The 112,222-nt window shown below is 74.5% G+C and carries 102 protein-coding genes, 2 pseudogenes and 3 riboswitches (2 of these 107 only partly in view); of the genes and pseudogenes, 54 read left to right on the forward strand and 50 right to left on the reverse strand.

The window, feature by feature from the left end; genetic code table 11:
• Positions 1-792: the 5' portion of a sugar porter family MFS transporter gene (locus tag ACIQVI_RS18870; protein WP_351969839.1), read on the reverse strand. 699 nt of this gene lie to the left of the window's left edge; only the first 792 of its 1,491 coding nucleotides appear in the window; its start codon is at positions 790-792; its stop codon lies off the left edge, out of view.
• Positions 793-1,000: 208 nt separating this feature from the next.
• Here ACIQVI_RS18870 and ACIQVI_RS18875 point away from each other — a divergent pair, with 208 nt between their 5' ends.
• Positions 1,001-1,657, forward strand: a complete 657-nt coding sequence (locus ACIQVI_RS18875) for a hypothetical protein (RefSeq protein ID WP_403597026.1) — start codon at positions 1,001-1,003, stop codon at positions 1,655-1,657.
• On the opposite strand, the gene ACIQVI_RS18880 is transcribed toward ACIQVI_RS18875, so the two are convergent.
• The 3 genes from ACIQVI_RS18880 to ACIQVI_RS18890 all read right to left on the reverse strand — a co-directional run bounded on the left by ACIQVI_RS18880 (position 1,654) and on the right by ACIQVI_RS18890 (position 4,470).
• Positions 1,654-2,007, reverse strand: coding sequence for a serine protease inhibitor (locus tag ACIQVI_RS18880; protein WP_351969856.1), 354 nt, complete (start codon positions 2,005-2,007; stop codon positions 1,654-1,656). The two genes, ACIQVI_RS18875 and ACIQVI_RS18880, sit on opposite strands and share 4 nt — an antisense overlap.
• 110 nt (positions 2,008-2,117) lie before the next feature.
• Complete coding sequence (locus ACIQVI_RS18885) at positions 2,118-3,137, reverse strand: metallophosphoesterase family protein (RefSeq protein ID WP_403597029.1); 1,020 nt, start codon at positions 3,135-3,137, stop codon at positions 2,118-2,120.
• Positions 3,138-3,285: 148 nt separating this feature from the next.
• On the reverse strand, positions 3,286-4,470 hold the full coding sequence (locus ACIQVI_RS18890) for an MFS transporter (protein WP_403597032.1): 1,185 nt from the start codon (positions 4,468-4,470) through the stop codon (positions 3,286-3,288).
• Between the two features lie 56 nt (positions 4,471-4,526).
• Between ACIQVI_RS18890 and ACIQVI_RS18895 the strand changes: the two genes are divergently transcribed.
• On the forward strand, positions 4,527-5,108 hold the full coding sequence (locus tag ACIQVI_RS18895; protein ID WP_351969843.1) for a CGNR zinc finger domain-containing protein: 582 nt from the start codon (positions 4,527-4,529) through the stop codon (positions 5,106-5,108).
• A gap of 43 nt (positions 5,109-5,151) precedes the next feature.
• On the opposite strand, the gene ACIQVI_RS18900 is transcribed toward ACIQVI_RS18895, so the two are convergent.
• Together ACIQVI_RS18900 and ACIQVI_RS18905 are read right to left on the reverse strand one after the other, a co-directional pair.
• Positions 5,152-5,424 (reverse strand): hypothetical protein, encoded by a 273-nt coding sequence (locus ACIQVI_RS18900; RefSeq protein ID WP_403597035.1) that lies wholly within the window; start codon positions 5,422-5,424, stop codon positions 5,152-5,154.
• Positions 5,425-5,508: 84 nt separating this feature from the next.
• The gene (locus ACIQVI_RS18905; protein WP_351969857.1) at positions 5,509-6,426 is read right to left on the reverse strand and encodes a LysR family transcriptional regulator; all 918 of its coding nucleotides are present in this window, start codon (positions 6,424-6,426) and stop codon (positions 5,509-5,511) included.
• A gap of 134 nt (positions 6,427-6,560) precedes the next feature.
• On the opposite strand from ACIQVI_RS18905, the gene ACIQVI_RS18910 reads away from it, so the two are divergent.
• Both ACIQVI_RS18910 and ACIQVI_RS18915 read left to right on the forward strand, forming a co-directional pair.
• The gene (locus ACIQVI_RS18910; protein WP_403597039.1) at positions 6,561-7,961 is read left to right on the forward strand and encodes an MFS transporter; all 1,401 of its coding nucleotides are present in this window, start codon (positions 6,561-6,563) and stop codon (positions 7,959-7,961) included.
• An 88-nt stretch (positions 7,962-8,049) separates the two neighbouring features.
• Complete coding sequence (locus tag ACIQVI_RS18915; RefSeq protein WP_351969846.1) at positions 8,050-9,105, forward strand: mechanosensitive ion channel domain-containing protein; 1,056 nt, start codon at positions 8,050-8,052, stop codon at positions 9,103-9,105.
• Between the two features lie 23 nt (positions 9,106-9,128).
• Here the strand turns inward: ACIQVI_RS18915 and ACIQVI_RS18920 are convergent, their stop codons facing one another.
• Both ACIQVI_RS18920 and ACIQVI_RS18925 read right to left on the reverse strand, forming a co-directional pair.
• A complete protein-coding gene (locus tag ACIQVI_RS18920; RefSeq protein ID WP_403597043.1) occupies positions 9,129-9,836 on the reverse strand; it encodes a B3/4 domain-containing protein in 708 nt (235 codons plus the stop codon).
• Between the two features lie 150 nt (positions 9,837-9,986).
• Positions 9,987-10,823, reverse strand: a complete 837-nt coding sequence (locus ACIQVI_RS18925) for an EamA family transporter (protein WP_403597045.1) — start codon at positions 10,821-10,823, stop codon at positions 9,987-9,989.
• A gap of 140 nt (positions 10,824-10,963) precedes the next feature.
• On the opposite strand from ACIQVI_RS18925, the gene ACIQVI_RS18930 reads away from it, so the two are divergent.
• Positions 10,964-11,548 (forward strand): XRE family transcriptional regulator, encoded by a 585-nt coding sequence (locus ACIQVI_RS18930; RefSeq protein WP_351969849.1) that lies wholly within the window; start codon positions 10,964-10,966, stop codon positions 11,546-11,548.
• A gap of 45 nt (positions 11,549-11,593) precedes the next feature.
• Positions 11,594-11,884: a hypothetical protein gene (locus ACIQVI_RS18935; RefSeq protein WP_403597049.1), complete on the forward strand. Its 291-nt coding sequence runs from the start codon at positions 11,594-11,596 to the stop codon at positions 11,882-11,884.
• Positions 11,885-11,918: 34 nt separating this feature from the next.
• Here ACIQVI_RS18935 and ACIQVI_RS18940 read toward each other — a convergent pair whose 3' ends face one another.
• A complete protein-coding gene (locus ACIQVI_RS18940) occupies positions 11,919-13,331 on the reverse strand; it encodes a hypothetical protein (RefSeq protein WP_403597052.1) in 1,413 nt (470 codons plus the stop codon).
• Between the two features lie 125 nt (positions 13,332-13,456).
• Positions 13,457-13,532, reverse strand: a riboswitch (cobalamin riboswitch).
• 151 nt (positions 13,533-13,683) lie between these two features.
• A riboswitch (cobalamin riboswitch) is annotated at positions 13,684-13,757 on the forward strand.
• Between the two features lie 122 nt (positions 13,758-13,879).
• On the opposite strand from ACIQVI_RS18940, the gene ACIQVI_RS18945 reads away from it, so the two are divergent.
• The 6 genes from ACIQVI_RS18945 to ACIQVI_RS18970 are packed head-to-tail and all read left to right on the forward strand — an operon-like array spanning position 13,880 to position 21,848.
• Positions 13,880-16,690: a prenyltransferase/squalene oxidase repeat-containing protein gene (locus tag ACIQVI_RS18945; protein ID WP_403597055.1), complete on the forward strand. Its 2,811-nt coding sequence runs from the start codon at positions 13,880-13,882 to the stop codon at positions 16,688-16,690.
• Positions 16,687-17,655 carry a hypothetical protein gene (locus tag ACIQVI_RS18950; protein ID WP_403597058.1) on the forward strand — a complete coding sequence of 323 codons (969 nt, stop codon included), beginning with the start codon at positions 16,687-16,689 and terminating at the stop codon, positions 17,653-17,655. The genes ACIQVI_RS18945 and ACIQVI_RS18950 overlap by 4 nt, the downstream gene beginning before the upstream one ends.
• A gap of 4 nt (positions 17,656-17,659) precedes the next feature.
• Entirely contained in the window at positions 17,660-18,850 is a 1,191-nt protein-coding gene (locus tag ACIQVI_RS18955) for an energy-coupling factor transporter transmembrane component T (RefSeq protein ID WP_403597061.1), read from the forward strand.
• Complete coding sequence (locus ACIQVI_RS18960) at positions 18,847-20,505, forward strand: ABC transporter ATP-binding protein (RefSeq protein WP_403597064.1); 1,659 nt, start codon at positions 18,847-18,849, stop codon at positions 20,503-20,505. The genes ACIQVI_RS18955 and ACIQVI_RS18960 overlap by 4 nt, the downstream gene beginning before the upstream one ends.
• A 53-nt stretch (positions 20,506-20,558) precedes the next feature.
• Positions 20,559-21,326 (forward strand): ECF transporter S component, encoded by a 768-nt coding sequence (locus tag ACIQVI_RS18965; protein WP_403598665.1) that lies wholly within the window; start codon positions 20,559-20,561, stop codon positions 21,324-21,326.
• A 33-nt stretch (positions 21,327-21,359) separates the two neighbouring features.
• The gene (locus ACIQVI_RS18970) at positions 21,360-21,848 is read left to right on the forward strand and encodes a DUF4430 domain-containing protein (protein ID WP_351974339.1); all 489 of its coding nucleotides are present in this window, start codon (positions 21,360-21,362) and stop codon (positions 21,846-21,848) included.
• 48 nt (positions 21,849-21,896) lie between these two features.
• Here the strand turns inward: ACIQVI_RS18970 and ACIQVI_RS18975 are convergent, their stop codons facing one another.
• Positions 21,897-23,327: a short-chain fatty acyl-CoA regulator family protein gene (locus tag ACIQVI_RS18975; protein WP_403597068.1), complete on the reverse strand. Its 1,431-nt coding sequence runs from the start codon at positions 23,325-23,327 to the stop codon at positions 21,897-21,899.
• Between the two features lie 182 nt (positions 23,328-23,509).
• On the opposite strand from ACIQVI_RS18975, the gene ACIQVI_RS18980 reads away from it, so the two are divergent.
• The 8 genes from ACIQVI_RS18980 to ACIQVI_RS19015 all read left to right on the forward strand — a co-directional run bounded on the left by ACIQVI_RS18980 (position 23,510) and on the right by ACIQVI_RS19015 (position 33,060).
• Positions 23,510-25,018, forward strand: a complete 1,509-nt coding sequence (locus ACIQVI_RS18980; RefSeq protein WP_403597071.1) for an MmgE/PrpD family protein — start codon at positions 23,510-23,512, stop codon at positions 25,016-25,018.
• A 2-nt stretch (positions 25,019-25,020) separates the two neighbouring features.
• Complete coding sequence (gene prpB / locus ACIQVI_RS18985) at positions 25,021-25,926, forward strand: methylisocitrate lyase (protein ID WP_403598669.1); 906 nt, start codon at positions 25,021-25,023, stop codon at positions 25,924-25,926.
• A 61-nt stretch (positions 25,927-25,987) separates the two neighbouring features.
• A complete protein-coding gene (locus tag ACIQVI_RS18990) occupies positions 25,988-27,124 on the forward strand; it encodes a bifunctional 2-methylcitrate synthase/citrate synthase (RefSeq protein WP_403597074.1) in 1,137 nt (378 codons plus the stop codon).
• 60 nt (positions 27,125-27,184) lie between these two features.
• Positions 27,185-27,370, forward strand: a riboswitch (cobalamin riboswitch).
• Between the two features lie 210 nt (positions 27,371-27,580).
• Positions 27,581-29,080, forward strand: coding sequence for a CoA-acylating methylmalonate-semialdehyde dehydrogenase (locus tag ACIQVI_RS18995; protein WP_403597077.1), 1,500 nt, complete (start codon positions 27,581-27,583; stop codon positions 29,078-29,080).
• A gap of 17 nt (positions 29,081-29,097) precedes the next feature.
• The gene (locus ACIQVI_RS19000) at positions 29,098-30,234 is read left to right on the forward strand and encodes an acyl-CoA dehydrogenase family protein (RefSeq protein WP_403598672.1); all 1,137 of its coding nucleotides are present in this window, start codon (positions 29,098-29,100) and stop codon (positions 30,232-30,234) included.
• Positions 30,231-31,313, forward strand: coding sequence for an enoyl-CoA hydratase/isomerase family protein (locus ACIQVI_RS19005; protein ID WP_403597080.1), 1,083 nt, complete (start codon positions 30,231-30,233; stop codon positions 31,311-31,313). Before ACIQVI_RS19000 ends, ACIQVI_RS19005 begins: the two co-directional genes overlap by 4 nt.
• Complete coding sequence (gene mmsB / locus ACIQVI_RS19010; protein ID WP_403598675.1) at positions 31,310-32,290, forward strand: 3-hydroxyisobutyrate dehydrogenase; 981 nt, start codon at positions 31,310-31,312, stop codon at positions 32,288-32,290. Before ACIQVI_RS19005 ends, mmsB begins: the two co-directional genes overlap by 4 nt.
• Positions 32,287-33,060, forward strand: a complete 774-nt coding sequence (locus ACIQVI_RS19015; RefSeq protein ID WP_351972292.1) for an enoyl-CoA hydratase — start codon at positions 32,287-32,289, stop codon at positions 33,058-33,060. The genes mmsB and ACIQVI_RS19015 overlap by 4 nt, the downstream gene beginning before the upstream one ends.
• A 61-nt stretch (positions 33,061-33,121) precedes the next feature.
• Here the strand turns inward: ACIQVI_RS19015 and alaS are convergent, their stop codons facing one another.
• Both alaS and tsaD read right to left on the reverse strand, forming a co-directional pair.
• A complete protein-coding gene (gene alaS, locus ACIQVI_RS19020; protein WP_403597083.1) occupies positions 33,122-35,767 on the reverse strand; it encodes an alanine--tRNA ligase in 2,646 nt (881 codons plus the stop codon).
• Between the two features lie 57 nt (positions 35,768-35,824).
• Positions 35,825-36,895: a tRNA (adenosine(37)-N6)-threonylcarbamoyltransferase complex transferase subunit TsaD gene (gene tsaD / locus ACIQVI_RS19025; protein ID WP_403597086.1), complete on the reverse strand. Its 1,071-nt coding sequence runs from the start codon at positions 36,893-36,895 to the stop codon at positions 35,825-35,827.
• Positions 36,896-37,140: 245 nt separating this feature from the next.
• On the opposite strand from tsaD, the gene ACIQVI_RS19030 reads away from it, so the two are divergent.
• Together ACIQVI_RS19030 and ACIQVI_RS19035 are read left to right on the forward strand one after the other, a co-directional pair.
• Positions 37,141-38,127 (forward strand): MBL fold metallo-hydrolase, encoded by a 987-nt coding sequence (locus ACIQVI_RS19030; protein ID WP_403597089.1) that lies wholly within the window; start codon positions 37,141-37,143, stop codon positions 38,125-38,127.
• 92 nt (positions 38,128-38,219) lie between these two features.
• Positions 38,220-39,056, forward strand: coding sequence for a YqjF family protein (locus ACIQVI_RS19035; RefSeq protein ID WP_403597092.1), 837 nt, complete (start codon positions 38,220-38,222; stop codon positions 39,054-39,056).
• Here the strand turns inward: ACIQVI_RS19035 and ACIQVI_RS19040 are convergent.
• The 3 genes from ACIQVI_RS19040 to ACIQVI_RS19050 all read right to left on the reverse strand — a co-directional run bounded on the left by ACIQVI_RS19040 (position 39,019) and on the right by ACIQVI_RS19050 (position 42,227).
• A complete protein-coding gene (locus tag ACIQVI_RS19040; RefSeq protein WP_403597095.1) occupies positions 39,019-39,477 on the reverse strand; it encodes an SRPBCC family protein in 459 nt (152 codons plus the stop codon). The genes ACIQVI_RS19035 and ACIQVI_RS19040 overlap by 38 nt on opposite strands.
• A gap of 149 nt (positions 39,478-39,626) precedes the next feature.
• On the reverse strand, positions 39,627-41,693 hold the full coding sequence (ligA, locus tag ACIQVI_RS19045) for an NAD-dependent DNA ligase LigA (protein WP_403597098.1): 2,067 nt from the start codon (positions 41,691-41,693) through the stop codon (positions 39,627-39,629).
• Positions 41,694-41,831: 138 nt separating this feature from the next.
• Positions 41,832-42,227 carry a RidA family protein gene (locus tag ACIQVI_RS19050; protein ID WP_351972298.1) on the reverse strand — a complete coding sequence of 132 codons (396 nt, stop codon included), beginning with the start codon at positions 42,225-42,227 and terminating at the stop codon, positions 41,832-41,834.
• 132 nt (positions 42,228-42,359) lie between these two features.
• On the opposite strand from ACIQVI_RS19050, the gene ACIQVI_RS19055 reads away from it, so the two are divergent.
• The 4 genes from ACIQVI_RS19055 to thpR all read left to right on the forward strand — a co-directional run bounded on the left by ACIQVI_RS19055 (position 42,360) and on the right by thpR (position 46,774).
• Positions 42,360-43,334, forward strand: a complete 975-nt coding sequence (locus ACIQVI_RS19055) for a helix-turn-helix transcriptional regulator (protein ID WP_403597101.1) — start codon at positions 42,360-42,362, stop codon at positions 43,332-43,334.
• A gap of 244 nt (positions 43,335-43,578) precedes the next feature.
• Complete coding sequence (locus ACIQVI_RS19060; RefSeq protein WP_403597104.1) at positions 43,579-44,496, forward strand: peptidoglycan-binding protein; 918 nt, start codon at positions 43,579-43,581, stop codon at positions 44,494-44,496.
• A 53-nt stretch (positions 44,497-44,549) separates the two neighbouring features.
• On the forward strand, positions 44,550-45,986 hold the full coding sequence (locus ACIQVI_RS19065) for a choice-of-anchor A family protein (protein WP_403597107.1): 1,437 nt from the start codon (positions 44,550-44,552) through the stop codon (positions 45,984-45,986).
• Between the two features lie 143 nt (positions 45,987-46,129).
• Positions 46,130-46,774: an RNA 2',3'-cyclic phosphodiesterase gene (thpR, locus tag ACIQVI_RS19070; RefSeq protein ID WP_403597110.1), complete on the forward strand. Its 645-nt coding sequence runs from the start codon at positions 46,130-46,132 to the stop codon at positions 46,772-46,774.
• A 25-nt stretch (positions 46,775-46,799) separates the two neighbouring features.
• On the opposite strand, the gene ACIQVI_RS19075 is transcribed toward thpR, so the two are convergent.
• From ACIQVI_RS19075 to ACIQVI_RS19095, 5 genes are all read right to left on the reverse strand, one after another.
• A complete protein-coding gene (locus ACIQVI_RS19075) occupies positions 46,800-47,321 on the reverse strand; it encodes a hypothetical protein (RefSeq protein ID WP_403597113.1) in 522 nt (173 codons plus the stop codon).
• 81 nt (positions 47,322-47,402) lie between these two features.
• A complete protein-coding gene (locus ACIQVI_RS19080; protein WP_403597115.1) occupies positions 47,403-48,596 on the reverse strand; it encodes an ABC transporter permease in 1,194 nt (397 codons plus the stop codon).
• Positions 48,593-49,318: an ABC transporter ATP-binding protein gene (locus ACIQVI_RS19085; RefSeq protein ID WP_403597118.1), complete on the reverse strand. Its 726-nt coding sequence runs from the start codon at positions 49,316-49,318 to the stop codon at positions 48,593-48,595. The genes ACIQVI_RS19080 and ACIQVI_RS19085 overlap by 4 nt, the downstream gene beginning before the upstream one ends.
• Positions 49,315-50,394 (reverse strand): peptidoglycan-binding protein, encoded by a 1,080-nt coding sequence (locus ACIQVI_RS19090; RefSeq protein ID WP_403597121.1) that lies wholly within the window; start codon positions 50,392-50,394, stop codon positions 49,315-49,317. Before ACIQVI_RS19090 ends, ACIQVI_RS19085 begins: the two co-directional genes overlap by 4 nt.
• Complete coding sequence (locus ACIQVI_RS19095; RefSeq protein WP_403597124.1) at positions 50,391-51,038, reverse strand: hypothetical protein; 648 nt, start codon at positions 51,036-51,038, stop codon at positions 50,391-50,393. Before ACIQVI_RS19095 ends, ACIQVI_RS19090 begins: the two co-directional genes overlap by 4 nt.
• A 134-nt stretch (positions 51,039-51,172) precedes the next feature.
• Between ACIQVI_RS19095 and ACIQVI_RS19100 the strand changes: the two genes are divergently transcribed.
• The 3 genes from ACIQVI_RS19100 (at position 51,173) to ACIQVI_RS19110 (ending at position 53,912) form a co-directional block, all read left to right on the forward strand.
• Positions 51,173-51,874: a response regulator gene (locus ACIQVI_RS19100; RefSeq protein ID WP_403597128.1), complete on the forward strand. Its 702-nt coding sequence runs from the start codon at positions 51,173-51,175 to the stop codon at positions 51,872-51,874.
• Positions 51,875-51,969: 95 nt separating this feature from the next.
• A complete protein-coding gene (locus ACIQVI_RS19105) occupies positions 51,970-53,418 on the forward strand; it encodes an ATP-binding protein (RefSeq protein ID WP_403598678.1) in 1,449 nt (482 codons plus the stop codon).
• The gene (locus ACIQVI_RS19110) at positions 53,415-53,912 is read left to right on the forward strand and encodes a hypothetical protein (protein WP_351973721.1); all 498 of its coding nucleotides are present in this window, start codon (positions 53,415-53,417) and stop codon (positions 53,910-53,912) included. Before ACIQVI_RS19105 ends, ACIQVI_RS19110 begins: the two co-directional genes overlap by 4 nt.
• Before the next feature lie 55 nt (positions 53,913-53,967).
• Here the strand turns inward: ACIQVI_RS19110 and ACIQVI_RS19115 are convergent, their stop codons facing one another.
• The 9 genes from ACIQVI_RS19115 to ACIQVI_RS19155 form a co-directional block, all read right to left on the reverse strand.
• On the reverse strand, positions 53,968-56,796 hold the full coding sequence (locus ACIQVI_RS19115) for a hypothetical protein (protein WP_403597132.1): 2,829 nt from the start codon (positions 56,794-56,796) through the stop codon (positions 53,968-53,970).
• Positions 56,793-57,914: an AAA family ATPase gene (locus ACIQVI_RS19120; RefSeq protein ID WP_403597135.1), complete on the reverse strand. Its 1,122-nt coding sequence runs from the start codon at positions 57,912-57,914 to the stop codon at positions 56,793-56,795. The genes ACIQVI_RS19115 and ACIQVI_RS19120 overlap by 4 nt, the downstream gene beginning before the upstream one ends.
• A gap of 20 nt (positions 57,915-57,934) precedes the next feature.
• A complete protein-coding gene (locus ACIQVI_RS19125) occupies positions 57,935-59,347 on the reverse strand; it encodes a VWA domain-containing protein (RefSeq protein ID WP_403597138.1) in 1,413 nt (470 codons plus the stop codon).
• Entirely contained in the window at positions 59,344-60,768 is a 1,425-nt protein-coding gene (locus ACIQVI_RS19130; RefSeq protein ID WP_403598681.1) for a hypothetical protein, read from the reverse strand. The genes ACIQVI_RS19125 and ACIQVI_RS19130 overlap by 4 nt, the downstream gene beginning before the upstream one ends.
• A complete protein-coding gene (locus ACIQVI_RS19135; RefSeq protein ID WP_351969120.1) occupies positions 60,738-61,241 on the reverse strand; it encodes a hypothetical protein in 504 nt (167 codons plus the stop codon). The genes ACIQVI_RS19130 and ACIQVI_RS19135 overlap by 31 nt, the downstream gene beginning before the upstream one ends.
• A 139-nt stretch (positions 61,242-61,380) precedes the next feature.
• Positions 61,381-61,884 carry a GNAT family N-acetyltransferase gene (locus tag ACIQVI_RS19140; protein ID WP_403597142.1) on the reverse strand — a complete coding sequence of 168 codons (504 nt, stop codon included), beginning with the start codon at positions 61,882-61,884 and terminating at the stop codon, positions 61,381-61,383.
• 24 nt (positions 61,885-61,908) lie between these two features.
• Entirely contained in the window at positions 61,909-62,382 is a 474-nt protein-coding gene (locus tag ACIQVI_RS19145) for a hypothetical protein (protein ID WP_403597145.1), read from the reverse strand.
• Positions 62,379-62,696 (reverse strand): hypothetical protein, encoded by a 318-nt coding sequence (locus tag ACIQVI_RS19150; protein WP_403597149.1) that lies wholly within the window; start codon positions 62,694-62,696, stop codon positions 62,379-62,381. Before ACIQVI_RS19150 ends, ACIQVI_RS19145 begins: the two co-directional genes overlap by 4 nt.
• A gap of 58 nt (positions 62,697-62,754) precedes the next feature.
• Positions 62,755-63,444: a DJ-1/PfpI family protein gene (locus ACIQVI_RS19155; RefSeq protein WP_351969124.1), complete on the reverse strand. Its 690-nt coding sequence runs from the start codon at positions 63,442-63,444 to the stop codon at positions 62,755-62,757.
• 205 nt (positions 63,445-63,649) lie between these two features.
• On the opposite strand from ACIQVI_RS19155, the gene ACIQVI_RS19160 reads away from it, so the two are divergent.
• Positions 63,650-64,588, forward strand: coding sequence for a GlxA family transcriptional regulator (locus ACIQVI_RS19160; RefSeq protein ID WP_403597153.1), 939 nt, complete (start codon positions 63,650-63,652; stop codon positions 64,586-64,588).
• Between the two features lie 71 nt (positions 64,589-64,659).
• On the opposite strand, the pseudogene ACIQVI_RS19165 reads toward ACIQVI_RS19160, so the two are convergent.
• Positions 64,660-65,199, reverse strand: a pseudogene (locus ACIQVI_RS19165) (GNAT family N-acetyltransferase); the annotation flags it as partial.
• Positions 65,200-65,303: 104 nt separating this feature from the next.
• Here ACIQVI_RS19165 and ACIQVI_RS19170 point away from each other — a divergent pair.
• Positions 65,304-65,642 carry a thioredoxin family protein gene (locus ACIQVI_RS19170; protein WP_403597156.1) on the forward strand — a complete coding sequence of 113 codons (339 nt, stop codon included), beginning with the start codon at positions 65,304-65,306 and terminating at the stop codon, positions 65,640-65,642.
• Between the two features lie 27 nt (positions 65,643-65,669).
• On the opposite strand, the gene ACIQVI_RS19175 is transcribed toward ACIQVI_RS19170, so the two are convergent.
• Both ACIQVI_RS19175 and ACIQVI_RS19180 read right to left on the reverse strand, forming a co-directional pair.
• Positions 65,670-66,329 (reverse strand): MSMEG_1061 family FMN-dependent PPOX-type flavoprotein, encoded by a 660-nt coding sequence (locus ACIQVI_RS19175; protein ID WP_403597159.1) that lies wholly within the window; start codon positions 66,327-66,329, stop codon positions 65,670-65,672.
• A 135-nt stretch (positions 66,330-66,464) separates the two neighbouring features.
• On the reverse strand, positions 66,465-67,328 hold the full coding sequence (locus ACIQVI_RS19180; protein ID WP_403597162.1) for a helix-turn-helix domain-containing protein: 864 nt from the start codon (positions 67,326-67,328) through the stop codon (positions 66,465-66,467).
• Positions 67,329-67,477: 149 nt separating this feature from the next.
• Here ACIQVI_RS19180 and ACIQVI_RS19185 point away from each other — a divergent pair, with 149 nt between their 5' ends.
• The 5 genes from ACIQVI_RS19185 to ACIQVI_RS19205 all read left to right on the forward strand — a co-directional run bounded on the left by ACIQVI_RS19185 (position 67,478) and on the right by ACIQVI_RS19205 (position 74,582).
• The gene (locus ACIQVI_RS19185; protein ID WP_403597165.1) at positions 67,478-68,365 is read left to right on the forward strand and encodes an alpha/beta hydrolase; all 888 of its coding nucleotides are present in this window, start codon (positions 67,478-67,480) and stop codon (positions 68,363-68,365) included.
• Positions 68,366-68,671: 306 nt separating this feature from the next.
• Positions 68,672-69,880, forward strand: coding sequence for an MFS transporter (locus tag ACIQVI_RS19190; RefSeq protein WP_403597168.1), 1,209 nt, complete (start codon positions 68,672-68,674; stop codon positions 69,878-69,880).
• A gap of 39 nt (positions 69,881-69,919) precedes the next feature.
• Positions 69,920-70,750: an aldo/keto reductase gene (locus tag ACIQVI_RS19195; RefSeq protein WP_403597171.1), complete on the forward strand. Its 831-nt coding sequence runs from the start codon at positions 69,920-69,922 to the stop codon at positions 70,748-70,750.
• 177 nt (positions 70,751-70,927) lie between these two features.
• The gene (locus ACIQVI_RS19200) at positions 70,928-71,806 is read left to right on the forward strand and encodes an alpha/beta hydrolase family protein (protein WP_403597174.1); all 879 of its coding nucleotides are present in this window, start codon (positions 70,928-70,930) and stop codon (positions 71,804-71,806) included.
• A 139-nt stretch (positions 71,807-71,945) separates the two neighbouring features.
• A complete protein-coding gene (locus ACIQVI_RS19205) occupies positions 71,946-74,582 on the forward strand; it encodes a LuxR C-terminal-related transcriptional regulator (protein WP_403597176.1) in 2,637 nt (878 codons plus the stop codon).
• Here ACIQVI_RS19205 and ACIQVI_RS19210 read toward each other — a convergent pair.
• Positions 74,513-75,190 carry an HAD family hydrolase gene (locus ACIQVI_RS19210; RefSeq protein ID WP_351972211.1) on the reverse strand — a complete coding sequence of 226 codons (678 nt, stop codon included), beginning with the start codon at positions 75,188-75,190 and terminating at the stop codon, positions 74,513-74,515. The genes ACIQVI_RS19205 and ACIQVI_RS19210 overlap by 70 nt on opposite strands.
• 254 nt (positions 75,191-75,444) lie before the next feature.
• Between ACIQVI_RS19210 and ACIQVI_RS19215 the strand changes: the two genes are divergently transcribed.
• Entirely contained in the window at positions 75,445-76,722 is a 1,278-nt protein-coding gene (locus ACIQVI_RS19215; RefSeq protein ID WP_403597180.1) for an aromatic acid exporter family protein, read from the forward strand.
• Positions 76,723-76,740: 18 nt separating this feature from the next.
• On the opposite strand, the gene ACIQVI_RS19220 is transcribed toward ACIQVI_RS19215, so the two are convergent.
• The gene (locus tag ACIQVI_RS19220; protein WP_403597183.1) at positions 76,741-77,907 is read right to left on the reverse strand and encodes an alpha-hydroxy-acid oxidizing protein; all 1,167 of its coding nucleotides are present in this window, start codon (positions 77,905-77,907) and stop codon (positions 76,741-76,743) included.
• 152 nt (positions 77,908-78,059) lie between these two features.
• Here ACIQVI_RS19220 and ACIQVI_RS19225 point away from each other — a divergent pair, with 152 nt between their 5' ends.
• A complete protein-coding gene (locus ACIQVI_RS19225) occupies positions 78,060-78,830 on the forward strand; it encodes a class I SAM-dependent methyltransferase (protein ID WP_403597186.1) in 771 nt (256 codons plus the stop codon).
• A 7-nt stretch (positions 78,831-78,837) separates the two neighbouring features.
• On the opposite strand, the gene ACIQVI_RS19230 is transcribed toward ACIQVI_RS19225, so the two are convergent.
• Together ACIQVI_RS19230 and ACIQVI_RS19235 are read right to left on the reverse strand one after the other, a co-directional pair.
• The gene (locus ACIQVI_RS19230) at positions 78,838-80,040 is read right to left on the reverse strand and encodes a PP2C family protein-serine/threonine phosphatase (RefSeq protein ID WP_403597189.1); all 1,203 of its coding nucleotides are present in this window, start codon (positions 80,038-80,040) and stop codon (positions 78,838-78,840) included.
• A complete protein-coding gene (locus ACIQVI_RS19235; RefSeq protein WP_403597192.1) occupies positions 80,037-81,644 on the reverse strand; it encodes a CHASE3 domain-containing protein in 1,608 nt (535 codons plus the stop codon). Before ACIQVI_RS19235 ends, ACIQVI_RS19230 begins: the two co-directional genes overlap by 4 nt.
• Positions 81,645-81,751: 107 nt before the next feature.
• Between ACIQVI_RS19235 and ACIQVI_RS19240 the strand changes: the two genes are divergently transcribed.
• Complete coding sequence (locus ACIQVI_RS19240) at positions 81,752-82,522, forward strand: response regulator (protein ID WP_351972205.1); 771 nt, start codon at positions 81,752-81,754, stop codon at positions 82,520-82,522.
• Between the two features lie 51 nt (positions 82,523-82,573).
• Here the strand turns inward: ACIQVI_RS19240 and ACIQVI_RS19245 are convergent, their stop codons facing one another.
• From ACIQVI_RS19245 to ACIQVI_RS19255, 3 genes are all read right to left on the reverse strand, one after another.
• Positions 82,574-83,017 (reverse strand): ATP-binding protein, encoded by a 444-nt coding sequence (locus ACIQVI_RS19245; protein ID WP_351972204.1) that lies wholly within the window; start codon positions 83,015-83,017, stop codon positions 82,574-82,576.
• A gap of 95 nt (positions 83,018-83,112) precedes the next feature.
• On the reverse strand, positions 83,113-85,098 hold the full coding sequence (locus ACIQVI_RS19250; RefSeq protein WP_403597197.1) for an NAD-binding lipoprotein: 1,986 nt from the start codon (positions 85,096-85,098) through the stop codon (positions 83,113-83,115).
• An 84-nt stretch (positions 85,099-85,182) separates the two neighbouring features.
• Entirely contained in the window at positions 85,183-85,950 is a 768-nt protein-coding gene (locus ACIQVI_RS19255; RefSeq protein ID WP_403597200.1) for an NPP1 family protein, read from the reverse strand.
• Positions 85,951-86,148: 198 nt separating this feature from the next.
• On the opposite strand from ACIQVI_RS19255, the pseudogene mgt reads away from it, so the two are divergent.
• The 3 genes and pseudogenes from mgt to ACIQVI_RS19270 all read left to right on the forward strand — a co-directional run.
• A pseudogene (mgt, locus tag ACIQVI_RS19260) lies at positions 86,149-87,394 on the forward strand (macrolide-inactivating glycosyltransferase); the annotation flags it as partial.
• A gap of 136 nt (positions 87,395-87,530) precedes the next feature.
• A complete protein-coding gene (locus ACIQVI_RS19265) occupies positions 87,531-88,109 on the forward strand; it encodes a PadR family transcriptional regulator (RefSeq protein ID WP_403597203.1) in 579 nt (192 codons plus the stop codon).
• Positions 88,106-89,872 (forward strand): sulfatase, encoded by a 1,767-nt coding sequence (locus ACIQVI_RS19270; RefSeq protein WP_403597206.1) that lies wholly within the window; start codon positions 88,106-88,108, stop codon positions 89,870-89,872. The genes ACIQVI_RS19265 and ACIQVI_RS19270 overlap by 4 nt, the downstream gene beginning before the upstream one ends.
• 49 nt (positions 89,873-89,921) lie before the next feature.
• Here the strand turns inward: ACIQVI_RS19270 and secD are convergent, their stop codons facing one another.
• The gene (gene secD, locus ACIQVI_RS19275) at positions 89,922-92,201 is read right to left on the reverse strand and encodes a protein translocase subunit SecD (protein WP_403597209.1); all 2,280 of its coding nucleotides are present in this window, start codon (positions 92,199-92,201) and stop codon (positions 89,922-89,924) included.
• A gap of 148 nt (positions 92,202-92,349) precedes the next feature.
• Positions 92,350-92,820: a hypothetical protein gene (locus ACIQVI_RS19280; protein WP_403597213.1), complete on the reverse strand. Its 471-nt coding sequence runs from the start codon at positions 92,818-92,820 to the stop codon at positions 92,350-92,352.
• Between the two features lie 210 nt (positions 92,821-93,030).
• Between ACIQVI_RS19280 and ACIQVI_RS19285 the strand changes: the two genes are divergently transcribed.
• On the forward strand, positions 93,031-93,741 hold the full coding sequence (locus tag ACIQVI_RS19285) for a lysophospholipid acyltransferase family protein (protein WP_351973644.1): 711 nt from the start codon (positions 93,031-93,033) through the stop codon (positions 93,739-93,741).
• Between the two features lie 27 nt (positions 93,742-93,768).
• Here ACIQVI_RS19285 and ACIQVI_RS19290 read toward each other — a convergent pair whose 3' ends face one another.
• The 6 genes from ACIQVI_RS19290 to ACIQVI_RS19315 form a co-directional block, all read right to left on the reverse strand.
• Positions 93,769-94,692: a glutaminase gene (locus ACIQVI_RS19290; protein ID WP_121833970.1), complete on the reverse strand. Its 924-nt coding sequence runs from the start codon at positions 94,690-94,692 to the stop codon at positions 93,769-93,771.
• Complete coding sequence (locus ACIQVI_RS19295) at positions 94,689-95,777, reverse strand: enoyl-CoA hydratase/isomerase family protein (RefSeq protein WP_403597216.1); 1,089 nt, start codon at positions 95,775-95,777, stop codon at positions 94,689-94,691. Before ACIQVI_RS19295 ends, ACIQVI_RS19290 begins: the two co-directional genes overlap by 4 nt.
• A 110-nt stretch (positions 95,778-95,887) precedes the next feature.
• Positions 95,888-96,571, reverse strand: a complete 684-nt coding sequence (locus tag ACIQVI_RS19300; RefSeq protein ID WP_403597219.1) for a GNAT family N-acetyltransferase — start codon at positions 96,569-96,571, stop codon at positions 95,888-95,890.
• A 287-nt stretch (positions 96,572-96,858) separates the two neighbouring features.
• Entirely contained in the window at positions 96,859-97,563 is a 705-nt protein-coding gene (locus tag ACIQVI_RS19305) for an RNase H family protein (RefSeq protein WP_403597223.1), read from the reverse strand.
• A gap of 54 nt (positions 97,564-97,617) precedes the next feature.
• Positions 97,618-98,535, reverse strand: a complete 918-nt coding sequence (locus ACIQVI_RS19310; protein WP_403597226.1) for an AAA family ATPase — start codon at positions 98,533-98,535, stop codon at positions 97,618-97,620.
• A 2-nt stretch (positions 98,536-98,537) separates the two neighbouring features.
• The gene (locus tag ACIQVI_RS19315) at positions 98,538-99,746 is read right to left on the reverse strand and encodes an RNA ligase (RefSeq protein WP_403597229.1); all 1,209 of its coding nucleotides are present in this window, start codon (positions 99,744-99,746) and stop codon (positions 98,538-98,540) included.
• Positions 99,747-99,940: 194 nt separating this feature from the next.
• Between ACIQVI_RS19315 and ACIQVI_RS19320 the strand changes: the two genes are divergently transcribed.
• Together ACIQVI_RS19320 and ACIQVI_RS19325 are read left to right on the forward strand one after the other, a co-directional pair.
• Positions 99,941-100,324, forward strand: coding sequence for a hypothetical protein (locus tag ACIQVI_RS19320; RefSeq protein WP_403597232.1), 384 nt, complete (start codon positions 99,941-99,943; stop codon positions 100,322-100,324).
• 112 nt (positions 100,325-100,436) lie between these two features.
• Entirely contained in the window at positions 100,437-101,009 is a 573-nt protein-coding gene (locus ACIQVI_RS19325) for a dienelactone hydrolase family protein (protein WP_403597235.1), read from the forward strand.
• A gap of 52 nt (positions 101,010-101,061) precedes the next feature.
• Here the strand turns inward: ACIQVI_RS19325 and ACIQVI_RS19330 are convergent, their stop codons facing one another.
• Positions 101,062-101,493 carry a protein phosphatase gene (locus ACIQVI_RS19330; protein ID WP_351973427.1) on the reverse strand — a complete coding sequence of 144 codons (432 nt, stop codon included), beginning with the start codon at positions 101,491-101,493 and terminating at the stop codon, positions 101,062-101,064.
• Positions 101,494-101,700: 207 nt separating this feature from the next.
• Between ACIQVI_RS19330 and ACIQVI_RS19335 the strand changes: the two genes are divergently transcribed.
• Complete coding sequence (locus ACIQVI_RS19335; protein WP_403597238.1) at positions 101,701-102,882, forward strand: YncE family protein; 1,182 nt, start codon at positions 101,701-101,703, stop codon at positions 102,880-102,882.
• A gap of 221 nt (positions 102,883-103,103) precedes the next feature.
• On the forward strand, positions 103,104-104,483 hold the full coding sequence (locus tag ACIQVI_RS19340) for an NAD(P)/FAD-dependent oxidoreductase (protein WP_351974263.1): 1,380 nt from the start codon (positions 103,104-103,106) through the stop codon (positions 104,481-104,483).
• Positions 104,484-104,558: 75 nt separating this feature from the next.
• Here the strand turns inward: ACIQVI_RS19340 and ACIQVI_RS19345 are convergent, their stop codons facing one another.
• Positions 104,559-105,350 (reverse strand): hypothetical protein, encoded by a 792-nt coding sequence (locus tag ACIQVI_RS19345; protein WP_351974355.1) that lies wholly within the window; start codon positions 105,348-105,350, stop codon positions 104,559-104,561.
• Between the two features lie 171 nt (positions 105,351-105,521).
• Here ACIQVI_RS19345 and ACIQVI_RS19350 point away from each other — a divergent pair, with 171 nt between their 5' ends.
• On the forward strand, positions 105,522-105,962 hold the full coding sequence (locus ACIQVI_RS19350) for a GNAT family N-acetyltransferase (protein WP_351974356.1): 441 nt from the start codon (positions 105,522-105,524) through the stop codon (positions 105,960-105,962).
• 84 nt (positions 105,963-106,046) lie between these two features.
• On the opposite strand, the gene ACIQVI_RS19355 is transcribed toward ACIQVI_RS19350, so the two are convergent.
• Positions 106,047-107,153, reverse strand: a complete 1,107-nt coding sequence (locus ACIQVI_RS19355) for an asparaginase (RefSeq protein WP_403597243.1) — start codon at positions 107,151-107,153, stop codon at positions 106,047-106,049.
• A gap of 168 nt (positions 107,154-107,321) precedes the next feature.
• Between ACIQVI_RS19355 and ACIQVI_RS19360 the strand changes: the two genes are divergently transcribed.
• The 6 genes from ACIQVI_RS19360 to thpD all read left to right on the forward strand — a co-directional run.
• Complete coding sequence (locus ACIQVI_RS19360; protein WP_053640331.1) at positions 107,322-107,786, forward strand: Lrp/AsnC family transcriptional regulator; 465 nt, start codon at positions 107,322-107,324, stop codon at positions 107,784-107,786.
• A 199-nt stretch (positions 107,787-107,985) separates the two neighbouring features.
• A complete protein-coding gene (locus tag ACIQVI_RS19365) occupies positions 107,986-108,789 on the forward strand; it encodes an endonuclease I family protein (RefSeq protein WP_403597247.1) in 804 nt (267 codons plus the stop codon).
• Between the two features lie 313 nt (positions 108,790-109,102).
• Positions 109,103-109,645, forward strand: coding sequence for a diaminobutyrate acetyltransferase (gene ectA / locus ACIQVI_RS19370; protein ID WP_351974173.1), 543 nt, complete (start codon positions 109,103-109,105; stop codon positions 109,643-109,645).
• A gap of 80 nt (positions 109,646-109,725) precedes the next feature.
• A complete protein-coding gene (gene ectB / locus ACIQVI_RS19375; RefSeq protein WP_403598684.1) occupies positions 109,726-110,991 on the forward strand; it encodes a diaminobutyrate--2-oxoglutarate transaminase in 1,266 nt (421 codons plus the stop codon).
• Between the two features lie 49 nt (positions 110,992-111,040).
• The gene (locus ACIQVI_RS19380; protein WP_351974171.1) at positions 111,041-111,472 is read left to right on the forward strand and encodes an ectoine synthase; all 432 of its coding nucleotides are present in this window, start codon (positions 111,041-111,043) and stop codon (positions 111,470-111,472) included.
• A 74-nt stretch (positions 111,473-111,546) separates the two neighbouring features.
• On the forward strand, positions 111,547-112,222 hold the 5' portion of the coding sequence (gene thpD, locus ACIQVI_RS19385) for an ectoine hydroxylase (RefSeq protein ID WP_391054236.1). It continues 209 nt past the right edge of the window; the window shows 676 of its 885 coding nt (coding positions 1-676); it begins with the start codon at positions 111,547-111,549; its stop codon lies off the right edge, out of view.

The following is a 112,222-nucleotide window of genomic DNA, read 5'->3' on the forward strand; positions in this document are numbered from 1 at the left end:
CAGCCGCCGGGTCCCCTTTCCGCCCGCCGCCTCGTTGCGCCTCTGCTTCTCGCGGTCCTCGGCCATGCGCTGCCGGGCCCTTCTGATCAGCTCGTCGGCGGTCGCCCCGTCGGTCAGGGCGGCGATGCCCCGGCGGGCCACGTCCTCCCGGCCGTGGGCGATCAGCCACTGCGGCGACTCGGGCAGCAGCCACAGCGTGGCGGCGATCATGAGCAGGGCGGGGACCGCGCCGACGGCGAACATCGCCCGCCAGGCCTCGCTGCTCGCGAAGGCGAGGTTGACGAGGTACGCGACGAGGATGCCGACCGTGATCATGAGCTGGTTCATGGTGAGCAGCCGGCCGCGGATCTTCGTCGGCGAGATCTCCGAGAGGTAGACCGGCACCGTGGCGGAGGCGGCGCCGACGGAGAGGCCGAGGACGATCCGGCCCGCCATGAGCGTCAGGTAGCCGTTCGCCAGGGCGGCGATCGCGGTGCCGACGACGAACACGACGCCGATGAGGCGCAGGGCCTTGCGCCGGCCGAACCGGTCGGCGAGGCGGCCCGCCGAGGTGGCGCCGACCACGGCGCCGATGAGCAGGACGCTGACCACGCTGCCCTGCTCGAAGGAGTTGAGGTCGAAGTCCTTCTTGATGTACAGCAGCGCGCCGGAGACGACGCCGGTGTCGAAGCCGAACAGGAAGCCGCCCAGCGCGATCGCGGCCGCCCAGAGGGTGATCTTCCTGATCCCCTCCGGCGCGACCTCGGTGAGCGGACCGTGGGTCCCCGGTTCCCTGGAGAAGCCCTGAACCATGCGACGCCCTCGTCTCCTCGATGACCGGTCGTCTCGGCGACCGTCTTCTCGATGTCGATGCGGTCATCGTCACCGGGCGGTGGCGGTGACGACATCTGTGCGGGCAATCGGGTGACGCGGAAGGGCGCCTCGCGTGTCGGTGGGTGGCCGTAGGTTGGGGGCCGATCCGGCACGGCCGGCCGCACGCGCGAACAGGACGATCCGCCTCATGGGAAACCCCTCCGCCGAGCACGGCGTACCGCTGACCGACCGTGTCATCGCCTCGGTGCGTGCCGATCCGGGGCGGCCGGTGCTGGACTACGCCGCGTGGGCGGGGCCCTGGCTGGCGGGGGCGGCCGAGCCGCTGGCCGACGACGTGCTCGCGGCGGCCGTCTTCCCCAGCGGGCGCCCGCTGCCGCCCAGTCTGCGCCGGTGGCTGGCGTTCGACAGCGGTCTGCTGCGCCGGTTCGGCTGGCTCGACCGGGAGTCGCGCTTCACCCCCCGGACGCTGGGGCGGATCGGCCGCGACGAGTTCGGCGACGGCTGGGGAGCGCCGTTCGAGGCGCTGTCGGAACGTTTCGGCGAGTGCTTCCTGCTCCCGGGCGGTTCCGACTCGCGCCGGGTCCTCGCCACGGGCGAGCCGGACGCGTACGGCGAGTACCCGGTGTTCGCGCTCGACGTGGACGATCTGCCGTGCGTCGAGCTGATGTACCCGGGCCTGGACGTCTATCTGGCGGAGACGGCGGGCCTCGTGGCACGGGCGGAGGGGGGCTACTCCTCGCTCGCCGCGGATCCCGTGTACGGCCCGCGGATGCGGACCCACGCGCGGAACGCCTTCGCGGGGCGGTTCCACGAGGAGTGCCTGGACTGGCCGGACGGTTCCTAGCCGACGGCGGGGACCCGGGTGACGAGGCCGAAGGCGTTGTGGACGATCCGCACGCGCTTCTCGTTGTACTCCATGGTGACCAGCGCGCCCTCGGGGACGTGCACGATCTCCAGGTCGGGCCGGTCCCGCAGGATCACCCGCTCGGCCCAGGCCTTCGGCAGTCCGAGGGTCTCGGGCCACTCGGTCCTCGTCCCGGCGGGGTCCGTCGTGCGGGCGGCGGGCGGGACGGCCGCGTCGAGGACGGCGGGGGCCACCGTGGCGGTGGCGTCGGCGGTGCCCGGGGCCGCGGTGGCGGCGGCCGGGGCGATCAGGGCGGTGGCGGAGGCGGCCGCGAGGGCCGCGAGGAGCATCTTCTTCACGTCCGGCAGAACGACGCGACGCTCCGGCGGTCACCGCGGACGGACTTTCGATCACCTGTACGGCCCACCCGGCGGCGGCTTCGCCGGGTGGGCCGGGGGCGTCAGATGCTCGTCGACAGCGGGACCGTGATCCGCTTCAGCCAGCGGCCGGCGGCGAAGTCGCGCGCCCGGACGACGACGCGGTCGTGGAAGACCTCGACCTGGAGTCCCTGGTTGAACGTGCCGGGGACGGAGACCTCGCCGCCCTTGCCGTCGTCGGTGTACCCGGTCTGCACGGCGCCCGTGTTGACGACGGAGAAGCCGTCGAGGTTGGCGGTGCCGGGGACCACCCTGCGGACGTACCAGTCCGACAGGGCGAGGTCCCAGTGGGTGTGCCCGCAGAAGAGGAAGACGTCGCGGTGGCGGCCGAGGATCCCGAGGAGCCGGTCCGCCTGGAGGTAGTCGCGGGAGTAGAGCCGGTTGTGGCTGCCGGAGACGGTGTTCGGCAGGGGGTGGTGGGTGACGACCATGACGGGCTTGCGGCGGCGCGCCCAGTACGCGAGGCGCTGTTCGAGCCAGGTGAGCTGCGCCTCGCTCAGCCACACCTCGTCCCAGAGCTTCGGGTCGTGGTAGTGCATGTACTTCTCGGTGCCGAGGCTCAGGACGGGAACGCCGCCGAAGGAGTGCTCGGCGTGCACCGTGCCCCGGCGGGCGAACCGGTAGAAGCCGCGGAACAGGGAGTCCTCGGTGGTGCCGTTGGGCCAGGTGTCCTGCGCGAGGGTCGACGGGTCGCGCCACTTGGGGACGTAGAACTCGTGGTTGCCGATGGCCCAGGCGACCGTACGGGCGTGGGGGTGGCGCGCGAGTTCGGCGGCGACCTCCGCGTACTCGGCGTCGTACCCGCGCGGGGTGATGTCCCCGGCGACGGCGAGCCCCGAACTCCGGGGGTTGGTCCGGTTCATGTCCTCCAGGGCCGTGCCGAGGTCCCGGAGGTCGCCCTGGATGTCGCTGATGACGTTGAAGACGGCGACGGGACGCCCGGGCCCGGTGTGCCCGGGAGACGCCGCGCCCGCCGGCACCTGGGAGGCGGCGACCGCGCCCACCGCCCCCGTCGCGACGGTGAGGAGAGACCTGCGATCCACAGAGGGTTCCTTTCGCTCGCGGCGACGCCGCGCTTCGGACCGGACCCGTTATGTGTACGCGATCTTGTTGGCCCGCCGTCCGGCTGCGGGTGTCCGCGGGGTGAACGCGTCCCTACGGAAACGGAGGCACCGGCGTCCGTTCGCGCGCTCACTCGGAGACCGTCCGGCCCCCGGGCGCGGGGACGGCGAAGAAGGCCAGGGCCGCGAGGGCCGCCGTGCCCGCCGCGAGCAGCAGGGCGCCCGGCAGGGATCCGCTCGCGACCGGTCCCGCGACCGCGGCCCCCAGGGCGAAGCCGGTGATCTTCAGGCTGGCACCGGTGGTGAAGACTTGGCTCCGCAGGTGTTCCGGCGCCTCCCGGTGGCGGACGGCGAACAGCCCGGTCAGTTGGGGGCCTTCGCCGATTCCGGCGACGAGGGCGGCCGCGACGAGGACGAACGGGTGGCCGGAGGCGGCCGAGGCCGAGGCCACGGCCTGGACGAGGGCGCCGGCCCAGAGGAGCGTGTCCGGGGCGATCGCGCGCGGGAAGCGGGCGAGGACGGCATGAGCCGCCAGGGCGGAGGCCGCCGTGCAGGAGAGCAGCATCGCGCCGTGCCCGGGCCCGCCCAGGACCCGCTCGCCCAGAAGGGGGAGACAGGCCGTCGACATGCCCTGGGCGGCGCAGGAGACGACCGAGGTCAGGGTCGCCCGGGCCAGGGCGGGTCTCCCCGCGGCGAGGTCGGCGGTCAGGGAGGTCACCGGGCCGCCCGGCACGGGGGTTCCCGGGAGCGGGTCGATCCGGACGGGCAGCGTCCACGCCGCCGGCAGGGCGAGGGCGATGAGCACCGTGGAGACCACCACGGCCGTCGGGGCGCCCAGCACCTCGGCCACGCCTCCGGCGAGGACCGGGCCCGCCAGTCCGGCCGCGCTGAACGTCATGGCGTCCAGCGCGTTCGCCCGGGCCAGGCGGTCCGCTCCGACGACAGCGGGCAGTTGGGCCGTCCACCCACCCGACAGGGCCGGTCCGAGCAGCCCCGTCAGCACGGCGAGGGCGAGGGTGAGTCCGAACGGCAGTCGGCCGAGTCCCATGAGGACCGCCGTCAGACCCGCCGCGTACAGGGCGAGGGCCACCGCGAGAAGACGGCCCGGCCGTCGCGCGCGGTCGAGGAAGGACCCGAGCACCGGGCCTCCCAGCACGGCGGAGACCGTGACGCCCGCGAGCAGGAGTGAGGCGTCGGCCGCCGATCCCGTCAGGGCGAATCCCGCCAGCATCAGCGCCGGCCCCGACATCTCGTCTCCCGTGCGGGCCACCGCCGCTCCGGTGAGGTGCAGGGGGAGGGAGTAACGCTTCTTCATCGGAAGGAAGTTACGGAGGTAACTCAAAAACTCGCAAGGTGCGTTACATTCTCCCGGTGTCCTCCCCCATCGACGACCGGTCCGGCCTCCACTCCGTACAGACCACCGCACGGCGGACCGCAGCCCTGGTCAACGTGCTCGCGGACGACTCCCCCGATCCGGCCGAGGTCGCCGGGGTGCTCCGCGCGTACGGCGAGGCGGAGCCCCTCGACCTCACCGCCCACGACGTCGCCGGGATGCGCGCGGCCGCCGCGCTGCTGCGGGACGTCTTCGCCGCCGAGCACATCGACGAGGCCGCCGCGGTCCTCAATCGCCTCCTGCGGGAGCACACGGGGCCCCTGCGGCTCTCCTCCCACGGCGGCGGCTTCCCCTGGCACCCCCATCTGGACGGCGACGACGACGCGCCCTGGGACGAGTGGCTGCTCGCCTCGTCGTGCATGGCCCTGGCCGTCCTCCTCTGGGACCGCCAGCGCCTGCCGGGCGGGATCTGCGCCGCGTCCGGCTGCCGGAACGTCTTCCTCGCCCAGGGCGCCGGGCAGGAGCGCCGCTACTGCTCCCGCCGGTGCGCGACCCGCGAGCGGGTCGCGGCCCACCGGCGCTCGCGCACCGCCGGTCGAGGGGACGGGAATGCGCGCTGACCCCCTTCGGCCGCGTCGCCGCGCCGACGCGTCGGCACCGCGGTCAGACCCGTTCGCGGGTGCGGTACCAGCGGATTCCCTTCACCGCGTAGAGGAGGGCCAGGGCAGCCAGGGCGCACAGCGCGAGAGGGAAGACGTCGAAGGCGATGCCGGCAAAGGCCGTCAGGCTGAAGGCCGCGTCGAGGAGGGTGAAGCGGGCTTCGGTGCGCGGGCCCGGCTCGGGGGCGCGCAGGCGGCGTATGACGGGGATGAGGGTGATGAGGTGCAGGACCGCCAGGGCGGCGAAGATCCAGCGGAACACGACGGGTACGTCCATGCGCCGAAATGTACGCCCGGGGGTGATCGGCCGAAGTGGACGGAGGGCTAACTCGGGTCCAACTCTCGGTGGAGCGGGGCATGTTCAGGCGGGGTCGGGGCCCAGTTCGCTCCTGACGACCTCGGCCACCAGGCCGCGCAGCCAGGTGTGGGCGGGGTCGGCCTCGTAGCGGGGGTGCCAGGCGAGGGAGAGGCGGAGGGCCGGCAGGTCGAGGGGGATCGGGAAGGTGGCCAGGCCGAAGCGGCGGGCCGTGGCCGAGTGGACGCGTTCCCCGAGGATGCCGACGAAGTCGGTGTCGAGCAGGGCGAGGAGGGCCGAGGCGAAGGTCGGGTAGACGGCCACGACCCTTCGCGTCAGGCCGTGCGCGGCCAGCGCCGTGTCGATCGGTCCGGTGAACCGGCCCCGGCGCGAGTGGTTGAGGTGGTCGGCGGCGGCGAACCCGGCGAGGGTGACCCCGCCGTCCAGGAGCGGGTGTCCGGCGCGGACGACACCCACGAAGCGCTCTTCCAGGAGCGGTTCGATCCGGGTCTCGGGGCCGGTTCCGGCGATGTTGCCGATCTCCAGGTCGGCCAGGTCCTCGCGGAGGAACTGCACGTCCTGCGGCCCCTCGCCCAGGAACCGGAGGGAGACGCCCGGCGCTTCGGCCCGCATCCGGGTCAGGAGCGGCGCGCCGAGGCGGACGACCAGGGACTCGTCCGCCTGGACGGTGAAGACCCGTTCGAGGCGGGCCGGGTCGACCTCGCCGGCCGGTGCGAAGACGGCGCGGGCCCGTACGACCAGTTCGTGGACCTCGGCCCGTACCGCCAGGGCACGCGGGGTGGGGACCATGGCCCGCCCGGAGCGGACCAGGACGGGATCGCCGAGGGCGCGCCGGATGCGGCCGAGGGTCCTGCTCATCGCGGGCGACGACAGGTTGAGCCGGTCGGCGGCGCCGCCGACGCTGCCCTCCTCCAGGAGGGCGTCCAGGGCGACCAGCAGGTTCAGATCCAGGTTCAGTTGCATCGTGTGCACTTATCTCTTCGCAAAGTTGCATTTGAAGGCAAGTCCGCTGCGACCCTACCGTGGCGGTGCGGTCGGCCGGCCCACTCCTTCGGTCTCTTCGAACGAAAGATCCCTCCCATGTCCCTGGATGAAGCATGACCCTGGACGAAGTGCGTTCCACGCCGCATACCGTCGGCCGCCGGGCCGTGTACGCCGTCATGGCGGCGTGCTCCGTGCTGGTGGTGTCGCTGGTGGCGGCGGTCAACCTCGCGATCCCGAAGCTGGCGGCGAGCGCCCTCGCGCCCTCCCCCGGCCAGTTGCTGTGGATCGTCGACACCTATGTGCTGGTGTTCGGCTGTCTGCTGATCCCCGCCGGGGCGCTCGGCGACCGGTACGGCCGCAAGGGCGCGCTGCTGACCGGTCTCGCGCTGGTCGCGGCCGGTGCCCTCGTCTCGGCGGCGGCCCCCGGCACGGCCGTCCTGATCGCCGGACGGGCCGTCACCGGCGTCGGGGCGGCGCTCGTCATGCCGGCCACCCTGTCGTTGATGCTGGAGGTGACCGAACCGGCCGGGCGGCCGCAGGCGGTCGCCGTCTGGACGGCCGCGACCGGCATCGCCGGTGTCGTCGGGAACGTCGGCGGGGGCCTGGCCCTCCAGTACCTGCCGTGGCAGGGCCTGTTCCTGACGGTCGCGCCGCTCGCCGCGGTCCTCGGCCTGCTGGCCGCCCGCTTCGCACCGCGCGGCGAGCGACGGCCCGCGGCACCGGACCCGGTCGGCTCGGCCCTGCTCGTCGCGGGCGTCGGAGCCCTGCTGTACGGGATCGTCGAAGGGCCCTCGTCGGGCTGGACGTCCGTGCGGGTGATCGGCGGGCTGCTGCTCTCGGCCGCCCTGCTCGCGCTGTTCACGGCGCGCTCGCTGCGCGCGGAGCGTCCGCTGCTCGATCCGCGCGTCTTCCGCGTCCGCAGGCTGCGGGCCGGTTCGCTCGGCGTCGGGGTCGCGTTCTTCGGCCTGTTCTCCCTCTTCTACGTCAACGCCCAGTACCTCCAATACGCCAAGGGGTACTCGCCGCTGGTCGCGGGCTGCGCGATCCTCCCCCTCGCGGTCGGCATGATGGCCGCCTCACGGCACAGCATCCGGCTGGCCGCCCGCTTCGGGGACGGCGTCGTCGCCGCCGGGCTCGCCGGGATCGTCATCGGGCTCGTCCTGATGTCCTTCGCCACCGCCTCCACCCCGTACGTCCTCTACGCGCTCTGCCTCGTGGTCCTCTCCCTGGGCATGGGCCTGTGCGTGCCCGTCCTGTCGGCCGCCGTCATGGCCTCGCTGCCGCAGGACCGGGCGGGTCTCGGTTCGGGCCTGAACGGCGCGACCCGCGAGATCGGCAGCGCGCTGGGCGTCGCCGTCATGGGGACGTCCCTGTCCTCCCACGGCTCGGAGGTCTTCTCCACCGCGATGTCCTTCGGCTTCCGCGTCGTCGCGGCCCTCGTCCTGGCCGGATCCCTCGTCGCCCTCGCGTGGTGGCGCGGCGGCGACGGGGCGCCGAAGGCCCGGGTGGGGTGACCCCGGGGGCGGCGGCGAGATGTTTGGGGCGCCGGTCGGCGGTCAGGCGTCCTCGACGAACCCGTCCGACTCATCCAGTGGGGAGCACATGGAGAGCGTTCTTCGCCTGGCGGCCTCCGTCGGCGGCTCGGCCCTCGTGGCGTTCGTCGTGGTCCGCGCGGCGGACCTGCTGGCGCGTCACGCGGACGCGCGGCACCACGAGACACCGCTGTGGGGGCTGCTGCGCCGCTGCCGTACGCCACTGTTCGTCGTCCTGCTGACCGCCCTGCTCCGCTGGACCTATCCGGCGTCGACCTTCACGGTGCTGGAGGAGCACGCCCGGCTGATCGACCACGTCCTGCTGTTGTGCCTGATAGGCGGCGGCGCCTGGCTGACGGTCCGGGCGGCCTCGGCCGTCGTCGAGTCCTCGTACGCGCGCTATGCCGGGCGTGCGCGGGACGCGGCGCGGCTGCGCCGGGTCCGTACCCAGGTCACGCTGATCATGCGGGTGGTGTCGGTCGCCGTCGGGGTCCTCGCGGGCGCCGCCGCCCTCGTCACCTTCCCCTCGTTCCGCACCCTCGGCACGTCCCTGCTCGCCTCGGCCGGAATCATCGGCATCGTGGCGGGCGTGGCCGCGCAGTCGACGCTCGGCAACCTCTTCGCCGGCTTCCAGATCGCCTTCGGCGACATGGTCCGCATCGGGGACACGGTCGTCGTCGACGGCGAGTGGGGGACGGTGGAGGAGGTGACGCTGACCTTCCTCACCGTCAGGACCTGGGACGAGCGCCGGGTCACCCTGCCCGTCTCGTACTTCACCTCCCGGCCGTTCGAGAACTGGTCGCGGGGCGGCGCCCAGATGACGGGGTCGGTCTTCGTCCACTGCGACCACTCGACGCCCGTCGCGCTGATGCGGGCGCACCTGCGCGCGTTCCTGGCCGGCTGCTCCAGCTGGGACGGGCGGGGCTGGGACCTCGCCGTCACCGACACGTCGCCGACCTCGATCACGGTCCGCGCGATCGTGACCGCCAAGGACGCCGACGACCTGTGGACGACCCGCTGCGCCGTACGGGAGGAGCTCGTGCGGTGGCTGGCCCGGGAGCACCCCGGCGCCCTGCCCCGGGTCGTCACCGCCCCCGCGCCCGGCGAGGCGGACGAGGCGGCCTGATCGGGCGGGCGTCCGGGCGGGGTTCAGACGGTGGCGTGGAGGCGGGCCGAGTCGAGGTGGTGGACCGCGGTCCGTTCCGCGTGCGGGGCGAGCAGGGCCCGCAGCTCGTCCGCCGCGCCGTCGAGGAGGCCGCCGTCGCGGTCGGCGCGGAGGGTCTCCAGGGCGAAGACGACCCGGACGGAGTCCTCGGTGACGCGGGTGCGGTGGGCGTCGCGGTGGTTCCAGTGGCGGGTGAGGATCCCGGCGGCGTCCGCGTAGACGATCTCGCCGGGCTTCGGGGTCTCGACGGCGTCGGGTTCGCCGAGCGGGGTGAAGGTCTCGGTGCCGTGGGCGGGGCGGATGTCGACGTCGCCGGTGACGCGGTCGAGGTCGAAGGCGCCGGCGGGCAGGCCGTGGCGGACGGAGACGGCGTTGTAGGAGTCGACGGCCGGGTTGACGCGCGGCAGGGTCCCCTTCTTGGCGAGGCGGCGGCCGAGCGCGTCGACGCTGGGGCGGACGCGGCGGGGGTTGGTGCCGAAGGAGCGGTACGCGGCGTGCCAGGCCTCGACGCGGGGGTCGGTCTCGTCGGCGGGGCTCCAGGTGCCGTCGGCGAGCCGCCGTTCGAGCTCCTCCACGGCGGCGGCGGTGCGGGGCCAGGGCTCGCGGCCGCGCAGGCCGGTGGCGGTGACCAGGGCGACGCGGGCGCCGGGGAAGGCGTCGGCGACGGCGGGGGCGAGGCGGAAGGTGACCATGGGGGCTCCGTTTCCTGCGGGGTCCGCGTGGGTGCGTACGGGGTTTCGTGCGGGGTTTCGTGCGGGGTCGATGCGACCCCGGGCCCTCAGGCGCCAGGGCTCGGTGCGGCCCGGGACCCTCAGGCGCCTGGGCTCGGTGCGGCCGGTTCCTCAGGCCAGGGCGAGGAGGCTGACGGCGGCGGCCGCCGTGCCGAGGCCGACGAGTTGGCCCCGGTGGACGCGTTCGGCGAGGACGCCTCGGGCGAGCAGCACCGTGCCGGCCGGGTAGAGGGCGGTGACCACGGCCACGACGGCGAGGTCCCCGCCGCGCACGGCGAGCAGGAACAGCAGGTTCGCCACCGAGTCGAGCACCCCGGCGGCGGCCGACACCGCGTACGCGGGCTTCTCGGGGCCCAGCCTGCGGTACGTCAGCCCCGCGGCGGCCAGGGTGACGGCCGAGGAGACCGCCCGGCCCACGATCAGCGGGGCCACCCCGCTGTCGGAGGGCGCCTGGTGGAGGAAGACCAGCTGCAGGGCGATGGCGGCGCCCGCGCCGAGGGCGAGGAGCAGGGCCGTACGGGAGGGGCGGGCGGATCCGGCGCCGTGCCCGGCGCTGACGAGCACCACGGCCACCAGGGCGAGCGGCAGGCCGAGGAGGCCGGCGGCCCCCAGGTGCTCGCCCTGGAGGAGGCCCACGCCGACCGGGAGGACGGCGGAGACCAAGGCGGTCACGGGCGACAGGACGTTCATCGGGCCGAGGGCCAGGGTCCGGTAGAGCAGCACGAAGGCGGCGGCCGAGGCGACGCCGGAGGCGGCTCCCCAGCCGAGGGCCCCGGCGTCGAACGAGGCGCCGAGGAACGGCCACAGCAGCAGCTCGACCGCGAGGGAGGCGGGGGCGGCGACCATCACGGTGCGCAGGACGTGGGCCTTGCGGGCTCCCAGGCCGCCGAGGAAGTCGGCGCAGCCGTAGGCGAGGGAGCTGCCCAGGGCCAGCAGCAGAGCGATCACGGAACATTCCTCACTGTTTCACTGGAACGACCGCACCGTACAACGAACCGACCGCCATGTGTCAACCGATCGACCGGGCGGTACATTCCAGTGATCCGCTCGCGGGAATCGGCCCGCGGGAAGCGAGAAGGGGGATCGAAGTGGCCGAGACAGAGGCGGCCCTGCGGACGCTCGCGCAGAACGTCAGGGCGGCGCGCGTCCGCGCGGGCCTGTCCCTCGACGAGCTCGGCCGGCGCGCCAAGGTCAGCAAGGGCGCCCTGGTGGGCCTGGAGAAGGCCCAGGGCAACCCCAACTTCGCCACCCTGGTCCGGCTGGCCGACACCCTCGGGGTCTCGGTGTCCGCCCTGCTGGAGGGCCCGGCGGAGGACCGCGTCCGCGTGGTGGACTCCGCCGGCGTCACGCCGCTGTGGACGGGTGCGGAGGGCGGCGAGGCCCGGCTCGTGCTGACGACCCCGGGCCCGGCGCCGGTCGAGGTCTGGCGCTGGAGGCTGGAACCGGGCGAGGAGTACTCCAGCCACCCCCACCAGGCCGGGGTCGTCGAGACCGTCAGCGTCACCTCGGGCCGGATGGTCCTGGTCGTCGACGGCGTCGAGCACCCGGTCGGGGCCGGCCGGACCGCCGTCTTCGACGGCGACACCGCCCACGCCTACCGGGGCGCCGGCACCGGGACCTGCCACCTGATCATGACCGTCCACCTGCCGCCGGGCCCGGTCTCCGCGTCCTGACCGGCGCCGAAGATGGGTGGTGACACCCATGACGGGAGGGGGCCGGTGGGCGAGGCTGTCCCGGTGCTCGTCCTCGTCGCCCTCGCGGGCATCGCCGTGTTCGGCTCGCTCGTCCTGTGCACCGTGACCGTCGCGCGGATGCGGGAGCTTCCGGCGTGGCGGCGCTTCCTGCCGCTGGCCCTCTTCCTGCTCGCCCTGGCCGCGAGCCTCCTGCGCTCCGTCGACGTCCGCGAGGTCGCGGACGCGGTCGCCTTCCCCCTCAACCTGGCGGCCGTCCTCCTGTCGGTGCGCGAGATCCGCGCCCGGCGGCTCAGGAACGCGGCCGGGGCCTCCTAGGCTCTCTTGTCCCCCAGGAGGCCCCGGCCCGGGGTCACGCGCCCCAGCGGAGCGCGATCGTGTCGCCCACGTTGATCACCTTGTCGCGGGTGGCGCCCGCGAACGCGGAGCCGTCGACGCTCACCTTCCACGTCTGGGAGCCGCTGTTCGCCTTGCCGTTGACGGCCGTGATCGTGCCGGTGCCGGAGGCGGGGGTGACGCTCGTGACGCAGCCGGCGGGGGCGGCGGCGGTCGTCGCGGCGCCCAGGACGTCGCCGAGGGTGGTGGTCGTTCCGGTGGGCGTGAAGGAGACCGAGCAGACCTTCAGGTTCCCCGCGCCGTCGTCGACGGTCAGGGCCAGCTTGGTGGCCGTACCGGCGGTGAAGGAGGACTGGGCGACCCACTTCGGGGCGCCGGGGGTGACCGGGGTGGGCGGGGCGGTGGTGAAGCCCCCGCCGACGACGCCCCGCAGGGCGTCGATCGAGGAGTAGGCGGAGGGGGTGGTGTCGGCCGGCTTGTACTTGAACCCGCCGCCCGGGTTGTACTGGTTGGCGAGGAGGAAGTCGATCGGCGTCTTGCCCGGGACCGTGGTGAAGTCGGCGGACTGCGGGTTGATGCCGCAGGCGTTGAGGCCGGAGACCGCCCAGCCGTTGGAGCTGGTGTTCACCCCGTACAGGGAGTTGAAGGCGCCGCTGGAGGAGACGAGCTTGCCCTTGAGGAAGTTCTTCGCCTGGACGACGTCGGTGTCGGTGTTCGGGACGCCGGAGGTGCACAGGGCGGCCATGGCGGCGCCCGTCATGTCGATGTCGCTCGCGGTGTTGAGCGCCGTGGGGTCGCCCTCGACCTTCTGGTACGTCCAGCCGCCGTCGTTGTGCTGGTTGGCGCGGACGCGGGCGACCAGGGCGTCGGTGAGCGCCTGCGGCACCCGGGCGCCGCCCGCCTGGGTTCTGGCGCCGCCGAGGGCGAGGGCGGCGAAGACGGTGCCGTTGAAGTTGGCGGAGGGGCCGAAGTAGCCCGGCTCGGCGGTCTGCCAGTAGCCGTAGACGTGCGCGATCAGGTTGCGGGAGGCGGAGACGCGGGCCGGGTCGATGCCGGCGGCGTACGCGTTGAGGATGCCGCGCTCGTAGTCGGTGACGACCGGGGAGGCGGAGGGCCAGCCGGACGTGGAGAGCAGGTTGCGGTAGACGGTGCGCGCGTTCTTCGTCGTGTCGCCGCCGGGTGCCACGTCGACGACGGCCGTACCCGCGGCGGCGAAGGCGCTGAACGCCCACTCGTTGGAGAGCCCCGATCCGGCGTAGGAACCGTCCGCCGCCTGGAGGGACTTGAGGTAGGCGACGCCGTTGGTCTTGGAGGTGGCGATCTGGGCGGGGGTGGAGGTGGCGAAGGCCGGCAGCGCGGTGAGGACGAGGGCGCCGAGCGCCGCCGTCGTGGTGAGCGCGAGGCGACGGGGGGTGCGGGGACGGGACATGGCCTGCTCCTGGAATCGGCGGACGCCGACCGCACCGGGCTTCGGACGGAGTGCCGGGGCACACGGAGCCGGGGGGCCGCCGTCCGAGTCGCGTGGTACGGCTTCCTGTTGCTGCTGCGCCGTATGGGCATTCGGGCTCGGACACGGCCCCCGCCGTTCCACACCGCTGCGCGTCAGCCCCGGATTCGCACCGGGTTCCCCCATCTGGCGGGACCGGACGCTACCCGAGCGGTCACCGGTCCGCCAGCCGCGTGAACAGGGCGGAACGGGCGCCGCGCGGCTGAGACGCGGCTCACCTTGACGCGCTCTCCGGATGCGTGTTCCATGACCCGCTGATAAGCACTCACCTCTGGGGGAAGCCGGTCGAATTCCGGCGCTGACCCGCAACCGTAGGCCCGGCACCGTCCCGGGCGAGCCGGATTGCCCGGAGCGATGTGAACGAGCGCAGAACGCCGTCGCGGACTACGGCGTGGTCGTCACCGTCTCTCCGGACGTTTCCGGGGAGCCGCGCCACCACGCATCCGGCCGCCCGGCAGAGACGAGGGGCCGTGGGGACCGAGCGGTGGGGCAGTCGGCGGACGGGCGGAAGACGGCGGCCGACCGCCCTGGTGGCGGCGGGGCTGCTCGCCACCGGCGGGGCGGTGACCTTCCTCACTCCGGCCGTGCCCGCGAGCGCGGACCCCCTCGAGAAGTGCACGGCGACCACCGGCGCGATCGTGGCCGTCGACTTCGGCCCGTTCGGCGGGAAGCTCGAACGGGGCTGCGACGCCACGCCCACCACCGGCTACGAGCTCCTCCGCGACGCCGGGTTCACGACCGCCGGAACCGTCAAGGACGGCCCGGCGTTCATCTGCCGGATCGGCAAGCCCTCCTTCAACTCCGGTACGCAGTACCCGACCCCCGCCGCCGAGCCGTGCAAGGTCACCCCGCCGGCGAGCGCCTACTGGTCGTACTGGATCGCCTCCCCCGGCCAGAAGAACTGGACCTACAGCCCGCTCGGCGCCATGGCCCGCAAGCCGAAGCACGGCGACGTCGACGCGTGGGTGTTCGGCGCGACCAGCATCGACGGCACCAAGGGCCGGCCGAAGTTCACCCCCGCCGACGTGCGCGCGGGCACGGTCACCCCGCCCGAGCCGACGGACCCGTCGGTCCCCCAGGTCCCGCCGGGCTCGGTCTCCCTGGAGAACGCCACCCGCTGGCTGGCCGGCCGGCTCACCGACGGCGAGCGCGTCGTCGACGAGCCGAGCGAGTACCGCAACCACCAGGCCACGGCGGAGATCGCCCTCGCCCTGACCGCCGTCGACGCCGAGAGCCCGGTCGCCCGCAAGGCGGCCGCGTACCTCGCCCGGCCCGAGGTCACCGACGCGTACCTCCACCCCGAGGGCGACAAGTCCGCGCCCGACACGACGGCCGCGGCCCGGCTCGCGCTGGTCGCGGAGGCGACCGGCGGCGACCCGCGCGCCTTCGGCGGCCGCGACCTCCTCGACGACCTCCTGAAGAACGTCTGCGAGACCGGCTCGGACGCGCCGGCGCCGGTGCCCGGCTGCGCCCACAAGGGCGACTTCCGCACCGGCAACGACCAGGCCGAGGGGCAGGCCCTCGCCCTCGTCGCCCTGCTGAGCGGCGGGGTCACGCCCCCGGCGGGCCCGGTGACCCGGCTGACCGAGCTCCAGTGCGAGGACGGCGGCTTCAGCAGCATGTTGATCCCGCCGCTCGGGGCCTGCGACAGCGAGGCCGGCGCCACCGGTCTGGCCGTGCTCGCGCTCCAGCGGGCCGGCGGCCACGACACCGTCGTGAAGGACGCGCGCGCCTACCTGCGGAAGGCCCAGCTGCCGACCGGGGCGCTGCCCGCCGTCTGGTACAACACCACGGGCAGCCCGTACGCCACGGGCTTCGCCGCGCAGGCCATGCGGGCCCTCGGCGACACCGCCCGGGCCGACGCCGCCGTGTCCTGGCTGTCCCGGCAGCAGCTCGGCGACGGCGGCTTCCCCTTCGAGGAGGGCGGCGACGCCCTGCTCTACGCCACCACCCCGGCCGTGATCGCGGGCGCCAAGAGCGACCTGGTGACGCTGACCGGCGGGAACCCCGAGCCGACGCCCACGGAGCCCACCGAGCCCACGCCGACCGAGCCCACCCCGACCCGTCCGACGCCGACCGGGCCGAACAAGCCGTCCGGCCCCTCCCCCGACCTGGCGAAGGGCACGGCCTACCTCACGGACCCGTCCCGGCTCCTCCAGGGCCGGTACTACGAGAACACCCCGGGCACCGGCATGGCCGACTTCGGCCTGACCATCGACGGCGCCTACGCGCTCGCCGCCACCGGCACCGACGACAACGCCCTGCGCGCCGTCGTGGACTTCCTCGACGGGAAGGGCCGGGACGGCACCGGCCGCGGCCTGCACGACTGGACCGGCATCGGCACGGAGTACGCGGGCGGCGGCTCGATCGGCAAGGCGGCGGTGCTCGCCGAGGCCGTGGGCCGCGACCCCCGGAACTTCGGCGGCCGGGACCTGATCGCGGCGCTCGCCGACGCGGTCTGCGCCGCCAAGACCCCCGCGCCGGACCGCTCCTGCGCGGCCAGGGGCAACTACGCCTACGCCACCTCCGTCTTCTCCCAGTCCCTCGGCGTCATCGCCCAGATTCGGGCCGGCGAGTCGGCGGCCGCCGCCGACCCCGCCGCCTATCTGCGGGGCCTCCAGGAGCCGTCCGGCGCCTGGCCGAGCCTGATCGGCGAGCCGAGCGGGGTCGAGGTGGACTCCACGGCGATGGCCGCCATGGCCCTCGACCTGCTCCCGGACGCGGACTCGCAGGCGGCCGTGGACAAGGCGCTGGTCTGGCTCGCCTCCCAGCAGAAGACCGACGGCGGCTTCCCCGGCGCCTCCGGGAACTCGGTCAACTCCGCCGCGCTCGCGATCCAGGGCCTCACCCTCGACGCCCCGTCGTACGAGAAGCACCTCGCGAAGGCCCGCGCGTTCCTCGCCTCCCAGCAGAACGCCGACGGCGGTTTCAACGTGGCGAAGGGCGGCCAGCCCGGCTCCGACGTCCGCGCCTCCACGCAGGCCCTCGGCGGCACCACCGGCATCTCCTTCGGCACCCTCAGCCGCAGCCTGGACGGCACCACCGCGCCGCCCGCGCCCAGCGGCAGCCCGACCACGCCCGTGATCGTCACCCCGGGCGAAACCGGCGGCAACGGCGGAACCGGCGGGACCGGTGGCGGTAACGGCACCGGCGGCAGCCTCGCCGCGACCGGCACGCGGGCCACGGCGCTCGCCGCCGCCGCGCTCCTCCTCGTCCTCGCCGGATACGGCACCACCCGCGCCGCCCGCCGGCGCCGCACCGCCCCCGGGGAGCAGGCATGAGGGCCCGGTCCTTCCGCGCGCTCCTCGGGCGGGCGGCCGGGGCGCTGGGCCTGACGGTGGCGGCACTGGCCGCCACCGCGGCCCCCGCCGCGGCGGCCCCGCAGCCCATGGGGCAGTGCACGACCAGCTCCGGCGTGGTCCTCGCGGTGGACTTCAGCCGCTGGGGCGGCCCGATCTACCGCTCCTGCGGGACCACCCCCACCACCGGGTACGAGCTGCTCAACCAGGGCGGCTGGCGCACCACGGGCACCGGGCACGACGGCCCCGCCTTCATCTGCCGCATCGGCTACAGCGGCCACCAGGGCGGCAGGCAGTACCCGACGCCCCAGCAGGACGACTGCGTCCTCACCCCGCCGGCCTCCGCCTACTGGTCGTACTGGCACGCGGACCCGGGGCAGAACACCTGGACGTACAGCCAGCTCGGCGCGATGCTCTACAAGCCGAAGCCGGGCAGCGTCGACCTGTGGATCTTCGGCGGGACGAACATCGAGGGCACCGAGGGACGGCCCACCGTCACCCCGGACCAGCTGCGCGCCCGCAACACCCGGCCGACGGGCGGGAGCGCGCCCGCCCCCCGGGACACCCGGACCGCAGCGCCGCTGCCGCCGGGCACCGACACCGGACCCGCGCCCGAGCGGCCGGTACCGTCGGACCCGCCCCGCACCACCGCGCCCGCCCCCACCACCCCGCCGCCGCCGCCCACCAGCAGCGCCCCGGTGCCGAAGCCCACGCCCACGACGGCGTCCACGACCCCGAGCGGTCCGCCCACCACCGCCCCGGCGCCGAGCACCTCCGCGCCCGCGGCGAGCGCGGCCGCCTCCGGGCCCCGGGTCGTCGACGCGGCTCCCAGCGCCGACGCAAAGCACGACGCGGGCTCCTTCCTGCCCGCCGTCGCGACCGGCGCGCTGGTCCTGCTGATCGGCGGCGCCGCCTGGTACGCGGCCAAGCGCCGCCCCACGGAGTAGCCGCGTGCCCCGCACCGCGCCCCCGGTGGACACCACCGGGCCGCCCCGACCGGACACCGCTCCGGACGCGGGCGGCCGGCGGCTGCCCCGCACGCTCCACCCGGTGGCCTGGTGGATCTGGGCGCTCGCCCTGGCCACCGCCGTCAGCCGCACCAACAACCCGCTGCTGCTCTTCCTGGTCCTCGCGGTCCTCGGATACGTCATCACCGTGCGCCGCACCGAGGCCCCCTGGGCGCGCGGCTTCAAGTACTACCTCTACCTGGCCCTGACCGTGGTGGCGATCCGGGTGGTGTTCCGGGCGGTGTTCGCGACCGGCATCACCCCGCACGACCACTTCCTCTTCTCCCTGCCGCACCTCCCCACACCCGACTGGTACGCGGGCATCCAGATCGGCGGCCCGGTGTCGCTGGAGGCGCTGCTCTCGGCCGCCACCGACGGACTGCGGCTCGCGTGCATGTTGTGCTGCATCGGCGCCGCCAACACCCTGGCCAACCCGAAGCGCGCGCTGCGGGTGCTGCCCGGCGCCCTGTACGAACTGGGCGTCGCCGTCACGGTGTCGATCAGCGTCGCGCCCCAACTGGTGCAGAGCGTCCAGCGCGTGCACCGGGCGCGCCGGCTGCGGGCCGGGCGCGCGAAGGGGTTCCGCGCCTTGCGCTCCCTCGTCGTGCCCGTCCTCGAAGACGCCCTGGAGCGTTCGCTGCGGCTGGCCTCCGCCATGGACTCGCGCGGCTACGGCCGGGCCGGGACCGCCACCCGGGGTTCGCGCCGCGCCACCGGGGCCCTGATGCTGCTCGGCATGTGCGGTCTGTGCGCGGGGGCGTACGGGCTCCTGGACGCGACGGCGCCGACCCTGCTCGGCCTGCCCGCGATGGGCGTCGGGATCCTGCTCTGCTTCGGGGGGCTGCGGCTCGGCGGGCGGCGGGTGACCCGTACCACCTACCGGCCCGACCCGTGGCGGCTCCCGGAGTGGGCGGTGGCCGGCTGCGGGGTCCTCTCGGCCGTGCTCCTCTTCAGCAACGCGGGCTTCGACGCGGCCGAGCTGAACCCGTCCATCTATCCGCTGAGCTGGCCCACCCTGCCCCTGGTGCCGGCCGCCGCGATCCTCCTGGCGGGGACCGCGGGATTCCTGTCCCCGCCCCCGAGCCCGCCCGTCCGGCCGGGCGTCCCGGCACAGCGCACCAAGGAAACCGAGTGATCACCTTCGACCAGGTCACCGTCCGGTACGAGGACACGGACGCGCCCGTCCTGCGGGACGTGGACCTCACCGTGGAGGAGGGCGAGCTCTGCCTCGTCGTCGGCCACACCGGGGTCGGCAAGTCGACCCTCCTCGGCGCGGTCAACGGTCTCGTCCCGCACTTCACCGGCGGCACCCTGTACGGGCGGGTGACGGTCGACGGCCGGGACACCGCCGACCATCCGCCGCGCGAGCTCGCCGATGTGGTCGGCGTCGTCGGGCAGGACCCCCTCGACGGCTTCGTCACCGACACCGTCGAGGAGGAACTCGCCTACACCATGGAGCAGTTGGCGGTTCCTCCGGCGACCATGCGCAAGCGGGTGGAGGAGACCCTCGATCTGCTCGGTCTGGCCGACCTGCGCCACCGCGCCCTGCACGAGCTGTCCGGCGGGCAGCAGCAGCGCGTCGCCATCGGCTCCGTCCTGACCGCCCACCCCCGGGTCCTCGTCCTCGACGAGCCCACCTCCGCGCTCGACCCGACCGCCGCCGAGGAGGTGCTCGCCGCCGTCACCCGGCTCGTCCACGACCTCGGCGTCACCGTGCTGCTCGCCGAACACCGCCTGGAGCGGGTGGTGCAGTACGCCGACCGGGTCCTGCACCTGCCCGGTGACGGGCGGGTGGTGTCCGGGCCGCCCGCCGAGGTCTTCCGCACCACGTCCATCGCCCCGCCCGTCGTCGAGCTCGGCCGCGCCGCCGGATGGTCCCCGCTCCCGCTGACCATCCGCGACGCCCGCCGCGCCGCCGCCCCGCTGCGCGCCCGCCTCGCGGGGACGGTGCCGGGACCGGCCCGCCCGCCGCTGCCGGAGGAGCGCCCGGAGCTGCTGACCGCGCGGGGGGTGACGGTCTCCTACCGGGGCGTCCCGGCGGTCCGGGAGGTGGACCTGAGGCTGTACGGCGGGGAGGTGACCGCCCTGATGGGCCGCAACGGCTCCGGGAAGTCCTCGCTGCTCTGGGCCCTCCAGGGCTCGGGGCCGCGCGCGGCGGGCTCGGTGCGGATACCGGGGGCGGAGCCCGGCGCGTCCGCCGATCCGCGCAAGCTGCCGGCCGGCGAGGCCCGGCGGCTGGTGGGCCTCGTGCCGCAGACCCCGACCGACCTGCTCTATCTGGAGACCGTGAAGCAGGAGCTGGACCAGGCGGACGTCGAGTCGGGGACGTCGGCGGGCGGGACCCCGGCCCGGGAGATCCTGGACCGGCTCGCCCCCGGCATCGAGGACACCACCCATCCGAGGGACCTGTCCGAGGGACAGAAGCTCGCGCTCGTCCTGGCCGTCCAGCTGGCCGCCGCGCCGAGGGTCCTGCTCCTCGACGAGCCGACCCGGGGCCTGGACTACCGGGCCAAGGAGGAGCTGATCCGGATCGTCGACGACCTGGCCGCCGAGGGGCGGGCGGTGGTGGTCTCCACGCACGACGTGGAGTTCGTCGCCCGCGCCGCCGACCGGGTCGTGGTCATGGCCGAGGGGGACGTGGTGGCCGACGGCCCCACCACCGAGGTGATCGTGGCCTCGCCCGTCTTCGCCCCGCAGACCGCGAAGATCCTGGGCCCGCTGCCCTATCTGACGGTCGCGCAGGCGACCGCCGTCCTCGAAGGGGCCTCCCGGCCGGAGCACGACGCGTGAGCGGGCAGGTCACGGCCATCCGGATCGGGCCGCGCGCCGGGATCGTCATCGCGATGGCCGCCTTCCTCGGGCTCGTCGCGTTCTTCTGGCCGTTCCTCGTCGCGCCGGGGAAGTTCGGGTCGCACTACGCCCCGCCGCTGATCTTCGGCGTGCTCCTGGTGATCGTGCTCTGCGTGGTGATCTCCGAGATCGCCGAGGGCGGCATCAACTCCAAGGCGCTCGCCATGCTGGGGGTGCTGTCCGCCGTCAACGCGGCCATCCGGCCGCTCGGCGCCGGCACGGCCGGCATCGAGACGGTCTTCTTCCTCCTCGTGCTCGCGGGGCGGGTGTACGGTCCCGGGTTCGGCTTCACCCTGGGCTGTACGTCCCTGTTCGCCTCGGCGCTGATCACCGGCGGGGTCGGGCCCTGGATGCCGTACCAGATGTTCGGCTGCGCCTTCGTGGGAATGCTCGCCGGGTTCCTCCCGAAGGCGACCGGCCGGCGGGAGATCCTGATGCTCGCCGTCTACGGCTCGCTCTCCGGGTACCTGTTCGGCTTCCTGCTCAACCTGTCGTTCTGGCCGTTCTCGCTGGACCCGAACAGCTCGATCGCGTACCTGCCGGGACTGCCGTTCACCGAGCAGTTCCAGCGCTATCTGGCGTTCGACCTGGCGACCTCGCTCGGGTGGGACACCGGGCGGGCCGTCACCAACTTCGTCTGCGTGACCCTGGCCGGCCCCGCCGTCCTCACCGTCTTCCGCCGCGCCGCCCGCAAGGCCCGTTTCCAGGCTCCGGTCCGCTTCGCGGGCCGGAGCGCGGACCGGGGCGACGCGACCGGCTGATTCCCGCTCCATCCCTTCACCGAGAGGAAATCCGTGCGCCAGACCCTGCTCCGCCGTGCCGCCGTGACCACCGCGGCCCTCGGCCTCGCCCTCACCACCGCCCCGGCCGCCCAGGCCCACTCCCCCGCCGCGTTCACGAACGCGCCGGTGCGGGTGACCGTCACCGTCCAGGGCCCGGACGGGCTGCTCTTCAAGAAGAAGATCTTCACGTGGGGCCACGACGTCACCACGGCGACCGGCGGCACCCACAAGTGCGACGGCACCAACGGCGGCGCCCACGCCACGAAGGTCCCGACGCCGACGGCCGCCCTGGACCACGCGGCGAAGCGCAACTCCTTCTCGTGGGACGGCACCTGGTACGCGTCCTTCGACGACTACGCGGTGGAGACCGTCAAGGGCGTGAGCGGCGGCGGCTCCGCGTACTGGAACATCTCGGTCAACGGGGTGTCGACGCCGGTCGGCGGCTGCCAGTTCGAGATCGAGAACGGGGACCAGGTGACGTTCACCTGGACGTCCTTCTGACGTTCGCCCCCCGTGGGCCGGCACGGTGCCGGCCCACGGGGTCGTCCGTCAGCCGTCCGTGACCACCGGGTAGGGCACGTGGGTGCGCCGGTCGGGGTCGACCGAGAGGCGGCCGCCGGCCGGGGGCCGGGCGCGCTGGGCGCAGTCGCGCCGCTCGCAGATCCGGCAGCCCAGGCCGATCGGGGTGGCGGCGCGCGGGTCGTCGAGCGTCACGCCCTCCGCGTAGACGAGCCGGTGGGCGTGGCGGAGTTCGCAGCCGAGGGCGACGGCGAACTCGGCCCGTGCGGCGCGGTGTCCGTGGCCGCCCCTGTGGACGGTGCGGGCGACCCAGAAGAACCGCTTGCCGTCGGGCATCTCGGCGACCTGGGTGAGGATGCGGCCGGGCGAGGAGAACGCCTCGTACACCGTCCACAGCGGGCAGGTGCCGCCGAGCCGGGAGAAGTGGAAGTCGGTGGCGGACTGGCGTTTGGAGATGTTGCCCGCGCGGTCCACGCGCAGGAAGGAGAAGGGGACCCCGCGGTGGCCGGGCCGCTGGAGCGTGCTGAGGCGGTGGCAGACGGTCTCGAAGCCGACGCCGAAGCGGGTCTGGAGCAGTTCCACGTCGTAGCGGACGCCTTCGGCGGCGTCGCGGAAGGCCGTGTACGGCAGGAGCAGCGCGCCCGCGAAATAGGTGGCGAGGCCGATGCGGGCGAGGCCCGTGGCCTGTGCGGAGGAGAACGCGGCCGGGCGGATCGCCTCGTCGATCAGGTCGCCCCGTTCGAGCAGGGCGAGCTGGGTGGCGAGCTGGAAGGCGCGCTGTCCGTCGCTGAGCCAGGGCGACAGGAACAGCAGGCCCCGGGCGGCGTCGAGGCGGCGGGCGTCGGCCGTGCGGTCCGGCGCGGACTGGAGGGTGCGGATGCCGTGCCGGGACGCGAGCCGGGCCTCCAGGGCGTCGGCGGTACGGCCGACGGTCGTGGTGCCGAGCGCCGCGGCGGCGCGTTCCGCCGCGTCGTCGAGGGCGCCGAAGTGGTTGTGGTGGGCGTAGAAGAAGTCCCGCACCTCGTCGTGGGGTTCGGCGGCGGGCAGGGCCGTGGTGTCGGTGGGTGCGGCGAGGGCCGCGACGCGTTCGGCGGCGTCCCGGTAGCGGTGGTGGAGCGCGACCAGGGCGCGCGCCAGCTCGGGATGGTCCCGTACGACGTCGGTGACCTCCTCGGCGGGCACGGGCGCCCCGCACGCCTCGTCGGCGAGGGCGGTGCGCAGGTCGGTGGCGAGGCGGGCGTCGTCGGACTCCGAGAAGAACTCGGGGTCGACGCCGAAGACCTCCGCGATCCGCAGCAGGACCGAGGCGGTCAGGGGGCGCTGATTGTGCTCGATCTGGTTCAGATAGCTGGTGGAGAGCGAGAGCGACCGGGCGAACTCCACCTGGTTCATGCCCTGCTCGCGACGGAGCCTGCGCAGTTTGGCGTGTGCGTAGATCTTGGGGGTGGCGGTACGTCCCATGGTGCCGTTCCGTTCTCGGGAGACGCCTCGTCCTTGCGAAGATAGCATTCGCGGATTTCGCAGATTTCGCGGTTTCGCAGGATCCGGCTGGACGGATTTCGCAGGCTGGAGGCGTGGCGCGGGCCGCTCCGCGCGGGAAGGCTCGTCCTCGAACGACACATCCCCCGACGTCGAGGAGTCCCGTGATCGAGCACCACGTGCGTGTCCACCCCAGCGCCGCCCTGCTCCCGCGCGAGGAGCAGCTCGCCTGGAAGCTCGCCTCGGTGGCCACCGCCACCGGGGAGCCGGACGCCGACAGCGCGGCCATGGCCGTCAACCGGGTGATCGACAACGCGTCGGTCGCCGTGGCCTCCCTGCTGCGCCGCCCGGTGGCCGTCGCCCGCGCCCAGGCCGGCGCCCACGGCACCGCGGCCCCCGGCGCCTCCGTCTTCGGCGGTGCCGCCCGGGTGTCCCCGGAGTGGGCCGCGTGGGCGAACGGCACGGCCGTGCGGGAGCTGGACTTCCACGACACCTATCTGGCCGCGGACTACTCCCACCCGGGGGACAACATCCCGCCGCTGCTCGCGGTCGCCCAGCACACCGGCGCCTCCGGCGCCGACCTCCTGCGCGGGATCGTTGCCGCGTACGAGGTCCACGTCGCCCTGGTGAAGGGCATCTGCCTGCACGAGCACCGGGTGGACCACGTCGCGCACCTCGGCGCCGCCGCCGTCTGCGGCATCGGCGCGATGCTGCGGCTGCCCACGGAGGTCGTGTACCAGGCCGTCCAGCAGGCCGTGCACACCACGACGGCGACCCGGCAGTCCCGCAAGGGCGAGATCTCCAGCTGGAAGGCGTACGCACCCGCCTTCGCCGGCAAGGTGGCGGTCGAGGCCGTCGACCGGGCGATGCGCGGCGAGACCTCGCCGTCGCCGGTCTACGAGGGCGAGGACGGCTTCCTGGCCTGGATGCTGGACGGCCCCGGGGCCGACTACACCGTGTGGCTGCCGGAGCCGGGCGAGTCGCGCCGGGCGATCCTCGACACGTACACCAAGGAGCACTCCGCCGAGTACCAGGCGCAGGCGGTCATCGACCTGGCGCGGCGGATGCGGGAGAAGACGGGGCCGCTCCGGGAGGTCCGCTCGGTCGTGCTGCACACCAGCCACCACACGCACCACGTCATCGGCTCGGGCGCGAACGACCCGCAGAAGTACGATCCCGCCGCCGGCCGGGAGACGCTCGACCACTCGGTGCCGTACATCTTCGCCGTGGCCCTGGAGGACGGCGTCTGGCACCACGAGCGCTCCTACGCCCCCGAGCGCGCCCGGCGTCCGGAGACCGTCGAGCTGTGGCGGAGGATCACCACGGTCGAGGACCCGGAGTGGACCCGCCGCTACCACCATCCCGATCCGGCCGAGCGCGCCTTCGGCGGGCGGGCGGTGATCACCCTGGCGGACGGCACGGTGATCGAGGACGAGCTGGCCCGGGCCGACGCCCATCCGGCCGGTGCCCGCCCCTTCGACCGCCCCGCCTACGAGGCCAAGTTCCGGACCCTGGCCGAGGGCGTCGTCGCCCCGGACGGCCAGGACGCCTTCCTGGACGCGGCGGCCCGGCTCGCGGAGCTTTCGACCGACGGCCTGGCCGGTCTGTTCCCGGCCGTGGACACCGACGCCGTCGCCGCGCGCGACGCCGGTCTGCCGAAGGGGCTCTTCTGATGGTGCTCCACACCCGCACCACGCCCGCCGGGCGCCGGCGGGCCTTCCGGGAGGCGCTCGCCTCCGGGCGCCTGCTGCGGATGCCGGGGGCGGTCAACCCGTACTCCGCCCGGCTGATCCAGGACGCCGGCTTCGACGCCGTCTACCTCTCGGGGGCCGTGCTCGCCGCCGACCTGGGCCTTCCCGACATCGGTCTGACGACCTCGGCGGAGGTCGCCGCCCGCGCCCAGCAGACGGCGCGGGTCACCGGCCTGCCCGTCCTGGTCGACGCCGACACCGGTTTCGGCGAGCCCCTGAACGCCGCCCGCACCGTGCAGCTCTTCGAGGACGCGGGACTGGCCGGGCTGCACCTGGAGGACCAGGTCAACCCGAAGCGGTGCGGTCATCTGGACGGCAAGTCCGTCGTCCCGCGCGAGGAGATGGTCCGCCGGGTGCGGGCCGCCGCCGACGCCCGCCGCGATCCGGACTTCCTCCTGATGGCCCGCACCGACGCCCGGTCGGTGGAGGGGCTCGGCGCGGCGATCGACCGGGCGAAGGCGTACGTCGACGCCGGGGCCGACGCGGTCTTCCCCGAGGCGCTGGCGGACGAGGCCGAGTTCGAGGCGTTCCGGAAGGCCGTCGACGTGCCGCTGCTCGCGAACATGACCGAGTTCGGCAGGAGCCCCCTCCTCGGCGCGCGCGCCCTGGAGGAGCTGGGCTACAACATCGCGCTCTATCCCGTCACCCTCTTCCGGCTCGCGATGGGCGCGGTCGAGGAGGGGCTGCGCGTCCTGGCGGCCGAGGGCACCCAGGAGCCGCTGCTCGACCGGATGCAGACCCGTTCCCGGCTGTACGAGGTGCTCGGCTACGAGCGGTACGCCGCGTTCGACTCGGCCGTCCACGACTTCACCCTGCCGCCCGGCGCCTGAGCCCCTCCCGCCCGGCGCCCGATCCCTTCCGTCCCTCCCCCCGACCCTCCGGAGGCCCGTCATGCCCCGCCCCTCCCCCGCGGTCCACCGCGGCCTGGCCGGTGTCGTCGCCGACACCACGGCCATCTCCACCGTCGTCGAGGAGTCCAACTCCCTTACCTACCGCGGCTATCCGGTGCAGGACCTGGCCGCCCACCGCTCCTTCGAGGAGGTCGCGTACCTGCTGTGGCACGGCGAGCTGCCCGACGCCGACCGGCTCCGCGACTTCCGGGCCCGGGAGCGCGCCCTGCGCCCCCTGGACCGCGCCGCGCTGGAGCTGCTGGCCAGGCTGCCCGAGACCTGTCACCCGATGGACGTGCTGCGCACCGCCGTCAGCTTCTTCGGGGCCGGTGACCCCGCCGAGGACGACGGCAGCCCGGACGCCAACCTCGCCAAGTCCCTGGCCCTGCTCGCCAGGCTGCCCGTGGTGGTGGCCGCCGACCACCGGCGCCGGCACGGTCTGGCGCCGGTCCGGCCGGATCCCTCCCTCGGTTACGCCGAGAACTTCTTCCACATGTGCTTCGGGACGGTCCCGGACCCGGAGGTGGTGCGCTGCTTCGAGATCTCCCTGATCCTCTACGCCGAACACAGCTTCAACGCCTCCACGTTCACCGCGCGGGTCGTCACCTCCACCCTCTCCGACCTCTACAGCGCGGTCACCGCGGCGATCGGCGCCCTCAAGGGCCCGCTGCACGGCGGGGCCAACGAGGCCGTGATGCACATGCTGCACGAGATCGGGGAACCGGAGCGGGCCGGGGAGTGGCTCGACGGGGCGCTGGCGTCCGGGCGGAAGATCATGGGTTTCGGCCACCGGGTCTACAAGCACGGCGACTCCCGCGTGCCGATCATGCGGGCGGCCCTGGACCGGCTCGTGGCCCGCGCCGCCGACCCGGACACGGCCCGGCTCGCCGCCCTGCACACGGCCCTGCGGCGCGCCGTGGCGGACCGCAAGGGCATCCATCCCAACCTGGACTATCCGGCGGGCCTGGCCTATCACCTCATGGGCTTCGACGTGGCCGCCTTCACGCCCCTGTTCGTGATGTCCCGGATCACCGGCTGGACCGCGCACATCACGGAACAGCTCGCCCACAACTCCCTGATCAGGCCCCTGGCCTCGTACGAGGGGAGGGAGCAGCGGGCGGTGCCCCTGGCCTCGTGAGGGGGGCCGGCCGGTCCGACACGCCCCGCCGGCGGGATGAGGGGGTGGACTTACTAGGACGTCCAACTATATGTTCGTGGCACAAGGTCCGCGGTGCAGGGAAGCCGGTGTGAATCCGGCACGGTCCCGCCACTGTGACCGGGGAGCGTGCCGCCGTCCACACGTCACTGACGAGGTCTGTCGGGAAGGCGGGCGGCACGCGGGGATCCGGGAGTCAGGATACCGGCCGCGGAACGTTCCGTGTTGTCCACGAGGATGGAGCAGACACGCATGGCACCGGTCCGTACCCACGACCCTGGTGATCCGGCGGAGCGAGCGGCGACCCCCGCGCTCACCTAGCTCTTCGGCGGCCCCGCGCCGCCCTGTCCCACGGCGTTCCCCCTCGGCGCACCCACCCGGTGCGGCCGGCGGTCCGCCGTGCCATCCCCGGATCCGACCTGACGAGAGCAGGCCCCCATGGTCCGTGAACTCACCCATTTCATCGGCGGAAAGCACACCGCCGGCACGTCGGGCCTCTTCGGCGACGTGTACGACCCCAACACCGGCACCGTCCAGGCCCGCGTCCCGCTCGCGGGCCGCGCCGACACCGAGCACGCGATCGCGGACGCGGTCGCCGCCCAGCGCGAGTGGGGCGCGTGGAACCCGCAGCGGCGCGCCCGCGTGCTGCTGCGGTTCCTCCAGCTCGTCGAGGACGAGCGCGACACGCTGGCGAGGCTGCTGTCGGCCGAGCACGGCAAGACCGTCGCGGACGCCCACGGCGACCTGCAACGCGGCCTTGAGGTCGTGGAGTTCGCCGCGGGCATCCCCCACCTCCTCAAGGGGGAGTTCACCGACAACGCCGGAACAGGCATCGACGTGCACTCCCTGCGCAGCCCGCTCGGCGTCGTCGCCGGCATCACCCCGTTCAACTTCCCCGCGATGATTCCGCTGTGGCAGGCCGCGCCCGCCCTGGCCTGCGGGAACGCCTTCATCCTCAAGCCGTCCGAACGCGATCCGTCCGTGCCGCTCCGGCTCGCGGAGCTGTTCCTGGAGGCGGGGCTCCCGGCGGGCGTGCTCAACGTCGTCAACGGCGGCGAGGAGGCCGTCACCACCCTCCTCGAAGACCCCAGGGTGCAGGCCCTCGGCTTCGTCGGCTCCACCCCGATCGCCGCGCACATCTACGCGACGGCCGCCGCCCACGGCAAGCGCGCCCAGTGCTTCGGCGGCGCCAAGAACCACATGATCGTGATGCCCGACGCCGACCTCGACCAGGCCGTCGACGCCCTGGTGGGGGCCGGTTACGGCTCGGCGGGCGAGCGCTGCATGGCGATCTCCGTCGCCGTGCCCGTCGGCGAGGAGACCGCCGACCGGCTGGTGGCCGCGCTCAAGGAGCGCGTCGCCGCCCTCCGGATCGGCCGCTCCGACGACCCGGAGGCCGACTTCGGGCCGCTGGTGAGCCGGGACGCCCTGGAGCGGGTCGACCGCTACGTCGACATCGGCGTGGAGGAGGGGGCCGAACTCGTCGTCGACGGGCGCGGCTTCACCCTCCCCGGCCACGAGGACGGCTTCTTCGCGGGCGCCACGCTCTTCGACCGGGTCACCCCGGACATGCGGATCCACCGCGAGGAGATCTTCGGCCCGGTGCTGTGCGTCGTGCGCGCCGCCGACTTCGAGGAGGCCCTGCGGCTGCCCAGCGAGCACGCGTACGGGAACGGCGTCGCCGTCTTCACCCGGGACGGCGACACCGCCCGCGAGTTCGCGCGCCGGGTCGACACCGGCATGGTCGGCGTCAACGTCCCGATCCCGGTCCCGGTGGCGTACCACACCTTCGGCGGCTGGAAGGCGTCCGGGTTCGGCGATCTGAACCAGCACGGGCCGGACTCGATCCGCTTCTACACCCGTACCAAGACCGTCACCTCGCGCTGGCCCTCCGGGGTCAAGGAGGGCGCGAGCTTCACCATGCCGACGATGGGGTGAGCGGAGTGTCCACCACCATGCTCACGAAGGACCAGCTCGCCCTGGCGGAGGTCACCCTCGACTTCGCGCAGGAGCAGCTGAGCCCGCACGCCGTCGCCTGGGACCAGGACAAGCACTTCCCGGTCGACGTCCTCCGCAGGGCCGCCGACCTCGGCCTCGGGGGCGTCTACGTCCGCGAGGAGCACGGCGGTTCCGGTCTCGGCCGGGTCGACGGCGTCCTCGTCTTCGAGTCCCTGGCCACCGGCTGCCCCTCCATCGCCGGATACCTCTCCATCCACAACATGGTCGCCTGGATGATCGACCGGTACGGCGACGACGCCCAGCGCGGGCGGTGGCTCCCGGACCTGTGCTCGGCCCGCAGGCTCGGCAGCTACTGCCTGACCGAGCCGGGCGCCGGATCCGACGCCGCCGCGCTGCGGACCCGGGCCGAACGGGACGGCGACGACTACGTCCTGACGGGCGTGAAGCAGTTCGTCTCCGGGGCGGGCGCCTCCGACGTGTACGTCGTCATGGCCCGTACGGGCGCCGAGGGGCCCGGCGGGATCACCGCCTTCGTCGTCGAGCGCGACGACCCGGGAGTCTCCTTCGGCGCCAACGAGCGGAAGATGGGCTGGAACGCGCAGCCCACCCGGCAGGTGATCCTCGACGGGGTGCGGATCCCCGCCGGCCGGCGTCTCGGCGCCGAGGGCGAGGGCTTCCGCATCGCCATGCACGGCCTCAACGGCGGCCGGCTCGGCATCGCCGCCTGCTCGCTGGGCGGCGCGCAGAGCGCCCTGGACCGCAGCCTGTCGCACCTCGGGGACCGGGAGGCCTTCGGGGCCCGGCTGATCGACGCGCAGGCGCTGCAGTTCCGCCTCGCGGACATGGCCACCGAACTGGCCGCCGCCCGCGCCCTGGTGCGGCAGGCGGCGGACGCCCTGGACCGGGGCGACCCGCAGGCCCCGCGCCTGTGCGCGATGGCCAAGCGGTTCGCCACGGACACCGGGTACTCGGTCGCCGACCGGGCGCTCCAGCTGCACGGCGGCTACGGCTATCTGAACGAGTACGGCATCGAGAAGATCGTCCGCGATCTGCGGGTGCACCGGATCCTGGAAGGAACGAACGAGATCATGCAGGTCATCGTCGCCCGGGGACTCACGGAGACGCTGCGGTGAGCGCCGGAGAGCACGATTCCGGGGACGTCCTCGTCCGGGTCGAGGGACGTGCCGGGTACCTCACCCTGAACCGTCCGAAGGCGCTCAACGCGCTCACCCACGCCATGGTCCTCCGTCTCGACGAGGCCCTGGCCGCGTGGGAGCGCGATCCGGCCGTGGAGACGGTCGTGATCCGCGGGGCGGGCGAGCGCGGTCTGTGCGCGGGCGGCGACATCCGCGCCATCCACGAGGACGCCCGTACGGGCGGGACGGCGTCGGCGGACTTCTGGCGCGACGAGTACCGGCTCAACGCCCGGATCGCCCGCTACCCCAAGCCGTACGTGGCGCTCATGGACGGGATCGTCATGGGCGGCGGCGTCGGCGTCTCCGCCCACGGCACGGTCCGCGTCGTCACCGAGCGCTCCAAAGTGGCCATGCCCGAGACCGGCATCGGCTTCGTGCCCGACGTCGGCGGCACCTACCTCCTCGGGCTCGCGCCGGGCGAGCTGGGCCTCCACCTCGCCCTGACCGGTGCCGTCGTCGGCGGGGCCGACGCCCTGCTGTGCGGGCTCGCGGACCACTTCGTCCCCTCGGAGCGGCTGCCGGAGCTGGCCGACGACCTCGCGCGGACCTCCGTCCACGGCGCCCTCGCCCGGCACGTCCAGACGCCTCCGCCGGGCGAACTGGCCGCCGCCCGGGAGTGGATCGACCCCTGCTACGCGGCGGACACCGTGGAGGACGTCCTCGCCCGGCTGTCCGACAGCGGCGTCCCGGCGGCCAAGCAGGCCGCCGAACTGCTCCTGGCCAAGTCCCCGACCGCGCTCAAGGTGACCCTGGCCTCGGTGCGCCGGGCACGGCGGCTCGGCCCGCTGGAGCGGGTCCTGGAGCAGGAGTACCGCGTCTCCTGCGCCGCCCTGTCCTCCCCCGACCTGGTGGAGGGCATCCGCGCCCAGGTGATCGACAAGGACCGCGACCCCCGCTGGTCCCCCGCGACGCTCGCCGGGGTGGGCGCGGCGGACGTGGACCGGTTCTTCGCCCCGCTCGGCGACCGTGAACTGCGGCTCGCCGGGCCCGGATCCCTTCAGGAGGTGCCGTGGTGACCCGTACCGTCGCCTTCGTCGGACTCGGCCACATGGGCGGCCCGATGGCCGCCAACCTCGTCGGGGCCGGACACCGCGTCCTCGGGTACGACGTGGTGCCGGAGGCCCTGGCCGCCGCTGCCGCCTCCGGGGTGGAGCCCGCCGCCTCCGCGGCGGCGGCCGCGGCCGGGGCGGACGTGGTGATCACCATGCTGCCGGCCGGCCGGCACGTCCTGGAGCTCTACGGCGAGCGGGGTCTGCTCGCCTCGGCGCGGCCCGGCACGCTGTTCGTCGACTGCTCCACCATCGACGTGGCCGACGCCCGCGCCGCGCACGCGGCGGCGCGCGCCGCCGGGCACCGGGCGCTCGACGCGCCCGTGTCCGGCGGGGTGGTCGGGGCGGAGGCCGGGACGCTCACCTTCATGGCGGGCGGCGGCGCGGAGGAGTTCGCGGAGGCCGAGCCGTTCCTGTCGGCCATGGGCGGAAAGGTCGTGCACTGCGGGTCGGCCGGGGCCGGGCAGGCGGCGAAGATCTGCAACAACATGATCCTCGGGATCTCGATGATCGGCGTCAGCGAGGCGTTCGTCCTCGCCGAGAGCCTGGGCCTGGACCACCGGGCGCTGTACGACGTGGCGTCCACGGCCTCCGGGCAGTGCTGGGCGCTCACCGTCAACTGCCCGGTGCCGGGACCGGTGCCGGGCAGCCCGGCCAACCGCGACTACCGGCCGGGCTTCGCCGCGCCCCTGATGGCCAAGGACCTGAACCTCGCCGCCAACGCCCTGCGGGCCGGCGGCGTGGACGCGCAACTGGGCCTGAAGGCGGCCGAGTTGTACGCGGCGTTCGCGGAGGGGGACGGCGCCGGGCTGGACTTCTCGGCGATCGTACGGACGATCCGGGGGTCGGGGGCCGGGACGGCCACGGCATCCCCCGCGTCCCCGGCGTCCCCGGCATCCCCGGCATCCCCGGAGGAAACGACTACGGACGGAACGGCCCCATGACCTACGAGACCATCCTGGTCGAGCGCAAGGACCGCGTCGCGCTCGTCACGCTCAACCGCCCCGAGGCGCTCAACGCCCTCAACCTCCGGGTGATGGAGGAGGTCGTGGCGGCCGTCGAGGAGCTGGACCGGGACCCCGGCGTGGGCTGCGTCGTCCTGACCGGGTCGGAGAAGGCGTTCGCCGCGGGCGCCGACATCAAGGAGATGCGTCCGCGGAGCTACATGGACATGTACCTCTCCGACTGGTTCACGGCCTGGGACCGGCTCGGGCAGGTCCGTACGCCCACGGTCGCGGCGGTCGCCGGGTACGCGCTGGGCGGCGGCTGCGAGCTGGCGATGCTCTGCGACGTCCTGCTGGCCGCCGACACGGCGGTCTTCGGGCAGCCGGAGATCAAGCTCGGGGTGATCCCCGGCATCGGCGGCTCCCAGCGGCTGACCCGGGCCGTCGGCAAGGCGAAGGCCATGGAGCTGTGTCTGACCGGCCGGACCATGGACGCCGCCGAGGCCGAGCGGGCCGGGCTGGTGTCCCGGATCGTGCCGGCGGACGAGCTGCTCGCCGAGGCGTGGGAGGTCGCCGGCACGGTGGCGGCGATGTCCAAGCCGGTCGCGATGATGGCGAAGGAGTCCGTGAACCGCGCCTTCGAGACCACGCTCGCCGAGGGCGTGCGCTTCGAACGGCGTCTGTTCCACGCGGTGTTCGCCACGGAGGACCAGAAGGAGGGCATGTCCGCGTTCGTGGAGAAGCGGCCTCCGGGGTTCGTCCACGGCTGATCCGGAAGGGACCGGGAGGGGGTGGGTGACGGTCCGTTACCCACCCCCTCCTCTTACCGGCTCACTGTTCGGCCACGACCCGGGGCAGGTCCGCCAGGATCGCGGTCAGGTCCCCGGCGGGGACACCGCCGCCCTGGGCGATCTCCGGGGAGCCGCCGCCCCGGCCGCCGAGGAGCCGCTTGACGGTCGCGGAGGCGTTCCGGCCGGTCTCGCGGGCCGGGGCGTTGACGGTCAGGACGAGTCCGCCCGAGGAGGTGGCGACGGCCACCACGCCGGGGCGCTCGTGCGGGAGGCGGTCGCGGACCGCGAGGGCGAGGGCGCGGGCCTCGTCGGCGGGACCGTCGACGGTCGTGGTGACGACGAGCGCGTCCCCCGCCTCGACGGCCCCTCCGGCGAGTTCGGCGGCCCGCGCGGCCGTGGCCCGGGCCTTCAGGCGGGCGTTCTCGCGGTCGGCGGCCTTGAGCCGGTCGAGGAGGCCGGCGATCTTCTCGGGGAGTTCGGCGCGGGGCGCGTTCAGCTGCTCGGCGATCCGGCCCACGAGGTCGCGCTCGCGGGCGAGGTAGCCGAAGCCCTCGATGCCGACGGCCGCCTCCAGGCGGCGCATTCCGGCACCTACGGAGGACTCGGCGGTGAGGGCGACCGTGCCGATCTGGGAGGCGTGGTCGACGTGGGTGCCGCCGCACAGCTCGCGCGACCAGGGCCCGCCGATCTCCACGACCCGGACCTTCTCCCCGTACGTCTCGTCGAAGAGGGCGAGGGCGCCCTGCTCCTTGGCCTCCGGCAGCGTCATCCAGCGGACGCCGACCGGGAGGTCCCGCCGCAGCGCCCGGTTGGCGGCCTCCTCGACCTCGCTCCGGACGGCCGGGGAGAGGGCGCCGCGCCAGGGGAAGTCGAGGCGGAGGTAGCCGGGCCGGTTGTAGGAGCCGGACTGGAGGGCGGTGGGACCGAGGACCTCGCGCAGGGCCGCGTGCAGGACGTGGGTGCCGGAGTGGGCCTGGCGGGCGCCGAGGCGCCACTCGGGGTCGACGGCCGCGTGCACGGTGTCGTCCACGGCCAGTTCGCCCGCCGTGATCCTGACCCGGTGGACGACGAGGCCCGGCAGGGGCCGCTGGACGTCCACGACCTCGGCCTCCGCCGAGGCGCCGGAGAGCAGGCCCGCGTCGCTGTCCTGGCCGCCGGACTCGGCGTAGAAGGGGGTGCGGTCGAGGACGACGGTGACGAGGTCGCCGGTCCGGGCCACCGGGACGGGTCCTTCGGTGCCGAGGAGGGCGAGGACGCGGGACTCGGTGGTGAGGGTGTCCCACGCGCGCCAGTCGGTGGGGCCGTGCGCGTCGAGGACGGTGCGGAGGGCGGCGGTGTCGGCCGTGCCGCCGGACTTGCGGGCGCGGGCGTCGGCGCGGGCCCGCTCGCGCTGCTCGTTCATGAGGGCGGTGAAGCCCTCGCGGTCGACCTCGACGCCCTGTTCGGCGGCCATCTCCAGGGTGAGGTCGATGGGGAAGCCGTAGGTGTCGTGGAGGAGGAAGGCCTGCGCGCCGGGCAGCGCGCGGCCGCCGTCCGCCTTCACCCCGGCGACGGCGGTGTCCAGGACGGTGGTGCCCTGCTTGAGGGTGGCGCGGAAGGCGTCCTCCTCGCCGTAGGCCTGGTCGGAGATCCGGGCGTAGGAGTCGACGACCTCGGGATAGCTGGGGGCCATGCAGTCGCGGGCGACGGGCAGCAGTTCGGGCAGGGCCGGGTCCTGGAAGCCGAGCTGGCGCATGGAGCGGACCGAGCGGCGCAGGATGCGGCGCAGGACGTAGCCGCGGCCCTCGTTGCCGGGGGCGGTGCCGTCGGCGAGGAGCATGAGGGCGGTGCGGACGTGGTCGGCGACCACCCGGAGCCGTACGTCGGCCCGCTCGTCGTCGCCGTAGCGGACGCCGGCGAGCGCGGCGGCCCGGTCGAGGACGGGGCGGGTCTCGTCGATCTCGTAGAGGTTGTCGACGCCCTGGAGGAGGGTGGCCATCCGCTCCAGGCCCATGCCGGTGTCGATGTTGCGGCGGGGCAGTTCGCCGAGGATCGGGTAGCCGCTCTTGCCGGGGCCCTCGCCGCGCTCGTACTGCATGAAGACGAGGTTCCAGAACTCCATGTACCGGTCCTCGTCGACGGCGGGTCCGCCCTCGCGGCCGAGGGCCGGGCCCCGGTCGTAGTACAGCTCGGAGCAGGGGCCGCAGGGGCCGGGGACGCCCATGGACCAGAAGTTGTCCTCGTCGCCGCGCGCCACGATCCGCTCGTCGGGCAGGCCCGCGACCTCGCGCCAGATGCCGCGGGCGTCGGTGTCGGAGTGGTGGACGGTGACCCAGATCCTCTCGGGGTCGAGCCCGTAGCCGCCCTCCGTCCACGGCTTGGTGGACAGGTCCCAGGCGAAGGCGATGGCCTCCTCCTTGAAGTAGTCCCCGAAGGAGAAGTTGCCGTTCATCTGGAAGAAGGAGCCGTGCCGGGTGGTCTTCCCGACCTCCTCGATGTCCAGGGTCCGCACGCACTTCTGCACGCTCGTGGCCCGCTGCCACAGGGGGGCCGCCTCGCCGGTGAAGTACGGCTTGAAGGGGACCATGCCGGCGTTGACGAACAGCAGGGTGGGGTCGGGGGTGGGCAGGGGCGCGCTGGGTACGACGGTGTGTCCCCGGGCGGCGAAGTAGTCGAGGAAGCGCTGGCGGATGTCGGCGGTACGCAAGGTTCTCACTGCTTCCGGTGGAGGGGGACGATCGGGTTCCGGTGGTGGAGGGGACGGTCAGGCGGCCCGGGCGGAGGGGGCGGGGAGCGGGGTCAGGGAGGCGTACTCCAGGGGCGCGGACGGGTCGATGGACACGTCCAGCGGCGCGGGCTCCGCTCCCGAGCGGACGAGGAGGTCGCCGACGGCGGCGATCATGGCGCCGTTGTCGGTGCACAGCGTCATCGGCGGGACGCGCAGCTCGATCCCGGCGGCGGCGCACCGCCGCTCGGTGAGGGCGCGGACGCGGGAGTTCGCGGCGACGCCGCCGACCACGATCAGCGTCTTGACGCCGTACGCCTCGCAGGCGGCGAGGGCCTTGCGGCTGAGGACGTCGGCGACGGCCTCCTGGAGGGCGGCGGCGCCGTCGGCGACGGGCACGTCGAGGCCCTGGGCCCGGTGCTTCTCGACCCAGCGGGCGGCGGCGGTCTTGAGGCCGGAGAAGGAGAAGGCGTACGGGTCGTCCCCGCCCCGGGTCAGCGGCCGGGGGAAGGCCACCGCGCGCAGGTCGCCGTCCCGGGCGGCCCGGTCGATGGCGGGCCCGCCGGGGTAGGGGAGGCCGAGGATGCGGGCGACCTTGTCGAAGCACTCCCCCGCCGCGTCGTCGAGGGTGTCGCCCAGGTGCAGGATCGGCTCGCGGACCAGGTCCCGGACGAGGAGGAGGGAGGTGTGGCCGCCGGAGACGACGAGGACGACGCAGGGGTTGGGCAGCGGGCCGTGCTCCAGGGTGTCGGCGGCGACGTGCCCGGCGAGGTGGTGCACCCCGTGGAGCGGCACTCCGGCGGCGTAGGCCAGCGTCTTCGCCCCGGCGAGCCCGACCTGGAGGGCGCCGGAGAGTCCGGGGCCCGTGGTGACGGCGACCGCGTCGATCTGGCTCAGCCGCAGCCCCGCCCGGTCGAGGGCCTCCCGGACGACGGGGTTGAAGGAGTGCAGGTGCGCCCGGGCGGCGATCTCGGGCACGACCCCGCCGAACCGCGCGTGCTCGTCCATGCTGGTCGCGACGACGTGCGCGAGCAGCTTCCCGTCCCGCACGATCCCCGCTCCGGTCTCGTCGCACGAGGACTCGATCCCGAGGACTACTGGTCCGCTCACCGTTCCACTCCTTCTGCACTGGCTCTGCACTTGCAATATATGTGCAACAAGGGGGGCGGGGACGAACGGACCGGGACCGCCGAAGGCCCGGGACCCGGTGGTGCGCGATGACATGATGATCGTCACGGGCGGGTGTCCGGGGCCTGCGGGCCCGTACCGCCGTCCGCCCGTCGTCCGTGACGTCCGTCGACTGCCATCGGAGGAGAGCACGTGGAAGACCGGATACGGCCGGAAGGGGCCGGACGGTGAGCGCGCGACAGGCCCCGCCCCCGCTGCCCTCCTGGGTCACCTGGTGGCGGCGGCCCTTCCCCGACGCCAACACGCTGCTGCTCCACGGGCGGCGGCCGGCCCTGGTCGACTCCGGTTTCACGGGGCACGCCGAGGAGACCGCCGACTGGGTCCGCGCCCGCGCGGGCCGCGTCGACCTGGTGGTCAACACCCACTGGCACTCCGACCACGTCGGCGGCAACGCGCTCCTCCAGGCGCGGGGCGCGGGCATCGCCGCAGGGGCGCCGGAGGCCGAGGCGCTCGCGCGCCGGGACCCGGGCTGCTGCGCGGCGGAGTACCTGGACCAGCCGGTGGCCCCGTACACGGTCGACGTGTCGCTCGACGACGGGCAGGTGCTCCGGCTCGGCGACGCCGACTGGGAGGTCGTCCGCACGCCCGGGCACACGCCGGGGCATCTGGCCCTGTGGCAGCCGGACGAGGGGCTGCTCGTGGTCGGGGACGCGCTGTCGGACTACGACGTCGGCTGGGTGAACCCCGCCCTCGACGGCCCCGGGGCGGCCGCCACCGCGCTCGCCTCCCTCGAACGGATGGCCGGCCTCGGCGCGCGCGTGGTCCTGCCGTCCCACGGCCCGGTCCCCGCCGACCCGGCCGCCGCCTTCGACGCCGCCCTGCGCCGGGCGCGGCGCCTGGTCGACGATCCCGCCGGGGCCGTCCTCTACGGCGCCCGGCGGATCTTCGCGTTCGCCCTGATGATCCGCGACGGCATCCCGGCCGGCGAGGTCGAGTCCTATCTGCGCGCCCGGGCCTGGCTGGCCGACGCGGCCCGGCTCCTGGACCTCGCGCCGGAGGCGCTGGCCACCGAGCTCGTCACGTCCATGCGGGGCAGCGGCGCCGTCGTCCTGCGGGACGGGCGCCTGTGCGCGTCCGCCGACCACACCCCCGTACCGGCCGGGTCGCTGCGGGTGCCGTACCCGCGCGCGTGGCCGGTCCAGGAGCCGCGCTGACGGACGCCGCGCGGCGAGGGGCCGGGCGTGCGGGCGCCGCTCCCGGGGGCCGCCGCTTTCCCCGGCCGTCCGTGCTGCCGGATACTTCCGCCATGCCGCCGACGCAGACCGCCCCGGATCCCGAGCCCGTCTCCGCCGATCCCCCGTCCCGTACGGGCCGCACCCTGCTCACCCAGTCCTGGCTCGACCTGGCGTTCCTGCACTGGCCGGTGGAGCCCGCCGAGGTGGCGCCGCTGCTGCCGGCCGGGACCGTGCCCGACACCCTCGACGGGGTCACGTACGTGGGGCTCGTCGCCTTCCGGATGCATCGCGTCGGGTGGTTCCGGCTGCCGGGGCTCCCCTATCTCGGGAGCTTCCCGGAGACCAACGTGCGGCTGTACTCGGTGGACGCCCACGGGCGCCGGGGCGTCGTCTTCCGGTCCCTCGACGCGTCCCGGCTGATCCCGGTGGCCGTGGGGCGGTGGGCCTTCCGCATCCCGTACGTGTGGTCGCGGATGTCCGTCCGGTACGACGGCGCGACCGTCGCGTACGAGAGCAGGAGGCGGTGGCCGGGGCCCCGGGGGGCGCGCAGCTCGATCGCCGTGGAGGTCGGGGAGCGGGTCGGGGAACCCACCGCGCTCGAACACTTCCTGACGGCCCGCTGGGGGATGCACAGCGCGTTCCGGGGGCGTCCGCTCTATCTGCCCAACACCCATCCCCGCTGGCCGCTGCACCGGGCCCGGCTGCTCCACTGCGACGAGACGCTGCTCGCGGCCGCCGGTCTGCGCGGATCCCTCGGGGAGCCCGTCAGCGTGCTCTACTCGCCGGGCGTGCCCGTACGGTTCGGCGCTCCGCCCCGGCTCCCGGCCGGGGCGGTCGTGCCGCGGCCCCGGCGGGGCGGGGACGGGCCGGTCAGCGGGGAGGGATCGCCGCCTCGGCCGCTGTCCTGATCCGGGCGGCGAAGGCGTCGGCGTCCTTGCGGACGGCGGCGAGCGCGAGGCCGACGAGGAGCTTGCCGAGCCCGTGGCCCTCCAGGACGTTGAAGAGGCGGACCCGCGTTCCCCCGCCGGGGAGCGGCTCCAGGTCGTAGCCGCCCTCGCGGGCGGTCACGCTGTTCTTCGAGACCTCGGCCCACCGGATCCGCGTCGGCGCTTCGAGGGCGGTGATGCGGAACTCCCGCGCGGACTTCATCCCGGCGTCCTTGACCGTGCTGCGGAAGACCGTGCCCACGGCGGTCGGGCCGTCGGGGATCCGGTCGATCCGCAGGACCCTGGGGCTGAACTGGGGGTCGTTGCGTCCGTCGGCGAGGTACGCGAACACGTCCTCGACCGGCCGGTCGATCTCGGTCGTCGCTTCGAACTGTCCTGACACGGGTCTCCTCCGGTCGGCCGGGCCGTGCCCCTCCCCCGCGTCGTGCCTCCGGTCCGGTCGCGACGGCACCGCGACCCTATGCGACCTCCGGGCCGCCCGCACGGCGAGCGGCGGCCCGGAGGTCGTACCCCGGGGCCCGGGGGCCGTGTTCAGTCCAGGTAGTCGGCGACCAGGGTGGCGAAGTCCTCCGGGGTGAGGACCTCGACGCCCGCCTCCCGCGCCTTGACCGCCTTGGAGCTCGGCTTGCCTCCGGCGGTCGGGGCGGCGACCAGGAAGGCGGTCCGGGAGTTGACGGAGCCGCCCATGCGGCCGCCGGCCTTCTCGACGAGGGCGCCCATCTCGGAGCGCCCCCAGCCGTCGAGGGGGCCGGTCATCTTCCCCGTCACGACGACGGTCTTGCCGCTCAGCGGCCCCTCGACGGCGTCCTCGGCCCGCTCCGGCCGGGGCTCGGTCATGGTGACGCCGGCCGCGATCAGCTTGTCGATCACGGGGGCGAGCGCGGCGACCTGCCCGACGACGACCGGGGCCTTCTCCGGGCCGATGCCCTCGACGTCCTGGAGGGTGTCGGCGTCGGCCGCGCGGATGGCGTCCATGGTGCCGAAGTGGGCGGCGATGCGCCGGGACATGCTGCGGCCGGTGCCCGGGATGCCGAGGGCGCAGAAGACGCGGCTGAGGGGGCGGGTCTTGGCGGTCCGGATCTGCTCGGCGAGTTTGGCGCCGCGCTTGGCGCTGCCGGAGGCGGTGGTGAGCTGCTCCTCGGTGAGGGTGAACAGGTCGGCGACGTCGGTGACGTCACCGGAGGCGATCAGCGCGTCGACGTACTTCCTGCCGAGGCCGTCGATGTCGAGGATGTCGCGGCCGGCGGCGTACTCGATGAGCGGGGCGAGCGCGCAGGCGGTGCCCTTCGCGCAGCGCCAGCGCTCCTGGCTCTTGTCGATCTCGCCGCCGCAGTGGGGGCACTCCCGGGGCAGCGGGACGGGGACGGCGTCCTCCGGGCGGAGTTCGACGACGGCGGCCTGGACGCGCGGGATGATGTCGCCGGCCTTGTACACGGTCACGGTGTCGCCGATGTGCAGGTCGCGGCGGAGGATGTCGGCCGGGTTGTGGAGGGTGGCGCGGGTGACGGTGGAGCCGTCGAGCTCCACCGGGGCGAGCACGGCGGTGGGGGCGAGCACGCCCGTGCGGCCGACCTCCCAGAACACGTCCTGGAGCACGGTCTGCCGTTCGACGGCGGGCAGCTTGTAGGCGACGGCCCAGTAGGGGAAGCGGGTGCCGAAGCCGGCCGCGGCCTGCTCGGTGGCGCTGTCGGCCTTGACGACGACGCCGTCGATGCCGAACGGCAGGCTCGCGCGCATCGCGGCGATCGCGTCGACCTTCTCCTGCGCCTCGGCGAGCGTGGCGACGGTGTGCAGCCCGGCCGGGGTGTCGGCGGTGGTCCGCACGCCCGTCCGGGCGACGGCGGCGAGGGTCTCGGCGTGGCCGGTCCCGGCGGGCAGGAAGGGCACGCCGTCCAGTTCGACGGCGCCGTACGCCCAGAAGGTCATGGCGAGCCGGTACGGGCGGTCCTTCGCCCGCAGGGTGCCGGCCGTTCCGTTGCGCGGGTTGGCGAAGACGCTCGCGCCGTGCGCGGCGCGCGTCTCGTTCGCGGCCTCGAACTGCTCCTGGGTGAAGAGGACTTCGCCCCGGGCCTCGAAGGTGGCGGGCACGGACAGCCGCTCGGGGAGGCCGACGACGGTGCCGATGACGTGGCTGACGTCCTCGCCGTGGGTGCCGTCGCCGCGCGTGACGATCCGCACGAGGCGGCCGTCGCGGTAGCGGGCGGCGACGGCGGCGCCGTCCATCTTCGGCTCGACGGTGAACCCGCCGGCCGGTTCGTGTCCCAGGCGGCGCTGGAGCGACGCGCCCCAGGCCACGAGCTGTTCGGGGGCGAAGACGTTGTCGAGGCTGAGGAGGCGCGAGGTGTGGGCGACGTCTCCGGCGGGGGCGGCGCCGTCGGCGACCAGGTCCGTGGGCGAGTCCGGGGCGGTCTCGTCGGGGTGCTCCGCCTCCCAGTCCAGCACCGCCAGGCGCAGCCGGTCGTACGCGGCGTCGTCCATGAGGCTGTAGCCCGCGCCGTAATAGGTGCGGGAAGCCTCGCGCAGGCGCTGGACGGCGGCCTCGTACTCGACACGGCCGGACATGCGGAAAGACGCCTCGACGGCGGAAACGTTCGTCATGGGAACATCCTTGCCCACGGGTCTGACAACGCCCGGAACGGCGGTCCGGACCCGAGGGTTCCGCGCCGCCGCCGGGGCCGTTCCGCGTGCCGCCCGGGCGGCCGTTCCGGAACGGGGAGCGGAGGCGGCGCGGTCGCCTCACGCCACGGCGGTCCCCTCCAGTTCGACCATCTGGCCGGGGATCGCCAGTCGCGTCACCCCGAGCATCGTGGTGGCCGGTGCCACCCCGGCGGCGCCCAGCCGCGCCGCCAGCACGCCGTAGTGCGGGAAGAGCAGGTCGACGTCGGTCGTGTAGACGGTGAGGCGGACGAGGTTCGCGAGGGACATCCCGGCCTCGGCGAGTACGGCCTCCAGGTTGTCGATGCCGAGCGCCAACTGCGCGGCCATGTCGCCGTCGTGCTCGGGCCCGCCCTCGCGGTTCGTCGCGGTCTGCCCCGAGACGTAGAGGGTCCGGGTGTGTCCGGACACCAGCTCGCCCTGGTTGAAGCCCAGTTCCTTCGACCAGGTCACCGGGTTGACCGCTGTTCGTTCCATCGTCACATCAGCTCGATTCGGTAGGGGTGCGCGCGCCCGGCGGCCCGGCGGCCGCCTGGCTTCGGCGTCGTGATCAGGAGCCTTCCAGCGAAACGTGACACCTCCCGTCACGTATTCGGTACGGTTCCCGCCATGCGTGCGGATCGGCTGGTCTCGCTGGTGCTCCTGCTGCGCCGGCACGGCCGGCTGACCGCGGGGGCGCTGGCCCGCGAGCTGGAGGTGTCCACCCGCACCGTGCTGCGCGACATCGAGGCGCTGTCCGCGGCCGGCGTCCCGGTCTACGCCGAACGCGGCCGGCACGGCGGCTTCGCGCTGCTGCCCGGCTTCCGGACCGAGCTCACCGGCCTGAACCACGACGAGGCGCTCGCCCTCCTCGCCGCCGGACCGGGGCGCGGCGAGCAGGTGTTCGGCCTCGGCCCGGCCCTCGCCTCGGCCCTGCGGAAGGTGGTCGACGCGCTGCCCGAGAGCCACCGGGCCACCGCGGACGACGCGGCCCGGCGCTTCCTCGTCGACCCGGAGACCGATCTGCTCTCCCGCCGTACGGTCACCGAGGGGGTGCCCGACAGCACGATGACCGTGGTCCGGCGCGCCGTGCTCGCCGGACACCGGCTGCGCATCCGCTACGCGGCCACGGACCAGGAACCGCGGTGGCGCACGGTGGACCCGATCGGCCTGGTCACCGTGCGCGACCGGGCCTATCTGCTGGCCACGCGCTCGGGCGAGGACCGCACCTATCGGCTGTCGCGGGTGCTGACCGCCGAGGAACTCCCCGAGGCGGCGCGGCGGCCGAACCGGGTCGACCTGGACCGGATCTGGCGGGAGCGCTCCGCGCGGTTCCTCTCCGGCGGCGACCACGTCGCCGTGTCGGTGCGGATGGACCCGGCGCGGCGGGAGGAGTTGCTGGATACCGTGCTGGCCGTCCGCGCGGAGGAGCCCGACGCGGACGGACGGCTGCGGCTGGAGGTGACCTTCCAGGACCTCCGGCACGCCGAGTGGGCGCTGTGGCGGCTCGGCACGGACGCGGAGGCCTTGACCCCGCGGTCGCTGCGCGCCTCCCTGCACGACCGCGCCGTCGCGCTGGCCGCCCGGTACGGGCCCTCGTCCTGAGGCGGCCTCAGGACCGGTAGCAGGACCGGTCGTCGGACCGGTCTCGTCACCGGTCAGGAGGGCCAGCTCCGGCATCTCTTTCCCTGTGACCTGCGTCACGCGTTAAAAGTCCTTTAAGAAACAAGGTCTCACAAAGCCCAATTTGCACCGTTTTGAGCACAGTTGACGCTTGCTTTGAACAGCGGTCAATATCTCCACGACTTCGCCACACCTCCCTCGGCTTCACCTCATCTGGAGCACTTTGATGCGCAACAGGGCTGCCCCGACCACAGCGGTCGCTTCCGCCACCGGTGAATCGGCGGGCGCGGAACACCGGGGAGACCGCGTCTTCGGGAAGGTCGCGGAGCCGGACCGGGGCGAGACGGGGGCACGGGGGCAGGACATCGAGCTCTTCGACGCGACCGTGCGGCTGCCCGAGGTCCCCGCCGGGGACACGGCGCCCGCCCCCGGGCCACGGCGGTCCCGGCGCGCCCGCCCGGCGGCTCCGGCGTGGCGGTCCATGCCGCTCCCCCTGATGCTCGCGGGCGCGCTCTCCGCAGGACTTGGCGCCGCGCTGGCGGTGTGGCTCTCCGCCGAACCCGACGCCGTACCGGCCTCGAACCCGTCCGTCTCGCTCCCCGTCCTCGCGACGCACGTCCCGCCGCCCGCCCCGGACACCGCGTCCGGTGCGGCCCCGTCCCCCGGAACGGGCACCGCGCGGGCGTCGCGGTCCGCCCCTCCCCCGGCCGGTCCCTCCGCGTCCGGAACCCCGTCCCCCGATCCCGCCACCGCCTCCCCCACGGACACGGTCTCCCCGGGCGCCACGGCGTCCTCGGCCGCCGCGAGCGCCCCGGAGCCCACGGCGTCGCCGTCGGACCGCCGCCACCGCCCCTCGCACCCCGACCGGAACGAGGACGGACGGGACGGGGACGACCGGAACGGGTGGGACGAGTGGGACGGGAGCGGGCGGGACGGGGTGCAGCGGGGAAGCACCGGCCCCGACGTCGTCGACCTCCAGCGGCGGCTCCAACAGCTCCAGCTCTACCTCGGCCCGGCCGACGGCGTCTTCGGCGAGTCCGTGGAAGTGGCCCTGCGCCGCTACCAGGTGGCGCGGAACATCCCTCAGGAGAACGGCGTCTACGGCCCCCTGACCCGCGCCGTCCTGCGGGCCGAGACCGACTGATCCCGCCCCCGACCGCCCACCCCCCTCACAGGAAACCAGAAAGGTTCACGCACATGAGCTACACCGGAAGAGCGGGCACGCGACTGAGCGGCGCCCTGGCCGTCGCGCTCGTCCTCGGCGTCACCGGCGCGGGCAGCGCCCTGGCCGCGCCCCGGGAACCCGCGCCGGGGACCGCCCGGACGTGCCCGGCTCCCGGCCAGGAGCCCGGGATCGGTCACGAGCCGCGCTTCCTCGACGCCAACGTGGCCCTCTACGCCGGCGGCGACTACACCGCCGACGGCGGCACCGCCGAGGCCGAGGGCCTGCTCGTCATCGGCGGGAACGCCACCTTCGCCAAGGCGTCCGGCGGCACCTTCAACGTGGGCCGCGTCGGCGCCGGTTCCGGCATCCTGCCGGACTCCGGAGCGGTCATGCTCTCCGTGGGCGGGAACCTGACGATCGCCCGGGGCACCCGGGTCGACGTGGGCCACGGCCTCACCACCGGCCCCCGCTACGGCGGCGCGGTCCGCGTCGGCGGGAAGATCGACGACAAAGGCGACCTGGAGACGAACGGCGGCAGCCGCGCCTCGGACCTGGGCGCGCGGGCCGCCCTCACCCCGTACGACGCCTTCGGCGAGACCATACGGGGCGAGTCGGCGTCCCTGGGCGCGCTGAAGCCCACCGGCACGAGCGAGCGTTCGGGCGACACCGTCTCCTTCAAGGGCGGCGGCTCCGGCAGCCCGCAGGTGTTCGAGATCGCCGCCGGGAAGCTCGACGGCGCCTCGTCCTTCGACTTCCGGGCGATCCCCGACGGGGCCCCGGTCGTGGTGAACGTGACGGGCGACCGGGCGGTCGGCATCTCCCCGCTGTCCGTCGGCTTCAACGGCGACCGCGTGGACGCGTACGGCTCGGCGCGCTTCGGCGAGGCCGCGTCCCGGATCCTCTACAACTTCGAGGCGTCCCCGTCGCTCACCCTCGGCGGCGGCGGGAACTTCATGGGCTCGATCCTCGCGCCCGAGGCGTCCGCCGACCTGACGGCCAGCGCGAACGGCCGTGTCTACGTCGGCGGGGACCTGCGGACCCGCGGCTCGGGCAACGAGACCCACAACTACCCGTGGAACGGCTCCTCGACCTTCTCCTGCAAGCCGACTCCGGGCGGGCCGGGCACCACGCCCGCGCCGACACCGACGTCCACGCAGCCCGGGACCGAGCCCTCCGCCCCGGCGCCCTCCACCGCGCCGCCCACCGGGGAGGTCACCACTCCGGCCGCGCCGGGGACGACGGCGCCGGGGACCTCCGGGCCCTCCGCGCCGCCCACCGAGGACGCCTCCGCGCCCGCCGCGCCCGGCACGACGGCGCCCTCGCCGTCCGCCACCGGCACCGGTGACGGCTCGCTCGCGACCACGGGAGCGCAGTTCACCCCGTACGCGGTGGCCGCCGGAGTCCTCGCCGCCGCGGGCGCCGGGATCCTGGTGCTCACCCGTCGCCGCCGGGCCCTCGGCCGGCACTGAGACGACGCCGCCACTGTCACCGGCACCGAGCGGGGCCGGTGACAGTGGCGGCGTTCCGGCCGCGTACCCTCGCCCCGGAGCGGCGCTCCGTCCCGGTCCGGCGGGGCGCGGCGGCCGGACGCACGACGAGCGGGGAACGGAAGATGGGCGAGGAGCCCGGGCAGAGGACACGGGCCGCCGAGTCCGTCAGGGACACCGAGTCCGGCGGGGACGGGCGGGGGCGGTCCGCGACCGTGCGCGTGTTCATCGCGCTCGCGCCGCCCGACGACGCGAAGGACGAGCTGGCCGAGGCACTGGGCCCGGCCTACGCGGCGTACCCGCGCCTGCGGTGGAACCGGATCGAGGACTGGCACATCACGCTGGCGTTCCTCGGTGAGCTCCCGGTCGCGGCCGTCCCGCCCCTCCGGCCGCCGCTCGCGGACCTCGCGGCCGCGCGCCGGCCGGTCGAACTGGCGCTGCGCGGCGGCGGGCACTTCGACGACCGGGTGCTGTGGACCGGGATCGACGGGGACCTGGACGGGCTGCACGGGCTCGCGGCCGAGGTGCGCGCCGTGGTCGGCGCGTGCGGGATCCCCTTCGAGAACCGGCCGCTGCGCCCGCACCTGACGCTGGCCCGCGCCCGCCGCGACGATCCGGCCTCCGTACCGGAGATCGCCGCCGGGCTCACCGGGTTCACCGGGCGCCCGTGGCCGGCCGCGCGCCTGCACCTGGTCGGCAGCGACTTCGGGCGCGGCCCGGGGCCGATCCGCTACCGCGACATCGAGTCCTGGCCCTTCGACGGAGCCTGAGCCCGTCCTCTCCGGGGACGGGTGCTCAAGGGCCGTACGTGCCGCGGCAGAGGTCGGCCGCGCCCATCGGGGCCCCGATCCGTTCGGCCTGGCGGCAGAGGCGGCGCATCTCGGGCTGTCCTGCGGCGGGGGCGGACGGGCGGCGGTGGGTCCGGAGGGACGGCTTCTTCTTCGAGGGGTGGGGGGCGACTCGCGCCCCCTTCTTCTGTGCCCGCTGCTTCTGTGCCCGCTTCTTCGTCTGCTTCGACTTCTTCGGCTTCCCCGTCCTCTCCTTCTGCTCCCTCTTCTCCTTCTTCTTCGGTGCCGGGCGGTCGGAGGCCGGCGTTCGCGCGGGTTCGCCCCGGGGTTCCGTGGTGGCGAGCGCCTCGCGCGGGGCCGCCTGCGTGGGCGCCGGCCAGGTCGGCAGCGGCGTGGGGGCCCGTTCGGCGGCCGGGGCGAGGGCGGCAGGGCGGTCCGGTGGGCCCGGCACGGGGCCGTGCGGGACGGCCACGCAGCCGGCCGTGAGGAACGCGGCGGTCAGGAGGTACGCGGTGCGGCGGGGGTGCATGGGGCCACGCTGCCCGAGCCCGTACGGGACGGGGAGGCGGCACGGCCCCTGTCACCGTGACGAGTGAACCCGGCTCCCCGCTCACGTCGCGTTCAGGGCCACCGTCGGGTGGAGGCGCGAGGCCCGGACCGCCGGGTAGAGGCCGGCGGCCACGCCGATCAGAAGGGTGGCGGCCAGCCCTCCCGCCAGGGACCAGGGCGGGACCACCGGCGTCCACCCCTGGAAGCGGGCGAAGCCGTACGTCGCCGCCGCGCCCAGGACCGCGCCCGTCACCCCGCCCAGCGCCGAGAGCAGCAGCGACTCGGTGAGGAACTGGAGCCGGATCGCGCTCCGGGTCGCGCCGAGCGCGCGGCGCAGGCCGATCTCCCGGCGCCGTTCCAGGACCGAGACGACCATGGTGTTGGCGACGCCCACGCCGCCGACCAGGAGGGCGACCGCGCCCAGGCCGAGCATCAGGGCCGTCAGGCCCTCGTCGGCCGCGGCCCTGGCGGCGAGCGCGTCCGAGGGGCGGGAGACCGTGACGCCCACCTCGTCCCCGGGCCTGAGGGTGCGGGCCAGGACCGCCCGTACGTCCTCCACCGAGGCGTCCGCGGACCGTTCGAAGACCGTGGTGGGATGCCCGTCGAAGCCGAAGTGGCGTTCGGCGGCGGGGAATCCGACCAGGGCCACCCGGTCCAGGGTGGGGACCAGTTCGACCGGCGCGAGGATGCCGACGACGACCACGCGCGTGTCGTTCATCATGATCGTCTCGCCGGGCCGGGTGACGCCGAGGCGGTCCGCCGCCACCGCGCCGAGGACCGTGACGGGGAGGCGCTCGCGGGCGCGGTCCAGCCAGACGCCCCGGTCGACCTCGCCGCCGAGCGCGGTCAGCAGGTCGGTGCGGGCCGCCTGGGTGGTGACGCCCGCGGTGCGCTCCTCGGGGACCACGTCGCTGCGGCGGACGCGGGCGTCGACGTCGGCCGTGGCGGTGGCGTGCCGCACCGGGCCGATGCGCTCGACCATCGCGACCGCGTTCTTGGGCAGCCGGACCGTGCGGCCCGTGGCGTCCTTGCCCGCCTCGGCGGTGAGGAGGTTGGTGCCGAGGCGGTCGAGCCGGGCCATGAGGTCGGCGCGGCTCGACTCGGACAGGCCGACGACCGCGACCACGGTCGCGATGCCGAGGGCGATGCCGAGCGCCGAGAGGACCACGCGGGCGCGCCGGGCGCGGAGGCCGACCGCGCCGACGCGGAGGACGTCGCCGGGCGCGAGCCGGGAGGGCCTGAGGTCGTTCCTCACGGGCCGGTCACCTCCGTACGGGGGCCGGGGCGGTGGGCGGTGCGGGTGTCGGAGACGATCCCGCCGTCCCTGAAGCGGACCCGGCGCGGCAGCGAGGCCGCGATCTCGTTGTCGTGGGTGATGACGCAGACGGTGGTGCCGGCCGCGTTCAGCTCGCGCAGCAGCTCCATGACGATCCTTCCGGACGCGGTGTCCAGCGCCCCGGTCGGTTCGTCCGCGAGGAGCAGCGCGGGGTTCCCCACCAGGGCGCGGGCGATGGCCACGCGCTGTTTCTCGCCGCCGGAGAGCTCGTCGGGGGTGTGCCCGTACCGGTGGTCGAGGCGGACGCGCGCGAGCGCTTCACGCGCGCGCGTGCGCCGTTCCCCCAGGGGCACGCCCGCGTAGAGCAGGCCGTCGGCGACGTTGTCCACGGCGTCGCGTCCGGCCGCCAGGTGGAAGTGCTGGAAGACGAAGCCGATGCGGCGGGCGCGGAGGGCGGAGAGCCGTGCGTCGGAGAGGCGGGACACGTCGTGCCCGGCGATCCGGACGGTGCCCGTCGTCGGCCTGTCGAGGGTGCCCATGACGTGGAGCATCGTGGACTTCCCGGAGCCGGACGGTCCGACGACGGCGAGGAGTTCGCCCTCCTCGACGGTGAGGTCCACGCCGCGCAGGGCGTGGACGCCGCCGAGGTACGACTTGGTGGCGCCGCGCAGTTCGACGACGGGGGCCTGGGGCCGGTTCACGGTGCGGCCACCCCCACCGTCGCGCCCTCGCGGAGGTCCGGGCCGCTGACCTCGATCCGCCCGTCGGCGGTCATGCCGGTCTCCACCCGCACCATGGCCGAGGTGGTGCCCCGGACGACCTGGAGGCCGTAGCCGCCGTTCTCGCCGCGCAGGGCGACGACCGCCTCGACGGGGACCACGAGGACTCCCCTGCGGGCCTCGCTGACGAACGTCACGCTCGCGGGTGCCTCGGGGTCCTCGCCGGAGGCGGCGTCCGCCCCGCCGTCCAGGACGACCTCGACGACGATGTCGTCCTCGGCCGCGCCGCCCTCGGCGGAGGTCTCCTCGGGGCGTACGGTGCCGGCGACCCGGGCGGGCACGGTCCTCCCGCCGGGCAGGGTGACCTCGACCTCGGTGCCGGGCGCGGTGAGCGCGCCGTCGTCCCGGTCGAGCCGGGCCCGTACGACGGGTCTGGTGGAGGCGACCGTGAGGACGGGTCCGCCGGGGGCGACCTGGTCGGCGAGCGCCGCGTCGGCGGAGACCACCTTGACCCGGCCGGGCTGGAAGACGACGTCGCCCCGGCCGACCCTGCCGGTGGGGTCGCGGTTGAGGGACTTCTGCCACCGCTCGACGGCGGCCTCGGTGTCCTCGTCGTAGCGCGTGTCGACGTACAGGCCCCGCCCGTATCCCAGGTCGCGCAGGTTGCGTTCCAGCTGGAGCACGTCGCTGCCCCGGTCGCCCGCCCTCATCTCGCGGAACATGGGGACGGGTCCGTAGAGGAGGGTGACGGGCTTGTCGTTCAGCTCGTACAGCGCCTCGCCCCTGCTCAGGGTCTTCCCTTCGGGGGCGGCCACGGTGACGGTGCCCTCGACGGCGGACCTGACGACGCGGCGCCGCGCGAAGTCGAGCCGGCCGTCGACGGTCTTGGAGCGGACGAGGTCGGTGCGGACGACGGTCGCGGTCGCGGGCGGCAGGTCGCCGCCCTTCCCGGCCGGGGACGTACCGCCGTGGCCGTCGCCGAGGAGCAGGGCGCCGCCCGTGGCGGCGGCCGCGACGGTCGCCGCGCCGAGTGCGAGGAGGGTGGTGCGGCGCCTCACTGCAGGCCGTCCAGGCCGTCGAGGAGCTTCGTCCGGCACGTCTCGCGGGCCTTCTTGTACGCCGGGGAGTCCTGGTCGATGACCGGGGAGGCCGGGTTCGGGTCGCCGCCCGGCTGGGCGTTGCCGTCGCTCATGGTCGGGTTGGTGAAGCGGGAGACGCCGTTGTCCCTCATGCAGGCGGCGTGCGCGAGCATCGACTCGTAGTCCTTCTGCTGGTCGCGCCGGGGCTCGACCGCCATGACGCCGCGGAGTTCGGGGACGCAGACGCCGTCCTTGCCGCCCTTGTAGGCCTCCTGCTGTCCGGGCCGGGAGGCGATCGCCCCGATCCTGTCCCAGTCGAGGTGGCCGCTGAGCTTCGGGTCGGGGTAGTCCGCGTAGCCGCCCTTGGCGCGCATACACCGGACGTACTTCAGCTGGGCGTCGTAGAAGGCGCTCTTCCCGGCGGGCGGGGCGGCGGAGGCGCCGGCCCCGGTCGTGGCCGTGGCCGCGGAGGGGGCCGGGGTTCCGGGGGCCGAGGCGACGGCGTCGCTCTCCCGGACGCCGCCGGCGTCGCCGCAGGCCGCCGTGAGGGCGAGGACGGGAAGGAGGACGAGGACGGCGAGGCGCGGCCGGGGGGCCGTGCGGGAGGTGGTCGTGAGGATCATGGCGGCCACCCTCGCCACGGCATGTGATGGCCTCCGCATGGCCACATGATGGGAACGTAACAATGCCTCCGGTCCGTGCGTCCGTGCCCTCCGGCGGCGCCGAACGGCCTTTCGCGGTGGCCATAATCGATCACATGCCGCATGTACTGCTGATCGAGGACGACGCGTCCGTACGGGACGGGATGGAGCTCGTGCTGCGCCGGCACGGGTACGACGTCGCCACGGCGGCCACCGGCGAGGAGGCCCTCGCGCTGCTCGACGGGCCGGACGGGGGGCGGGTGGAGCTGGCCGTCCTCGACCTGATGCTGCCGGGGATGGACGGCTTCGAGGTGTGCCGCCGCATCCGGGCCAGGTCCGCCGTCCTGCCGGTCGTCATGCTGACCGCGCGCGGCGACGACCGGGACGTCGTGGACGGTCTGGAGGCGGGGGCCGACGACTACGTGGTCAAGCCGGTCACCGCGCCCGTCCTGGAGGCCCGCATCCGGGCGGCGCTCCGGCGCGCGGAGCCGTCCACGCAGACGCGGGCGCAGGCGGCGGACGCCGAGCGGGCCGGGCTCGTCATCGACCGGGCCGGGCTCACCGTCACCAAGTACGGCGTCCCGGTGGCGCTGCCGCCCACCGAGCTGCGGCTGCTCCTGGAGCTGTCGGCCGCGCCGGGCCGGGTGTTCAGCCGCGAGCAGCTCCTCGCGTCGGTCTGGGACCACACCTTCCTGGGGGACTCCCGGCTGGTGGACGCGGCCGTCGGACGGCTGCGGTCGAAACTGGAGGACGTACCGGCGAAACCCCGGTTCGTCCAGACGGTACGGGGCTTCGGCTACCGCTTCGGGCCGCTGTGAGCCGTCCGGGGAGGACCCGGCCGGTCCCGTCGGCCCGGCCGGGGCGCGGCGGCGCGCCGGGGCGGCGGTCCCGGCGGATCGTCGGCGGGCTGCGGATCCGCCTCGTGGCCGCCTTCGTCGTCGTCGCGCTGGTCAGCGCGGTGACCTCGACCGCCCTCGCCTACCGGGACGCGCGCACCGCCGTGCTCCAGCGCACCCAGAACGCGGCCGTGGACGACCTGCGGGAGCGGACCACCGAGGTCGCCGCCGACTTCGACGTGCCGCCCGACCGGCGGACGCTGGCCCGGTTCGCGGCGAAGGTGTCGGACGGCCTCGGGGGGCGCATCGTGGTCGTGCGCCACCACGACCTGGTCGCGACCTCCGACGCGTACGCCGACACGGAGGGCCGGATCACCCCCGAGCTGCGCGCCGCCGTACGGGGCGGGGACGGGGCCCTGTTCCAGCGGGTGACCTGGCGGGGCGAGCCGTACCTGGTGGTCGGGATGCCCGTGCGGTACGCGGACGGGGACCGCCGCGACTCCGGCCTGGAGGTCTTCGCCGTGTCGGACCTGCGGGCCGAGCGTGACGACACCGCCGCGCTCCTGGACTCCGTGCGCGCGGGCGTCCTGCCGGTGGTGGTGCTCGCCGCCGTCCTGGCGCTCCTCGCCGCGGGGACGGTCCTGCGGCCGGTGCGGAAGCTGGGCCGGGCCACCCGCGAGCTGGCGGCCGGGGGCCTCGGCAGCCGGGTCGTCGTCACCGGCCACGACGAACTCGCGGACCTGGCCCGCACGTTCAACGAGACCGCCGACGCGCTCCAGGCGTCGGACGCGGAGCTGCGCGAGCAGGAGGCGAAGGCGCGCCGTTTCGTGGCGGACGTGTCGCACGAGCTGCGCACCCCGCTCGCCGCGATGACGATGGTGGCGACCGTCCTGGAGGAGGACGCCGACCAGCTGCCGCCGGACGCGGCGCGGGCGGCCCGTACCGTCGGCGCGGAGACCGCGCGCCTCGCCCGGCTGGTCGAGGACCTGATGGAGATCTCCCGCTTCGACGCGGGGGCGGTGCGCCCGAACGCGGCCGAGACGGACCTCGCCGACACGGTACGGGCCTCCCTGGAGCTGCGGGGCTGGACGGACCGGGTGCGGACCCGGCTGGACGAGGGCGTACGGGCGGTGGTCGACCGGCGTCGGATCGACGTGATCGTGGCGAACCTGGTGGGCAACGCCCTGCGGCACGGCGCCCCTCCGGTCACCGTGACCCTCGGGACCCGGATCGGGGCGGACGGGGCGTGGGTGGTGCTGGAGGTCGCCGACCACGGCCCCGGGCTGCCCCCGGAGGTACGGGAGCGGGTCTTCGACCGCTTCTACAAGGCGGACGCGTCCCGGTCCCGGGGCGCGGCCGACGACAGCGGGCAGGGCAGCGGGCTCGGCACGGCGATCGCCCTGGAGAACGCGCGCCTGCACGGCGGCACGATCGACGCGGTCGATGGGCCGGAGGGCGGCGCGGTGTTCACGCTGCGGCTGCCCCTGCGGCGCACGGAGGAGACGGAGGAGGGGGAAGGGGAGTGAAGGTGCGGCAGGGGTGGGTGCTCGGCGCGCTGGTGCTGGCCCTCGCGGGCTGCGGCGTCCGGCCGACCGGGCCGATAGCGGCGGGCGAGCCCGCGTCCGGTCCGACGCGCGGGATGCGTCTGTACTTCGCGTCCGACGGCGGGCTGCGGGCGGTGCCGCTGCTCGACCGGAGGATCACGGACCTGAACATGGTGATGAAGCTGCTCGCCGCCGGACCGCCGCCCGCCGAGCGGCGCGACGGGCTCACCACGCTCGTGCAGGGGCTGGGCGGCTACACGGCGACGGGCTCGGGCACCCGGGTCACGGTGCGCCTGGAGGACCCCTACGCGGGGAACGGGCGCGACCAGGCCACGGGCCAGCTGGTGTGCACGCTGGCCCGCGCCCAGTCCGTCCTGGAGGCGGAGGTCCGCGCCGAGGACGTCGAGGTCACCCTGCGCCCGCCCGGGGGCCCTGCGGTGGGCCCCCACCGGTGCGCGGACTTCCTCACGCGGTGAGGCGGCCGGCCGGGCGCGGGGCGACCGGGCCGGTGGGGGCCGGCCGGGCCGGTTGTCACCGGTCCGCGAGGAGGGCCTCCACCGCGCGGGCGGTGTCCGGGTGCCGGTCCATCAGGGACGGCGGGCGGGGGGCCGTACCGGCCGGCGCCCACTCCTCCGTACAGCCCAGCAGTTCCGCGAGGGCGTCGCAGGTCGCCGGGTGCGCGGGCAGGAGCGCCGCGCCGCGCGGGGCGCCGGTGGCCGCCGGGCCGGGGCGGGCGGCGCGGGGCGCGGCCGGGGGCCGGCGCCACGGCGGGATCCAGGCGTCCAGGGCGGGGAGCCGGGCCGGGAAGGTCCGTCCCGCCTCGCGGACGAGCAGCGGGGCGAGGTCCCCGCCGTTCGCCCGGAGGGTGGTGACGAGGACCGGCAGCCAGGGCAGCAGGACGGCGTCCGGCAGCCGCCCGAAGGCGTTCGACACGGCCTCCACCACGACGTCCGCGAGGCCGGGCACCGGTTCGAGGGCGTGCACGAAGCCGCTGAGGTAGCGCGGGTAGGAGGGAACGGTCAGGGGGCTGGCGAGCAGTTCGTCGCAGCGGGCCCGCAGCTCCTCCCGGGAGAGGGTGCCGAGCCGCACCCGCGCCGCCCAGAGCAGCGCCGTCTTCGCCGGGTCCTCCGGGTGCGACTGGGCGACGGCCAGTTCCAGCTGGGTCCTGTCGCAGCCCAGGGACAGGGCCAGGCCCTCCATGTCGAACAGGAAGCCCAGCATGGCCGCCACCTGCCCCACGGTCGCGTCCTCGTCCCGGAAGGCCGTCGGCAGCAGGGTGCAGTAGTGCGCGTACCCGGCGCGGACGAAGGACTCTATCCACGGGGGCAGTGCCGGTTCGGCGGTGCGGTAGTACGCGAGGAGGCCGCGCACCCGGCGCAGCACCTCGGGTGCCCCGTCCACCGTGCGCTCGCCCGCGAGGACCTCCAGGGCGCGGGTGCCCAGCTCGTCGGCGAGCCGCCGGCCGCGGAGGTAGAGGGTGGCGTCCTCGACGGCCGCGAGGACCTCCGCCGTCGTCGCCCGGGGTCCGTGGGCGGTACGGCGCAGGCGCTGCTCCAGGACCTGTTCGAGGCTGACGCCCTCGTAGCCCAGCTCGATGAGGGCCCGCTGGTGGGTGCCGAGCGCGAGGTCCCAGGACTCCTGGACGGACCGCTCTCCCAGCCGCCGCTCGCCCATGACGGGGCGTGCCGTGCCGTGGGGCATCAGGCGGCGCAGCATCCACAGCACGTCGGAGCAGGCGCGCAGTCCGGGCCGGGAGGTCATGTCGAGCAGGGCCCGTCGCACGCCGCGCCGCTGGAGGTCCAGCTCCAGCGGGGCGAGCCGGTCGTGCACGTCGCGGGCGAGGGGCGGCAGCGCCTCGTAGCCGACCCGGCCGATCCGGTCGCCGCCCATCATGCTCTCGACGATCCCGCGGACGTCCCGCCGCCCGGGCACGGTGTCCTTCTCGATGCAGGTGACCGCCGCGTCCTGGAAGTCGTACGGGGTGGGCTTGGCCCGGTCCCGCATCCCGGCGAGCAGGATCGAGGTCTCGAAGACGGCGATGGCGTCGGCGGTGGAGGCGAGGTAGCCGCTGCGGCGGGCGGCGCGGACGACGTCCACGGACCAGCCGAGCAGTTCGGCCTCGTCCAGGGTGTCGAGGGCGGGCGGCCGCCGGAGGAAGCCGGAGAGCCGGTCCTCGGCGGACGCCGGGTCCGGGCCCGGATCCGCGTCCGGGACCGCGCCGGGCGCCACGGCCTTCCTGGCTCCGGTCTTCTTCGCCGGGGTCCTCTTCGTCCCGTCCTGGCCTTCCAGGCGGTACGGCTCCACGCGGGTGCGCCTGAGGTTCTTCGTCCACTGCGCCGCGGCGATCGACACGGAGCCGGAGGCGAGGCCGAACTGCGCCTCGACGGCCGCGTGGCTGGACGGGATGAGGCCGTACTGCCAGGTGGTGGCGGTGCGCGGGGAGACGGTGAAGCCGTCGGCGCCGTGCACGCCGAACTCCTCGACGCGGCTGGCCGCGTGGAAGGCGCCGCAGACGTACAGGCAGTCCGCCGGGTCGGTGCCGGTCGCGGCCAGGTGCTCGCGCATCCGGGTCCACATGTACCGCTCGCGGTCCTCGTCGACGCGGACGCGGTCCCCGTCTCCGGGGGCGAGCCGCCGGAAGAGGCTGCCGATGAGGAACATGACCTGGCGGTAGGTGTCGTGGTCGCCGTCGCCGAGCGGCACCTCGACGTACTGGTGCCACCACTCCGACCAGTGCCGCACCTTGCCGTGGCGCAGCAGGTGCTCCTCCAGTTCGGCGAAGCGCGGGCGCAGGTCGCCGATCTCGACGCCGACGGCCTCGCCGTGCAGCGCGGCCCCGTCCTCCCGGGCCGCCCCCTCCCGGTCGTCGCCGGCCGGACGGCGGGCGTCCCACTGGAAGACGTGGTCGGAGGAGCGGTCGACGAGGACGAGCTCCACGCCGGGGGTGTCGAGGGCGTACGCGATCGCCTGGTACTCGGCGGAGGCCTCCGTGATCGGGGCGACGACGGACAGCGGGGCCCAGTCGGGCGGGAAGCCGTCGATGTCGCTCGCGAAGGCCTGCACCGCGACCGGCAGCCGGCAGTTGCGCAGCTCGGTCAGGAGCGGGGCCATGTCCTCGCACAGCTCCAGGTAGACCACCTGGGGCCGCTTCTCGCGCAGCCTGCGGGCCATGGCGAGGGCGGAGGCGGGCGAGTGGTGGCAGACCGGGAAGATCTCCAGCGGTTCGCGGACCGCCCGGTCGACGTCGTCGACCATGCCGAGGAGGATGTCCTCCAGGGCGTCCGGCCCGCCCGCGAACTCCTCGGCAGCGGTGTGCAGTTGTCCGCGCAGGGCGGCGAAGGACGTGGTGGCGGCGCTCATGCCAGCTTCGCGATCGCTTCGCGGCCGCCCTCCAGGAACTCGGGCCAGGAGCCGCCCTCCTCCTTGCTCCGGGGCTCGACGACGCCGTGCAGGTACTTGTTGAGGATGGCGAGGTCCTCGGGCTCGCGGCGGGCGAGGGTGCCGACGAGCGAGGAGGCGAGGGTGCGGGCGGTCAGGGTGCGCTCGCCGAAGAAGTTGCCGTGCAGGATCGAGTCCTCCAGCACGCCGATCTGCTCGGCGGTGGAGAGCGCGGATTCCAGCTTCTCGTCGTCGCCGCCGGCCGCGGCGGCGGAGGCGCGCAGGTCGGCGAAGCTCTGGAGGAGGACGTCGAGGAGGGTGGGCGGCACGTCCAGTTCGATCCGGTGGCGGCGGAGCAGTTCCTCGGTGCGGAAGCGGACGATCTCGGCCTCGCTCTTCTTGTTCGTCACGACCGGGATACGGACGAAGTTGAACCGGCGCTTGAGCGCGGAGGAGAGGTCGTTGACGCCCCGGTCGCGGCTGTTGGCGGTGGCGATGATCGAGAAGCCGGGCTTGGCGAAGACGATGTTCCCGCCGTCGGCGCCGTCGAGTTCGGGGACGGAGACGTACTTCTCGGAGAGGATCGAGATGAGGGCGTCCTGGACGTCGCTGGTGGAGCGGGTCAGCTCCTCGAAGCGGCCGATGGTGCCGGTCTCCATGGCGGTCATGATCGGCGAGGGGATCATCGACTCGCGGGACTGCCCCTTGGCGATGACCATGGAGACGTTCCAGGAGTACTTGACGTGGTCCTCGGTGGTGCCGGCCGTGCCCTGGACCACCTGGGTGGAGTTGCGGCTGATGGCGGCCGCGAGGAGTTCCGCGAGCCAGCTCTTGCCGGTGCCGGGGTCGCCGATGAGGAGGAGGCCCCGGTCGGAGGCGAGGGTGACGATGGAGCGCTCGACGAAGCTGCGGTCGCCGAACCACTTCTGCGCCACCTCCCGGTCCAGGCCGTCGGCGCGCTCGGAGCCGAGGACGAACAGGCGGACCATCTTCGGGGACAGGCGCCAGGAGAACGGCTTGGGGTGGTCGTCGATCGACTCCAGCCAGTCGAGTTCCTCGGCGTACTTGATCTCGGCGGGAGCGCGGAGCAGGTCGGACATGCGAGGGGCCTTTCGGGTTCTCAGGTGAGGAAGGTCTTGAGCTCGTGGACGAGCCTGTCGATGTGGCCGGAGATCACCGGGGTGCCGAGCGCCTTGAACCGCTCCCGGAACCAGGGGTTGACCTCCTGCCGTCCCGAGCTGGTCACCGAGCCGACGGGGATGAACCGCACGCCGGAGCGGTGGACCGCCTCGATGCCCTCGAACAGCGGCTGCGAGCGGTCGAACTCGTAGAAGTCGGAGATCCACACCATGACGGTGTTCTTCGGCTCGGCGATCTTCGGGCGGGCCATGGCCATCGCCACGGGCCCGTCGTTGCCGCCGCCGAGGTGGGTGCGCAGGAGCACGTCGAACGGGTCGCGCACCCAGGGGGTGAGGTCGATCGCGCGCGTGTCGTACGCGATGAGGTGGACGTCGACCTTGGGGAGCCCGGCGAAGATCGAGGCGAGGATGGTGCAGTTGACCATCGAGTCGACCATGGAGCCGGACTGGTCCACGACCACGATCAGCCGCTGGGGCGTGGTCCTGCGGGTCGTGTGCCGGTAGTGGAGGCGGTCGACGTGGAGCCGCTCCTCCTCCGGGCTCCAGTTGGTGAGGTTCTTCCAGATGGTGCGGTCGAGGTCCAGGTTCCGGAAGACCCGCTTGGGCGGGACGGAGCGGTCCAGCTCGCCGACGGTGGCCTTCTCCACCTGGGTGCGCAGGACCGCGGCGACCTCGTCGACGTACCGGCGGATGAGGGACTTGGCGTTGGCGAGGGCGACGCCGGAGAGGTTGCCCTTGTCGCGGAGGAGTTGCTCGATCAGGGACATGCTGGGGGTGAGCCGGGCGGCCAGTTCCGGGTCGGCGAGGACCTCGCGCAGGCGCATACGGCTCACGAGGTCGGCTTCGATGTCGCCGAGTTCGGTCCCGAGTCCGCCGGTGGCGGCCGGTCCGGCGGCCCGGCCGCGCAGTCCGCCGGGCGGGTGGCCGAGCGCGCGCTCCAGCCGTCCGGTGTCCGCCTGCCAGCGGGCCAGTTGTCCGGCGGACACGGCACCGGAGCCGGTGGAGAAGACGTTGAGCAGCAGCTTCGAGGCGAGGGCGGCGCGCCGGACCTCGGCCGCGCGGTCGCGCGCCCCGTCCGGTTCGGCCTCCGGGGTCATCAGGCCGTCGAACGCCCCGGCCAGTTCCGGGTGGCGCTGGACGACGGAGTCGACGGAGACGGCCGGGTCGAGCAGGGCCGGGGGCAGACCGATGTCCTCGACGACGGCGAGGCTCGCCGACTCCAGGGCGGGCTGCTCCTCGGGGTCGAAGAGCCGGGCGAGGAGGCGCCAGTAGAGGACCTGCCGCCGGTTGTCGTCGGGGGCGGGGACGGGGGCGGGGTCCGTCCCGGTGAGGTCGGGGACGGGGGCTGTCCCGTTGGGGTCGAGGGCGGGATCCGTCCCGTTGGAGTCGGTCATGTGCGCAGCAGCTTTCCGGCTCGTTCGCGCAGGACGGCGACCGCGTCCGTGGCCGCCTTCTCCGCGCGGGCCCCGGTCTTGTCGGCGGTGCCTCCGGCCCAGGCGCCCGCGTGGACGGCGACGGTCTTCTTCCGGACGGTCGTCTCGACGGCGAGCGGCTGGAGGACGAACTCCCCGGCGTCCCAGCGGAGCAGCCCCAGGCAGGCGTGGGACGCGAGGACCGCTTCCGGGGTGAGCGGCCCCGCGGCCGGGATCCGGTCGGTGTCGACGGCCAGCCGGTGTCCCGCGACCGTGAGGGCGGGCGTCCCGTCGTCCGGGTGCTCCGCCGCGTACCCCTCCAGGAGGACGGGGACGGCGATGCGGGACGGGTGCCGGTCCAGCGGAGCGGTCACCGGATCGGTCGCGGTGGAGAGGACGACCCGGGCCGTGGCGAAGGGGTCGGCGGGCTCTCCCGTACGGGCCCGGCCGTCGTCCCAGACGAGGTCGCCCTCGGCGGTGACGGGCATGGCGTCGAGCTCCATGGAGCGGCCCTCGCCCGCGGCGGCGAGCAGCGACATGCGGGGGCGGAGCAGTTGCCACAGGCCGGCGCCGACGACGGTGTCCGGTTTGGGCGCGGACACGGCGGCCCGGACCAGGCGGGGCGGGGTGCCGTCGGCGGGCTCGAAGACGGCGTGGACCTGGGCCTGTACGGCGGTCGCGTGCTCCTGGAGGTCGACGCCGAGCGGCAGGAGGCGGCCGGTCGCGGTGGAGACGGCGGTGGCGCGGGCGGCGCCGGGCAGGGTGAGGAGGAGGGCGCGCGACCACAGGTCGGCCCAGCGGCGCACCGGGACGCGGTCCAGGGTGACGCCCGGGCAGGAGGCGGCGAGTTCGGCCGCGAATCCGTCGAGGAGCGTGGCCTGGCGGCGCAGTCGCGGGTCCGGGAGCAGGGCGGAGACGACGGGCGCGGCGCCGCCGACGAGGTCGTGGTCGATGCCCCGCCAGCCGGCGCGGGCGAGGTCGCACAGCCAGGCGCGGGCGGCGGCGAGCGCGTGCGCGGCGGGCTCCTCCCCCGGGGCCTCCCCTGCCGTCGGCCCGGTGACGGTCCGGCCGGTGGCGTCCGCGACGCGGGCCGTCAGGGCGTCGTGCACGGAGCCCATGAGGGCGGTGCGGGCGGCGGCGAGCGCGACGAAGTGGTCCTCTCCGGCGGCTCCGGCCGCGGTCTTTTCGGCCGCCTCGGCGACCCGTGCCGCCAGCGGTGTGCCGGCGACGGCGTCCACGAGGGCGGCGAGTCCGTCGGCCTGCTCGGGCCCGGGGCGGAGCAGGCCGGCGACGAGCACCCGGTCGAAGGCGTCGACGGCGTCCAGGGCCTCGTCGAGGCCGTCGAGGGGGTCGCCGAGCAGGTCCGTACGCATCAGGCCACCGCCCGGGTCGGCGGGAACCAGTGCATCTCGGGCACCGGCAGGGTGGTCGGCTCCAGTTCGAGGTAGGCCAGGTGCCGCAGGAACCGGCTGAACACCGGGGCGGCGGCGGAGGTGTCGCCCTGGGCGGGGCGCGTGGCGGTCATCACCGAGACGAGCGCGGGGGCGTCGGGCTCCGCGTCGGGCGTGTCGGCCTTCAGGTAGCGGGCGACGCGCCCGGCGCCGTACTGGAGGACGGCCTCGGAGACGAGGGCGCGGATGTGGTTGCAGAACGTGCCGCGCGCGCCGCCGCAGGGGCGGTTGTTGTTGGTGCTGCACGCGAACGCGTACGTCCCGGCGGCGATCGAGGACACGTACACGCGTCCCGTGTCGGAGCCGCTGGACACGACGCCCTGCAACCGTCCGTCGGCCAGCTCGACGAACGGCACCTTGGCGAGTTTCCGCGGTCGCGCGGGCGGTACCACCCGCGTCGTACTCGACCTCTCCCAGACCGGCAACGTACCTCTCCCATGCACGTCGAAGGGGGTGTTCGCGCCCGTCCGGCGGAACGTCCACGAACCTATCCCCGGCCACTGACAACGGCGTCGGGATCCGCGGCGGTGCCGTCGCCGTGGCCGGTGGAGCCGTCCGGGAGGGTTACGGCAACGCGCGCGTGAGCCAGACGACTTCGCCGTTCTCCTCCACGGAGAGGTGGTCCCGTTCGAACCCGAGCTTCTCCAGGACGCGGAGCGACGGCCCGTTCCACGTGCCGACGGTCGACCAGAGGCGCTTCCGTCCGGTCGCGACGGCGGCGTCGAGCACGGCGCGCGCCGCCTCGGTGGCGTATCCCCGCCCGTGCACGCGCTGGAACAGCTCGTACGCGATCTCAGGCTCGTCCAGGGTGGCGCGGCCGATGATCAGCCCGCAGTAGCCGATGAAGTCGCCTTCGTCGCGGCGCTGGATGGGCAGCAGGGCGATTCCCGTGGTCTCCGTCGCGGCGAGCAGCTCCACGACGGCCTTCCGGATGCGTTCGACCGGGGGCTTTCCGTTGCCGCGTTCGGAGAGAAGGTCGCTGAACTCGGCGGCGTCCGACTCGGCCCACGGCCGCAGTATCAGTCGCTCGGTCTCCAGGTGGAACGGCATCGTCCTGTACGTCGTCATGCCCCCACTCTTTCTCACGGGTCGTCACGCCCCCGTGGTGGATCCGGGGCGGACGATCATCAGGACGGTGACGGTGGCCCACAGCAGGTTGAAGACGCCGGTGTGCACGGCCAGTCGGCCCGGTTCCGGGAGGACCGGTGCCGAGGGTGCGGGAGGGACCGCCGTACCGGCCAGGGCGCGGTCCTGGGCGGGCAGGACGAGCAGGACGAGGACGCCGGCGGCGGCCGCGGTCAGCAGGACCGAGGCGATCAGCCAGGCGTCGCCGAGGACGCCGAGGCTGCCGGCCGTGGCGAAGCCGAAGAGGGGGACGGCGACGCCGACTCCGGCGTAGACCCGGCAGATGCGGTGCAGGGTGCGCAGGGTCGTCCGGGCGTCGCCGTCGCCGGGGTCGCCGAGGGCGCGGCGCAGCGTCGCGGGGAACATGCTCGCGGCGACGGTGACCGGCCCCACGGCGACGAGGGCGGCCAGGACGTGCAGGGAGAGGAGGAGCTCGGTCACGCCCGGTCCTCCGGGGCGGTCCGGCGCTCGCCGGTGACCTTGGAGGCCGGGAGGCGGCCGGCCCTGGAGGTCCCCCGGAGGGTGTCGCCGTCGACCGTCACGTCGAACGCGAGGTTCAGCCGCATGGGCTTGGTGACGGACTGCTTCCAGGTGAGCCGGTCGCCGTCGAGGACGAGGTCGCGGAGCGGTACCTCCTCGCCCGCTCCGTGGGCGACGCCGGTCAGGACGGCGTCCCGCTCGCGGAGTTCGACCACGGCCTTCAGCGTGCCGATGGGGGTGGAGACGGACAGGTTCCAGGTGCCTTCGACGGACATGCGGATGTTCTTCCTGACGGTGGGACGCGGAGGGGTGGGGGCAGGGCGCGGGCGGGGTTCAGAGGGCGGCGGGGGCCGGGCCCCGGGCGCTCCAGACGGTGCCGCGCCGCTCGTGGGCGAACAGTTCCTCGACGGCGTGGGCGATGCGGGGGCCCGGTCCGCGTTCGAGGAGGTACAGGCCCAGGTCGAGTCCGGAGGTGACTCCGGCGCCGGTGATCAGGTCGCCGTCGTCGACGACACGGGCGCGGATCGCGCGGGCGCCGGTGGCGTCCAGCATGTCCAGGCCCAGGTGGTGGGTGGTGGCGTGACGGCCTTCCAGGAGCCCTGCCATGGCCAGGACGAGGGAGCCTCCGCAGACGGCGGCGACGGTGACGTCCGGGTCGTCCATCGCCCGTTCGAGGAGTGCGGGGAGGCCGGTGGTCAGGGTGCGGGCGAGGAGCACCGGAACGAACTCGTCCCGCCGCCGCTCGCCGGCGCCCGCCTCTTCCTCCGGAACCTCGCCGGGTTCGCCCACGCGGCCCGAGGCGCCGGGCACCAGGACCACGTCCGCGCGCTCCGGGTCGAGGGTGCCGGTGGCGCGCAGCGCCAGCCCTCCGGTGCCGCCGACCACCTCGCGGGGGCCCTCGGCGGAGACCAGTTCGACGGTCACCGCGCCGTCCGATGCCGTGCCGCCGGCGTACAGCACCTCGTAGGGGGCGACGACGTCGAGCGGGTCGAATCCGTCGAACAGGACGATCTGGACGTGCACGGGCGTTCCTCCGGGGTCGTTCTCTCTTTCCGGCTTTCCGACGCGTTGAAGTCAACCGTCCGCCGGTCCGGCCGCCCAGTGGCAGGAGTGACAGGTTTCAACGGGAAATCGCCATGAGCTTTCGAGGGCTCCGCGAGTACGGTGACATGGGGATGTCCGGATGCCGTCCCGGGTCCGGCGTACGGCGAGGAGGTAGGTTCCGGCCATGCACACCGTCGCCGTTCTCGCGCTGGACCAGGTGATCCCGTTCGACCTGTCCACCCCGATCGAGGTCTTCTCGCGGACCCGTCTGCCCGACGGGCGGCCCGGCTATCAGGTGCGGGTGTGCGCCGAGCGCGACGAGGTCGACGCCGGGGCCTTCACCCTGCGCGCGCCCTGGGGCCTGGAGGGCCTCCGGGACGCGGACACGGTCGTCGTGCCGGGCGTCGCCGATCCCACGGCCCCGCTCTCCCCCGCCGTACGCGACGCGCTGCGGTCGGCCGCCGCCGACGGCACCCGGATCGCGTCCCTCTGCGTGGGCACCTTCCCCCTGGCCGCCACCGGGCTCCTGGACGGGCTGCGCGCCACGACCCACTGGCAGGCGGCCGGGCTGCTGGCCTCCCTCCACCCGGACGTGGACGTCGACCCGGACGTCCTCTACGTGGACAACGGCCAGTTCCTCACCTCGGCGGGCGCGGCCGCGGGCCTGGACCTGTGCCTGCACATGATCCGCCGGGACTACGGGTCGGCGGTCGCCGCCGACGCCGCCCGCCTGTCGGTGATGCCGCTCGAACGCGAGGGCGGCCAGGCGCAGTTCATCGTCCACGACCACGCCCCCGTGCCGCAGGGCTCCGAACTGGAGGCGCTGCTCACCTGGCTGCGGGAGAACCTGTCCCGCGACCTCACCCTGGCCGACATCGCCGCGCGCGCCGGGACGAGTACCCGGACCCTGATCCGGCGGTTCCGCGACCAGACCGGCACCACCCCGCTCCAGTGGCTCCACCGGGCCCGCATCCGCCAGGCACAGCACCTGCTGGAGACCACGGAGCACTCCGTGGAGCGGATCGGCGGCCAGGTCGGCTTCGGCTCGCCCACCACCTTCCGCGACCGCTTCAAACGCACGACGGGCGTGAGCCCGCAGACCTACCGGCGCACCTTCGGCTGACCCGGCGCGCCGGGGCCGGCGGCCGGGCGGCGGCCCCGTGGCTCCGTACCGTCGATCGGGTCCGGCCGGAAGCCGGACGACACGGCCGGGGACCGTACGCCGGACCACTGCTCGGCCCCGTACTCCTCGAACCGTTCCACCTCGGTGAACCCCAGCTTCGCCGCGAGGCGCATCGCGCGGTCGTTGGCGGTCCGGGTGCGAAGTGCCACCAGCTCGCCGGGAAGCTCCCCGGCGAGCCAGTCGAGGACCGCCGCGCAGGCCTCGGCGGCGTACCCGTGTCCCCACGCCTCCGGCAGGAGCATGAAGCCGAGTTCCGCCCCTCCGGTCCCTCCGGCCCCCGGGCGCTCCGCGTCGCGCCGGTCGAGCGTGATCACGCCGATCATCGCTCCGTCGAGGTCGACCACGAACAGGCCGGGCCGCCGTCCGGGCACCTCGGGCATCGCGCCTTCGAGCTCCTCGCGCGGCCGGGGCCCGCCGATGTGGGTGCCCACCTCCGGCGACGCGAACAGTTCGACGAAGGCCGCGCGGTCCCGGGCCTCGGACGTACGGAGCACGAGCCGCGCGGTCCCGATCGGGGCGGGCGGCCAGGTGACGGGGAGCGGTCCGGTCATGGAGGGGAACCTAGCGCACGCCCGCCGGGCGAGGCCGTCGGGACCGCCGCGCCGGGCGGGGGATGATGGGGGCGGAAGAAGGCAGCACGAGGTCAGGAGCTTCCATGGCGAAGCGGGTTCACCAGCCCCGCGAGGACGCCGAGTTCGATTTCATCCTCAGGATGAGCGGAGTCCCGGTCCTCGCGTACTTCATCGGCACGTGGCCCAAGGCCATCGAGCCCTGCCGGGCGATGGACCTCGTCGTGGGCGGCGTCGCCGACGAGTACGCGGGCCGTCTGACGGCCGTCCGCGCCGACATCACGCGCTGCCCGGCCGCCACCGGGCGGTACGGGATCACCGGAGCCCCGTCCTGCGTCCTCCTGAAGGAGGGGGAGGCGGTGGCGCACGGCACGGGGACCATGACCGCCACCGAGATCCGGGAGCTCCTCGACGCCCACCTCTGACGGGCCGTTCCCCGACCGGCCCCGCCGTCACTCGTACCGGTACTTCAGCGAATCCGCCTCCGCCCGCTCGACGTCGGCGATCGTCAGCTCCGGCATCCGCAGCTGGGCCAGCGTCACCTCGGCGGAGGTCGGCTGGGCGTCCGCCGGCAGCCACTGCTCCGGCTTCCAGGCACCGCCGCGCAGGAGCGACTTGGGGCAGTGCGGGTAGACCTCCTCGATCCCCACCACCAGTGCGCTGACCGGCGGCTTGCCTACGGCGGTCAGCCGCGACAGCAGCTCCGGGCGGGTGGAGACGCAGGCCCGGCCGTTCACCCTGAGCGTCGTGGTGCGCCCCGGAATCACGAACAGCAGCCCGGCCCGCCCGGTGGCGACGACGTTCCGCAGGGTGTCCAGACGCTTGTTGCCGGTCGCGTCCGGTATCGCCACCGTCCGCGCGTCCAGAACGGCGACGAACCCGGCGGGGCCGCCGCGCGGGGAGACGTCACAGTTGCCCTCGGCGTCCGCGCTGGCGACCAGCACCAGCGACGAACACCCGATCAACCTCCTGGTCTGCTCGGTGAGTTCGGTCATCTGCTTGCGCAGCGCCGCGTCCTTGGGAAGCTCGTAGACCCGGCGCAGCTCCTCCTGGTCGGACACGGCGTCGATGCGGAGCGAGTCGAAGGCACTGCCGGTGAGGGATGTCGTCATGCCTCCGACCTTATGGGGCCGCCCGTACCGCGGCCCCTCCCGCCGTCGTACCCCGGGTCCGTCAGCGACGGCACGCGCCTCCTTCGGAATCACTACGATGCGGACCGGGTACGACGGATCGGCGCCCCGGAGAGGTTATGGGCTCCGGGTCGTGTCGCGGGCCAGATCGGCCAGGCGTTCCGCGTCCGGGGTGCCGGGTTCGGCCGACCAGAGTACGAGTTGCTGTTCCGGGGCTCCGGCGTAGCGGAAGGTGTCCCAGTCGAGGGTGAGTTCGCCGACGACGGGGTGGGTGATGCGCTTGCGGCCGAAGTCCTGGTGCGCGACGCGGTGTTCGGCCCACCAGACCCGGAACTGCCGGTCGGCGACGGCAAGCTCGCCCACGAGGGACGTGAGGGCCGGGTCGGCCGGATTCGTTCCGGCTTCCATCCGCAGGACCTCGACGCACGTGCGGGCCACGTCCTCCCAGTCCGGGTAGATCTCGCGCATCACCGGGTCGGTGAAGACCATGCGGACGTAGTTGCGCTCGGGTTCGGGAACGGCCGCGAAGTCGCACAGCAGCTCCGCCGCCAGCGGGTTCCACCCGAGGATGTCGAGCCGCGGGCCGAACACGATGGCGGGGGTGCCGGAGAGCTGGCCGAGCAGCCGGGTCAGGTGCGGGTGCACCCGGGGCCGGGCGGACCGGCGCGGCGTCCTGCGGTGCCCGGCCCGCGCGGCCTGGCCGACCAGCCCTTCCACGTACGTCCTCTGATCGCCGTCCAGCCGCAGTTCCCGCGAGAGGGAGTCGAGGACCGGCGGCGACGGCGCCAGCCGGCCCTGCTCGATGCGTACGTAGTAGTCGGTACTGATCGCGGCGAGCTCGGCCACCTCCTCGCGGCGCAGCCCCCGTACGCGGCGCCGGGTGTGCGCGCGCTCGGGAAGCCCGACCTGCGCCGGCGTGAGCTCGCCACGCCGATGCCTGAGGAACTCACCGAGCTCACGGAGATGCGCGGAACCAGTCACCCCTCCAGCATGGCATCGGGGCAGGGGCCCTGCCTGGGAGAGATCCTTCCTAGGAAACGGCCCGACCTTCCCGCGCACGGCCGTCGGCCGGACAGTGGATTCAGGCCCGCAGATCGCCGGCCGGCCATGATCCCCCCCAGGAGCAGACGATGAGGACCGACGTCCGTTTCCCCACCAACGGCCTGCAGCTCGCCGGCCACCTCTACCTTCCCGAGGACGGCGACGGCCCGTTCGCCGCCGTCGTCATCGGTCACCAGACGACCGGGGTCAAGGAGCAGTCCCCGGCGGTGTACGCCGCACGCCTGGTCGAGGAGGGGTTCGCCGCCCTGACCTTCGACGCCGCCTTCCAGGGCGAGTCCGAGGGCACGCCCCGCGGCCTGGAGGACCCCTTCCAGCGCGCCGAGGACTTCCGGGCGGCGGTCTCCTACCTCACCACCCGCCCCGAGGTCGACTCCGACCGCATCGGCGTCATGGGCGTCTGCGGCTCGGGCGCCTACGTGCCCTACGCCGCCCAGACGGACCACCGCATGAAGGCCGTGGCGGGCGTCTCGGGGACCGATGTCCCCAGCTTCTTCCGCGGCGCCGACCCCGAGGGCTGGCAGCGGATGGTGGCGAACTCCGGGAACCTCCGCAGCGCCGAAGCCGCCGGAGAGCCCGCGGCGACGTTCGCCGTGCTGCCGGAGAAGGCCGATGCCGACACCCCCGCCCCGACGGCCGAGTTCATCGACTACTACAAGACGCCCCGCGGCGGGCACCCGCGCTCCACGGGTGACGTGGTCGTGCGCAGCGCGGATCTCCTCGACCAGTTCGACTCCTTCGCCGACGTCGCCAAGATCGCGCCCCGCCCGCTCCTCATGATCGCCGGCACCGCGGCCGTGACCCGCGGGTTCTCCGAGCGGGCCGTCGCCGACAGCCCCGGCAACGCGGAGCTGTTCCTCGTCGACGGCGCCACCCACGTCGACCTGTACGACCGCGACCAGTACGTGACGCCGGCCGTCGCCAAGCTGGTCGAGTTCTTCGGCAAGCACCTGGTCTGAGCCAAGCACCGGCACCTGGTACGAGCCAGGCGTCGGCACCTGGTCCGAGCCAGTCACCCGGCGCCGGGTGCCGTTCCGCCGCCCCCGGCGGAACAGGTCGCGGCCCGGCCCACAGAGGCCGTAAAAGTGACCGCTCCCCCACCCGCAGGACCGCCGCACAGCCCTCGTGCCCTTCGGTCCGGCTTCACCCCCGCCCAGTGCCACCCAGATCGCACCCCCTACCCGCGTTTGCGCATATAGCGCGCGTGCAACTATTGTGAAGGCGTGCAAAGGGATCGCTCAAGCAATTCTGGAAGGGGGCGAGCCATGCCGCTCGCGCTACTCGCTCTGGCCATCGGGGCTTTCGGCATCGGTACGACCGAGTTCGTGATCATGGGCCTGCTGCCCGGGATCGCCGCCGACTACGGCGTCTCCATCCCCACCGCGGGCCTGCTGGTCACCGGCTACGCGCTCGGCGTCGTCGTCGGGGCGCCGCTGCTGACCGTCCTCGGGAACAAGGTGAGCCGCAAGCGGATGCTCATGGTGCTGATGGGCCTGTTCGTGGTCGGCAACCTGCTCTCCGCGCTCGCCCCGAGCTTCGGGGTGATGCTGACCGGCCGCGTGGTCGCCTCGCTCGCCCACGGTTCGTTCTTCGGCATCGGGTCCGTCGTGGCCGCCGGTCTCGTCGCCCCGGACAAGAAGGCCGGCGCGATCGCCACCATGTTCACCGGGCTGACCGTCGCCAACGTCGTCGGCGTGCCGCTCGGCACCTTCATCGGGCAGGCGATCGGCTGGCGCACCACCTTCGCGGTCGTCGCCGCGCTCGGCGTGGCCGGGCTGCTCGGCATCGCCCGGCTCGTGCCCGCCATGCCCCGGCCCGCGGGCGCCCGTCTGCGCGGGGAGCTCAAGGCCTTCCGCAACCCCCAGGTGCTGCTCGCGATGGCGATGACCGTGCTCGGCTTCGGCGGTGTCTTCGCCGCCATCACCTACATCGCGCCGATGATGACCGAGATCGCCGGCTACTCCGAGGGCGCGGTCACCTGGCTCCTCGTCCTCTTCGGCACCGGCATGTTCCTCGGCAACCTGCTCGGCGGCCGCTTCGCCGACCGCGCCCTGATGCCCCTGCTGTACACCACCCTCGGCGGGCTCGCGGTCGTCCTCGCTCTGTTCACCGTGACCGCGCACGACAAGGTCCTCGCCGCGCTCTCCATCCTCCTCGTCGGGGCGCTCGGCTTCGCCACCGTGCCGCCGCTGCAGAAGCGCGTCCTCGACCAGGCGCACGGCGCGCCCACCCTGGCCTCCGCCGTCAACATCGGCGCCTTCAACCTCGGCAACGCGCTCGCCGCCTGGCTCGGCGGCCTCGTCATCGCCGCCGGCTTCGGCTACACCGCCCCGAACTGGGTCGGCGCGATCCTCGCCGCCGCCGCGCTCGGCCTCGCCCTCTGGTCCGCCGCCCTGGAGCGCCGGGCCCCGGCGGCCGGGGCCGACGCTCCCGAGGCCGTCGACGCCCGCGTCCCCGCCCCCGTACACCACTGACCCCCGCCCCACCACTCCGAGAGAAAGCCGCACCCCCCCATGTCCCTCCCCCACGTGCCCACCGTCGCCCTCAACGACGGCACCGAGATCCCCCAGCTCGGCTTCGGCGTCTTCCAGGTCCCCGACGACGAGACCACCACCGCCGTCGCCCACGCCCTGGAGGCCGGATACCGCTCCATAGACACCGCCGCCGTCTACGGGAACGAGGCCGGTGTCGGCCGGGCGCTCGCCGCCTCCGGCATCGCCCGCGACGAGCTGTACGTCACCACCAAGCTGTGGAACGCCGACCAGGGGTACGACACCACCCTGCGGGCCTTCGACGACAGCCTCGCCAAGCTCGGTCTCGACCACGTCGACCTGTACCTGATCCACTGGCCCGCCCCGGCCCGCGACCTGTACGTCGACACCTGGCGCGCCATCGGGACGCTGGTCGCGGACGGCCGGGTCCGTACCGCAGGCGTCTCCAACTTCCTTCCCGCGCACCTGGAGCGGCTGCTCGACGGCGGCGGCCCCGTGCCCGCCGTCAACCAGATCGAGCTGCACCCCGGGCTCCAGCAGCGCGAGCTCCGCGAGCTGCACGCCGCCCACGGGATCGCCACCGAGGCGTGGAGCCCGCTCGCCCAGGGCGCCGTCCTCGCCGACCCGGTCGTCACCGGCATCGCGGCCCGGCACGGCAAGTCCCCCGCCCAGGTGGTGCTGCGCTGGCACCTCCAGCTGGGGAACGTCGTCATCCCGAAGTCCGTCACCCCCGCCCGCATCCGCGAGAACCTCGACGTCTTCGACTTCGCCCTCTCCCCGGAGGAGATGACGGCGATGGCGGGCCTCGACCGCGGCCTGCGCACCGGGCCGGACCCCGACACCCTGAACTGAGTCCGGCGGAACCGGCGGCGGAGGCCGGTGGTTCCGCCGATGCCGGCCGGGCGCCGGACGCGGAGAGTGGCCGGGCCAGTCCAAGGCCCGGCCGCCCTCCGTTCGCGTTCCCGCTCCCGTTCACGCACGTTCCCGTCGGAGGACGGCCGCCGCACGACACGAGAGGACGACTCCGTCGTGAGACGACACCTTCCCGCAGCCGCGGCCGCCACCGCCGCTTCCCTCACCCTGCTCCTCGCCCCCGGCGTCCGGGCCGCCGACGCCCCGGCAGCCCATCCGTACCAGCGCGGCCCCGCGCCGACCCGGGCGAGCGTGGAGGCGCTCCGGGGCCCCTACGCCGTCTCCGAGACCGGCGTCTCCTCCCTCGCCGTCACCGGCTTCGGTGGCGGGACCGTCTACTACCCGACGTCCACGGCCGACGGCACCTTCGGCGCGGTGGTGATCTCGCCGGGGTTCACCGCGTACCAGTCCTCCATCGCCTGGCTCGGTCCCCGGCTCGCCTCGCAGGGGTTCGTGGTGTTCACCATCGACACCCTCACCACGCTGGACCAGCCCGACAGCCGGGGCCGGCAGCTCCTCGCCGCGCTCGACTACCTGACGCAGCGCAGCGCCGTACGGGGCCGGGTCGACGCGGGTCGCCTCGGGGTGATGGGTCACTCCATGGGCGGCGGAGGGGCCCTCGAAGCCGCCAAGAGCCGGCCCTCCCTCAAGGCCGCCGTCCCCCTCACCGGCTGGAACACGGACAAGACCTGGCCCGAGATCACCACGCCCACCCTGGTCGTCGGCGCGGACGGCGACACCGTCGCGCCCGCCGCCACCCACTCGGAGCCCTTCTACGAGAGCCTGCCGCGCTCGCTCGACAAGGCGTACCTGGAGCTGAACGGCGCCACGCACTTCACGCCGAACGTCTCGAACACGACCATCGCGAAGTACAGCGTCGCGTGGCTCAAGCGCTTCGTCGACGACGACACCCGCTACGAGCAGTTCCTCTGCCCGCTGCCGCGTCCCGACCTCACGATCGAGGAGTACCGGGGCAGCTGCCCGCTCGGCTCCTGACGGCCCCGCACCGCCCGCACACCGCCCGCGCGCCGCCGTCTGTGCGCCGTCACAGGGCGGGGCTCCCGGGTCTGGTCGACCGCCCAGACCCGGGAGCCTTCCGCCGATCCGCACCGTACGGATCGGTAACGTGACCGGGGTGAGCGGAGCGACGCACGGCACCGCCCCGGGACCGCGCCTGTACGACCGCGCGGCCGAACTCGCCGCGGTGGCCCGCCTCCGGGACCCCACCGGTACCGGGGGCGGCGGGGTCCTGTTCGTCACCGGAGGCCCCGGCGAGGGCCGTTCCGCCCTGCTCGCCCGGGCGGCCGACGACTTCCCCGGCGCGGCGCACCGGGTCGCCGCGCCCGGCCACCGGGTGCCGTGGAGCGGTGCGCGAGCCCTGTTCGCCGCCCTCGCGCCCGGTGCTCCGGACGTACGCCGGGCGCTGCGGACCGCACGGGGCGAGGACGGCGTCGCCGCGGCCGTGTCCGGGCTCCTCGGGGACCGTCCGGTCCTGCTCTGCCTGGACGACCTGCACCTCTGGGACGCCCATTCGCGCGCCGCGCTCGCCGCGGCGTGGCGGCGGGGGCCCCTGCCGGGCCGCCCCGGGCCCCGCTGGCTCGTGTCGGCCGCCCGCCACCACCGGCTGCCCGGGGTGCCGGGGGCGGAGACCGTACGGCTCGGGCGGCTCGGCCCGGACGGCGCACGGGCCCTCCTCGGCGACCTGTGCGCCCCTCCCCCGGCGCCACCGGTCGTGCGGCGCCTCGTCGAGGAGGCGGCGGGACACCCCGGCGTCCTCGTCGCGGCGGTACGGCGCCTCGGCGCCGCCCGGCTCGCGGGCGCCGCGCCCCTCCCGGAACCGCCGGTCGACGGGGCCGTCCTCACGGAGGTGTACGGCGGCTTCCTGGAGCACCTGCCGGCGGACTCCCGGCGGCTGCTCACGGTGGTGGCGCTCGCGGGCCGGACCGGTCGCGCGGAGGCCCGGCCCTGCGGGGTCCCCGTCGACGCCGTCCTCGACGGCGCGCGGGCGGCGCGCACCCCCGTGGAGCCGCTGGACGGCCTGGTCGCGGACGGGCTGCTGCGCCGCGCCGACGGACTGCTCCGCTTCGAGGACCCGTTCCTCGGCCGGGCCGTCCTCGCCGCGGCCCCGGTCTCCCCGCACCGGGGGGCCGGGCGGGCGGGCGCGCCCCGTATGGCCCGTACGGCGTCGGCGCTCGCCCGGGGCGAGCGGCACCGCGCCGACCGGCTCGGACCGCCCGCCGCCGTGCGCGCCCTCGCCCCCGTGGTCCGGGGCCGCTCGCACCTCGTACGGGGTCTGGCGGCGCTGGCGGACGGGCCGGTCGCGGACGCGCACGAGGCGCTCCTGCGGGCGGCGGAGCTGCTGCGGGGCCGGGCCCCGGCGGAGGCGTCCGACGCCCGGTTCCTCGCGATGGAGGCCGCCTGGGCCGGGGGCGACGCCGACGCCTGCCTGGCCGCGCTCGACCGCGGCGGGGACGCCGGGGGGACGGAGCGCGACTTCCTCGACGGGCTCGCCGCCGCCCTGACCCTGCGGTTCGACGAGGCCCGACCGCTCCTGGCGCGGGTGGTCGCGCGGGACGGCGCCGAGGACGATCCCCGGCTGCTGCTGCGGGCGGGGTCGGCCGCGCTGGTGCTCGGCGACACCGCGGCGGCCGCCCGGGTGCACGCCCGCGCGCTCGCCCGGGCCCGCGCGGAGCGCCGTACGGCCCTGCTGCCGCGCGCCCTCGAACACCTCGCGTACGCCGAGCTGCGGGACGGGCGGTACAGCGGGGCCGCGCGCACGGCCCGGGAGGGGCTGCGGGCGGCGGAGCGCACGGGGCAACGGAACGTCGCCGCCCACCAGCACGCCGTCCTGGCCCTGGTGGCCTCGGTGACGGGCGACGGTGACGCGGTGGCGGAGCACGCGGGGCTCGCCCTCGACACGGCGCGCCCGCACGGCCTCGCCCAGGCGGCGACGCTCGCGGAGTGGGCGCTGGCCCGGGACGAGCTGGGGCGCGGGCAGGCCGCGCAGGCGGCCGCGCGGCTCGCTCCGCTCGTCCGCTCAGGCCCCAGGGGCGGACACTTCGCGCTGCGGATGCTGGTGGTGCCCTGTTTCGTGGAGGCGGCCGTCGCGGCGGGGCGGACGGCCGAGGCCCGGACGGCGGCCGGGGAGTACGCGGTCTGGGCGGCGTACGGCGTCGACGGCCCGGCACCGGCCCTGCTGGCCCGCTGCCGGGCGCTGCTCGCCCGGAGCGGAGAGGGCGGGGAGGCCGGGGAGGCCGGGGAGGCGGCGTACTGGTTCGGGGAGGCCGTCCGCCGTCACGACGGCTGCGGCAACGACTTCGAGCGGGCCAGGACCCTCCTCGCGTACGGGACGTGGCTGCGGCTCCGGCGGCGTCCGGGCGCGGCACGGGGGCCGCTGCGGGACGCGCTCGTCACCTTCGAGCGGGCGGCGGCGGACGGCTGGGCGGACCACGCCCGGTCGGAGCTGCGCGCCACGGGCGGGGCGGGCGGCGGGGCCGCCGGCCCGGCGGCGTGGGGACTGCTCACGCCGCAGCAGCAGCGGATCGCCCGGCTGGCCGCGCAGGGCGCCACCAACCGGGAGATCGCCGGCCGGCTCACGCTGAGCCCGCGCACGGTCGACCACCACCTCCGGGGCGTGTTCGCCCGGCTGGGCATCCGCTCCCGGGTGGAACTGCCGGGGATGGTCGGCGCGGGCCTCCCGGCTCAGGCCGGCGGCACGGAGGCGAAGGGGCTGGTGTCGAGCCGGGCGAGGAGGTCGGCCGGGCCGTCGTAGACAGCGGCGGCACCCGCCCCGGTCAGGTCGGCCTCGGGGATGCCGCCGCACAGCACCCCGACGACGGTCACTCCGGCGCGGGTGGCGGCCTTCATGTCCCAGACGCTGTCGCCGACGAACACGGCCCGGTCGGCCGGCACGTCCACGAGGGAGAGGGCGTGCTCGACGGGGTCGGGGGCGGGCTTGCCCTCGTCGACGTCGTCGGAGGTGGCGGTGTCGGTGAGGGCGTCGTCCGCGTCGATCGCCCGGCGCAGGGCCGACAGCTCCCGGCTCCTGGCCGAGGTCACCAGGACCACCTTCCAGCCGTCGCCCGCGAGCTTGCGCAGCAGGTCGGCGGCGCCGTCGAAGGCCTGGAGCCGCTCGAAGTACGTCCCGTAGAGGGTGTCGTGCGCGGTGCTGAGGCGTTCGTCGTCCGAGCGGTCGCGGTCCTGACCGAGCAGGTGGTCGAGGAGCCGTCCGCCGGGCAGGCCGATGGACCGGTGCACGGCGTGCAGGGTGACCCGGTGGCCGCCCTGGCGGAGCGCCTCCCACCAGGCGACGGCGTGCAGGTGGTTGGTGTCGGCCAGGGTGCCGTCGACGTCGAAGAGCGCGGCGCGGTCGCGGTCCATGGTCGGGATCTCCTCACGGGGCGCGGGTGTGGTGCGGGACGGGCACCCGGCGGCTACCCGGAACGCCTCCGTTCAGTCGCGGCCCCGGCCGCCTCTCCACCTGCGGGATTCGTCGGGGCCCGTCGGCGCGTCGGAGCGCCTTCGCGGGGCGGCAGCACGGAGCATCGCGGTGCGGAGGCGTCGGGCGGGTAGGCGCGCACAAGATCGCGCCCGACCCGGGACGCGTCCCTCGCCCACCGGAGGAGGAGTACTTCATGCCCCACCGCTCCGTATCGCTCGCCTCGCTGCGCCGAGGGCGCCTGTGGCAGTGGTGGGAGCGCCAGCGGCGGGACCCCTTCGTGGTCCAGACCCTGCGTTCCACCGCGGCGGCGACGATCTCGTACGTCGTCGCCCTCCAGCTCAGTTCCGAACCGGCGCCGCTGACCGCGCCGCTGACGGCGCTGCTCGTGGTGCAGGTGACGCTGTACTCGACGCTCGTGACGAGTCTGCGGCGGGTGAACTCCGTCGTCGTCGGCGTCCTCATCGCCATCGCGTTCAGCGTGCTCGTCGGTCTGACGTGGTGGAGCCTCGCGATGGTCATCCTGGCGGCCCTCGTGGTGGGGCGGTTCGTCCGGGTGGAGGAGTTCGTCGCCGAGGTGGCGATCAGCGCGATGCTGGTCCTCGGGGTCACCCAGGTCGCCGACACGGCCTGGGACCGCGTCCTGGAGACCCTGATCGGCGCGATCGTCGGCATGGTGTTCAACATGGTGCTCGTGCCGCCGGTGTGGGTGGACACCGCCGGGGACTCGATCGTGGACCTGGCCCGGCGGATGCGCCAGCTCCTCCTGGGCCTCGGCGAGGAGCTGACGGACCCGGACGTGCCCGCCGAGCCCGATCCGTTCGGCGACTTCGACGGGCCGACGTCCGTGGACCTGGCGGCGGCGCGGCTCTACGAGGCGCGGCGCCTCGACAACGACGTCGCCGACGTGGACGCGGCCCTGCGGCAGGCGGAGGACAGCCTGCGGCTGAACCCGCGCGTGAAGGAGGGGCTGCTGCACCGGATCGTGCTGCGGACGGGGCTCGACACCCTGGAGATCTCCGCCGTGGTGCTGCGGGTCCTCACCCGGACCCTGACGGACCTGGCCCGGGAGCGGGACGGGGCGGTGCTCTTCCGCCCGGAGACGGCCCGCACCCTCCAGGAGGCGCTGCGGTACCTCGGGGACACCCTGGTGAGCTTCGCGGTCCTGGTCACCTCGCACTCCAGCTCCGGCGCGGAGACGGCGGAGAACCGTCTCGCCGAGCAGCTCGACGCGGCCCGCGAGGCCCGCGACCGGGCCGCCGGGATGCTGCGGGCGGAGGCGGCGGACGACCCGGGGCGCTGGCAGCTGTACGGCGCCCTGCTGGCCGAGATCGACCGCGTCCTGAACGAGCTCGACCCGGACCACCGGGGCCGCCGCCTCATGGAGGAGCTGGACCGGCACACGCGCGAGCGCGAGGCGCGGCGGCGCAAGGTCGCCTCCCTCGCGGGCCGCCGCGCGCGCCGCTCCTCCTGAGCCCTCTCCCGGTGCGGGTCAGACGCGGCGCAGGGCTCCGTCGGCGCGCAGGTCGCCGAGGGCGGGGTAGCCGTCGACGGCCATGATCAGGTCGGCCTCGGCGAGGAGCGAGCGCAGGACGTGGACGACGCCGTCCGTACCGCCGAGGGCGAGTCCGTACGCGTACGGGCGGCCGACGCCGACCGCCGTGGCGCCGAGGGCCAGGGCCTTGACGACGTCGGCGCCGGTGCGGACGCCGGAGTCGAAGAGGACGGGCAGGCCGTCGGCGGCCTCGACCACCCCGGGCAGGGCGTCGAGGGCGGGCAGGCCGCCGTTGGCCTGGCGTCCGCCGTGGTTGGAGCAGTAGACGCCGTCGACGCCGCCGTCCCGGGCGCGGCGGACGTCCTCGGGGTGGCAGATGCCCTTGAGGAGGATCGGCAGGTCGGTGAGGGAGCGCAGCCAGGCGAGGTCGTCCCAGACGAGCGGCTTGCCGAAGATCCCGGCCCACTCCACGACGGCGGCGCGCGGGTCCTCCTCGGGGGGCTTGGGAAGCCGGGCCCGGAAGACGGGGTCGGAGGTGTAGTTGGCCAGGCAGTGTCCGCGCAGCTGGGGGAAGTTGCTGGTGGCGAGGTCGCGGGGGCGCCAGCCGGTGATCCAGGTGTCGAGGGTGACGACGATGCCCCGGAAGCCGGCGGCCTCGGCGCGGTGCACCAGGCTCTCCGCGAGGGCCCGGTCGGTGGGCGTGTAGAGCTGGAAGAGGCCCGGGGTGTCGCCGAGTGCGGCGGCGACCTCCTCCAGGGGGTCGGCGGTGAGCGTGGAGGCGACCATCGGCACGCCGGTGCGGGCGGCAGCGCGGGCGGTCGCCAGGTCGCCGTGTCCGTCCTGGGCGCAGAGGCCTATGACGCCGACGGGGGCCATGAACAGCGGCGAGGGCAGCGCCATGCCGAAGAGGTCGACCGACAGGTCGCGCCGCGCGGCGCCCACCATCATGCGCGGGACGAGCCCCCAGTTGCGGAAGGCCGCGGCGTTGGCCTCCTGGGTGTGCTCGTCGCCCGCGCCGCCGGCCACGTACGACCAGAGCGAGGGCGGCAGGGCGGCCCGCGCCTTCGACTCCAGTTCGGCGAAGGTCATCGGCAGCGCGGGGACGGTGCCGAAGAGGCCCTCGAAGTAGATCTCGTTCTGGTAGTCGCCGAAGTGCGGGGGCATGGGGTCGTCCCTTCCCGTCGTGGGCGGGGCGCTCGGGCCGTCCGCCGCGGTGCCGTCCAGGGTGCCCGTCGCGGGCCTCCGTGACCATGGTCCGGTCACGGGTCCCTCGTCCGGGGGCCGTCGGCGGGGCGGCCGTGTCGGATGATGAGGGGATGACGCGCACCTTCGAAGAACTCGTGGCGGAGGCCCGCGAGGCCCCGGTCGACGGCTGGGACTTCTCCTGGCTGGACGGGCGGGCGACCGAGCGACGCCCCTCCTGGGGCTACCACCGGCTCCTGGCCGAGCGGCTGGCCGCCGCCTCGGCGGCGCTGGACGTCCAGACGGGCGGCGGTGAGGTCCTGGCCGGGGTGCCGGTGCTGCCGCCGACGACGGCGGCCACCGAGTCGTGGCCCCCGAACGTGGCCCGGGCCACCGAACTCCTCCACCCGCGCGGGGTGGTGCTGGTCGCCGATCCCGACGAGCCGCCGCTGCCCTTCGGGGACGCCGCCTTCGACCTGGTCACCAGCCGGCACCCGGCGACCGTGTGGTGGTCGGAGATCGCCCGCGTCCTGCGGCCGGGCGGCACCTACTTCGCCCAGCACGTCGGGCCCGCGAGCGTCTGGGAAGTGGTGGAGTACTTCCTCGGTCCGCAGCCGGAGGCCGCCCGGGCGCGCCACCCCGACGACGAGGCCGCGGCGGCGCGGGCGGCCGGGCTCGACGTGGTGGACCTGCGCACCGAGCGGCTGCGGATGGAGTTCCACGACGTCGGCGCGGTCGTCTGGTTCCTGCGCAAGGTGATCTGGATCGTGCCCGGGTTCACGGTCGACGCCCATCTGTCCCGGCTGCGCGAGCTGGACGCCCGGATCCGCGCGGAGGGGCCGTTCGTGGCCCACTCCGCCCGGACCCTGATCGAGGCGCGCAAGCCCGCCGCACGACGGGGGTGAACCCCGCTCAGGCGCGCGGCGGCGGGATTCCCCAGTCGAGGCGCAGGACGGCGAGGTCGTCGGAGTGCCGGCCGGCGTTCAGTTCGTGGGTCTCCTTGATGAGGAGGTCGACCTGGACGGCCGGGTCCTCCGCCGGCAGGGTCGCGATCAGGTCGAGGAGTCCCTCGACGCCGAGCCGCTCGTTCGCCGTTCCGCTGTGGCCCTCGGTGAGGCCGTCGGTGTAGAGGGTGAGGGCGCCGGTGGCGGGGAGCGGGACGACCGTGGCGGGCCAGCGGTGCGGCCCGGGGAAGATGCCCAGGGCGATGCCGTGGGCGGCCTCCAGTTCCCGGGTCCCCTCGGGCGTGGTGAGGAGGGGCTCGTGGTGGCCGGCGAGGTGCAGGGTGGCGGTGCCGGCGTTCTGGTCGAGGGTGAGGAGGGTGCAGGTGGCGAACATCTGCTGGCCGCCGCGTTCGGCGAGCAGGATGCGCTCCATCAGGTGCAGCAGGTCGTCGCCGCGGTGGCCGCCGAGCACGAGGGAGCGCCAGGCGATCCGCAGGCAGACGCCGAGGGCTGCGGCGTCGGGCCCGTGTCCGCTGACGTCGCCGACGACGGCGTGCAGCAGTCCGTCGTCCCCTTCCACCACGTCGAGGAAGTCCCCGCCGAGCAGGGCGAGGGAGGCGCCCGGCAGATAGCGGGAGGTCACCTTCACCGTGGAGGTGTCGAGGATCGGCTGGGGCAGCAGGCCGCGCTCCAGGCGGGCGTTCTCCTCCGCCCGCAGCCGGGCGGCCTGGGCCTCGGAGTTCGCGCGTTCGGTCTCGCTCCGGTAGACGGCGTAGCGGACGGTCCGGTGCAGCAGGTCCGCCTCGACCTTTCCCTTGACGAGGTAGTCCTGGGCTCCGGCGGCCATGGCGTCGGGGCCCGCCTGCGCCTCGGCGAGGCCGGTCAGGACGATGACCGCGGTGTGCGGGGCCATGGCCCGGACCGTGGTGACCGCGTCGGTGCCCGACACGTCGGGCAGGTGCAGGTCGAGGAGGATGCAGTCGATCGACGTTCCGGCCAGTTCGGCGCGGGCCTCGGCCAGGGTGGTCCGGGTGGTCAGCTCGAAGCGCAGTCCCGTGTCGTGGAGGAGTTCCTCGACGAGCAGGGCGTCGCCCAGGTCGTCCTCGATCAGGAGGATGCGGTACGTCGGTTCGTGGGGCGCGGTGGTCCGGCCGATCGCGGTCGTGGTCATCGCTTCCGCTCCGTGCCGGAGCGGTCGGCCTGCGGCACGACGGCCGGGCCGGCCGTCTCCGGCGGTTCGGTCGCCAGGGTGAAGGTGATGCGCGCTCCGTCGCGGTACTCGGTGTCGACGGCGATGGTGCCGCCGTGGAACTCGACGATCTTCTTGCACATCGCGAGGCCGATGCCGCTGCCGGAGTAGACGTCCTTGGTGTGCAGCCGCTGGAAGATCACGAAGACCTTGTCGGCGTACTCGGGGGCGATGCCGATGCCGTTGTCGGTGACGGTGAACCGCCACAGCTCGCCCTCCCGGGCCGCCGTGACGCGGATCCGCGGGGCTTCGTCCGGGCGGCGGAACTTCACGGCGTTGCCGATCAGGTTCTGCCAGAGCATTCCCATCTGGGTGGGGTCGGCGACCAGGGTCGGCAGCGGGTCGTGCGTGATCGTCGCCCCGGCCTCCTCGATGCCGACGCTCAGCGCGGACAGGGTCCGCTCCAGGACGTCGTCGAGGTCGATGGGCTCGTGGGCGTTGTGCAGGCGTCCGACGCGGGAGAAGTCGAGCAGGTCGTTGATGAGGATCTGCATCCGGTTCGCCCCGTCGACGGCGAAGTCGATGTACTGGTCGGCCCGGCTGTCGAGCTGTCCGCCGTAGCGCCGCTGGAGGAGCTGGGTGAAGCTGGAGACCTTGCGCAGCGGCTCCTGGAGGTCGTGCGACGCCACGTACGCGAACTGCTCCAGTTCGGCGTTGGAGCGCTGGAGGTCCGCGGCCTGGGCGTCGAGGCGCATCCGGGCCTCTTCGGTGAAGGCCAGTTCCCGCACCAGGCGGCGGCGCATGGAGTCGATCTCCTCGCCCAGGTGCCGCAGGTCGGCGGGGCCGGACGGGGTGATGGGGTGCTCGAAGTCGCCGCCCGCGATGGTCCGGGCGTCCGAGCCGAGCCGGTCGAGGGGTTCGTTGATGCCCCGGCGCAGCCCTTCGAAGATCAGGGCCGTCAGGACGGCGATGAGCACCGCGATGGCACCGAACACCCAGTTCCGGACGCCCATCATGGTCATCAGGTCGTCCCTGGTGCGGGCGCGGTCCGCCCGCAGGCGCTCCTGCTGCGCGCCGAGGGCGGCGCGTACGGCGTCGAAGGTCTTCTTGCCCTCCGCCGCCCGCTCGACGGCCAGCGGGGAGGACGAGCCGGGCGGGGCGGCGGCGATCGGCCGCGCGATCCGCTCCTGCCACGTGGTCACGGCCTCGCGCACGGTCCCGAGGTCGGCCAGGGCCGCCCGGTCGCCGGCGAGGAGCCCGGAGAGCTGCGCGGTGCGCGACTCCTGTTCGGCGAGTCCCTCCCGGTAGGGGGTGAGGAAGTCGGGGGTGCCGGTCAGGCCGTAGCCGCGGATCCCGGTCTCCTGGTTGAGGACCGCCGATTCCAGGCGGATGGCCGTGGTGAGCGCGGGGGACCGCACGTCCACGAGTTCCTTGCTGAGCGACTCGGTGCGCAGAAGGATCCAGCCTCCGGTCACCCCGAGCAGGGTCAGGACCACCAGGGATATGGCCGCGCCCACGCGAAGCCACCGCCGGGTCGTCCATGCGGACAGTCCCCGCTCGCGCGGTCGCTTCCCCTCGCCGGTCATGGTGTGGACTCCTTCACTGCGACAGCCGCCGAAGGTGCGGCGCGATCACTGTAATGGGCGACAACGGTTGTTGTCGCCGGGCGGCCCGGGGACCTAGAGTGCCGGGTGTGCCAGGCAAGAACTTCGTGTTGCGGACCACTCCGCAGGAAACGGCCGCCGCAGCGGAGGCGGCGGTCGGCGAGCTCGCGCAGCGCCTCGTCCAGCGTCTCCTGAACGATCACTCGCGCCCGGCACCGGACGACCGTGCGCAGGCCCTGGCCCTGCTCCACGTCCTGGACCACGTCCAGAAGGCCGCCGAACGGCTCCAGCAGGAAGCGGTCGAGGCCGGCGCCCGCGCGGGAGCCGGCTATCCGCAGCTCGGCGCGGCCTGCGGCATGACCCGCCAGGGTGCCCGCCGCCGCTGGCCGGGGCTCTTCGACCACTCACACGACAAACCCACGGAGCGACCGATCATGACCACCCCCGCCCGCCCCTTCGACGTCCTGCTCGTCGAGGACGACGTCGCCGACGCCATGCTCATCGAGGAGGCACTCTCCGAGCGCGGGGCCCGCAATCTGGTCCAGGTCACCGACGGGGTCGCCGCCCTCGAGCACCTGCGCGCCCCGGACACCGCGCGGCCCGACCTGATCGTCCTCGACCTGAACATGCCCCGGATGAACGGCCGGGAGCTGCTGAAGGTCCTGAAGTCCGACGAGAGCTTCCAGACCATTCCCGTGGTCGTCCTGACCACCTCGACGGCGCCCGACGACGTCACCGGGGCGTACAGCAGCCACGCCAACGCCTATGTGACCAAGCCGGTCAACCTGGAGGAGTTCGAGCAGGCCGTCCAGAGCATCGACGCCTTCTACCTCGACACCGCCGCCCGCCCGCGCCCCTGACGCCCGCGCCCGGACGCCGGGCCCGCTCCCGACGTCCGGGAGCGGGTGGGTTCAGGACAGGTCGATGCGGGCCGTGATGCGCTTGCCGACCGGCTCCCGGCGGACCCGGAGGTCGAGGGCGACGGCCTTGACGATCTCCAGGCCGTGCTGACCGACCCGGTCCGGATCGGCGCCGTGGGCCTCCGGGACCGTGGGCTCGCTGTCCCACACCACGACGTCCACGGTCCCGGCGCCGATGCGCAGTTGCAGCAGGACCGGGCCCGGGGCGTGCCTGCGGGCGTTCGTGACCAGTTCGCTGACGACCAGCTGGGTCAGCTCCGTCGCGCGCGGGGAGACGGGCACGCCCCAGACCGTGCGGGCCTTCTCCAGGAAGGCGGTGGCGCGGTCGCGGGCCTCGGCCATGAGCCCCTCGCCCTCGTCCCACGCGTATCCGACCTGCATGAGACCGCCCTCGGGCACGGCACAGTCGTCGCCGTCGCCGGCCTTCGTCGTCATCGTTTCCCCCCGTGTTCACGCGCGCGTCCACCCGCCATGACGTCGTCGTCCACCATAGGTGTTCCCGGATGCGGCCGAGGGAGCCGGTCCGGGTGTCAGTCGCCCGGCGCGATGAGGACGACCTGGTCCTCCGCGTGCCAGTACCGTACGCGGGTCTTGGGCGGGTTGAGGCGCATCCCGTGGTCGGTCGCGGTCGCGGAGCGGTAGCCGATGGCGCATTCGCCGCGGCGGGCGGCCGACGCGGCGACGGCGGCGAAGGAGGTCGTCCGGCCGGTGGTGACGTAGTGGGCGGCCGGGCGGAGGTGGAGGGTGTTGCCGGCCGGGGAGAGGAGTTCCTCGAACACAGCGGTCAGGTGCGGGTTCTGGGAGATCTGGGTCATGAGGAGTCCGACGAGCCTGCCGCTGACGACGAAGTCGGCCGCGGAGGACCGGGGCGCGATCAGCCGGTTGCGGTCGTCGGTCATCTCGGTGACGACGGGCATGCGGCGGCCGCTCTCCTCCTCCCTGGCCCGCAGGTGGAGGAGGGTGACGAGCGTCCGGTCGTCCGGGTCGCCGCGGCCGGGGCGGGGGTCGGGGCCGAGCACGATGACGACGTCGTAGCCGGTGAGGTCGAGGGCGTCGGTCGTCGACCGCAGCGCGGGGTCCCCGGGATGGTGGCGGACCGGCATCCGGGAGGCGAGGGCCTCGGCGACGGACCGGACGGCGGCGGCCGTCGCGGCGCGCGGCGCGGCCACCACGTCGAGGGTCGAGCCGGGCGGTGTGCGCCGTGACAGCTGGTCGACGATCCGGGGCGCCCTGCGGTTCCAGCCGAGGAGGAGGACCCGTTCGGCCGGGGCGGGGGCCGGGGGCGGGGCGTGGGTGAGGGCCCTCGGGTCGTGGGGCACGGGGAGGTCGGTCAGCCGGGTGGAGTACGCGTCCCGGGCGATCACGAGGAGGTCGTCGCCGTCCCGGAACCGGGCGGGGAGGGGCGGGTTGAGCGTCACGGTGCCGTCGTCGTGGGCGATGCCGACGGCGATGGACTCCGGGCAGGACCCGGCGGCCTCCTCGAAGGTCAGGCCGGACAGGCGGGGGTCGCGCAGGGTGTGGAACTCGTGTCCGGCGAAGTCGAGGAGTTCCTGGTGGACGAGGGAGAGCCCCGGCTGCCGGGCGCAGTCGACGACGAGCCGGGCCGAGATGTCGTCCACGTCCAGGACGGTGGTCCGGGGGCCGCCGGCCAGCCGGGCGGCGGTGAGGTGGCGGTCGTCGCGGACGGCGGCGACGACGCGGACCCGCCGGTCCTCCCCCAGGGCGGCCGAGAGGGAGAGCAGGGTCTTGACGGTCTCGGCGTCGTCCCGGGGGTCGTCGCGCGGCAGGACGAGGACGCAGTCCGCGGTGGCCGGGCTCACCCGGGCGAGGGCCACGGGGTCGGCGGGGCGGCCGGTGCGGCACAGGACGCGGGTGCGGCCCGCGGCGCGGGCGGTGGTGTGCAGGTCCTCCTCCATGGCGGCCTTCTCCCGGTCGGCGAGGACCGCGATCACGCGGCGGTGGCGGCCGGTGCGGGCGGCGACCAGTTCGGAGACGACGGTCGGGATCTGCTCGGACCAGCCGAGGACGACGGTGTGGCCGCGCTCCAGGATCGCGGCCCGGCCCCGATCGAGGGCCATCAGGCGGTCGGTGAGGCCGGTGGTGATCAGGCTGACCAGGGTGGAGACGTAGAGGAGGGCGATGAGGGCGAGGAGGACGGACAGGGCGACGCGCAGGGGCGGTCCGACCTCGCCGCCCAGGCGCATGGTCTGTCCGGTGCTGCGCCAGACCGCCGCGATCCTCGATCCGAGGGTGGCGGGGGCACGCTGGTCGGTCCAGACGAGGAGGGCGCTGACGGGGACGACGAGCGCCAGGCAGCCGAGGGCGAGCCAGCCGCAGAGCGCCGGTATGCCGCGGGCGAGGGTGGTGTCGAACCAGTAGCGGAGGCGCGCCTCCGCGGAGGGGGCGGGGTACGGCGGCCGGGGCCGGGCGTTCGCGGTGTTCGCGGCCCGGTCCGTTCCTGGGCCCCGTGCGGCGTTCCGCTGTCCGGGAACGACCCTGTTGCCTTCTTTGCGCACGTCGGCAGCGTGGCGCCCCGTCGTGTCCGGCGGGGCGCCATCGCCGTGGATTCATCCCTTCGTGATCGTCCGGAGGGGGGTGGGTCAGCCGTTCGGGTCGAAGGTGATCCCGGCGGGTTTGGCCTTGGCGAGGTGGTCGGCGAAGCTTCCGTCCTTGAGGCCGAAGTGGGCGCTGCCGAAGTCGGCGGAGACGAGCTTCTCGCGGATGCCTGCGGGGTAGCCGTTCCAGCCGACCAGGGTCGGGAACTGCCAGGTGTGCCGGTGGTTCTCGGGCGGTTCGTCGTTGGTGTTGGCGGGGCGGAAGCAGTGGGTGCCGATGCCGTCCTTGTGGTAGACGACCTTGGGGTGGTCGCCGTCCCAGCGGATCCGGTCGCGGGCGTAGGTGTTGAACTTGCCGTGGGCGGAGGTGGAGACGTACTCCGCCCGGCCGTCGCGCACCCACACCACGACGTGCTCCCAGTCGTGGCGGTGTCCGCCGAGGCCGCTGCCGGCCACCGCCTGGTCCTTCTCGAAGTAGAGGCCGTAGAGGATCGCGCACCAGCCGTTGTCGCACTTCGCGCGGGAGTATCCGTTGGTGGAGGCGAGGTCGGAGGCGTCGCGGCACTGGCCGTTGAGGGCGCCGGACGGCTTGAGGCCGCCGTTGAGCGTGCCGTCGGGGCCGATGGCGGCGGTGGGGTAGCAGCCGTCCGTGTCGTAGTCGAAGGCCGGCTGGAAGGCCCGTTCCAGTGCGTCGGCGTTGCCGGGCAGGGCGGGGGGCGGTGCGGCGAGCGCGCTGCTCGGGAGGGCGACGATCAGCGCGAGGGCACCGGCGAGGGCGAGGGCGCCCCGGGCGGCGTACGCGGGTGTCTTCAACTGCGCCCCCTTGGGTCGGACGGCGTCGGGCGGGGTCTTGCGGGGGCGTACGGCGGCGCGGGGTGCCGCACGGCACGCGCCATCGTGGCATGACCTCGTCAATAAAGGGAGACGCCGACCACTCCGAACGGTGAACGCCGACCGTCCGGCGGCACCCGCCGGAAGAAACCCGCCGGGCGCCGGACCACCGGACCCGGCCTTTCGCGAAAACAGCTAGACGATACGTATCGTCTCGCCTAAGGTGGTCGTCATGACCACCGCTTCCCCCGCCCACATCGCCATGTTCTCCATCGCCGCCCACGGCCACGTGAACCCCAGCCTGGAAGTCATCCGCGAGCTCGTCGCCCGGGGCCACCGCGTCAGCTACGCCGTCCCCGCCTCCTTCGCCGCCAAGGTCGCGGAGACCGGGGCCACCCCCGTCGTCTACACCTCGACGCTGCCGACCGACGCGGACCCGGAGGCCTGGGGCACCGAACTCATCGACAACATCGAGCCGTTCCTGGCCGACGCCGTGCAGGCGCTCCCCCAGCTCGCCGAGGCCTTCGACGGGGACCGGCCGGACCTGGTGCTCCACGACATCACCTCGTACCCGGCCCCCGTCCTCGCCCACACGTGGGGCGTCCCCGCCGTCTCCCTCTGGCCGAACCTCGTGCCGTGGGAGGGGTACGAGGAGGAGGTCGCCGAGCCGATGTACGCCGAGCTCAAGGCCTCGCCGCGCGGCAAGGCGTACTACGCCCGGTTCGAGGAGTGGCTCGCCGGGCACGGCATCGACACCCACCCCGACCGGTTCGTCGCCCGGCCGCGCCGCGCGATCGTCCTCATCCCGCGCGCCCTCCAGCCGCTGGCCGACCGGGTCGACGAGTCCGTCTACACCTTCGTCGGCGCCTGCCAGGGCGAGCGCGCCGACCAGGGCGAGTGGGAGCGGCCGGCCGGTGCGGAGAAGGTGCTCCTGGTCTCGCTGGGCTCCGCCTTCACCAAGCAGCCCGGCTTCTACCGGGCCTGCGTCGAGGCGTTCGGCGACCTGCCGGGCTGGCACGTCGTCCTGCAGATCGGGAAGTTCGTCGACCCGTCCGAGCTCGGCGCCCTGCCGGACAACGTGGAAGTGCACTCCTGGGTGCCCCAGTTGTCGATCCTGCGGCAGGCCGACGCCTTCGTCACCCACGCGGGCGCGGGCGGCAGCCAGGAGGGCCTGGCCACCGCCACCCCCATGGTGGCCGTGCCGCTGGCCACCGACCAGTTCGGGAACGCCGACATGCTCCGGTCCCTGGGCGTGGCGCGCCACCTGCCGCTGGAGGAGGTGACCCCCGAGCGGCTGCGGGAGTCCGTCCTCGCGCTCGCCGGCGATCCCGGGGTGGCCCGCCGCGCGCGCGAGATCCAGGAGTCGATGGCCCGCGAGGGCGGCGCCCGGCACGCGGCCGACCTGATCGAGGCCGAACTGGGCTGATCCTCCGCTCCCCCGCCGTCGCCGCGATTGTGAACAGCGCGATAAGGGGCACCCGGACCCGTTGCCCCCACCGTCCCCGTGCCGATAGGAATCACCGCACATACGTGATTCCGCACATAGCCGGTGAGGAGGAGCCGTGGCCCTGGAGTACGGGCTGCTCGCCCTGCTGTCGTTCCGTCCGCTCTCCGGATACGACCTGCTCAAGTGGGTCGAGACGGAGGGGCAGTTCATCCGCTCGCGGATCCACCACAGCCAGATCTACCGGCTCCTCGGCCGGATGGTCGCCGACGGCCTGGTGGACTACCGGGTCGATCCGCGCGAGGGACGGCCGGACGCCAAGGTGTACCGGCTGACGGAGGTGGGCCGCGAGGCCCTCCTCGCCTGGGTGCGCTCCCCGTACGAGCCGGTCAGCCGCTTCCAGGACCCGGACTTCCTCACCCGGTTCGCCTTCGCCGCCTCCCTGGACCGGGAGGCGGCCCTGCGGCTGATCGACACCGAACTCGCCCACCGGCGCGCGCAGATCGCCCGCAACCGCGACCGGGACCGCACCCTCGTCTTCGAGGACCCGCTGCCCGAGGTGGACCAGGGGCTCGCCCGGCGGGTCTTCGAGGAGATGCACCGGCACGGGGCCGCCTCGGTGGACCGGTGGGTGGAGTGGCTGGAGCACGTGCGCGCGCTCCTCGCGGGCCCGGCAGAAGGGAAGTCCGTCCGATGAGGGCGATCATGGTCATGTTCGACAGTCTCAACCGGCGGATGCTGCCGCCGTACGGCGGCGACCGGACGCACGCCCCGAACTTCACGCGGCTCGCCGCCCGTACGGTGACCTTCGACCGGGCCTACGCCGGATCGATGCCGTGTATGCCGGCCCGCCGCGAACTGCACACGGGGCGGTACAACTTCCTGCACCGCAGCTGGGGGCCGCTGGAGCCGTTCGACGACTCGATGCCCGAGCTGCTCAAGCGGAACGGCGTCCACACCCACCTCGCCAGCGACCACCCGCACTACTGGGAGGACGGCGGCGCCACCTACCACGGCCGCTACAGCACCTGGGAGTTCTTCCGGGGACAGGAGGGCGACCCGTGGAAGGGGCAGGTCGCGGAGCCGGAGATCCCCGAGGACCTGAAGCGCTTCCGCCCGGCCGTCTACCGGCAGGACTGGGTGAACCGGCCCCACATGGCGACCGAGGACCGGCACCCGCAGACCCTCACCTTCGACGCGGGCCTGGAGTTCATCCGCACCAACCGCGCCGAGGACCGCTGGTTCGTGCAGATCGAGACCTTCGACCCGCACGAGCCGTTCTTCAGCCACCAGCGGTACAAGGACCTCTACCCGCACGCCTACGACGGGCCGCACTTCGACTGGCCCGACTACAAGCGGGTCGTGGAGAGCGACGAGCAGGTCGCCCACGCCGGGTACGAGTACGCCGCCCTGCTCTCCATGTGCGACCACTCGCTGGGCCGGGTCCTGGACGCCATGGACGAGCACGGACTGTGGGACGACACGCTCCTGGTCGTCAACACCGACCACGGACTGCTGCTCGGCGAGAAGGGCTGGTGGGGGAAGTCCGTGCAGCCCTGGTACAACGAGCTGGTCCACCTGCCGCTGTTCGTCTGGGACCCGCGCACGGGCGGCGCGGGCGAGCGGCGCGACGCCCTGGTGCAGACCGTCGACCTGGCCCCCACGCTCCTGGAGTTCTTCGGCGTCGAGCGCCCGGCCGACGTGCAGGGCTCCCCGCTGCCCCTCGCCGCCGGGTCCCCCGCCGTGCGGGAGGCGGGCCTCTTCGGCATCCACGGCGGGCACGTGAACGTCACCGACGGCCGGTACGTCTACATGCGGGCGCCCGTCGCCGCCTCCAACACCCCGCTGGAGGAGCACACGCTGATGCCGACGCACATGCGGGGCCGCTTCACGCCCGCCGAACTGGCCGACCTGGAGCTGGCCGAGCCGTTCGGCTTCACCAAGGGCGTCCGCACCCTGCGAATGGCGGGACGGACCTTCGTCGACCCGTACCGGCACGGCACCCTGCTCTTCGACCTGGAGACGGATCCCGAGCAGCTGGACCCGGTCGTCGACGACGAGGCCGAACTGCGGCTCGCGACGCTGCTCGTGGAGCTGATGCGCGCGAACGAGGCGCCGCCGAGCCAGTACGCGCGGCTCGGGCTGCCCGCCGAGGGGCCGGTGACCGGGGACCACCTGCTCGTACGGGCCCAGCGCGAGCAGGCCCGGCGGGCCGCGCTGCCGCTGCCGCGCGCCGAGGACTACCCGGAGGGGCGCCTGTCCCTGCGGACCCCGGTGGCGGCGCTGCTCGGCGACCCGGTGGCGGCGGAGGTCCTCGAACGGCACCTGCCCGGGATCGCGGACTCGGAGCTCCTGCAGTTCCTGGGGCCGACCCCGCTGATCGACGTCGCCGCCATGGCGGGCGGCACGGTGCCCGCCGAGAAGCTCAGGCTGGTCGCGGAGGAGCTCGCGAAGCTCTGACGCCTCCCCCGTCACCCCGCCGTACGGGCCGGGGTGACGGGGACGGGGGTCAGACGACGGCGCCCGTACGGCGGCGCGGCGCGGGAGCCCTCGGGGCGGGGGCCGGCCGGCGGGTCTCCAGGGTCACGGCCAGCGGGATCGCGGTGAAGACGGTGGACGCCATGCCCAGGACGACGCCGGCGAGCAGCGCGACCGAGAAGTCCGTCAGCGAGTCCCCGCCCAGGACGGCGAGCGCCACCAGGACGAAGAGCGCGCCCATGCCCGTGTTGACCGTGCGCGGCAGGGTCTGGGCGACCGCCCGGTCGGCCAGGTCGGTCAGCGGTACGCCGCCGCCGCGCCGCCGCAGTTCCCGCAGCCGGTCGAGGACCACGACGGAGTCGTTCACCGAGTAGCCGACGACGGTCAGCAGGGCGGCCAGGAACACGCTGTCCGCCGGCTTGCCCAGCCAGGCGAACAGGCCGATCACCAGCAGGACGTCCTGGGTCATGGCGGCGACGGCGGCCGTCGCGTACGTCCAGCGGAACCGCACGGTCAGATAGAGGAGCTGGGCCGCGACCGCCAGGCCGAGCGCGAGCAGGGCGTGGGTGCGCAGCTCGCTGCCCAGGCTCGGGCCGATCAGGTCGTCGCGCTCGACCGTGACCGGTCCGGCGACCCCGGTGAGCGCCTCCCCGATCTCCCGCTGCTCGCCGTCGCCGGTCTCCTTCACCCGTACCGACACGTCCCCGTCGCCGGTGGTCTGCACGACGGCGTCGGGGAAGCCGGCGTCCGCGACCGCCGCGCGGGCCGCGTCGGCGTCCACCGGCCGGTCGGCCGCGTACTGGACGACCCGGCCGCCGGTGAACTCGACGCCGAACTCCACGCCCCGGACGCCGATTCCGGCGAGGGCCACCAGGAGGAGCCCGGCGCAGCCGGTCAGCCAGCGGCGGCGGTGGGCCGTCAGGCGCGGGACGCGCCGGGTGAGGCAGGTCCGCAGCCGGCCGAGTCCGGCGATGCCGGTCACCGCCGGCCGCCTGCGCACGGCGGGCAGCCGGAGCGTCGCGTCGGCGAGCAGCCGGGTGATCACCATGGCGGTGAGGAGCGAGGTCACGACGCCGACGGCGAGCGTCACGCCGAAGCCCTTGACCGGACCCGTGGCGAAGACGAACAGCAGTCCGGCGGCGAGCAGGGTGGTGACGTGGGAGTCCGCGACCGCGCTCCACACCTTGCCGAACGCCGTCGTCACCGGCCGCCGCAGATCGCGTCCGGCGGTCCTGCCCAGGGCCGCGTACTCCTCCCTGGCCCGTTCGAAGACCAGGACGTTGGCGTCGACGGCGATGCCGACGGCCAGGACGAAGCCGGCCAGGCCCGGCAGGGTGAGGGTGGCGCCCAGGGCGACCACGGCGGCGTACGAGATCAGGCCGTACAGGAGCAGGGCGACGGTGGCGAGGAGGCCGAGGAGCCGGTAGACGGCGATGACGAAGAGGCCGGTGCAGGCGAGGCCGATCAGCGCCGCCAGGGCGCTGGCCCGGATCGCCTCCGCGCCGAGCGTCGGGCCCACGGTGCTCTGCTCGACCGTCGTCACGGGGACGGGCAGCGCGCCGCCCTGGACGAGCGCGGCGAGGTCGCGGGCCTCCTGGCCGGAGAAGCCGCCGGTGATCTGCGCGGAGCCGCCGCCGATGCCCGCCCCGCAGGGGACGCCCGTCTGCATCGCGGGCGCGGAGACGATCCGGTCGTCGAGGACGATGGCGACCCTGCGGGCCGGGTCGCCGGGGGACGCGCAGGCGGCGGCGCCGGTGATCCGCGCCCAGTCGCCCGCGGCCCGGTCGCGGAAGGAGAGGTCGACGGTCCAGCCCCGGCCGCTCGTGGCGTCGAGGACGGCCTCCGCGCTCTCGACGCCGTCGCCGGTGAGGGCGGGGGCGGCCAGGGTCAGGAAGCGGCCGGGCGCGTCGGGGTCGGCGAGGACGCGGGTGCCGTCGGCGGCGGCCGGTCCCTCCGTCCCGCCGGTGACGGCGTGGAAGGTGAGCTGGGCCGTGCGGCCGATGGTCTCGGCGGCCTTGCGCGGGTCGCGCAGACCGGGGAGTTCGACGACGATGCGGCGCTCGCCGGAGCGGGCGAGGGAGGGCTCCGCGACGCCGAGGCCGTCGACGCGCTTGCGGAGCACCTCCAGGGCGCGGTCGGTGGCCGCGGCGTCGGCGCGGGTGGTGGGTCCGTCCTCGGTCTGCAGGACGATGCGGGTGCCGCCGCGCAGGTCGAGTCCGAGGCGGGGCGGGGTGGTCAGGGCGATCCAGAGGGAGAGCGCGACGACGGCGAGCGCGAGGAGCGCGCGCCAGAGGGTGGCACGAGAGGACATGGGTGTCTCCACGGGCGGCGCACGGGTCGGCGGACGCGGTCCCTGGGGGCGCGCGGGGGCCGTTCCCGTGCCGGGGCGTACGGTCGGAAGCGCGTCGGCGACCGGTCCGTGGACATGCCGGGGTCCCGGACGGCGACGCGGGGGAACGTCAGCTGTGCCGGGTGGAGGGAGGGCCCCGCGGGTCCCTCGGGACGTGCGGCCCGCCGGGCGGCGCCCGCTCGCGGCGGGGGTCGCCGGCGAGGAGGCCGCGCGGCGGGAGGGAGAGGTCGACGGACACGGCCGCGGGGGCGGCGGGCGCCGCCGGGAACCGTACGGAGTGCTCGACGACGGCCGGAAGCCCCACGACGGCGGCGGGCGCGAGGTGCGGCTCCGGCGGGGCGAACCGGTGGACGGGGACGGACGCCGGGCTCACGGCCGGGACCGTACGGGCCTGCACCGGGGCCGTACGGTCCCCGGAGGTCCGGTCCGGGGAGGCCGGAGTCACGGCCCCGGGCGAGGAGGCCCGGGTCGTACGGGTCGTGGCCGGGTCGGCGGTCGCCGGCGGGGTCAGGAGGAGGGACCAGATCGCGCAGAGGAGCGCGGGGACGAGGGTCGCGAGGCGTCGCGCGGAGCGTTCCACCGTCCGGCACCTCCCCTCGTCCGTGACGGTCCGTCGCGCCGGGCCGTCCGCGGCTCAGCGTAGACCGGCGGGGAACGCGCCCGGTCACCGGCTCCCGTCCTGAGTACGACGGGGCGCGACGGCTGAGTACGTCCGCCCATGCCGGGGCCGCCCCGGTCCCGCGACGATGACGGGGTCAGCGCATCGTCCTCGGCTCCAGGGGGCCCGTCCGTGCTCAGCCGCATCGCCGCCCGCGTCGTCCCGTTCTTCGGGCGACTGACCGTCACCGCCGACCCGGGTGCGTCCCTCGCGCCCGGCAGCATCCTGGTCGTGAACCACACCTCGCTCGCGGACCCGGCGCTCGTGCTGGCCGCGCTCCGCCGGCGGCTCGCGGTCGAGCCCGTCCTGATGGCCACCTCGGGGCTCTGGCGGATCCCGGTCCTCGGCCGGGCGCTGACCCGCGAGGGCCACGTGCCCGTGCACCGGGGCACGGCCCACGCGGCGGCGGCCCTCGACCGGGCGGCGGTCGCGCTCGCGTCGGGGCGGCACGTGATGCTGTACGCGGAGGGGCGCATCCCGCCGCGCCGGGACTCCGCCGAGAACCCGCCGGAGGCGTTCCGGACCGGGCTCGCCCGGCTCGCCCTGGCCACCGGGGCGCAGGTGGTGCCGATCGGTCAGGCGGGGGCCCGGCGGATCACCTCCGGCGGGCGGGCGAAGCAGCTCGCCGGGGTGCTCACGGCGCCCGTCCGCAGGCCCGGCCTGCACGTCCACATCGGGGCGCCGCTGACGCTGCCCGCCGACGTGGCCGAGGCGACGGCGCTCGCGCACGGGGCCGTCACCGAGGCCTGGCGGACGGCCGCCGGGGCCCTGGGCGAGCCGGCCGCCCTGGGTGCCTGCGGGAGGCCCGTCGAGGCGCCGCGGGCGCGCCGGCGCCGGGGCTGAGGCGCCCGCCCGCGGTCCGGTCCGGGGTCAGAAGACGGACAGGCCGGTGATGGTGGTGAACCGGTCGAGGGCGGCGACGCCCGCCACCGAGTTGCCCCGGCTGTCCAGGCCGGGGCTCCAGACGCACAGGGTGCAGCGGCCCGGGACGACGGCGACGACGGCTCCGCCGACGCCGCTCTTGCCGGGGAGCCCGACGCGGTAGGCGAACTCCCCGGCCGCGTCGTAGGTGCCGCAGGTGAGCATGACCGCGTTGACCTGCTTGGCCTGGCTGCGGGTGAGCAGGCGGGTGCCGTCGGCGCGCAGGCCGTGCCGGGCGAGGAAGCCGGTGGCGAGCGCCAGGTCGGCGCAGGAGGCCTCCAGGGAGCACTGGCGGAAGTACTCGCGCAGCAGGTCGGGGACGGGGCCCGTGATGTTGCCGTAGGAGGCCATGAAGTGGGCGAGGGCCGCGTTCCGGTCGCCGTGGGCGGCTTCGGACGCGGCCACTCCGGCGTCGAAGGCGAGGTCCGGGTTGCCGCTCTCGGCGCGCAGGAAGGCGAGGAGGCTTCCGGAGGCGTCGCCGGTGAGGCGGTGCAGCCGGTCGGTGACGACGAGGGCGCCCGCGTTGATGAACGGGTTGCGCGGGATGCCGTTCTCGTACTCCAGCTGGACGAGGGAGTTGAAGGGGTCCCCGGAGGGTTCCCGGCCGACGTGGGTCCAGAGCGTGTCGCCCTCTCCGGCGAGGGCGAGCGCGAGGGTGAAGACCTTGGTGACGGACTGGGTGGAGAAGGGGCGGCGCCAGTCCCCCACCCCGTAGACGGTGCCGTCGAGTTCGGCGACGGCCATGCCGAAGTCGGCGGGGTCGCCGGCGGCGAGGGCGGGGATGTAGTCGGCGGGGGTGCCCCGGTCGGCGAGCTCCGCGACCTCCTCGGCGATGCGGTCCAGTACGGGCTGGAAGGAGGTGGTCGTGGTCATGCGCGGGCCCCGGGGGCCGGGCCGGTCGCCCCCTCGGCGGCGAGGCCCAGGTCTCCGTCGGCCGGCCGCGCGAAGTAGCGGGCGACGTCCTCGTCCGTGACCTCGCCGAGGGTGGCGGGGGTCCAGCGCGGGTCGCGGTCCTTGTCGATCACCTGGGCGCGGATGCCCTCGACGAGGTCGGGGGTGGCGAGGGCGGCGCGGGAGACGCGGTACTCCAGGTCCAGGACCTCCTCCAGGGTGGCGAGGGCGCGGGAGCGGCGGAGGACGGCCAGGGTCGCCTTGAGGGCGGCCGGGGACCTGGTGAGGAGGGTGGCGGCCGTCTCCTTGGCGGCGGGCACGCCGGTGTCGAGGAGGCGCTCGACGATCTCCTCGGCGGTCGGGGCGGCGTAGCAGGCGTCGATCCACTCCCGCTGTCCTTCCAGGACGCCGGGCGGGGGCGTGGCGGAGTGGCGGGCGACGGCCTCGTCGGCCGGGAGGCGGGTCAGGTCCCCGGCCAGGGCGGGGAGTTCGGCGGCGGGGACGTACCGGTCGGCGAGGCCGGTGAGGATCGCGTCGGCGGCGCCGACGGGGCCGCCGGTGAGGGCGAGGTGGGTGCCGAGTTCGCCGGGGGCGCGTCCGAGGAGGTGGGTGCCGCCGACGTCGGGCACGAAGCCGATGCCGGTCTCGGGCATGGCGACCCTGGAGCGTTCGGTGACGACGCGGTGGGAGCCGTGGGCGGAGAGGCCGACGCCGCCGCCCATGACGATCCCGTCCATGAGCGCCACGTACGGCTTGGGGTAGCGGACGATCCGGGCGTTGAGCCGGTACTCGTCCCGCCAGAAGTCCGCCGAGGCGGAGCCCCCGGCGCGGGCGTCGTCGTGGATGGCGCGGATGTCGCCGCCCGCGCACAGACCGCGCTCGCCCGCCCCCTCGATCACGACCGTCTCCACGGCCGGGTCGTGTTCCCAGGCGGTGAGGGCCGCGTCGACGGCGAGGACCATGGCGTGGGTGAGCGCGTTGATGGCGCGGGGCCGGTTCAGGGTGACGAACCCGGCGCGGCCCTCCGTCCGCAGGAGTACGTCGGTGGTCGCGGTCGGCACGGTCACTCGGTCCCTTCGGGCGGTACGGCTCGCTGTCCCGGCCACCGTACCGGGGCGCGTGCGACCGCCGCCCCGGGGAGCCGGGGCGGCGGTCGTGGGCCTCGGGCGTCGTGGCCTCAGGCCGGGAGCAGGTCCTGGGGGACGCGGACCCGGCGCGGGGCGGACATGCGGAGTTCGACGATGTCGCGGACGGCGGGCCACTCGTCGTCGAGGACCGAGTAGAAGGCCGTGTCGCGGACGGCGCCGTCGAGGCCGCGGGAGTGGGCGCGGCGGACGCCCTCGCAGGTCGCGCCGAGGCGTTCGATGGCGATCCTGGAGCGGGTGTTGCGGGCGTCGGCGCGCAGGGTGATGCGCCGGGCCCCCCAGACCTCGAAGGCGTGCCGGAACATGAGGTACTTGGCCTCGGTGTTGATTCCGGTGCCCCGGGCCGCGCCCGCGATCCAGGTGTTGCCGATCTCGGCGGCGTCCGGGACGGCGGTCAGCGGATCGCCGTGGGGCATCCCGGGGACGGGGGGCCAGACCAGCGGGCCCCGCCAGTAGTCGAGTTCGAGGAAGCGGGTCGAGCCGACGACCCGTTCGTCGGCCGTACTGACCACGGCGAAGGGCAGGCACCGGCCCGCCGCCTGGTCCGCGAGGGCGCGGGCGATGTAGTCGAGGGCCGATTCGAGGCCGTCGGGCACGGGGGTGAAGGCGTAGGCCGATCGGTCCGCCCCGCCGGCCCGGGCGAGGGCTTCGGCGTGCCGCATCGCCAGCGGCTCCAGGCGCACGGAGCGCCCGGTCAGGAGAACAGGTACTGGCACGGAACCTCGGGTCTTTCACGGGCAGGGAAGGCTCCCGTCGCGGAGGGTCCGCGGCGGTAGCTGGAGGGAGGTTCTCGCCGGTGCCGACCATGTCGTGAGAACGACGAATGAGCAGGTGAGAGCGGTTCGTCACCGGTGCGAGGAGGACAGTATGCAGCCCCGGCCGCTCGGAGAACAGAACCCCGGACGAACCCGCGTACACGGGTGGGTGAAGCCTCGCGCGCGCCCCGGACGCGCCGGTCTCACGCAACGGACGGGGCCGCCCGCCAGTCGGACGGCCCCGTGGTTCAGACGCAGGTGGGATGGCCCCAGCCGTCGGGGTTCTTGCTGATGGTCTCGCCCTTGTCGTAGGCCTTGCCGCAGCGGCAGCGGCCCGCGAATCTCGCCTTGAGGGTGCCGCCGGACGGGCGTGTCCGGCGGGTGGCGGAGGCGTTCGCGGAGCCGGTCCGGGAGCCGGACGGCGCGGAGGAGCGCGGGCGGGGCGCGGAGGCCCTGGCGGGCGCCTCCGGCGGGGGCAGCGGGGATCCGGAGTCGGAGCTCGCGGCCTCCTGCGTGCGGGCGCTGTGGCTGGCCGCGCGGTCGGCGGCGTCGTTGAGGGGGTCGCCGTCGACCTGATGGGCCGGGGTGTAGACGAAGTCGACGTCGCGGCCGGTGAGGAGCGCGTCGATGCGGACCACGAGCTCCTTGTTGGCGACGGGGCTGCCGGAGGCGGTCTTCCAGCCCTTGCGGCGCCAGCCGGGCAGCCAGGTCGTGACGGCCTTCATGGCGTACTGCGAGTCCATGCGGACCTCGACGGGCACGCCGGGGTCGAGGACCTCCAGGAGTCTTTCCAGGGCCGTGAGTTCGGCCACGTTGTTGGTCGCCCGGCCGAGCGGGCCCGCCTCCCAGCGGTCGACCGATCCGTCGGACCGGCCGATGACCCATGCCCAGGCCGCGGGGCCGGGGTTTCCCTTCGACGCGCCGTCGCACGCCGCGATGATCTTTTCCACCATCCCACGATCCTGACACGGCGCCGGGGGCGGCCGGTGCCGCCCCCGGGCCGCCGGTCAGAAGGCGCCGTAGTTGACCTGCCAGGTGGGGAGGCCCATGCGGCGCCAGAGGGCCACGACGCGGTCGCGGTCGTCGAGGGAGACGCGGACGGCGTAGCGGTGGCGGACGTGGGCGTCGAAGAGCTCCGCCTTGACGAGGTCGTCGCCCCGGCCGTCGCCGGAGGCCCGCATCCACAGCTCGTCGTACGGCACCTCGTGGCGGGCGAGCCACTCCTCGGTGAGGGCGCGGTGGTCCTCGCTGCGTCCGGAGAGCAGGACGATCCGGTCGCGCTCGGCGCTCCGGAAGGCCCGCAGGGCGTCGCGCACGGAGACGTTGAGGACGTCGCGGTCGCAGCGGGTGAAGTCGTACGGGCCCCGGTCGACGCGCAGGGCGAGGGTGCCGTCGATGTCGCACATGACGGCGGTGGGGAGCGCCGGGTCGGCGACGTAGGGCTCGGTGGCGGGCCGGTCGTTCAGCCAGTCGGCGGTCAGGCGCCAGCCGTTCCGGGAGGCCTTGGCGTGCTTGTCGGCGAGGATCCGGATGATCTCCTCGCCGACGGGCCGCTCGCGGGCGGCGTCGCGGCGGACGCACTCCTCGACGGGCACGCCGGTGAAGTCGTGGACGGCGAAGGTGACGTCCAGGCCCGCGACGGCGGCCTTGAGCCGCTTGGGGATGTGCGGGGTCAGGTGGGTGTTGTCGACGACGACGTCGAAGCCGCCGTCGACGGCCGCGCGGACGGTGGCGTCCTGGACGGCGAGGACGGTCTGCTCCCGGGTGTGCGAGCGGCCGCGCTCGGGGTCGGGCAGGTCGAGCATGGTGCGCAGGTCGTCGAGGTTGACGCGGCGCACGCGTCCCTCGGCGTCGGCCTGCAGGGCGCGGGCGGCCGTTGTCTTCCCCGAGGCGGGAAGTCCGGTCATGACGTGGACGACGGGCACGGTCAGTTCTCCTGGTCGTGGGCGAAGGGGTCGGTGGCCTCGGGGCGGACCTGCCGCCAGAGGAGGAGGTCGGTGGGGCGCCCGTCGAGGCGCTGGAAGAGGGCGGCGCGCAGGCCCTTGTCGGGCAGCACGGCGGCGGCGCGGGCGAAGGCGGCCCGGTCGCCGGTGAGGTGGGCCAGCCGGGCGTAGGCCTCGTCGACGGCCCGCTCGCGCGCGGCGGCGGCCGTCTCCAGGCCGGCGATCACCCCGCGCACCCACTGGTCGAACTCGTCGGGGACCTGTTCCAGGAGGGCGTCGAGGGGCTTTCCGCCGGAGGCCTCGACGTCGGCGACGGAGCAGCCGAGGCCCTTGGCGACCTGCCCGGCGGGCAGGCCGGCGAAGCGCTGGATGCCGTGGCCGCGCCAGATGTCCCGCTCGGTGACGCCGGTGAGCACCTTGTGGAGGCGGACGTACTCGCTGAGCTTGGCCTTGGCGCGCAGGCCGGAGGCGAAGCGCAGCACGAAGCCCTCGGCGTCGGTGCCGGTGGCGGGGCGGCCGCCCGGCAGGGTGTTGGACTCGGTGAGGGCGACGAGTTCGTCGAGGGTCGCGACGGACCAGGTGCGGACGACGCTGCCGAGGGGCGCCCAGGAGGCGGCGGCCCCGGCGAGGGGCACCTCGGTGCCGTCCGGGCCGAAGGCGGCGAGCAGGACGAGGTCGCGGCGCTCGCCGTAGTTCACGACGATCCGGTTGCCCGGGTAGAGCATCTCGGCGAGGTACGTGGTGCCGGGCACCAGGCCCGTGGTGTCGGCGGCGTCGAGGCGGCGCTGCGCCCAGACGGCCTGGGAGCTGGTGAAGGAGCCCTTGGAGGCGGCGTGCCAGCGGCCCGCGTAGTGGAAGACCACGGCGAGGCTGCCGTCGACCTTGTCGTACACCTCGAAGGGCTCGTCGGGCAGCGGGGGCGCGTAGGGGCTGCCGGTGGCGTGCTCGGCGAGGTTGAAGAACTTGGGGAGGGGCAGTCCGACGATCCGCCCGGTGGTGTCGTCGGCGACGAGGCCGCGGCAGCGCAGGGTGGCCCGGTTCCAGTGCTGGGCGTACTGGCACGCGCGCGTGTACGTGTAGATCGACAGCGGCAGCTCGGGGTGCGGTTTCCGCGTCACGTGCCCGTCGGCGAGGGCGGCGGCGAGCTCGTCGGACGGCATCAGGTCGTGCAGAGTCAGGGTGTCCTGGCTCATGGGGTTCCCCTCCCGTGGTGTTCGATGATCCATTCTCGGACGGAAGGGACACAAAGAACAGTGATTATCGGACCGGGAGGCGTCCGTCGGGGTGACGAGCGGGCTCCCGGGCCCGGTCGTGTCGGTGGTGCCCCGTAGACTCGCCGTCGCCCTGTCGGCGACGGACGCCGGCGCAGACGAAGGAAGCGAGCCCCATGAACCACGCGGACGGCACGGCACCGATCTACGCCGAGCTCATACGGGAACGGGGGGATGTTCCCGGTGACGTCCGCCAGACCGCGGAGGAGGTCCTGCGGGACCTGAGCCGGGTCATCCGGGTTCCTCCGCAGGGCGCCCCCGCGCCCCAGGCCGGCGTCCCGCACGCGGGCGCGCCGCACGCCGGGGCCGGTGCCCCGATGGGCCAGGGCGGTCCGATGGGGCAGGGCGGTCCGATGGGTGCCCGGGGTCCGGTGGGTCAGGGTGGCCCGATGGGCCAGGGCGGTCCGGGCGGTCAGGGCGGTCCGATGGGCGTCACCGGCCCCATGGGCGTCGTGGGCCAGGCGGCGGGCGCCGTCGTCGCGCACCGGCCGCAGCGGTAACCGTCCCCCTCGCCCCGTGCCGGGGCGTTGTCGGTGCCGTGCGCCATGCTGCCTCCCGGGAGGCTCGCGCCACGAGGGCGCGGGCCGCGCACGGCGACCAGGGGACGACGACATGGCCGAGATTCTGCTCTTCCACCACGCGCTCGGGCTGACGGAGGGCGTCCGCGCCTTCGCGGACGGGCTGCGGCGCGCCGGGCACACGGTGCACGCGCCCGACCTGTACGACGGGCGCACCTTCGGCGACCTGGAGACCGGGGTCGCCCACGCCTCGGAGACCGGCTTCGCGGAGCGCGCCGACCGGATCGCCGCGGAGCTGCCGGAAGCCCTGGTGTACGCCGGGTTCTCGCTCGGCGTGATGCCCGCCCAGCGACTGGCGCAGACCCGCCCCGGGGCGCTCGGCGCCCTTCTGATCAGTGCCTGCCTGCCGGTGGACGTCTTCGCGGAGAAGTGGCCGGAGGGCGTGCCCGTGCAGGTGCACGGGATGGACGCGGACCCCTACTTCGCCGGCGAGGGGGACCTGGCGGCGGCGCGCGAGCTGGTGGCGGGAGCGGCGGACCGGGAGCTCTTCCTGTACCCGGGGACCGCGCACCTGTTCACGGAGCGCGGCACGCCGTCCTACGCGCCGGACGCGACGGCGCTGTGCGCCGAGCGGGCGCTGTCCTTCCTGGAGGACATCGGGGCGTGAACGGGCCAGGGGCCCGTCTCACATCGTGAACCGATTCGCCCCGGGACCCCACTCACACCGTGAACCGGCTCACATAGCGGCGCTGCCAGGGCGTCTCCACGGCGTGCCGGTCGTAGTGGCGGCGCACGTACGCGACCGCCTCCCCGGCCGGGACCCCGTCGAGGACGGCGAGGACGGCGAGGGCCGTGCCCGTACGGCCCCGGCCGCCGCCGCAGGCGACCTCGACGCGCTCCCCGGCGGCGCGTTCCCACGCCCGGGTGAGGACGGTACGGGCGGCGTCCCGGTCGGCGGGGAGCCGGAAGTCCGGCCAGCGCAGCCAGACGGACTCCCAGGGCACCTCGGGGGGCGTCCGGCCGAGGAGGTGGACGGCGTACGTCGGGGCGGGGCCCCCGGGCAGCGGGTGGCGCAGGCCCCGGCCGCGCACCAGGCGCCCGGAGGGCAGCCTCAGGACGCCCGGGGCGGTCTCGGTCCACAACTCGGTCATCGCGCCACCGTAACCGCCCGGGCGCCCCTCCCGCCGGGGGAACGGGATCATCCGTTCGGCCGACCCCGGTGTCGTCCGTCCCGCCACCGGGCGGGGGCCGCCCGGCGGACCGTACGGGGGCGGGGCCGGGCGGAGGATCGGTACAGGGCGCGGACCCGCCGGCTCCGCCGGGGGTGTCCGCGCGGTCGCCGTACCGAGGAGTCCGTCATGACGAAGTCCCGCCGTCCGTCCCGTACCGCCCGGGTGCTGCTGCCCGGCGCGCTGGCCGCCGCCCTGCTCGCCGGGTGCGCCCAGGGCTCCGGGGGCGCGGCCGGGGCGGCCCCGGCGGCGTCCGGCAAATCGACGCCCGGGAAAGCGGCGTCCGGCAAAGCGGCCCCTTCCTCGGCGGCCGTGACTCTCTCCCCCGGCGGCGGGCCCGCCCCGAGCACCCTGCTCGTCACCGACTTCGGCTCCGACACGGTCACCTTCGTCGATCCCGCGCGCGGGGCCACCGGGTCCGTGGAGGTGGGCACCGCGCCGTACGGTCTGGCGCTCGGCGCCGACGGGCGCGCGTGGGTGGCGACCGCCGAGGGGGTGGCGGTGGTGGACACCGCGGCCCGGAAGCGGCTCGCCCTGATCCCGTACCGGACGGACACCGGGCCCGTGACCACCGGCGAGTACCGGGGCGGCGGCATGGGCATCGCGCTCGCGCCGGACGGGCGCCGGGCGTACGTGGGGGTCAACGTGCCCGGCGGGAACGGCGCCCTGGAGGTGGTCGACACGGCGGCGCTGCGGGTGACGGACGCGGTGCCGGTCGGCCGGCGCCCGTTCGACGTGGACGTGTCGCGGGACGGCGCCGAGGTGTACGCGACGAACCACGACTCCTTCGACGTCACGGTCGTCGCGGCGGGGACGCTGGAGCCCCGGCGGGTGGAGGTCGCCCCGTACGGCACGGAGGGCGGGCTCGGCTCCTGGCTCAAGCCGCACTACGCGGCGGTGCGGCCCTCGGACGGGAAACTGCTGCTGCCGTTCGAGGGCGAGCGGCTCGCCGTGGTCGATCCCCGGACGGGCCGGACGGAGATCGAGCCGATGACCGCGAACACCCATCAGCACGGGGTGGCCGTGACGGCCGACGGGACGCTGCTCGCCGTGGGCACGGGGCCGATCGACCCGGACGCGGACCGGGGTCCGTCCCTGACGGTGCGCGCGCCGGACGGGACGGAGCGGGTGCATCCGCTGGAGGGGCCGCACGAGAGCGTGACCGTGTCCCGGGACGGGCGCACGGCCTATGTGACCGGCGGGTTCACCCGGGACGGGTACTGGGACGGCCTGACGGTCGTGGACCTCGCCTCGGGCGACTCCCACCGGCTGGCGGCGGGGTCGCGGCCGCTGGGGATCGTGGTCCTCTGACGGGAGGTCGGGGCCGGACGGCGGAAAGGGGCGGTGAGAACGGCTGGAGGGGGTAGCCGAGAGCACGATCGGCGGAGCCGGGGTGGACCCCGTCGAAGAGCGATTCATCGGCAATGGCGATAAAAAGGGTGAACAAGGGGTAGTCGGCAAAAACTTGCCCTGTGGTCGTCCCCGGCCACGGCCCATGGCTCCTTGCACGCTCCTACGGAAGGGCGGACAGCGTGACGCGACCGAGGATTCTCGTGGTGGGCGCCGGCTTCGCCGGAGTGGCCTGCGTACGGAGGCTCGAACGGCGGCTGGCGGAGCGGGAGGCGGTCATCACGCTCCTTTCACCGTTCTCGTACCAGCTCTATCTGCCGCTGCTCCCCCAGGTCGCGGCGGGGGTGCTGACCCCGCAGTCGGTCGCCCTGTCGCTGCGGCGCAGCGAACGGCACCGGACCCGGATCGTCCCCGGCGGGGTGGTCGGCATCGACACGGCCGCGAAGGTCTGCGTGGTGCGGACGATCTCCGGGGAGTACGTGAACGAGCCGTACGACCATCTCGTGCTCGCGCCCGGCAGCGTGACCCGGACCTTCGACATCCCGGGGCTCACCGAGCACGCGCGCGGGATGAAGACGCTGGCGGAGGCCGTGTACGTCCGCGACCACGTCATCGCCCAGCTGGACCTGGCGGACGCGAGCAACGACGACGCGGAGCGGGCCGCGCGGCTGCAGTTCGTGGTGGTCGGCGGCGGCTACGCCGGGACGGAGACGGCGGCCTGCCTCCAACTGCTCACCCACAACGCGGTCAAGCGCTACCCCCGGCTCGACCCCGACCTCATCAAGTGGCACCTGGTGGACATCGCGCCCCGGCTCATGCCCGAGCTGGGCGAGAAGCTGGGGAAGGCCGCGACGGACATCCTGACCCGGCGCGGCATCGAGGTGTCGCTCGGCGTGTCGGTGGCCTCGGTGGACGAGAAGACGGTGACGCTCACCGACGGGCGCGTGCTGCCGAGCCGGACCCTCATCTGGACGGCCGGGGTGGCGGCGAGCCCCCTGATCGGCACGCTCGGCACGGAGACCCTCAAGGGGCGGGCCGTGGTCACGCCCGAGATGGCCGTGCCGGGGCTCGACGGGGTGTGGGCGCTCGGGGACGCGGCGGCGGTGCCCGACCTCGCCAAGGGCGAGGAGGGGGCGGTCTGCCCGCCGACGGCCCAGCACGCGATGCGGCAGGGCAAGGCGGTCGCCGACAACCTGGTCTCGACCCTGCGCGGCGAGCCGCTCCACCCGTACCGGCACAAGGACCTGGGGCTCGTGGTGGACCTCGGCGGGATGGACGGGGTGTCGAAGCCGCTCGGCGTGGAGCTGCACGGGATGCCGGCGCAGGCCGTGGCCCGCGCCTACCACTGGGGCGCGCTGCGGACCAACGTGGCCAAGACCCGGGTGATGACGAACTGGCTGCTCAACGCCCTGGCCGGGGACGACTACGTGCGGACCGGGTTCCTGGCGTCGAAGGCGGGGACGCTGAAGGACTTCGAGTACACCGACGCCTATCTGTCGCCGGATCAGGTCCGCAGCCACACCGCGTCGTTCCGCGGGGCGGTGGCGTCCGGCGGGAGCTGAGGGACGGAGACGACGCCACGGGGCGCCCGGCGGAGGGCCGGGCGCCCCGTGGCGTCGTCGCGCGGACGGGCGGTGTCAGCGGGCCAGTTCGGTGGCCGGGCCCATGACCACGACGGGTTCCCGGGCCGGGTCGAGGGCGCGGAGCAGGTCGCGCAGTTCCTCCCGCTCCAGGGTCACGCAGGCCTGGGTGGGGCCGCCGTGGTCGACGTGGATCCAGACGCCGCCGCCCTTCTCGGCGCCGAGGGGGCGCTCCTTGTCGAGCGGGCTGCGGCCGGGCACCCGGTTGTAGTCGATGGCGACGACGTGGTCGAAGGAGCCTTCGAGGGGTTCGCCCGCGAAGCCGGTGCCGCTGATCGCGAACTGGTCGTCCCGGTCGTACGGCAGGAGGGTGCCGGGATCGGGCAGCCGGCCGCCCGCGTCGCCGAGCCGGAAGACCCCGATGGGGGTGCGCAGGTCGCCCGCCGTGTGGTCGGCGGTCCAGCCCCGGAGCGCGTTGTGGGTGCGCCAGGGGCCGCCCCGGACCTTCCAGCCGCCGGCCGGGTCGCGGGAGTAGAGCGTCGCGGTGGACCGGGGGGAGTCGGCGGAGGCGCCGGTGACCACGAGGGCCTGGGAGGTGCCGTCGGGGACGGCGGCGTGGGTGACGGGGCCGACGCCGGGGAGTCCCGGCTCGGGGACCGGGGCGGAGGTGATGCTCCCGGCGGCCCGGCCCGGCGGACCCGGGGCGGGGTGGGCGCCGTCGGCGGGCACGGTCGTGGGCGTGGGGGCGGGGGCGGGCGGGGTGGCGGGACTCCCGCAGGCGGTGAGCAGCAGGGCGGCACACAACGTGCCGGCGCTCAGCAGTGCGGGGGCGCCCTTGCGGACGGGCATGGGACGGCATTCCTCCTGACCGGGGGGACGGTGCAGCGATCCGTACCCGTTCGCCGGGCGGGGCTGCCGCCGGCCTCGCCCCCTCACCCGTACGGACGCGGCCTCCCGGGGGTCGCGGGCGGGCTCCGAAAGCGGTTGACCGGCCGGGCGGGGAAGCGGTTGGCTGCCCGGATGAACGATCTTCACATCGAGCGGGCGCTGAGCGGGAAGCCGCTCGCGGACTGGCGCGCCGTCCACAACACGATCATCCCCACGGCCGTCCTCTCGCCCGAGGAAGTACGGGAGCGCGCGGGGCGCAACCGGCTGGACGTGGCCTACCTCGGGGACGTGCCGGTGGGCTGCTCGACGGTGCGCCCGCCGGACGGAGAGACGGCGGCGGCAACCGTCATCGCCCGGACGCTGCCCGGCTTCCGGGGGCGGGGCTTCGGGACGGCACTGTACGAGCGGGGGCTCGCGCACGCCCGGTCGCTGGGCGGCGGGGGCGTGGAGACGGTGGTGCTGGCCTCCAACGAGGAGGGGCTGCGGTTCGCCCTGGCGCGGGGCTTCACGGAGGTGGAGCGGTACGTCCTGCCGGGCGACACCGTCCCGTTCGTGACCCTGCGGTTGGGGTGACGGGCGCGGCGCCGGGTTGATTCCGGCTCGCGGACGGGCTGGGGGGCTCCGTCCGCGAGCCGGGGTTCGGGGGTTGCCCGCCGGTCAGGCGCGGGCGGCGACGGCCGAGCGGGAGCCGCCGGTGGCGAGGGCCGGTTCGGCGCGGACCGGGCCGTCGAGGAGGCGGCGCAGGAGCGCGGTGGCGCGGGCCGGGTCGCCCGCGCCGCCCTCTTCCGCGAGGAGGGTGGCGAGGACGGCGATCCGGGCCTGGGCGGCCCGGAGGGTGCCGGTGAGGAGGGCTCCGGCGGCGACCAGGTCGACCGCGCCGCCGCCGGTGTAGATCTCGGCGAGCGGGCCCGAGGGGACGCGGGTGGTGACGACGACGAGGACGCCCCGGGCGACCGCGTCCGCGACGGCGGCGGCGACCTCGGGGGTGGCGTTGCCCGCGCCGGTGGCGACGAGGACGATGCCCCGGGCGCCGGCGGCGACGGCCGCGTTCAGGAGGACCGGGTCGCCGTCGGAGTGGTGCGTCACGATGTCGACGCGGGGCAGCGGGGCGGCACCGGTGGCGCCGGGCCCGGCCGTGCGCGCGGCGGCGGGGAGGGGCAGCGGGGCGGGGCGCTCGGGCTGCCGCTCGACGTCGACGCGGGAGAACCCGACGCGGCCGAGGCGCTCGGCCGAGGGGTCGGCGAAGGCGTCGGCGGCGAGGGTCCGGTACTTCACGGTGCCGCGCGCCGCGTGGACGCGCCCGTCGAAGACGACGAGGACGCCGAGGTCGCGGACGGTGGAGGCGACCTGGAGCGCGTCGTACAGGTTGCCGGGGCCGTCGCCGTCGCCGGTGCCGAAGGGGCGCTGGGCGCCGGTGAGGACGACCGGGCGGGCGTCGGTGTGGTGCAGGTCCAGGAGGAAGGCCGTCTCCTCCAGGGTGTCGGTGCCGTGGGTGATGACGATGCCGTCGACGCCGGGGTCGGCGAAGGTCTCGTGGACGGTGCGCAGGAGGGCGAGCTGGTGGGCCGCGGTCATGCGCGAGCTGTTGACGTTGAAGAGGTCGACGACCTCGACGGTGACGTCCTCGGGGAGGGGGGCGGTGGCCAGGACGTCGCTGCCCGAGGCGTCGGCCGCGTAGCCGGTGCCCTGCCAGCGGCTGGCGATCGTGCCGCCGGTGCTGATGACGACGATCCTGCGCGCTTCCCCGTCGTGCGTCCGCTTCATGGCTGCCGTCCTCGACTCCGTACCGAAAAGGGGCTCCGCCCCCGTGGCGAAAGGGCCTGCCGAAGACCTCGTCGGAGGTCCCTGAGCCCGCAAGGATAGGACAAACGGCGCGCAAGACGATTGCCGAATGAGCCGCCGAAATGTTTCTTCTTGGGAGAAGATTGCGCCATGGACCGAATCGATCTCCATATCTTGCGCGAGCTCCAGAACGACGGCCGACTGAGCAACCAGGAGCTGGCCCAGCGGGTGGGGCTCAGCCCCTCCCCCTGTCTGCGGCGGGTGCGCCAGCTGGAGCAGGACGGGGTGATCCGGGGCTATCGGGCGATCATCGATCCGGAGGCGGTGGGGCGGGGCTTCGAGGTGCTCGTCTCGGTGGAGGTGCGGCGGGACCGGGAGACGGTGGAGGCCTTCGAGGAGGCGCTCCAGGACGTGCCGGACGTGATCGAGGCGTACCGGCTCTTCGGGAGTCCCGGCTGTCTGCTGCGGATCGCGGTGGCGGACCTGGCGGCGTACGAGCGGCTGTGGATCGAGCGGCTGACGACGCTGGCCGGGGTCACCGAGGTCAACTCTCAGATCATCATGAAGCGGATCAAGGAGCCGAAGGGGATGCCGGTGGGCGTCCGGGGCGTCTGACCCCGTTCCGGACGGGCGCGGGGCCCCGGGTTCCCGCGTATGCGAGAACGTCACGGAAACGCCTCCTCCCGGTTACACGGCGGGCCGCTCCCCCGTGCCACGCTCCCGGCTGACAAGAAGTCAACACGCGTAGAGCGCGGTGCCCTTGAGCCGACCGCCGTGCTCCGCCGCGTGCCCCCACCGGGAAAGGGCACCCCCCATGTCCGTTGCACAGCCCCGACGTCGGAAGGTCTGGGCGGCTTCCATAGCGGCCGTCCTCGTCACCCTCACCCTCCCCGCGGTCGCCGCGACCCCCGCGAGCGCCACGACCTCCCCGTACGACAGCACGTACTACAAGGACGCGGTCGGCAAGACCGGTCCGGCCCTCAAGTCCTCGCTACACACCATCATCAGCAGCCAGAGCAAGATCTCGTACGACGCGGTCTGGAACGCGCTGAAGACCATCGACCAGGACCCGAACAACCCCAACAACGTGGTCCTGCTCTACAGCGGGGTCTCGCGCGCCAAGTCCCTCAACGGCGGCGCGGTGGGCAACTGGAACCGCGAACACACCTGGGCCCAGTCGCACGGCAACTTCGGCACCTCGGCCGGTCCCGGCACCGACCTGCACCACCTGCGCGCGGCGGACGTCCAGGTGAACAGCACCCGCGGCAACAAGGACTTCGACCTCGGCGGCAGCCCGGTCAGCGGCGCGCCCGGCAGCTACACGGACAGCAACTCCTTCGAGCCGCGCGACGCGGACAAGGGCGACGTGGCGCGGATGCTCCTCTACATGGCCGTCCGCTACGAGGGCGGCGACTCCTGGGCGGACCTGGAGCCCAACGAGTCGACCTCCAACGGCAGCGTCCCGTACCACGGCCGCCTCTCGGTCCTGAAGCAGTGGAACGAGCAGGACCCGCCGAGCACCTTCGAGAAGCGCCGCAACGACATCATCTTCGGCACCTACCAGGGCAACCGGAACCCGTTCATCGACCACCCGGAGTGGGTCGAGGCGATCTGGTAGGCCGATCGGTCACCCCGTGCCGCGTCACCTCCGGGGCGCGGCACGGGGTGACCCATACACCTGACCGTTCTTCGCGGCTTCAAACGCGAAACCCGGAATGTTCTCACGCTTTTTGAGTGAGCGAATCCCACACCTTGGAGCCGTTACCTATCCGTTATAAACGGTCATTTTGTCCGGCTTTGAAATGATTCGCCGCAGGAGGAAGTGAGGATTCTCCTCACAGGGGCGAAAGGTGCACCTATCATGTTCCGGCACCTCGAACAACCCCTCAGCCCCAGGAAGTTCCGGGATCTTGTGGGTACCTTCGGCGCCCATGACCACTGCCCAGACCACTGCCCCTACGACATCCCGGACCGGCGACGTCTCCGTCGGCCCGGCCGAGATCGAGGACGGCGCCGACCTCTGGCGGATCGCCCGCGGCTCGGGAGAGCTGGACCTCAACTCGCCGTACAGCTATCTGCTGTGGTGCCGCGACTTCGCCGACACGACCGCCGTCGCCCGTGACGCCTCCGGGCGCCCGGTGGGCTTCGTCACCGGATACCTGCGGCCCGAGGCGCCGGGCACCCTCTTCGTCTGGCAGGTCGCCGTACAGGATTCGCACCGCGGGAGCGGGGTAGCCGGGACCCTGCTCGACGCTCTGTCCGCCCGGGTGGCGGCCGAGCACGGACTCGACCGCGTGGAGGCGACCGTCACGCCGGGGAACCTGGCGTCCGACCGGATGTTCCGGTCCTACGCGCGCCGTCACGGCGCGGAGGTGACGCGGGAGGTCCTCTTCCCGGCCGCCTCCTTCCCCACGGCGGGACACGAGGCCGAGGTGCTGTACCGCATCGGCCCCCTGGACTCCGCGGCCTTCTGAGCCGTCCGGCGGCTCCTGCCCGCCCTCACTCGCACCCGCACCCGCACCCGCACCACACTGGGAGAAGAGACTCCGTGACCCTGACCGACCTCGCCCCTTCCTCCGTCTTCGAGACCGTCGAATCGGAGGTCCGCAGCTACTGCCGCGCCTGGCCCGTCGTCTTCGAGCGCGCCTCCGGCAGCCGGCTGTACGACGAGCAGGGGCGGCCGTACCTCGACTTCTTCGCCGGAGCCGGCTCGCTGAACTACGGGCACAACAACCCGGTCCTCAAGCGCGCCCTCCTCGACTACCTCGCCGACGACGGCATCACCCACGGCCTCGACATGTCGACGACCGCCAAACGCGGCTTCCTGGAGGCCTTCCGCTCGGCGGTCCTGGAGCCCCGCGCCCTGCCCTACAAGGTGATGTTCCCCGGCCCCACCGGCACCAACGCGGTGGAGGCGGCCCTGAAGCTGGCCCGCAAGGTCACCGGCCGCGAGACCGTCGTCTCCTTCACCAACGCCTTCCACGGGATGTCGCTCGGCTCGCTCGCCGTCACCGGCAACTCCGCCAAGCGCGCCGGGGCGGGCGTGACGCTGCCGCACGCCACCCGGATGCCCTTCGACAACTACTTCGACGGGCAGGTCCCCGACTTCCTGTGGTTCGAGCGGCTCCTGGAGGACCCCGGCTCCGGCCTCGACCACCCGGCGGCCGTCATCGTCGAGACCGTCCAGGGCGAGGGCGGGATCAACGTGGCCCGCGCCGAGTGGCTGCGCGCCCTCGCGGACCTCTGCCGCCGCCACGACATGCTCCTGATCGTCGACGACATCCAGATGGGCTGCGGACGCACCGGTGACTTCTTCTCCTTCGAGGAGGCGGGCATCACGCCCGACATCGTCACCCTGTCCAAGTCCATCAGCGGCTACGGCCTCCCCATGGCCCTCTGCCTGTTCCGCCCGGAGCTCGACCTGTGGGAGCCCGGCGAGCACAACGGCACCTTCCGGGGCAACAACCCCGCCTTCGTCACCGCCACCGCCGCCCTCGACGCGTACTGGCGCGACGGCGCCCTGCGCGAGCGCACCCTGGGCCGGGCCGACCGGGTGGAGCGCGCCCTGCTCGACCTGTGCGGGGACGACGAGCGGTCCGGCGTCTCGGTGCGCGGCCGCGGCCTCGTGTGGGGCCTGGAGTTCGCCGACGGGGAGCGCGCCGAGGCCGTGTGCCGGCGGGCCTTCGAGATCGGTCTGCTCCTGGAGACGTCCGGACCGCACGGCGAGGTCGTCAAGCTGCTCCCGCCGCTGACCGCGACGGACGACGAGCTCGACGAGGGCCTCGGCATCCTGGCCCGCTCGGTCCGCCACACCGCCTGATCCGCCACCACCCCCGCGAACTCCGCGAACCCCGCGAAAGGAGATCCCCGTGATCGTCCGTTCCTTCGACGAGCTGGAGAACACCGAGCGGCACGTGAGGGCCGCCTCGGGCACCTGGGAGAGCAAGCGCATCGTCCTGGCCCGCGAACGGGTCGGCTTCTCCCTCCACGAGACGGTGCTGTACGCCGGGACCGAGACCTCCATGTGGTACGCGCACCACGTCGAGGCCGTCGTCTGCACGGCCGGCGAGGCCGAGCTCACCGACCACGAGACGGGCCTCACGCACACGATCGTGCCCGGCACGATGTACCTGCTCGACGGGCACGAGCGCCACACCCTGAAGGTCAAGCGGGACTTCCGCTGCCTGTGCGTCTTCAACCCGCCCGTCACCGGGCGCGAGGACCACGACGAGAACGGCGTCTACCCCCTGCTCACCGAGCCCGAGCCGACCGACGCGGGCGCCGCGGACGACGCCGCCTGACCCGGCGGACCCGCACCGCGCCGCACCCCCGCACGCACCCGTACGAGACGCACGAAAGGAAGGCACACCGCCCCATGGCCTCCGCACCCACCCGCCCCGTCGACCTCTACCCCACCCGCGGCCCCCGGGAGGAGCTGATCGGCCGGAAGGACCCCGTCGTGTGGTCCGAGCCCGGCACGCCCGGCCCCTTCTGGGCGCGCGAACTGGAGGACTACGACCGCGACGGGTTCGTCACGGTGGACGAACTCGTCACCCCGGACGAGGTCGACGCGCTCCGGGCGGAGCTGGACCGGCTCGTCACCGACCCCGCCGTCCGGGCCGACGAGCGGGCGATCGTCGAGTCCCGGTCGCAGGAGATCCGCTCCGTCTTCGAGGTGCACCGGATCAGCGAGGTCTTCGGCCGGCTCGCCGAGGACCCCCGGGTCGTGGGCCGCGCCCGCCAGATCCTCGGCTCGGACGTCTACGTCCACCAGTCGCGGGTCAACGTGAAGCCGGGCTTCGGCGCCAGCGGCTTCTACTGGCACTCCGACTTCGAGACCTGGCACGCCGAGGACGGCCTGCCGCAGATGCGGACGGTCTCGGTGTCGATCGCGCTCACGCCGAACCACACCACCAACGGCAGCCTGATGATCATGCCCGGTTCGCACCGCACCTTCCTGGGCTGTGCCGGGGAGACCCCCCGGGACAACTACAAGAGGTCGCTCCAGATGCAGGACGCGGGGACGCCCTCGAACGAGGCGCTCACCACCT

The organism is Streptomyces sp. NPDC098101 (assembly GCF_044760185.1).
GTDB lineage: Bacteria > Actinomycetota > Actinomycetes > Streptomycetales > Streptomycetaceae > Streptomyces.

What these genes read in the sequence shown, in the direction of transcription:
- ACIQVI_RS18905 (WP_351969857.1), bottom strand. Translation starts at nt 6,426, where the DNA reads ATGCAACTGAACCTGGATCTGAACCTGCTGGTCGCCCTGGACGCCCTC.
- thpR (WP_403597110.1), top strand. Translation starts at nt 46,130, where the DNA reads ATGGGCGAGGAGCCCGGGCAGAGGACACGGGCCGCCGAGTCCGTCAGG.
- ACIQVI_RS19315 (WP_403597229.1), bottom strand. Translation starts at nt 99,746, where the DNA reads ATGAGCCAGGACACCCTGACTCTGCACGACCTGATGCCGTCCGACGAG.
- ACIQVI_RS19175 (WP_403597159.1), bottom strand. Translation starts at nt 66,329, where the DNA reads ATGACGACATCCCTCACCGGCAGTGCCTTCGACTCGCTCCGCATCGAC.
- ACIQVI_RS19215 (WP_403597180.1), top strand. Translation starts at nt 75,445, where the DNA reads ATGCCCCACCGCTCCGTATCGCTCGCCTCGCTGCGCCGAGGGCGCCTG.
- ACIQVI_RS19235 (WP_403597192.1), bottom strand. Translation starts at nt 81,644, where the DNA reads ATGACCGGCGAGGGGAAGCGACCGCGCGAGCGGGGACTGTCCGCATGG.
- ACIQVI_RS19075 (WP_403597113.1), bottom strand. Translation starts at nt 47,321, where the DNA reads ATGCACCCCCGCCGCACCGCGTACCTCCTGACCGCCGCGTTCCTCACG.
- ACIQVI_RS18975 (WP_403597068.1), bottom strand. Translation starts at nt 23,327, where the DNA reads ATGGGACGTACCGCCACCCCCAAGATCTACGCACACGCCAAACTGCGC.
- ACIQVI_RS19320 (WP_403597232.1), top strand. Translation starts at nt 99,941, where the DNA reads ATGAACCACGCGGACGGCACGGCACCGATCTACGCCGAGCTCATACGG.
- ACIQVI_RS19330 (WP_351973427.1), bottom strand. Translation starts at nt 101,493, where the DNA reads ATGACCGAGTTGTGGACCGAGACCGCCCCGGGCGTCCTGAGGCTGCCC.
- ACIQVI_RS19000 (WP_403598672.1), top strand. Translation starts at nt 29,098, where the DNA reads ATGCTCACGAAGGACCAGCTCGCCCTGGCGGAGGTCACCCTCGACTTC.
- ACIQVI_RS19035 (WP_403597092.1), top strand. Translation starts at nt 38,220, where the DNA reads ATGCCGCCGACGCAGACCGCCCCGGATCCCGAGCCCGTCTCCGCCGAT.
- ACIQVI_RS19055 (WP_403597101.1), top strand. Translation starts at nt 42,360, where the DNA reads ATGCGTGCGGATCGGCTGGTCTCGCTGGTGCTCCTGCTGCGCCGGCAC.
- ACIQVI_RS19150 (WP_403597149.1), bottom strand. Translation starts at nt 62,696, where the DNA reads ATGTCCGTCGAAGGCACCTGGAACCTGTCCGTCTCCACCCCCATCGGC.
- ACIQVI_RS19245 (WP_351972204.1), bottom strand. Translation starts at nt 83,017, where the DNA reads ATGACGACGAAGGCCGGCGACGGCGACGACTGTGCCGTGCCCGAGGGC.
- ACIQVI_RS18910 (WP_403597039.1), top strand. Translation starts at nt 6,561, where the DNA reads ATGACCCTGGACGAAGTGCGTTCCACGCCGCATACCGTCGGCCGCCGG.
- ACIQVI_RS18900 (WP_403597035.1), bottom strand. Translation starts at nt 5,424, where the DNA reads ATGGACGTACCCGTCGTGTTCCGCTGGATCTTCGCCGCCCTGGCGGTC.
- ACIQVI_RS19365 (WP_403597247.1), top strand. Translation starts at nt 107,986, where the DNA reads ATGTCCGTTGCACAGCCCCGACGTCGGAAGGTCTGGGCGGCTTCCATA.
- ACIQVI_RS19050 (WP_351972298.1), bottom strand. Translation starts at nt 42,227, where the DNA reads ATGGAACGAACAGCGGTCAACCCGGTGACCTGGTCGAAGGAACTGGGC.
- ACIQVI_RS18950 (WP_403597058.1), top strand. Translation starts at nt 16,687, where the DNA reads ATGAGGGCCCGGTCCTTCCGCGCGCTCCTCGGGCGGGCGGCCGGGGCG.
- ACIQVI_RS19195 (WP_403597171.1), top strand. Translation starts at nt 69,920, where the DNA reads ATGTCCCTCCCCCACGTGCCCACCGTCGCCCTCAACGACGGCACCGAG.
- ACIQVI_RS19350 (WP_351974356.1), top strand. Translation starts at nt 105,522, where the DNA reads ATGAACGATCTTCACATCGAGCGGGCGCTGAGCGGGAAGCCGCTCGCG.
- ACIQVI_RS19325 (WP_403597235.1), top strand. Translation starts at nt 100,437, where the DNA reads ATGGCCGAGATTCTGCTCTTCCACCACGCGCTCGGGCTGACGGAGGGC.
- ACIQVI_RS19305 (WP_403597223.1), bottom strand. Translation starts at nt 97,563, where the DNA reads ATGGTGGAAAAGATCATCGCGGCGTGCGACGGCGCGTCGAAGGGAAAC.
- ACIQVI_RS19170 (WP_403597156.1), top strand. Translation starts at nt 65,304, where the DNA reads ATGGCGAAGCGGGTTCACCAGCCCCGCGAGGACGCCGAGTTCGATTTC.
- ACIQVI_RS19065 (WP_403597107.1), top strand. Translation starts at nt 44,550, where the DNA reads ATGAGCTACACCGGAAGAGCGGGCACGCGACTGAGCGGCGCCCTGGCC.
- ACIQVI_RS19210 (WP_351972211.1), bottom strand. Translation starts at nt 75,190, where the DNA reads ATGGACCGCGACCGCGCCGCGCTCTTCGACGTCGACGGCACCCTGGCC.
- ectA (WP_351974173.1), top strand. Translation starts at nt 109,103, where the DNA reads ATGACCACTGCCCAGACCACTGCCCCTACGACATCCCGGACCGGCGAC.
- secD (WP_403597209.1), bottom strand. Translation starts at nt 92,201, where the DNA reads ATGTCCTCTCGTGCCACCCTCTGGCGCGCGCTCCTCGCGCTCGCCGTC.
- ACIQVI_RS18965 (WP_403598665.1), top strand. Translation starts at nt 20,559, where the DNA reads ATGGCCGCCTTCCTCGGGCTCGTCGCGTTCTTCTGGCCGTTCCTCGTC.
- ACIQVI_RS19100 (WP_403597128.1), top strand. Translation starts at nt 51,173, where the DNA reads ATGCCGCATGTACTGCTGATCGAGGACGACGCGTCCGTACGGGACGGG.
- ACIQVI_RS18995 (WP_403597077.1), top strand. Translation starts at nt 27,581, where the DNA reads ATGGTCCGTGAACTCACCCATTTCATCGGCGGAAAGCACACCGCCGGC.
- ACIQVI_RS19230 (WP_403597189.1), bottom strand. Translation starts at nt 80,040, where the DNA reads ATGACCACGACCGCGATCGGCCGGACCACCGCGCCCCACGAACCGACG.
- ACIQVI_RS19335 (WP_403597238.1), top strand. Translation starts at nt 101,701, where the DNA reads ATGACGAAGTCCCGCCGTCCGTCCCGTACCGCCCGGGTGCTGCTGCCC.
- ACIQVI_RS19270 (WP_403597206.1), top strand. Translation starts at nt 88,106, where the DNA reads ATGAGGGCGATCATGGTCATGTTCGACAGTCTCAACCGGCGGATGCTG.
- ACIQVI_RS19290 (WP_121833970.1), bottom strand. Translation starts at nt 94,692, where the DNA reads ATGACCACGACCACCTCCTTCCAGCCCGTACTGGACCGCATCGCCGAG.
- ACIQVI_RS19345 (WP_351974355.1), bottom strand. Translation starts at nt 105,350, where the DNA reads ATGCCCGTCCGCAAGGGCGCCCCCGCACTGCTGAGCGCCGGCACGTTG.
- ACIQVI_RS19160 (WP_403597153.1), top strand. Translation starts at nt 63,650, where the DNA reads ATGCACACCGTCGCCGTTCTCGCGCTGGACCAGGTGATCCCGTTCGAC.
- ACIQVI_RS19120 (WP_403597135.1), bottom strand. Translation starts at nt 57,914, where the DNA reads ATGTCCGACCTGCTCCGCGCTCCCGCCGAGATCAAGTACGCCGAGGAA.
- ACIQVI_RS18915 (WP_351969846.1), top strand. Translation starts at nt 8,050, where the DNA reads ATGGAGAGCGTTCTTCGCCTGGCGGCCTCCGTCGGCGGCTCGGCCCTC.
- ACIQVI_RS19355 (WP_403597243.1), bottom strand. Translation starts at nt 107,153, where the DNA reads ATGAAGCGGACGCACGACGGGGAAGCGCGCAGGATCGTCGTCATCAGC.
- ligA (WP_403597098.1), bottom strand. Translation starts at nt 41,693, where the DNA reads ATGACGAACGTTTCCGCCGTCGAGGCGTCTTTCCGCATGTCCGGCCGT.
- ACIQVI_RS19115 (WP_403597132.1), bottom strand. Translation starts at nt 56,796, where the DNA reads ATGAGCGCCGCCACCACGTCCTTCGCCGCCCTGCGCGGACAACTGCAC.
- ACIQVI_RS18990 (WP_403597074.1), top strand. Translation starts at nt 25,988, where the DNA reads ATGCCCCGCCCCTCCCCCGCGGTCCACCGCGGCCTGGCCGGTGTCGTC.
- ACIQVI_RS19190 (WP_403597168.1), top strand. Translation starts at nt 68,672, where the DNA reads ATGCCGCTCGCGCTACTCGCTCTGGCCATCGGGGCTTTCGGCATCGGT.
- ACIQVI_RS19015 (WP_351972292.1), top strand. Translation starts at nt 32,287, where the DNA reads ATGACCTACGAGACCATCCTGGTCGAGCGCAAGGACCGCGTCGCGCTC.
- ACIQVI_RS18940 (WP_403597052.1), bottom strand. Translation starts at nt 13,331, where the DNA reads ATGTCCCGTCCCCGCACCCCCCGTCGCCTCGCGCTCACCACGACGGCG.
- ACIQVI_RS19220 (WP_403597183.1), bottom strand. Translation starts at nt 77,907, where the DNA reads ATGCCCCCGCACTTCGGCGACTACCAGAACGAGATCTACTTCGAGGGC.
- ACIQVI_RS19095 (WP_403597124.1), bottom strand. Translation starts at nt 51,038, where the DNA reads ATGATCCTCACGACCACCTCCCGCACGGCCCCCCGGCCGCGCCTCGCC.
- ACIQVI_RS19185 (WP_403597165.1), top strand. Translation starts at nt 67,478, where the DNA reads ATGAGGACCGACGTCCGTTTCCCCACCAACGGCCTGCAGCTCGCCGGC.
- ACIQVI_RS18890 (WP_403597032.1), bottom strand. Translation starts at nt 4,470, where the DNA reads ATGAAGAAGCGTTACTCCCTCCCCCTGCACCTCACCGGAGCGGCGGTG.
- ACIQVI_RS18920 (WP_403597043.1), bottom strand. Translation starts at nt 9,836, where the DNA reads ATGGTCACCTTCCGCCTCGCCCCCGCCGTCGCCGACGCCTTCCCCGGC.
- ACIQVI_RS19060 (WP_403597104.1), top strand. Translation starts at nt 43,579, where the DNA reads ATGCGCAACAGGGCTGCCCCGACCACAGCGGTCGCTTCCGCCACCGGT.
- ACIQVI_RS18875 (WP_403597026.1), top strand. Translation starts at nt 1,001, where the DNA reads ATGGGAAACCCCTCCGCCGAGCACGGCGTACCGCTGACCGACCGTGTC.
- ACIQVI_RS19360 (WP_053640331.1), top strand. Translation starts at nt 107,322, where the DNA reads ATGGACCGAATCGATCTCCATATCTTGCGCGAGCTCCAGAACGACGGC.
- ACIQVI_RS19225 (WP_403597186.1), top strand. Translation starts at nt 78,060, where the DNA reads ATGACGCGCACCTTCGAAGAACTCGTGGCGGAGGCCCGCGAGGCCCCG.
- ACIQVI_RS19125 (WP_403597138.1), bottom strand. Translation starts at nt 59,347, where the DNA reads ATGACCGACTCCAACGGGACGGATCCCGCCCTCGACCCCAACGGGACA.
- ACIQVI_RS18880 (WP_351969856.1), bottom strand. Translation starts at nt 2,007, where the DNA reads ATGCTCCTCGCGGCCCTCGCGGCCGCCTCCGCCACCGCCCTGATCGCC.
- ACIQVI_RS19140 (WP_403597142.1), bottom strand. Translation starts at nt 61,884, where the DNA reads ATGACGACGTACAGGACGATGCCGTTCCACCTGGAGACCGAGCGACTG.